The sequence below is a fragment of the Curtobacterium sp. AC273 genome (assembly GCF_979253735.1).
Genome location: NZ_CEEDDU010000012.1, coordinates 1 through 95,927 on the forward strand (window position 1 = coordinate 1; position 95,927 = coordinate 95,927).

The window sequence follows — 95,927 nt, forward strand, 5'->3', positions numbered from 1 at the left end:
CCGGCTTCGGCCTCCGCCTTCGCTTCGGCGACGCGCTGCTTTTTGAGCCGTGCGGCCAGCTCGGCGGCGGACTCCGGCGCGGCAGCGGGAGCGGTCGGCTGCGCGGCCAGAGCGGCTCGGGACCGAGTTCGGCGTCCACGAGCGATCGCGCACGGGTTCCGCGGGCTGCTCGGTGGAGAGCGGCGGCGCCGGGTCCGTCCAGCTGGTCGCCGGCCTGGAGGCGCGGGTCACGCCCGACAATGGTCGCGGTGCGCGCCTTCCGCGCCGTCGCGACCTGGTGCAGCTGGGCGAGGACGGCCGCGGACCCACCGACGGCGACGAGTCCGGCGATCCCGACGAGCCACATCGCCGGAGCGGCGACGAAGACGACGACCGCGACGACGAGGCCGACGGCGCCGAGCAGCGTCGCGCCGAGCCGCGAACGACGCATGCGCATCGCGGTGAGTGCGGGGACGGCCGAGGCACGCTCGAGGACGTGTTCGCGCTCGGCGAGGCGGCGGGTGATCTCGGGAGGCTGCCGTGCGGGCTCGGTGCGCGGGAAAGATCGCGGTGCGCTTGGCCTCCTCGAGAGAAGAGACGCGCTGCGCTCGGCGAGGGACTTCGCGTTCATCTCGACGCGGACCTCGTCCGGCAGCTCGGCGGTCTGCGCGAGGATCCGGAGGGTCTGCTGGAGGCGGATCGCGTTCCGCTCGGTGGCGAGGTACTCGCCGCCGGGCCGCCTGGTAGACGGCATGAGGTAGACGAGCCAGAGCACGGCCGCGACGAGGAGCACGATGCCGCCGCCCCACGAGCCGATTCCTGCCATGGGGACACGGCAGGGGCGGGCGTTCCCCCGCCGGGTGATTGCCGGACGCGTGTTGCGCGTGTCGTGAGCGAATTCACCGGGGCCGAGCCGCGCCTCCAGGCCGGCACACGGCGCGACCACCCCCGGCAAAACGCAACCTCGGCGGATCCTCGCAGCGACATACCGCTGCGAGCAACCGCCATAGCAGTGTTTTGCGGGGTGGGCGGGCCGGGTCAGACGCGGGGCGTCGTGTGCAGGGCAGCGCCGCCTCGTCGCGTGCCGCCAGCGGCACGCTGCCGAGGCCCTGCGGGACCTTCGCCGCGGACCCAGCGTTCGAGGACGCCCTCGCGCACTTCTTCGGCGACGAGGGCGAAGCAGAAGTGGTCGCGCCAGTCCCCGCTGATGTGGATGTTAGCGGCGGCGGAGTCCCTCGAACCGGAAGCCGAGCTTCTCGACGACGCGCAGCGACGGCGCGGTTCTCCGGGCGGATGCAGATCTCGACCCGGTGGATGCCGACGACGCGGAAGCAGTGGTCGACGGCCATCGCGACCGAGATCGGCGTGACGTTAAAGCCGGCGGCGTCCTCGACGACCCAGTAGCCGATGGAGGCGCTCGCGAGGGAGCCGTAGGTGATGCCGGAGGACGTTGAGCTGGCCGACGAAGCGGCCGTCGAGCTCCATCGCGAACGGAGCCCGAGCCCGCGCGGGCGTTGGCCTGGAGCGCGCGGATGTGCTGCCGCGGACGTTCGCTCGGGAGACGTTTCGGAGGGGTTCGTGGCCTCCCAGGTGCGGAGCCACGAACGGTTGGTCGCGAGTGCGACGTCGAGGTCACGCGTGTCGCGCAGCCGGAGGGGCCGGATGGTGACCCGCCCGTGGGACAGGGTCTAGATCGCCGTCATCGCTCAGGCGCCCCCGGTACCAAGGCATGTCCTGCGGGGTAGGTCCCGCTCGGGGGCCCGGCGTACCGGGACCCGAGCGGGGATGGGCCGACTCTATTCGCCCGCGTTGAACTCCTTGAGCCACGACTTGAGGTCGGGTCCGAGGTCCTCGCGGTCCGAGGCGAGCTGCACGATCGCCTTGATGTAGTCGAGCTTGTCACCGGTGTCGTACCGGCGTCCACGGAACACGACGCCGTACACGCCGCCGGTCCACTCCTCGGCGCTCGCCATCTTCATGAGCGCGTCGGTCAGCTGGATCTCGCCGCCCTTGCCCGGCTCCTGCTTCTCGAGGACGTCGAAGACCTCGGGCTTGATCACGTAGCGGCCGATGATGGCCAGGTTCGAGGGCGCTTCGCCCTGGGCCGCCTTCTCGACGAGGCCGGTGATCTTCATGACGTCATCGGTGTCGGTCTCCTCGACCGTGGCGATGCCGTAGAGGTGGGTCTGCGACTCGGGGTCCTCGAGGAGGGCCACGACGGTCGCGTTCTTCTCGCCCTGGACCTCGATCATGCGCTTGAGCAGCGGGTCGGGGGCGTCGATGATGTCGTCACCGAGGAGCACGGCGAACGGCTCGCGGCCGACGTGCATCTTCGCGCGGAGCACCGCGCGGCCGAGGCCGAGCGGGTCCCTTGACGGACGTAGTGCATGTCGGCGAGGTCCGTGGACTGGTTCACCTTCTGCAGCTTCTCGTGGTCGCCCTTCTTCTTGAGGGTCTCCTTGAGCTCGGACACGTGGTCGAAGTGGTTCTCGAGCGTGTTCTTGTTGCGGCCCGTGCCGATCAGGACGTCGGTGAGTCCGGCACCGACGGCCTCTTCGACCACGTACTGGATGGCCGGCTTGTCGACGACGGGGAGCATCTCCTTCGGCATCGCCTTGGTCGCGGCGAGGAAGCGAGTGCCCAGCCCTGCCGCTGGGATCACCGCCTTGGAAATCTGGAAGCCCATGCGACAGAAACTATCGGATGCCCCCTGACGGGGCATGTCGTCACTGTTGGGGACACGGCCTCACGCCGCCCACGGCGGGAAGCCGCAACGGGGTCGCCTGGTAGACTCTCGCCATGATCGCCGATCTCGGGAACGAGAAGCGCGCCCCTGCGAGCCGAGCTCCGGCAGCGGCGGCGCACCCGGACCACGACGGAACGCGACGCCGACACCGAGTCGCTCACCGTGACCCTGCAGCGCTTCGCCGAGGAGCGCCAGGTGCACTCCCTCGCCCTCTACCTGTCGGCACCGGACGAACCGAACGTCCGCCCCTTCCTGGACTGGGCGTTCACGCACGACATCCGCGTGCTGCTGCCGATCACCCGCGAGGACGGCCTGCTCGACTGGGCGGTCGGTGACGGCACGTCCGAGACGGAGGGCATCCTCGGCGTGCCGGAGGTCGTCGGCGAGGTCCTGTTCCCGCTCGCGCTCGGCGACGTCGACGCGATCCTCGCCCCGGCAGCCGCGGTCGGGCACGACGGCGTCCGGATGGGCTGGGGCCGCGGCTACTACGACAAGACCCTCGGGTCGATGGCGAACCGTCCGCCCGTCTATGCTGTGATCTTCGACGCGGAGTACCTCGACGAGGTCCCGCGCGAAGCCCACGACGAACCCGTCGACGGCATCACGCCGTCCCGCATCATCACGTTCCGGAGCTAGGTGCCCACCTACTCGTACCGCTGCACCGAGTGCGGCAACGCCTTCGACATCAAGCAGTCGTTCTCCGACGCCACGCTCACCGAGTGCCCGGTGCGCGGCGGCGTCCCGCGCAAGGTGTTCTCCCCCGTCGGGGTCACCTTCAACGGCGGTGGCTTCTACCGCACCGACCTCGCGGACGGCACCGAAGTCGGAGGGCTCGTCGAGCGCGCTGAAGTCCGAACCCGCGAAGTTCGCGCCTGCGTCGGCACGCCGGGCTCGTCGGGCACGTCGGGCTCGTCGGGCTCGGGCTCGGGCTCGAGCCGGGCTCGGGCGCGTCGAAGCCGAGCACGTCGAAGCCCGCCGGGTCCTGACCGGGCGCCGACTCCTCGGTAGGTTTGGGGCATGCCGCCGACCGGCGGCCGTCCTCGACCCGGAAGGAGTCCCGTGAAGGATTCAAGGAGTTCCTGCTCCGCGGCAACGTCATCGACCTGGCCGTCGCAGTCGTCATCGGAGCGGCGTTCACCGCGATCGTCACGGCGATCGTCACGTCGCTTCATCAACCTGCACATCGGCGCGGTGTTCAACGCCTCGAGCCTCGACAAGGGCGCCCGTCTGGGAGATCCCGACGGCCTCCGGCGGCAGCGCGAAGATCCTCTTCGGCGCGATCATCGGCGCTGCGCTCAACTTCGTCATCGTGGTGGCGGTCGTGTACTCGCCCTCGTCGTCCCCGTGAACCACCTCAAGAAGGTCGCGTTCGAGCGGGTCAAGAACGACGAGGAGCAGACGCCGCAGGACGTCCCGCCGACCGACGTCGAGGTGCTGCTCGAGATCCGTGACCTGCTCCGGTCGCAGAACGGCGTGCCCACGCAGGCGGGGAGCGGCGCACACGTGGCGCCGTCGAACGCCCCCGAGGGTCCGGGGATCGGCGGCTCGACGAAGCTCTAGTCGTTATGCCTCGCATGAACACTGCGCCCCGTCACTGCGGGGCGCGATGTTGGTCTCGGGGTGCGACAGGGGGGCGGCCAGCCGGCCGACGCTCAGCGCGCGGACGACCCGACGGCCCTCGGGGCTTCGCGACCATCATGGCGGCGTACTGTACACCCGCGATACGTGGCCCACCGTGCCGAGGTACACGAAGACGAGCGCGACGACCCGCACCCACGGCGCGTTGTCCTCGATGGTCTGGATCGCCGAGAAGAGCAGCACCGGCAGCCCGACGAACAGGAGCGCCGAACGGATCTTGCCGGTCCATGTGACGTCGAGGTCGGGGTTGCCGTGGAACAGCACGGCTCGACAAAACGACGAGCACCAGGTCGACGAGTACCACCACGACGACGACCCACCACGGCAGCAGTCCGGTGAGCACGAGCGACAGCACGATCGCGATGATCGCCAGCAATGGCCGGCACGGCCGAGCGCCTTGCCGAGCTTGGAGGTCTGGCTGAACCGGCGCGCGATGAAGCTGTCCGCCCAGTCGCTCACTCCGAGCACGACGAGGGACACGAGCGCCCAGCCGGGGTGTCCGGCGACGACGAGTCCGACGAACACCGGGATCAGCAGGAACTGCACCAGCGTGATCAGGTTGGGCCAGGTCCGCCAGTCGGGGCGCGTCCGCACGGTGTCAGTCATCGAGAACTACGGTACCCGCTACCAGTGGGAGGCACGGCCCCCGCGCAGCCGGGCGTCGTTCTCGCCGTCGCGGTGCCGCGACGGTTCCGGGCCGGTGCGGGGTCGTAGCCGGGAGCGGGCCGGGTGGTGACGCGTCTGCGGCGTCGACCCGCGCCTCCCGGCCGGACGTCCGTCTCGCCGCCGTCCGCCGCCCGCGGTGGGCGAGGGCGGCGCGACCTCCGTCGCGTCGTCGGCTCGCGTCCACGTGCCCACCAGCCGGTCCGCCCCGGGCGTGACGGGACCGGCCGGCCGGGAGCCCGCCGGCTCGGCGGGCGGGGCGTCATCGGCGGGCGGGGCCCAGCGTGGGCCCGCGGGGATCGAGATCCTGCGGCGTCTCGGCGGGCGGGGATCGGCGGGATGCTGATCTCCCGCGTCGCACCGCGGTCGACGCCGAGCACGGCAGCCACCGTGTTCGCCACCTGGTCCGGGTCGGAGAACAGCTGGAACGCGTGCACGCGCACGTAGTGCCAGCCCAGGCGACGGAGCACCCGGGTCGGAGCCGCAGCGACTCGCGCAGCGAGCCCTTCACCAGCGACGCATCGGTCTCGATCGTCACGCAGACCCCACCGTGCGCGGCCACCAGGTCGAGCCCCCGGCGGTGCCCGAGCGCGACCGGGATGCCGCGCATCTCGAGCCGGCGTGCCAGGTCTACGAGCAACGGGTCGGAGTCGTCCGGCACGTACTCGGCGGTGGTGCGAGCACGGGCCTCGGCGAGGATCTCGGCCAGCGCGACGGTGCCGTGGCCCATGCGCTCGGCCTCGATGTCGGACGGCTGGAAGCACGTGACGATCACCATCGAGCGACGCGCACAGGTCATCGCGACCGCGAGCAGCCGCTCCCCGCCGGGCTTGCCCAGCGGACCGAAGTCGCGCAGCACGCGGCCGTGCGGCGTCCGACCGTAGCCGATCGAGAACACGACGCGGTCGCGGCTCTGCGCGACGGACTGCTCGAGCGTCGCGACGATGAACGGCTCGGAGCGGTCCTCGATGACGAACTCGGTGAGGTCCTTGTGGCCCTGTGCGGCGGTGAGCACGGCCTGCTCGACCCGGACGGCGTGCTTCGCCGACGCGGTGATGACCATGAGCGACTCGGTCGGCCGGGTGCGGGCGTGGTCCATGACGAGGCGGACGACACGGTCCACCTCGGCGTCGACACTCCCGACGGCACTGACTGGGTCCGGCACGGCCTTGCCGTCGCTGACGTAGTCGAGCGCGATGGACTCCGTGCCCGAGGAACGAGCCGGCCCAGGGCAGCGACTCGATCCGGCCGCCGTAGAAGCGACGGTTCACGAGCTCGGCGAGGTCCTCGCGGCCGGCGCGGGACGACTGGGTGAGCGACAGGGTCGGCAGGAGCGTCGACAGCTTCGCGAGCGCGGAGTCGGCGTGGAAGGCGTCGAGCGTCTCCTCGTCGACCTGCAGCGCACGGTGCGCGGGGTCGACGGCGATCCGGAACGGGGACGGGGTCTGCGGGTGACCGGGTCGCCGAACACGACGGTCTGCCGGGCGCGACGGACGGCGCCGACGGTCTCGGCGATGGTGACGGCCCCGGCGTCGACGAGGATCACCGTGTCGAACGGCATCGTGTCGGCGATCTGGGAGACCTCGTACGGGCCTCGCGAGCCACACCAGGCGCGATCGAGCGCGACAGGTGCGGGGCGGAGTCCTGCAGCAGGCGCGAGCTGATCGCGCCCTCCTTGAGCTGGGTCTTCAGCGCCGTGGCCTCGTCCGGCCAGTCGACGAGTCCGACCTTCCAGTTCTCGGCGAGCTGCCACGCGAGGCCCTGGGAGACCCCGGGCGCGTGCGCGTCGTCGACGAGGCGGAAGTCGGCCTCGACCCGGTCGAGCATGTCGGTGTTCGCGCCGAGCAGGGCCCGGTCGGACTCGAGCATGGCCTCGAGCGCGGACTGCCACCACGCGAGCTCGAGCTCGGCCGGCACGTGGGTGTCCGGCACGTGCCGGTTCGCCAGGTCGGTGATGAGCGGTTCGAGCTTGCAGGTCGCGCAGGGTCTGCATGAGCTCGGTGCGCCCCTGCAGGTTGTGCAGGACGTCCGATTCCTCGGCGAGGCGGGCGATCGTCGGGACGAGCTCGTCGATCGGCACGTTCGCCAGTTGGCTCTCGCGGGCGGTGCGGCTGAGCGCCTCGTCGAGACGCGCGAGGTCCTCGACCACGTTCGAGAAGAGCACCTGGACGTCCGCGATGCCGGTGGGGACCTCGGGGCTGACGCCGGCGGCGACGTAGCGCTGCCAGAGCACGCGCTGCCGCTGCACGCGGGTGAGCGCCTCGTGCAGGTCGGACACGTGCACGCCCGGCCGGACGTACTCGCGCGCGAGCTTCTTCAGTCGGCGGCGGTTCGTCGCCGACATCGGGGCACCCTCGCCGCGGGGGGCGGTGGCGGCGACGAGCCCGGACACCGAGCGGTCGAAGACGACGGGCAGGAAGCGGTCGAGGGTGTCCTGGATCTCGGTGAGCAGCCGGAGGTAGATGCCGAGCTCGTTGATCGTCGTGAACTGCCGCATGTGCGTCGAGGCCACGAGGTCGTGGGCCCGGCGGAGCAGGGTCGGCAGCCCGTCGGTGTCGAGGTCCTTCGCCGTCTTGTGGGCACGCTGCGCACCGTCGCTCGAGCCGAACTGCCGTACCAGGGCGAGTCGTCCGGGCCGTAGCGGAACTCGCCGAGGTTCGCGGCGCTGACCATGGTCTCGGCGACGCGGGAGCGCCCCTCGACCATGCTCGTCACCGACGTCTTCGACAGGCGGCCGTCGTCGACGGCGGCACCGGCAGCAGCGAGTGCCGCGACAGCTCGACCAGGCAGTCGAGCACGGAGACGCGGAAGTCGGGGTCGACGCGGGTCAGCGAGCCGCGGTAGTCCTTGAGGACCTTGTGCAGCCGGACCAGGGCGTCGTCGACCTCGCGCAGGTTCGGACGCGAGGCCTTCTCGTTGCGCGCGATGGACCGCACGACGTCGCGGCGCAGGGTTCCAGGGGTCACCGCGACGCCGGGCAGCTGGACCTCGGCGAAGCGTGCGGCGATGCCGCGCAGGGTGGCCCGGCGCGGGCTGACGACGAGCACGCGCTTGTTCGCGGCGACGAGGCCGCCGAGCGCGTTCACGATGGTCTGCGTGCCGCCGGTACCGGGCAGGGTCTTGACGACGATCGAGTTGCCGGCCGTGATCTGCGCGATCACGTTCTCCTGCTCGTCGTCCGCGTCGAGGAGGATGCGTGTCCGTCTCGGGGCTGCGCTCGTCCGACGGGGTCTGCTCGACCGGGTGGTACGACTGCTCGACCTGCCACTTGGCGCTGGGGTTGCCGGCGAGGGCGTCGAGCACGGGTGCGACAGGTCCTCGGTGTCCTCGACGGTGCCCGTGGCGACCTCGGCGAAGGTCGACACGACGAGCCGTGCGTGGACCGAGAAGCCCGGGATGTGCGCGCACAGACCACGGGAGGCGGTCGATGACCGGGTTCGGCGTGAACGAGCCGTCCTGCTGCGCCAGCGCCACGAAGGACTGCGCGTCGAGGTTGACGCCGAACTGCTCGTGCAGGGCGTGGGCCAGGCCGGGGTTGAGCACGGGCTCGCCGAGCAGCCGCACCTCGAAGCCGCGGCCGTGGCGGCGGATGGCCAGCGGACGGAGAGGAGCACCGGGCCGCGGAACTGCTCGTCGCCGTGCTGCCAGTCCGCCATGCCGATGCCGAGCTTCACGGCGTCGATGTCGCGCACCGTGGCGAGCTCGGTGCCCTTCGCCTCGACCTGGGCGGCGGTGATGCGGGCGGCACGGAGCGCCACCTCGTCGCGGATGAGGCTGGAGAGCGGCGTGGTCTTGCCGGTGATGAACTGGGCGAGGCCGCCGGGGTGTGTCGTCGAGAGCTCGATCCGGGCGCGCGGGTGGTCGGAGAAGTGGGTGAGGGGGCTCGTGCCGCCGACGCCGGTCAGCTGCTTCCGCCAGACGTCCCACACGGGCTCGGCGGCGTTGCCGGCCTGGAGGCGCGGATCACCCAGGCTGATCGCCCGCGGACTCGTGAGTTGCAGTTCCGGACGCAGGGTGCGGTCGGGTTCGTCACTCACGACGGTCTCTTCCTGCTGCCCCTGCTGGTCCTGCTCCCCCGGCTGGTCGTGCTGGTCCTTCTGGTCCTGTTCCGCGGCGCGGCGGCGCCCCGGCCGCGGACGTCGTCGTTCACGTCGTCCTCGCCGTCGGTCACCCTGTCCGCTCGCCACACATCCGACACTGTAGGCGGGATCGGGCCGCCTCTCTGGCAATGAACCGAGGTTTCGGGGTTTCCGGGAGGCCCCGATGCGATCCCGGGCGAGGCGATGTGGTACCAACGGGACATGGCCATCGACGACCGTCCCGCTCCGTCCACCCCCGCGCCCTCGTCGGCCGGGCCGAACCGGCGTCGAGTGGTCCCCGCCGAGATCTCGCGGTCGTGGCTCCTGGTGTCGGGGACGGCGTCCGACCGCTTCGAGCGGGCGCAGCGCTCCCGGGCCGACCAGATCATCCTCGACATCGAGGACGTTGTCGACCCCGCCGCCAAGCCCGGTGCCCGCAACACGGTCGCCTCGTGGCTCGCGGGCGGCGGCGAGGCCTGGGTCCGGATCAACGACGTCACGACGGACTTCTGGGCGGACGACGTCGAGGAGCTCCGAGGACTGCCCGGTCTCCAGGGGGCGTGATGCTCGCGAAGACCGAGTCGCCGGCGCAGGTCACCGACACGTGGCACCGTCTGGGTGGCCAGACCCCTGTGATCGCCCCCGTCGAGTCGGCGCTCGGCATCGAGGAGTCCGTCTCGATCGCGCGGGCGCAGGGGGCGTTCCGGCTGGCGTTCGGCTCGGGCGACTACCGCCGCGACACCGGCACCCTCGGCGGACACGCTCGCGATGGCGTACCCGCGCTCGAAGCTCGTCGTCGCGTCCCGCGTGGGCGACCTGCCCGGCCCGATCGACGGCCCGACGGTCGGCTCCTCGCAACTGATCCTCCGCGAGCAGTCGCAGGTCGCGGTGTCGCTCGGGCTCACCGGCAAGCTCTGCCCCCGACACCGAGCAGCTGCCGGTCATCAACGAGGTCATCTCCCCCACGCCGACCGACGTCGCGTGGGCGCAGGACTTCCTCGACGACTTCGAGGCCCGCGGCAAGGTCATCCGCGACGGTTTGGACCTGCCACGGCTCGGTCGCGCGCAGAAGATCCAGCGCCTCGCTCAGGCGTTCGGGGTCGAGGCGCGGTAGGACGGTCTCCATGACCTGGTCGAACGTCCCCGCCGGACCGCCGCAGTCCGGCCCTCCGCCTCCTCCCCCGGCGCCGCCGATGCCGAGCGCTCGTGGGAGCGGGGCGGCACGACGCTGTTCCCGGCCGCGCGGCTCGCCGACCGCATCTCGACGGTGCTGCTGCTGGCGTTCGGCACCGTGATGACCGTCGTCACGACGATCGTCGGCATCATCGCGGTGATCTCGGCCACCGCCACCTGCGACGCGTCGACCGGCTGCTCCCCGGGGGCGTACTTCGGCGGCGCGGCGATCGCGGTCGGCGGGTCGTTCGTGATCGGGGTCGCCACGGTGGTCCTCGCGATCGGCGCCTGGATCCGCCGACGCAGCTCGTGGTGGATCGCCGCGATCGGCTTCGTGCTCGCGATCGGGTGCATCACGTGGGCGGGATCGTCTTCGCCGGTGCCGCCGACGCCGGCTCGACCTCGAGTTCGGTCGGCAGCACCGCCTGAGGCGTGCGGCGGCGTAGCCTCCCCGGGCATGGTGGACGGTCTCGCGCACGGGCGTCGCGGTGGTCGGTGGCGGCCCCGCCGGGGTGGTCCTCGGGCTGCTGCTGGCCCGGGCCGGCATCGCGGTGCGGGTGGTCGAGAAGCACGACGACTTCAACCGGGACTTCCGCGGCGACACCGTGCACGCCTCCACCATCCGGCTGCTCGACGAGCTCGGGCTCGGCGATCGGTTCCGGGCGCTGCCGCAGTTCCGCCTCGACGACTTCTCGCTGCCGCTGCCCGACGGGTCACGCGCACTGCTCGGCGACTTCTCGCGGCTGCGGCCGCCGTACGACCACGTCGCGATGGTGCCGCAGTGGGACCTGCTGGACATGCTCGTCACCGCAGCCCGCCACGAGGCCTCGTTCAGCATCTCGGATGGGCCTCGCGGCGAGCGGGACGATCGAGGAGAACGGCGTCGTCACCGGCGTGCACCTCCGGCCGTACCGCGACCAGGACGGCGACGTGGAGGAACTCCGGGCCGACGTCGTCATCGCGTGCGACGGGCGCGACTCGGTACTGCGGAACGCCGCCGGACTGCGCCCGCACGCGTTCCCGGTGCCGTTCGACACGTGGTGGTTCCGGCTGCCGCGCGAGCCCGGCGACGCCGAGACCGCGCTCGTGCCCGCGTTCTCCGGCACCGACGTCCTTCTCAGCTTCCCGCGGCCGGACTACCACCAGGTCGCGTACTTCGCGCCGAAGGGGTCGGACGCTGCCCTCCGTGCCGAGGGTCTCGCAGCCTTCCGCGACCGGGTCGCCCGACCCGGCCCGACTTCGCCGGACGGGCTCGACGCGATCACCTCGATGGACGACGTGCACGTGCTCGACGGTCCGAAGGGACTGGCTCCGGCGGTGCGGCGCCCTGGGCTGCTCTGCATCGGCGACGCCGCCCACGCGATGTCACCGGCCGGAGGTCGGCAACAACCTGGCCGTGCAGGACGCCGTGGCGACGGCGGCGATCCTCGTGCCGGCGCTCCGGCGCGGACTGCGCGGCGCTGGCCTCGACGGCGCCCTGGCCGCGGTGCAGCGCCGTCGCTCGGCGCCCGCGGTCGTCGTCCAGGCCGCACAGGCGGTCCTGCACCGGGTGGTGTTCGAACGGGCGTTCGCCGGCGCGCTGCAGGCCGGCCTCGCCGGCGCTCCCGGTCCTGCTCGCCCGCTGGGTCCCGCCGGTGCGTGGCGCCTACGCCCGCGGGATCGCGTTCGGCCCCGCTGCCCGAGCACGCCCCCGCGTGGGCACGACGCTGACCCGCTCCGCAGCGTCGATCCACACCCCCGACGACGCCCCCGAGCGCCGCGCACCACCTCGGCGCATGCTGGGCCCATGAAGCAACGAGTCATCGGAGACGTGTCGGTCAGTGCCATCGGACTGGGCGGGATGCCCATGTCCATCGAGGGGCGCCCGGACGAACGGCAGGTGATCGCCACGATCCACGCCGCGCTCGAGGCCGGCGTCACCCTCATCGACACCGCCGACGCGTACCACCTGGCCGCCCACGACGAAGTGGGTCACAACGAGTCGCTCATCGTGAAGGCGGTGCGCGAGTACTACGGCGACACCTCCGACGTCCTCATCGCGACGAAGGGCGGATACCCCCGGCCCGACGCCGCGCATGGGCGAAGAACGGGCACCCGGAGTACCTGGAAGGAGGCTGCGAAGGCGTCCGCCAAGCGCCTCGGCGTCGAGACGATCGGCCTGTACCAGTTCCACCGCCCCGACCCCGACGTGCCCTACGCCGAGTCGATCGGTGCCCTCGCCGAACTCCTCGACGACGGTGTCATCCGGATGGCGGGCATCTCGAACGCGGACTCCGACCAGATCCGCACCGCGAACGAGGTCCTCGACGGCCGACTGGCCTCGGTGCAGAACCAGTACTCGCCGAAGTTCCGGTCGAGCGAGCCGGAGCTCGAACTCTGCGACGAGCTCGGCATCGCGTTCCTGCCGTGGAGCCCGCTCGGTGGCATCGCGAACGCGGCGGAGCTCGGCACGGCGTTCGAGGACTTCGCGTACATCGCCCGTGACCGCGGGGTCAGCCCGCAGGTGATCGCGCTCGCGTGGGAGCTTGCAGAAGAGCGACGTCGTCGTCCCGATCCCCGGGGCATCCCGCCCGCAGTCGATCCTCGACTCGGTGACGGCCGCGACGATCCGGCTGCGTCCGGAGGACGTGGCCCGACTGGACGCCCTCGCAACCGGCGGCTGCGTGACGGACGCGCCCCGTGCCTCCAGGTCGACAGGAGCCACGGGGCGCGACCGGTCCGCCGTGATCAGGCGGGGCAGGCCGCCGAGACCTCCTTCAGCGCCGACTGCACGTCGGTCTGGGCCTGCTTCGACTCGGTCGAGTCCGCCGATCCGGTCGACGTGAGCGCCGACGCGTAGTCCTTCGCCGCTGCGTTGAAGTCCGAGAACGCGGTCTTCACGGTGCTGTTGCCGATGTCCGGCAGCGCCGCGTCGAGCCGTTCGTTCAGCTCCGACACGACCGCGGCGCGCGCCTTCGGGTCGGCCGGAGCCGAGGCGGACGTCTGCGAGGCGACGAAGGAGCGGAACTCGCCCTCGAGCTGGGCGCAGGCTTCCTTCTGCGACTGCGCAGCCGCGGTCTTCGTGGCCTTCGGTGTCGCGGAGGCGCTGCTGTCCGAGGACCCGCCGGAACCGCCGGAGGAGCACCCGGCGAGGAGTGCGACGGCGATCGCGGCCGTGGCGAGCGAGACGAGCTTCTTCGGCATGGTGGTGGTTCCCCCGGTCTTGGCCGCTGCTCCGGTCGGTGCGCGGCTCCCCGCCGAGCGTACTGACCGGGCTCTCCGCGTGACCGGACGGTCGACGCCGGTTCGCATGACGGCCGACCGGGTCGGGTCGCGTACGGTCGAGAGCATGCGAGCGATCACCCCGGACCACGGTGCCCTCCACGTCGGCGAACTCCCGGACCCAGTGCCGGGGATCGGCGAGGTGCTCATCGAGGTCACTGCAGCCGGGGTGAACAACGCGGATCTGCAACAGGTCGCGGGTAACTACCCACCGCCGCCCGGGGCGTCCGACGTCCTCGGTCTCGAGGTGCTCCGGCACGAGTGCGCGCTCGGCCCCGGCGTCCGCGGCTTCGCCGTCGGCGACCGGGTCTGCGCGCTGCTCGCCGGCGGTGGTTACGCCTCGCTCGTGGTCGCACCCGCGACGCAGGTGCTGCCGGTACCGGACGGCGTCGACCTGGTCGAGGCCGCCGGCCTGCCGGAAGCCGCCTGCACGGTCTACTCGAACGTCGGCATGCTCGCCGGACTCCGACCGGGCCAGACGCTCCTGGTGCACGGCGGCACCGGGGGCATGGGCTCGCACGCGGTGCTCTGGGCGAAGGCGCTCGGGGCCACGGTGATCGCGACGTCGGGCGGAGAGCGCAAGGTCGGGCGTCGCGCGAGCTCGGTGCCGACCTGGTGATCGACCACCGCTCGGAGGAAACTTCGTCGCCCGTACGCTCGAGTACACGGACGGCCGTGGCGTGGACGTGGTGCTCGACGTCGTCGGGCCGGAGTACCTCGGACGGAACCTCGAGGTCCTCGCGCCGAACGGGCACGTCGCCGTGATCGCCTCGGGCAGCGGGCAGGCGGGGGAACTCGACTTCGGCGTGATGATGCGGAAGCGGGCGACCATCAGCGCGACGACACTCCGCGCGCGCCCCTCGCCGAGAAGGCCGCGATCGTCGAGGCCGTCCGGTACAACGTCTGGCCGTTCGTCGCCGACGGGCGGGTCCGGCCGGTGATCGACGCGGTCCTGCCGCTCGACGACGCCGCCGAGGCTCACCGCCGGGTCCGCGACGGCGAGGTGGTCGGCAAGGTCCTGCTGACGCCCTAGGCGTTGCGTCGGGCGTCGGGCGTCGGGCTCGCAAAACGCAACGTCGGCGACACCTCGCAGCGGTATTCCTCTGCGAGCAACCGCCGACGTTGCGTTTTGCGGAGAGCGGCCGGGCTCAGGCGTGTGACGCGGGCGGAGAACTCGACCAGCGCGGGGGGCTGGGGGGCGTCGAGGACCTCGGCGGAGGTGCGCCTGCTCGACGACCTCGCCTGGGTGCAGGAACACGATCCGGTCGGCGACGTTCCGCGCGAAGTGCATCCTGGTGCCGTCGTCACCAGCATCGTCGGCCCTCGCCGCGCTTCAGCTCCGTGACGAGGTCGAGCACCTCGCCGACGAGCTGCGGGTCGAGGGCGCTCATTGACCTCGTCGAGCAGCAGGAGCTCGGGGTCGGACGCGATCGCCCAGGACGATGGCGACGCGCTGCTGCTGCCCGCCGGAGAGCCGGTCCGGGTAGGCACCCGCGAAGTCGGCCAGGCCGATCCGGTCGAGCAGCCGCTTCGCGGTCGCCTCGGCCGCCGCGCGACCGACGCCGTGCACCTGCCGCGAGGCCAGCGTCACGTTGTCGAGCTTGGTCATTGCGGGAACAGGTTGAACTGCTGGAAGACCACGCCGATGCGGGCCCGGGTCGCGTCGACGTCGATCCGCGGGTCGGCGATGTCCGTGCCCTGCAGCAGGATCTCCCCGTCGTCGATGCCCTCGAGCAGGTTCACCGTCTTGAGCAGCGTCGACTTGCCGGTAGCCGGACGCGCCGATGACGCAGATGACCTCGTGGCGGTGCACGGTCAGGTCGATCCCGCGCAGGACCTCGTGTTCGCCGAAGGCCTTGCGACAACCCGCGCAGTTCGAGGACCGCGGCGTCCGTACCGGACGCACCACGGGCCTCCAGGCCGGCCTCGCTCATACGGTCCACTCCGATCTGCTCGCGCCGCTGCTGGCGACGCGCGATCGCGTCCGTGACCGCGGATCAGCGGGAGGCTGATCACGACGAACAGCAGCCCGGCGACGAAGTACGGCGTGAAGCCTTGTAGGTCTCGGCCTGCGCGATCTGGGCGGAGCGGACCGCGTCGACGGCCCCGAGGATCGACACCAGACCGACGTCCTTCTGCATCGACACGAAGTCGTTCATCAGCGCCGGGGTGACCCTTGCGGATCGCCTGGGGCAGCACCACGAGCCGCAGCGTCTTGGCGTGCGAGAGTCCGAGTGACCGGGCGGCCAGGCGTTGGGAGGGGTGCACGGCCTCCATGCCGGCCCGGAGCACCTCGGCGATGTAGGACGAGTAGGTCAGGGTGATCGCGATCATGCCCCAGACCTCGGCGGGGAGCCGTCGGGAACACCCGAGCCCGGGGATGCCGTAGCCGACCAGGTAGAGCACGATGATGAGCGGCAGGCCGCGGAACAGGTCCGTGTAGCCGGTCGCGAGCATCCGCAGCGGGAAGAACACCGGGTTGCGCAGGCCGCGGACGACCGCGAGCAGCGTGCCGAAGACGGCGACGCCGATGGCGCTGAAGAACAGGATCCGGACGTTCAACCAGAGGCCTAGCAGGATGTCCGGGAACGTGTCGACCGCGGTCTTCGGGTCGAAGAACGACTGCTGCACCGCCGCCACCACCCGGGGGGTGTTCACGACGCCGAAGTACATGACGGCGAGCACGACCAGGGTGGAGACGACCGACCACCACGACGGAGCGACGGCCACGCTGGCGACGGTAGAGCCGACGCTCGAGCTCGACCTGGCTCGGCGCGGGTGCGGCGACCGGGGTGCCGGCCCCTGCTGGCAGGGTCATCCGGTTACTTCAGGACCGGCGTACCGGTCTCCGACGAGAGCCACTTGGTCTGCAGGTCCTGCAGGGTGCCGTCGTCGTCGAGGGTCTTCAGGGCCTTGTCGACCTTGCTCGTGAGCTCCGAGTCCTTCGGCAGGACGAAGCCGAACTCGTCACCCTTGCCGTCGGACGGGAACTGCGCCGACACGGTGCCGTCGTCGACCTGCGCCGAGGCCATGTAGAACGCCGTCGGCAGGTCGGTGACGATCGCGTCGATCTGGCCGGACTTCAGCGAGAGGGACGGCGTCGTCGTTCGAAGTTGAACACCTGCGGCGTGACCCCGAGGACGCTCTTCACGCTCTGGATGGACGTCGAGCCCGTGGCGACGCCGATCGCGTCCTGCTTCAGGGCGGCGATGCTGGTGTGGTCGACGGCCTTCGAGCCGCTGGTCGTCACGACGGCCTGGGTGGTCGTGTAGTACGGGTTTCGACATGTCGACGGCCTTCTTGCGCTTGGCGTCGATCGAGAACTGCTGGACGTTGAGGTCCCAGTCCTTCGGGCCGGGGGCGATCGCACTGTCGAAGGTGCTGCGCTTCCAGACCACGTCGGACTTCGCGTAGCCCATCTCCTTCGCGACCGCGTACGCCACCGCGGACTCGAAGCCCTTGCCGGACTGCGGCTTGCAGGCTGTCGTCGACCCACGGCGAGTACGCGGGCTGCCCGGTCGCGTCGGTGAGCTTGCCGTCGGTGACGGTGCCGTCGGCGTTGCCGCTGCCCCCGGCGGAGCAGGCCGACAGGGCGAGGGCGGCGACCGCGGCGGTGGCGACGGCGAGAGGGTGAGGCCGGAGGGAACGGGTCACGGTCGGGCCTTCAGGGAGGGGGGTCAGGGCAGGACAGAAGTGGCTGTCTGCACTGGGACACTAGCGCGAAACGGCTGTCCTTTGCCACTCGGTGGCTTCCGCCATCGTGAAGTCCTCGAACGAGGAAACCCCGGCGACCCCAGGCAGCTCAGCAGCACCTCCTCGCCGTCGCCCGGGATCGTCCTCCGCTGCCAGACCCCGCCGCGCACGAACGCCTGCGCGTCGTCTCACACGGTCGCGCCCGGCATCAGGCCCGAGGGTGATGGTCGCTCCCGGCACGGGCTCGTCGCCGTCACCGCCGGGAGCAGGTCGACCGAGTCCGGGCCGTGCCACATCCAGATCTGTCGCTCGTGACCCGGTGCCAGGCGGAGGCCTCGCCCGGGGGCAGCAGGAAGTGGATGCCGAGCGTGGCCGTGAGACGGTCGCCGCCTGCCGTCGACACCGTCGCGGGCGAGGTCCAGGTGCGCACGTACCAGCCGCCTCGGGGTGCGGCTCCATGCCGAGGGCGACGGCGCTCTCGGGACGTGCGAGGCACTCGATGACGGCTCGCCGCCGCAACGTGCGTCGCGCGGCCATGCCGGGTCGGGGTGCGGTCTCGGTCATGGTTCCTCCACGGGGGTCGGGGTGAGTGTGCCGTCGGCGGCCCGGACGACGCCGCCGATGACGGTCGTCGCACCCGCACGGCCGGCACCGTCCTCGACGAGTTCGGCCATCGCGTCCGGCACGGTGCGGGCATCGACGTCGAACACCGCCAGGTCGGCCCGCGCGCCGACGGCGAGGTGCCCGACGCGGTCCGGCCCGACGGCGAGTCCCATCGCGTGCGCGCCACCGAGGGTGTGGCTGGCGGCGAGGAGCCGTTCGTGCAGGTCCCGGTGGCCGTACCCCTGGGCGCGGGCGATCCGGTGCAGCGCGGTGACGTCGGCCATCAGGTCGAGCGAGGGCGACGAGGACAGCGAGTCGGTGCCGATCGCGATCGGGCTGCCCTCGCGGAGGTAGTCCGCGACCGGCGACCGGGTCGAGCCCGATGACGGCGTTCGAGCGGGGGCAGAGCGCGACGGCGGTGCCGCGGGCACGGAGCAGGGCCCGGTCCGCCGCGGTCATGTAGACCCCGTGCGCGATGTGGCAGTCCGGCCCGAGCACGCCGAGCCGGTCGACGAACGCGGTCGCGCTGGCACCGAAGCCGAGCGCCCGCATGGCCCGGAACGACGGCGCGTTCGCCAGGTGCCAGTCGCTGCCGTGGCCGACACCGTCGACGCCGTCGAGTCCGGGGACGGGCCGAGAGCGACCCGCTCACCCTCGAACGCCGCCTCGCCGAGGTGCAGGTGCAGGCGCAGCCCGCGCTGCCGCACGATGTCCGGCAGTTCGAGCAGGGGGTGCGACGTCGAGCGAGTAGGGGGCGTGCGGCGAGGTCGGCGCCCGGCACGGTGGGGAAGGGCTCCAGCTCGGCGAGGACCTGGTCGCGGCCGTGGGTCTGCCACGCCGCGTTCTCCCAGTCCATGACCTCCCAGTAGGCGATGCCGCCGAGTCCGTGCGACTCGAGTGCGGTCGCCGCCTCGAGGTCGGTGACGACGTCGGCGATGCTCGTCACGCCCGCCAGGATCGACTGCCGAGCCCCGGCGGCGGCCTCGGCACGCCAGTCGTGCGGTTCGGCGTAGTCCTGGTTGAACGCGGCGGCCCAGTCCTCGAACCCCGCGTACTGGCGCTGCCCGACACCTGCCATGCCGGTGTACTGCAGGTGCGAGTGCGCGTTGACGAGACCGGGCAGGAGCGCCCCGCGCCAGCGCCGTTCGGTGAAGGCCGTGCCGGTGCTCGCGAGCTGGTCGACGACCCAGGACCGGTCGCCGACGTGCAGGATCCGACCGTCCTGCACCGCGACCGCGCCGTCCGCGATCGGCGGCGCGGTCATCGGGACGACGATGCGCGCCGCGTGCACGGTGACCGCGTGGTCGCCGGTCACGACGGTTCCCCGAAACGGCGGGTCCGGACGTCGAGCTCGCGGTCGGCGGGCTGTGCGGCGAGCGGGCCGGGAGGCGCGGGTCGACTCCCGAACGCGGCGAGCGCCGCGCCGGGCGGTCGCGTCGTCCACCGCGGGGTCGATCGGCACGACGGCGCGGTCGAGTTCGTCGCCGCGCTCGAGGAGCATCCGGACGGCGCCGAGCTGCGCGGCGAAGGACAGGTCCATGATCTCGATCGGGTTGCCCTCGGCCGCGGTGATGTTGATGCACCCGCCGTCGTCGAGCACGAGCACGTCGTGACCGTCCGGCCACGCGAAGCGTTCGACCTTCCGGCCGATCTCCGTCCGGACGGCACCGGCGGCGAGCGCCGCGTCGATCGCCACCTCGCCGTCGACCCCGCCGGCGACTGCCACGACCGCGCCGTCCGCGCAGGCCGGAGCACCCCGGGTCGATCGTGTCCGCGACCCCGGTCGCGCTCATCACCAGGTCGGCGTCGCGGACGGCGTCGACGAGCAGTGCGACCCCGTACCCGGCGAACAGCGCCTTGCAGGGCGCGGACGGGGTCGGTCTCAGCGACCGTGACGGTGAAGCCGAGCGCGCGGAGCACCAGCGCGACCCCCTCGCCGACGTGCCCGAACCCGGCGACGACAGCCGCGCCTCCCGGCCGGACCCGGTGCGTGCCGGAGGGGAGCCCGTCGACCAGGTCGAGTGTCGCGAACACCGTCGACTGCCCGGTGCCGTACCGGTTGTCGAAGAAGGTCTTGGTGCGGGCGTCGTTGACGGCGACCACGGGGATCCCGAGCTCGCCGCGCGCGGCCAGCACGCGGAGCGGTCGGAGGCCGCTCGTCGTCTCCTCCGCCGCACCGAGCATCGTCGGCAGCAGGTCCGGGCGCTCCTGGTGGGCGAGCCGGATCACGTGCGAACCGTCGTCGAGCAGGACGTGCGGTCGGGTGTCGAGCATCGCGAGCGCGAGGTCCTTCTGTTCCGGCAGGGTCGCGGTGCTGCTGGCGTGCACGGTCAGTCCCGCACGTCGGAGCGCGTCCGCGACGGCGTCGTCCGTCTCGTCGGCGTGGGCGTAGACGACGACCTCGGCCCCGGCGTCGCGGAGCAGCAGGCTCAGCACGGCGGTCTTCGGCTCGAGGAACATGCTGACGCCGATGCGCGTGCCACGGAGGAGTCCGCCGTCGCGGAGCTCGGCGGCGACCGCTCGTGAGACGGGCATCGAGCGTCGAGCCCAGCGCAGACGGGCGTCGGCGGCGGGGTCGTCCTCCGGGTCGCGTCCGGTGGAGACGAGGAAGACGTCGTCGGACAGGGCCGGTACGCCGAGCACCCCCGGACGGACGCTCGTGACGGGTCCGAAGGCGTCCTCGTCGACGGCGGGCAGGTGTCGGCCGGCGTCGACCACGACGAGGGTGGCCCCGCGGGGGCGGTCGGCCTCGCGCGTTCGACGGCGGCCGTGCTCTCGTCCGGCGATCCCACGCACCAGAGCTGGTCGACGGGTTCGTGGTCCGCCGCGGGGCGTGCACCGAGGCTGGTCAGCAGGGCGTGCAGCGCGGCCGTGTCGCGGGGGTCGCCGCCGACGATGCGGAACCGGCGGGCGGCGACGAGCAGGTTCGTGGCGGCAGCGAACCGTCGGACGGCGGCGGAGGCCCAGGCGCGCGTCTCGGGGTCGGGTCCGGGCGGCATGCCCCAATCGTAGGGCGAGCGTGCGGCATCACCCGAGCGGGTGCGGTGCCGGGGTCTCGCCCCAGGCCGGGTCGTCGTCGACGCCGACGGCACTCCGCTTCCTCGCTCGGATCCAGCACCGCGACCAGGATGACCACCCCGATCGCCGAGACGATCGCCAGCCCCACCACGTAGAGCGTCGTCGCGAGGCCCGCGATCGACACCGGGACGGCACCGTTCCGAGCCGCGGACAACGGCGTGCCGGTCACCAGGAACGCCAGCAGCGTCGAGATCGTGGAGTTCGAGTCCCACAGACCGTGCAGGAGCGCGACGCCGACGTAGGCGATCGGGATCGACCACGACCACCGGAAGCGCGCCCGTCCGTGCGCGGCGCCGAACACCACCGCCCCGAGGATCGCGGTCCAGAGCACGTGGCCGACCGGCGACAGGATGGCCCGCACCACCTCGGTCTGCAGCAGGGACACGAGGTCGATGCCGCGGCTGGTGATCGCCGCGTTGAACGCGTACCCGGCGGACTCGAACGCCGCGAAGCCCGCGCCCACCGTGGCGCCGAGGAGCGCACCCTGCCGAGCCGTCTTCGGGCGCACCCGCCACCCGACGACGACGAGCAGGACGCCCTTCACGAACTCCTCGACGAACCCGACGACGATGTAGAGCCCGGCACCCGCGCGGAGGTCGGCCTCGAGCAGCGACGCCCCGAGCACCCCGAGGATGCCGCCGACGAAGAACGCGACGATGAGCTGCATCGTGCTCACCGAACCGGTCACCCGCTCGATGACGAAGAGCACGACCGTGAACGGCACGAGGAAGCTGCCGAGCAGGATGATCGTCGGCACCAGGTTCGTGTTCAGCGTCGAGAAGGTGACGATGATCGTGACGACCCAGAGCACGAACCCGGTCAGGAGCGTCTTCCACCACCACCCGTGCCGGTGGTGCGGGTGCGGGGGTTGCTCGTGCGGGTCCGGGTCCGGGTGCCGGTGCGGGTGCTCGTTGCGGTGCTCGGCGCGGACGGCGGGGAGGTCCGAGGGCAGGCTCATGGGGACATGGTGCTCCGACGGCGCACGGTACGACCGCGGGAATGGCGGGATCGAGTCATCTGTTCGGGGGGACATGACTGACGAGACGTTCGACAAGGTGACGATGTTCGGTGCCGACTGGTGCCGCGACTGCCGACGGTCCAAGGCGCTGCTCGACACGCTCGGCGTGGACTACGAGTACGTGGACGTCGAGGCGGACCTCTCCGCGGCGGACCGCGCCGAGACGATCAGTGGGCGGAAGAACATCCCCGTCGTGGTGCTGCCCAACGGCAAGCACTTCGTGGAGCCGTCCGACGCCGAGCTGCGCTCCGAGCTCGAGGCCGCGTCGCTGGTCTGAGCGCGGGGCTTGTGCGGGCCGGGCGCCTGGGCCGGCCGCGCGCCTGGTCCGGGCTCGGGCGTACTTGCCCGAATCGGGCGTACCTGGTCGGAACTTCCGACCGAGTACGCCCGATTCCTTTCCATCGCGGGTGTCATGGGTCGAACTGGTCGAACTGGTCGGACATCGGATGAATCGGGCATGATGGCCGCGTGATCATCGACGCTCACCACCACCTCTGGGATCCAGCCGACCGGCCGTACCCCTGGATGGACGACTCGGTCGCCCCGATCCGGCGCCGGTTCGACGTGGACGACCTCCGTGCGGTCACCCGGGACACCGACGTCACGCGCACCGTCGTCGTGCAGGCCGTGCACGATCCCGGCGAGACGGCGTGGCTCCTCGCGCAGCCCGGGCCGGTCGCCGGGGTCGTCGGGTGGATGGACCTGACCGCGCCGGACGTCGCCGACCGACTCGCGGTCGTGCGGGCGCTGCCGGGCGGTGAGCGACTGGTCGGCGTCCGACACCAGGCGCACGACGAACCCGATCCGTCCTGGCTCGCACGCCCGGACGGTGGTCCGCGGTGTCCGTGCCGTGGCCGCCGCCGGGCTCGTGTTCGACCTGCTCGTCCGCGAGCGCGAGCACCTGGCCGCTCTCGCGCTGGTCGACGCCGTGCCGGAGGCGGTGTTCGTGCTCGACCACGCCGGCAAGCCCGCCATCGCACGCGACCGATCGGGTACGCAGGACAGCGGCGAGGGCCGCGAGGTCGCCGATGCCTGGCGGACCCAGATGCGCGACGTCGCCGCGCGCCCGAACGTGGTGTGCAAGGTCTCCGGCCTCCTCACCGAAGCCGGCGATGACTGGCGCGACCGCCCCGTGGCCCGCTACGCCCGCGAGGTCGTCGAGCTCTTCGGCCCGGACCGCTCCCTGTTCGGCTCGGACTGGCCGGTGTCGACGCTCGCCACCGACTACGCCGAGGTCCTCGACACGACCACCACCGCCCTCACCGACCTCGGACCGGACGAGCGCGACGCGGTGTTCCGCGGGACCGCCGAGCGCGTCTACCTTGCCGGGGAGCATCCTCAGACATAGGATGTTTCCGCTGCACCGGTGCAGCAGGAGAGTGAGGAACGATGCGGTTCGCACGACTCGGCCCGGCGGGGAGCGAGATCCCCGTGGCCATCGACACCGACGGCGAGGTCCTCGACCTCCGCCCGATCACGACCGACGTCTCGGGGACGTTCCTGGCGTCCGACCCGATCGGCCGCGTGCAGCACGCCCGCAGCGCCGGCGACCTGCGGCCCGTCCCGGACGCCGATGCCCTCCGCCGCGGCGCTCCGGTCGCCCGACCCGGCAAGGTCGTCTGCATCGGCCTGAACTACCGCGACCACGCCGCCGAGACGGGCGCCGACATCCCGACCGAGCCGATCGTGTTCATGAAGGACCCGATGACGGTGATCGGCCCCGACGACGAGGTCCTGGTCCCCCGTGGCAGCACGAAGACCGACTGGGAGATCGAACTCGCGATCGTCATCGGCACGACCGCCCGCTACTGCGAGTCCGAGGCCGAGGCCGCGACCCACATCGCCGGGTACGCCATCGCCAACGACGTCTCCGAGCGCGCGTTCCAGCTCGAGCGCGGCGGCCAGTGGGACAAGGGCAAGTCGTGCGAGACCTTCAACCCGCTCGGGCCGTGGCTCGTCACCCCGTCGTCGCTGCAGGAGGCCGGGCTCGACCCGGAGTCGCTCGCACTGCACCTCACCGTGAACGGCGAGGTGCGGCAGGACGGCACCACCGCTGACATGATCTTCAAGCCGGCGGAGATCGTCCGGTACCTGTCGCAGTTCATGGTGCTGTACCCGGGCGACGTCATCAGCACCGGGACCCCGGCGGGTGTGGCGCTCGGCAGCGGTGCCCCGTACCTGCAGCCCGGTGACGTCGTCGAACTCACCGCCGAGGGCCTCGGCTCGCAGCGGCAGACGATCGGGGCGGCGTGATGGGCGGGTCACACGACGGCGTCCGCGCGATCGTCACCGGCGGCGCGTCCGGCATCGGTGCCGCGATCGTCACCGCGTTGCAGGACCGCGGTGCCACCGTGGCCGTGCTCGACCTGCAACCCTCGAGCGCCGAGGGCGTCGTCTCCGTCACCTGCGACGTCTCCTCCGACGAGTCCGTGCGCGCAGCGGTGTCCGCGGCGGTCGACCAGCTCGGCGGCCTCGAGGTCCTCGTCAACAACGCCGGCATCGGCGCGCAGGGCACCGTCGAGGACAACCCCGACGACGAGTGGCGTCGCGTGTACGAGGTCAACGTCCTCGGTGCCGTCCGGCTCTCCCGCGCAGCACTCCCCCACCTCCGCGCCTCCGGGAACGCGAGCATCGTCAACACGTGCTCGATCGCCGCCACCGCCGGCCTGCCGCAGCGTGCGCTGTACTCCGCCACCAAGGGCGCGATCGCGGCGCTCACCCGCGCGATGGCCGCCGACCACCTCCGCGAGGGCATCCGGGTGAACGCGGTCAACCCGGGCACCGCGGACACCCCGTGGGTCGGTCGCCTGCTGTCGACCGCCGCCGACCCGGCCGCCGAGCGCGCGGCCCTCGAAGCCCGACAGCCGCACGGACGGCTCGTCGCGGCCGAGGAGGTCGCCGAAGCGGTCGCCTACCTGACGAGCCCCTCGCCCGGTCGACGACGGGCGTCGACCTGGCCGTCGACGGCGGCATGCAGGCGCTCCGGCTCCGGCCCGCCTGATGCTGCCGGTCCCGGCCTGGAGGCACGACTATCGTCGACCTGTCCGGTCGCGTCCGCGAGTGGGCTGAGCAGGAGGTGGACGTGTGGCTTCGCTGACCGACGACGCGATCGCGCGCATCCAGCAGATGATCGTGAGCGGCGAGCTCCAGCCCGGGCAGCGCCTCCGCCCGAGAAGGAGCTGAGCGAGTCGCTCGGGCTGTCACGGAACAGCCTGCGCGAAGCGGTGAAGGCCCTCGAACTCATCCGCGTGCTCGACGTCCGCCGCGGCGACGGCACCTACGTCACCTCCCTCGAGCCGGGCGTCCTGCTCGAGGCGGTGTCGTTCGTCGTCGACATGCACCACGACCGCTCGCTCGTCGACCTGCTCGAGGTCCGGCGCATCCTCGAACCCGCGTCCGCCGTGCTCGCGACGGCCCGCGCCTCCGAGCAGCAGATCGACGACCTGGCGACCCTGATGGCGTCGGTCGCCGAGGACACCGGCGTCGAGGACCTCGTCGCCCACGACCTGCTGTTCCACTCGACCATCGCCGGCATCGGCGGCAACCAGTACCTGTCCGGGCTGCTCGACGCCCTGTCGGGCAAGACCGTGCGCGTGCGGGTCTGGCGCGGCCTCACCCAGAACGGCTCGGTGCAGCGCACGCTCGACGAGCACGCCGCGATCGTGGACGCGATCCGCCGCCGTGATCCGCAGCTCGTGCAGTCCCTCGTGGTGTCGCACGTCGAGGGCGTCGAGCGCTGGCTGCGCCGGTCCCTCGACTGAACCTGAGAACGCGCTGGGGCACCGTCGTGTTGGGTAGGACGTCGGTCGTGAACCCGGCAACCCGCTGGACACGTTGACCCCACAAGGAGGAAACCGTGCTCGGTCTCATCATCAGCCTCATCATCGTCGGACTCATCGCTGGCGCAGTCGCCCGATCTCGTCATGCCCGGGAAGCAGCACATCTCGATCCCGATGACCATCCTGCTCGGCATCATCGGCTCAGTTCGTCGGAGGCTTCCTGGGCTTCCTGATCTTCCAGCACGACCCGATGGACGGCTTCTTCCAGCCGGCCGGCATCATCGGCTCGATCATCGGCGCGATCATCGTGCTGTTCATCTACCTGAAGGTCTCGGGCCGCAGCAGCGCCCGCACGCGCTAGTCGCGACGGCGCCGAGCGGCGCCGAGCGGCGCGCGACGAACCACGAATCCGACATCGAACCGGGCGATTGCCCTGGTTCGATGTCGGATTCGTGGTTCCACGGGTCAGGTGCTGAGGAGGCCCGCGGCGCGCAGCTCGTCCCAGAGCGCCTCGGGGACGTCCGCCGCCGCCCGTGCGGCGTTCTCCCGCACCTGCTCGGCGGACTGGGCCCCGAGGGCGATCGCCCGGACGGCTGCGGCCCGGCGGGGGAAGGCCAGCGCGGCCTCGGGCAGCGTGACCCCGTGCCGTTCGCAGACGTCCGCGACGGCGTTCGCCCGCGCCAGGACCGGAGCCGGCGCGGTGGCGTAGTCGTAGGTCGCCGACGCGTCCGGACGGTCCTGGCCGAGCGGCCCCGAGTTGTAGACCCCGACCGCGACCACGGCGACGCCGAGCTCCCGCACCGTGCGACGAGCGACGCCGCGGGCTGCTCGAGCAGCGTGTACCGACCGGCGAGCATGACGACGTCGCACAGCCCGGTCTCGACGGCGGCCTCGAGCGCGGACACCGAGTTCGACCCCACGCCGACGGCGCGCACCACGCCCTCGTCCCGCAGCTCGGCGAGGGTCGGCAGCGCCTGCGTCAGCCCGTCGGTCAGCGAGTACACGTCCGGGTCGTGCAGGTACGCGATGTCCACGTGGTCGAGGCCGAGCCGGTCGAGCGACTCGTCGAGCGAACGGCGGACGCCCGACGGGGACGGGTCCCACTGCCGGACGAGGTCGTCCGGCACCGCGAACCCGCCCGACGCCAGGTCGTCGCCGTCGCCGCGACCGGAGTACGAGCAGCCGACCGACCTTCGTCGAGACCAGGTAATCCGAGCGGGGCCGGTCGGCGAGCGCCGCCCCGAGTCGCCGTTCGGACAGCCCGAGGCCGTAGTGCGGCGCCGTGTCGAACCCCCGCACGCCGACGTCCCACGCCGCGTCGACGGTGGCTCGGGCGTCCTGGTCGGACACGGCGCGCAGCAGGTTGGCGATGCCGGCACCGCCGAGCCAGAACGGCCCGCGGTCGAGGTCCACGGCGAGGTCCGTCATGCCTGTTCCTCCAGCGTCCAGACGAGCGGGATCCCGTCGTCGCTGCCCGAGTAGTCGTCGTCCGCCTCGAGGAGCGGGTTGATGACCTCCTGCCAGGCGGCGTTCACCGGGTCGTCGGCGAGCGACCGGCGCATCGCGCGGTAGTCCTCGACCTCGATCAGGTGGACCAGGTCCCGCCCGTCCCGCCAGATGCTCCAGTTCGACACCCCCGCGGCGCGGAGCCGGTCGACCAGTGCGGGCGGGATCGCGGCGTGCGCCTCCTCGTAGGCGGACTCCTGTCCCGCCCGCAACCGTGTCCTCGACACGATGCGCTGCATCCAGTCGCGCAGGAACAGCTCGACCACCGGCACCGCGACGTCGGGCGCGCACGATCGGCAGGGTCGCCGTCAGGGTGCCGGCCGGCTGTCCGCCGAGCCCGGTGTTCTGCGCACGGGTGCCCTCGGGGATCTCGCGGAAGTGGATCTCGGACGCGTCGTTGAGCAGCTGCGCGTACTCGACCCTCCCGGCCAGGCCGGCCAGGTGCACGTGCTCGAACGGCCACGTGAACAGGTGCAGGTACAGCCGGTTCCCGTTCTGCGTGTACACGGTGCCCGCCGGTGCCTGGAAGGACGACGGCCCCGCGCCGTAGACGGACCGCGCGTGCTGGTGCATCCACGTCCCCATGCCCGCGAGTGCGCTCCGTGCGACCCCGTCGAACTCGCCGCGGCCGGTCGGTCCGACGTTGAGCAGCATGTTCCCGTTGTTCGAGACGCCGTCCACGAGCATCCGGACGAGCAGGTCGACGCTCTTCACGGTGAGGTTGTCGCGGTCGTAGCCCCATGAGCCGTTGAGGGTCTGGCAGGCCTCCCACGGCACGCGCACGCCGTCGACCTCCATCGGCTTGTCCGGCTGGTACTGCTCCGGGGTGACGATGTCGCCGGGCAGGTCGAGCCGGTCGTTGACGATGATGCCCGGCTGGAGCCGCCTGGTCAGGTCGAGCAGCTCCTCGGACCCCCAGTCGTCTCGGCCCTTGCCACCCCAGATGTCCTCGTGGTCGTTGTCGCGGTACGAGAAGTCGTAGAAGAGGTAGTCGATCCGTCCGTAGTCGGTCAGCAGCTCCTCGACCTGCCCGTGCAGGTACGCGCGGTACCGGGCCATGTCGCGGCCCTCGTTGAGCGCGGCGATCGCTGCCTCGCCGTCGTCCCGTCGCGGGTGCACGCCGTCGATCGTGAAGTCCGGGTGGTGCCAGTCGATGAGCGAGTGGTAGAAGCCGACGCGCAGGCCCTCGGCCCGGACGGCGGCGACGAACTCGCGGACGATGTCGCGGCCGAAGCGGGTGTTCGTCGCCTTGTAGTCGGTGAGCTTCGAGTCCCAGAGCGCGAAGCCCTCGTGGTGCTTCGTGGTGAGGACCACGTACTTCATGCCGGCCTCGCGGGCGCGGCGGGCCCAGTCGGCGGCGTCGAACAGGTCTGGGTCGAAGTGGTCGAAGTACTTCTGGTAGTCCGCGTCGGTGATCCGTTCACGGTTCTTCACCCACTCGTGCCGTGCGGGCAGGGCGTAGAGCCCCCAGTGGATGAACATGCCGAACCGGTCGTGGGCGAACCACGCGGGCAGGCCGGTGGCGTCGGTCGCGGTCTGCGGCTCTGCAGGTGCGGTGATGGTCATGTGGCGAGTCTTCCTTTCGGACGGGAGGAACAGTGCGGGTGGTCGGGGTGCGCTGCGGTCACGACGTGCTCGCGTCCACGGCGCGGTGCGGCTGGATCAGCGGCCGCCGAGGCCGGAGGTGACGATGCCCTTGACGAGGTGCTTCTGGAGCAGGACGAGCAGGATCACGGTCGGCAGCATCGAGATCACCGAGGCCGCCATCACGAGGTTCCACTCCGGGCCCTGCTGCCCGAAGAACTGCTGCAGGCCGAGCGGGATGGTGCCGCGGGCCTCGACGTCGTTCACGACGACGAGCGGCCAGAGGAACGAGTTCCAGTAGGAGATGAACGAGAACACCGCGAGGACGGGGGGGGGGGGGGGGGGGGGGGGGGGGGGGGGGGGGGCCATGGTCGGTCGGGCGAGCGGGAGCATCACGGAGAAGAAGGTCCGGATCGCCCGGCCCCGTCCACCCGTGCGGCGTCGTCGAGCTCCTGCGGCACGGTGAGGAAGAACTGCCGCACCAGGAACGCACCGAGGGCGGTGAAGGCCCACGGGACGATGAGCGCCTGGAACGTGTCGACCCAACCGAAGCCCTGCATCATCACGTACATCGGGATGACGAGGACGTCCTGCGGGATCATCAGCGTCGCCAGGAACAGCACGAAGACGGTGTTCCGGCCACGCCACCGCAGGCGGGAGAACGCGTAGCCGGACAGCACGGCGACGACGACGTTGATCGCGGTGCCGGCCGCGGCGACGAACACCCCGTTGAGGATGAACCGGGCGAACGGCAGGTAGGTGAACGCCTGCACGTAGTTGTCCCACTCGAGCGAGCGACCCCAGAGCGTCGGCGGGGTGGTGAACACCTGGTCGGCGGGCTTCAGGCTCGTCGCGACCATGTAGATGAGCGGCGAGACGAACAGGAGTGCGACGAGGCAGAGCAGGACGTACCCGATCGCGTGCCGGACCCGCCCCGGTCGTGGCGCGGACTTCGTCCTGGCGACGGCACGTGGGTTGACCGTCCGGTTCGACGTGGTGGCGCCGACGCGCCCGCGGACCGCTTCACTCATAGTGCACCCACCGCTTCTGCCCGAGGAACTGGACGGCCGTGATCCCGAGGATGGTGACGAACAGCACCCAGGCGCCGGCCGAGGCCAGACCGAGCTGCTGGTTCTGGAAGCCGGTGTTGTAGATGTACTGCACGAGGGTCTCCGTCGCGGTGCCCGGCCCGCCCTTCGTCAGCACCAACGGCTGCACGAACACCTGGAACGAGGTGATCAGCGTCATCATCGTCGCGAAGAACACCGACGGCGAGATGAGCAGGAACTTGATCGCCCAGAAGGTCTGCCAGGCGTTCGCCCCGTCGAGCTGCGAGGCCTCGATCTGGTTCTCCGGCACCGCGTCGAGTGCCGCCGAGAAGATCAGCATGTTGTAGCCGAAGCCCTGCCACACGCTCATCGCGACGATGGCGAACATCGCCCAGTGCTGGTCGGCGAGGAAGTTCGGCGCGTGCACCCCGACGGTGGACTGCAGCGACGCGTCGATCGCGCCACCGGGCTGGTACAGCATCCGCCACACGACGACGTTCGCGACGATGGGCGTGATGGTCGGGATGAAGAACAGGACGCGGAAGACGTGCCGGCCGGCGATCCGTGGCGTCAGCCAAGCCGCGAGCCCGAGCGACACGACGAGGTTGAGCGGCACGTACAGGACCACGAACAGCGCCGTGTTGAGCGTCACCGTGCGGAAGACCGGGTCGGCGAACAGTCGGGTGTAGTTCTCGATGCCGGCCCAGCTCCGCTCGCCGAGCATGGGCCAGTTCATGAAGCTGACGACGAGTGAGGCGATGATCGGGAACGCCGTGAAGACGACGAGTCCGATCGAGTGGGGTGCCGCGAACGCGGCGCCCCACCAGGAGCGGCGCCCGAGCGCGCTCGTGTCCTCGCCGTCCTTCCGCCGCGGGGTGGCGGTGCCGACCGCGATCGCGCTCGCGACCGCGGGGACGGCCGCTTCGGCCGGTGGGTCCTGGATGGTGGTCATGCGACGACCTCCTCGTCGTTCGCGCGGTCCTGGGTGGGGTGGCGACGAAACGGGAGGCGCGGGGCGGGGTCGACCCGCGCCTCCCGTCCGTCACTGCGTGCCGAGCTGGCCGGCGATCGAGGACATGGTCTCCTTGCCGGAGGTCTGCCCGTTCACCGCCTGCAGCGCGTACTGCGTGAACAGCTGGGACAGCTGGTCGCTCTGCTTGTTCCCGAGGAGCGGCGAGGACTTCGCGAGTCCCGCCTTGAGCGCGGCCTCGGCGCCGTCGATGCCGGCGCTCGAGTACCACGCCGACTGGGCAGCGGTGCGGCCGGGGAAGGCTCGTCCCGCTTCGGCGAGCGACGTCAGGACCTTCTCGCTGGTCATCGTCTGGACGGCCTTGAACGCCTGCTCCGGGTACTTGCACTGCTTCGAGACACCGAAGCCGGAGCCGGCGGCGAAGGTCGACGGACCCGACGTCCCGGCGGGGAGCGTCGTGACCCCGAGGTCGAACTTCACCTTGGCCTTCTGGCTGATGAGCGACCACGGACCGTCGGTGTACATCGCGACCTTGCCGGCGGCGAAGTCGTTGCCCGGTGTCGACGAGTCCGACGACGCCTGCGTCGCGTAGCCCTTCTCCACCAGCGTCGAGAGCCGGTCGAGGCCGTCCGCGAACTTCGCGTTCGACGCGTCGAGCTCGCCGTCGGACGTGATCACCCGGCCACCGTTGTAGCCGTAGACCATCGACTCGAGGTTGAGGTCGCCCACCGTCGAGCCGAACATCGTGATGCCCTTCGCCTTCAGCGCGGCGCCCGCCGCCTCGAAGTCGTCGACGGTCCACCCCGGCTTCGGCTCGGCCACCCCGGCCTTCGTGAAGACGTCCTTGTTGTAGAACATCATGATGGGCCCGGTGTCGTAGGGCAGGCCGTAGAGCTTCCCGTCGACCTTCATGCCGTCGAGCGCGGTGCTGTCGAACGCGGACAGGTCGGTGCCGTCCTTCTTCGCGAGGTCGTCGAGGGGCAGCAGCGACGACGTGTAGTTCGCGGTGCGGAGCGACTGCATGCTCACGACGCACTGGGCGCCGCCCGCACTCAACTGCGTGCTGAGCTTCGTGAAGTAGTTCTCGAACGGCGCACCCTGGATCGTCAGGGTGATGTCGTCCTCGCTCTTCACGGTGTCGGCGACCTTCTGCCAGGCGGCCTTGTCCTCCTTCCCGGCGATCCACATGGACCAGGTCAGGGCGTCCTTCGACTGGCTCCCGCCGGCACTGCTGCCGGAGGAACAGCCGGTGAGCACGAGGGTCGCGGCAACTGCTGCCGCGAGCCCGGCGATGATGCGTCGTCGTTGCATCGGAGTCTCCACTTCGTCGTGGTGATCGGGTGAGGTGTGGGAGGTGCTGGTCAGGCGACGCGGACCGCGTCCGGGATGTCCTCGGCCGGCGCGGCCCAGACCGGGCCGTCCGGGAACGAGTACGTGTCGAGGGTGTCGGCGAGCATCTCGGTGCCGGCACCGGGAGCGGTCGGCGGCCGGTAGCGGCCGTCGTGGACGTCGACCGGGGTCACGAAGTGCTCGTGCAGGTGGTCGACGAACTCGATGCACCGGGTGTCGAGGTCGCCGGTCAGGGCGACCGCGTCGAACATCGAGAGGTGCTGGACGGCCTCGCACAGCCCGACGCCACCGGCGTGCGGGCACACCCGGACGCCGTGCTTCGCCGCGAGGAGCAGGATCGCCAGGTTCTCGTTCACCCCGGCGACGCGGGTGGCGTCGATCTGCAGGACGCTCATCGCGCGGGCCTGGATGAGCTGCTTCGCGATCACGCGGTTCGCCATGTGCTCCCCCGTCGCCACCGGGATCGGGGCGATGCGGCGGGCGATCTCGGCGTGCGCCAGGACGTCGTCCGGGCTGGTCGGCTCCTCGACCCAGGCGATGTCGAACGGGCGCAGCCGCTCGATCCACGCGACGGCCTCGTCGAGGTCCCAGCGCTGGTTCGCGTCGATGGCGATCCTGATGTCTGGGCCGACGGTGGCGCGGGCGATGCCCATCCGCCGGATGTCCTCGTCGACGTCGCCGCCGACCTTGAGCTTGATCTGGGTGAATCCCTCGTCGACGGCTTCGCGGCAGAGGCGCGCCAGCTTCTCGTCGTCGTAGCCGAGCCAGCCGGGGGTCGTCGTGTACGCGCGGTAGCCCTCGCGTTCGAGCCGTGCACGGCGCTCGGCGCGGAGCGGGACGGCGTCGCGGAACATCGTCAGCGCCTCGTCGGGGGTGATCGCGTCGGTGAGGTACCGGAAGTCGACCAGGTCGACGAGCTCCTCCGGACTGAGGTCGGCCAGCAGCGCCCAGAGCGGCTGCCCGGCACGCTTCGCCCGGAGGTCCCAGAGCGCGTTCACCAAGGCACCGATCGCCATGTGCATGACGCCCTTCTCCGGGCCGAGCCAGCGGAGCTGCGAGTCGTGCACGAGGGCCCGCCACGTCCCGCCCATGTCGTCGAGGAGCGCTTCGGCGTCGGCCCCGAGCACGTGGTCGCGGAGGGCGGCGATCGCGGACTCCTGCACCTCGTTGCCGCGCCCGATCGTGAAGACGAAGCCGGTGCCGACGTGCCCGTCGCGGGCGTCGGTGCTGATCTCGACGTACGCCGCGGAGTAGTCGGGCGCCGGGTTCATCGCGTCGGACCCGTCGTGCTCCCGCGAGGTCGGGAACCGGACGTCGCGCACGCGCAGACCGGTGATGCGGCTCATCGTGTCTCCTGCCCGTCCGGTCGCCGTCGACCGAACGAGGTAATCGAAACATCCGATGTCTCTGCTGTCAAGAGGGCGGGACGTTGCGTTTCAGCCACGAAGCGCGCCAAGTCGTCCGATGACTCGCGCCGTCCGCCCGCCCCGGAGCCGTTCCGCGCGTAGGAGGTCGTTCCGCGCGTAGGAGGTCGTTCCGCGCGTAGGAGGTCGTTCTTTCCGACCACCTACGCGCGATTCCGCTTTCCACTGCACTCGCGATGGGTCGGAACGCACCGACGGCCTGGAGGCGCGGTGCGGGTCGGGCCCGCACCGCGCCTCCAGGCCGTGGTCGCGACGCGCCGGCGGCGACGCGACCGTCGCGGTGGTCAGGCGGTGGCGAGCCGGCCCATCTCGGCGACCACACCTCGGAGCCGGTCCGCCAGGTCGTCGCGGGAGCCGACCGTGAAGCGGTGTGCCGCCTCGATGACCGCGGCCATCACGAGTGTCACCGCCGTGCGCGCCGAGTCCGGGTCGGTCCGCTGCGAGGCGACCTCGTGGACGGCGAGTCGGGCATCCGCCATCCACTGCAGCATCGTCGGGACCATCTCGGGCCGGGCCTGCACGAGCTCCTTCATGCGGCGACGGTCCTCCGGCAGGGTGACCGTCTGCGCGACGAGGTCGCAGAGGTCCGAGACGAGCGGCCCCTCGGCGGCGAGGAACGTCGCTCGTGCCTCGTCGGGCACCGTCGTCGCGGGCAGGCCCAGTGCGGCGTTGCCCTTCGACGGGAAGTAGTTGAAGAACGTCCGCGGCGAGACGCCGGCGGCGGCGCAGATCTCCTCGACCGTGACGCCGGCCAGCCCGCGGCCGGTGACGAGCTCGAGCGCGGCGGCGTGGATCGCGGCGCGGGTCTGCTGCTTCTTGCGCTCCCGGAGGCCGCAGTCTGCGGCGGGGGCTTCGCTGGTGGTCACGTGCTGCTCCTGGTGCGGAACGGGTGGTGCGGGACGGGGCCTCCCTCGAGGTGGAGGGAGGCCCCGTTCGGCCCTAGTCGTTCGAGGCGCCCCGCTGGACGGGGATCGAACCGGTCACGGGCGCGGTGGGCGAGCCCATGGTGTCGGCGGCCTTGACCGCCTGCACCTCGAGGTCGTCGGCGGTGCCGGCGTTGTCGGCCTGCTCCTGCAAGGCCGAGCTCTTCCGGAGCGGCGGGGCCTTGAAGAACCAGCTCAGGACGAACGCGAGCAGGATCACCGCGAAGCCGACCCAGTAGACGGTCACGGCCGAGGTGTTGAAGCCCGTCATGAACGGCTTCGTGAGGGCCTTGTCCGCGCCGTTGAGGTAGGACGTGTCGCTCGTCTCGGCGTTCGAGTCGCCCGAGCTGTTCGCGCCCTTGTCGATCTGCTTCGCGAGCGTCGGCGCGAGGTCGTTCACCCAGTAGGTGCGCTGCGCCGCGTTCGACCAGTCGACGGCGAGCTTGCCGTCCTGCACACTCGCGTGCGCCTGGGTCGCGGCGTTCGCCAGCGCCTGCTGCTGCACCGACTCCGGAGCACCGGTGGTGGCCTGGGTCACCTTGGCGGTCGCGGCGTCGAGGCCGGTCTGCACCTGCTGCTTCACCGGGGTGACGATCGGGTTCCAGATCTGGTCCATGACACCCTGGTTCGCCTTCGCCGTCGCGACGGTGGGGTTCAGCGCGGCGTCGAGGGCCGGGGTCAGGTTCTTCTCGTCCGCCGTGGCGTGCAGGATGTTCGCCGGCATGATCGAGAACAGGACCGACAGCAGCACCGCGGTGGCGAGCGTCCCACCGATCTGGCGGAAGAACGTGGCGGAGCTGGTCGCCACGCCCATGTCACGCGGCTGGACAGAGTTCTGCGAGGCGAGGGTGATGCTCTGCATGAGCTGGCCGAGGCCGAGCCCGATCAGGAACATGCCGATCATCAGGAACCACAGCGGCTTGTCGATCGTCATGAACGTGAGCACGACGTAGCCGCACGAGACCAGCGTCGTGCCGATCACCGGGAAGATCCGGTAGCGGCCGGTGCGGGCGACGATCTGGCCCGAGGCGATCGAGGCGATCATGAGCCCGCCGATCATCGGCAGGGTCGCGAAGCCCGACTCGGTCGGGGTCAGCCCGGTGACGATCTGCAGGTAGAGCGGGATGGTCAGCATGGCGCCGAACATCGCGAAGCCGACGAGGAACCCGAGGATCGTGGCCATCGAGAACGTGCCGGAGCGGAACAGCTTCAGCGGGATGATCGCGTCGTCCTTCATGAGCGTCTCGACGACGAGGAAGGCGACGAGCCCGAGGCACCGATCACGTAGCAGGCGATCGCGCCGGCCGAACCCCAGCCCCACGTGCGGCCCTGTTCGGCCACCAGCAGGAACGGGACGAGCGTCACGATGACGGAGGTCGCGCCCCACCAGTCGATGCGGGGCTTCGCCTTGGCGTCGCCGAACTTCGGCAGGTGCAGGAACGCGATGACCATGAGGAGGGCCGCGACACCGATCGGGACGTTGATCAGGAAGACCCACCGCCAGCCGGTGATGCCGAGGATGCTCGACGCGCCGGCGAACAGCCCACCGATGAGCGGGCCGATGACGCTCGAGATGCCGAAGACCGCCAGGAAGTACCCCTGGTACTTCGCACGCTCGCGCGGGGCGAGGATGTCGCCCATGATCGCCAACGGGAGCGACATCAGCGCACCCGCACCGATGCCCTGGAAGGCGCGGAACGCGGCGAGCATGATCATCGACGTCGACATGGTCGAGAGCAGCGACCCGAGGATGAACACCGCGATGCCGAAGATGTAGAGCGGCCGACGCCCGAAGACGTCGGACAGCTTGCCGTAGATCGGCGTCGTGATGGTCGACGCGATGGGGTACGCGGTCGTGACCCAGGCCTGCTGGTCGAGGCCGTGCAGGTCGTCACCGATCGTACGGATCGCCGTGCCGACGATCGTCTGGTCGAGGGACGACAGGAACATGCCGGCCATCAGGCCGTAGATGACGAGGAGGATCTGGCGGTGCGACATGATCGGCTTCCCCGGCGTGCTGGCCGGGGTGCTCTGTCGTCCGCGCTGCACCTCGACGGGTGCGGTGGCAGTAGACATGGGGTCCTTCAGGGGTGCGAGGGGTGAGTGCGTGCTGGTGCGTGGTCGCGAGGGACGCCGGAGCGTGCTGGCGGGCCGGTGACGGCGGGTCAACCTTGCGACAATGCAACTTTACACCCAGAGCACGTTTGCCGACAACGCAAACTTGCCGAGAGCGCACGTTCGTGAACGGCTTCTCAGGGTGGGCCGCCCGGTACCGTGAACCTCGTGGGGCGGATGACGTGGGACGAACTGCCGACGGCCCTGCGCCGTCGGGTGGAGGAGGCGCTCGGGGGCGAGGTGGTCGAAGCCGAGTCGCAGGCCGAGGGGGTACTCGCCCGGGAGTGCCGATCGGGTCGTCGTCAGGGGCGGCGGCCGGGCGTTCGTCAAGACGGTCTCACGATCGCGCAACGCCGACGCCTTCGATCTCCACCGACGAGAGGCCGACGTGATGGTGCAGCTCCCGCGGTCGGTCCGTGCCCCGCGGTTGCTCGCCGCGATCGAGGACACCGCCGCCGGCGACGACTGGATCGCCCTGGTGCTCTCCGACGTGGACGGCCGCCATCCGGGTGGGAGCCGCGACGGAACCGACATCCGAGCGGTGCTCGACGCGCTCGACACGTTGCCGGTCGCCACCGGTGCACTCGCAGCACGGCCTCGACTCACGGACGACCTCGCCGGAGCGTTCTGCGCCTGGGACCGGATGCTCGCCACCGGGCTGCCGTCGTCGATCCGCAGCACGTCGAGGCGGCGGCACAGGCCTTCGCCCGGACGGCGGCCGGGAAGCGCTGCCCTGCTCGACGGGGACCACCTGGTGCACGTGGACTGCCGTGCCGACAACCTGCTCGTCGACCACGCGGGGCAGGTCTGGGTGCTCGACTGGCCGTGGGCCGCCGTGGGCGCGCACTGGTTCGACCCGCTCACCTACCTGCTCGACGTGCTGGTCCGGGGCGAGTCGACCGACGTGGAGGCGCACCTCGCCGAGCACCCGGTGTTCGCCGGGCTGACCGCGCCGACGGTGGACGCGGTCCTGGCGGGGCTGGCGGGCACCTTCTTCGAGAACGCCGCGCGGCCGCGATCCCGCAGATGCCGACGCTCCGGGACTTCCAGCGACGCGAGGGACTGGCGGCGGCGGAGTGGCTCCTCCGCCGGTGGACGACGCGCTGACCGCCGCGCACCGGTGACCGCGCACGCCCCACCGGTGTGCCAGACTTCCGACGTCGGCGCTGGTGCCGACCGCGCGAGGGGGTGCCGGTGGGACGAGGGTCGGCTCCGTTCTGGGCACGCAGCGTCCGTCGCCGCCCCGCGGCCGCCGTGGTGCTCGCACTCCTCGCACTCGTCGCGACCGTGGTGTCCGTGATCGCGCCCCTGCTCCTCCGCGCCGTCGAACAGTCGACGCTCGACTGCGCTCGCCCACGCCGGGGTGCGCGGCACGTCGATCGCAGCCTCGGCCGAGATCGAGTACCAGAAGCTCAGCGAGGCCCAGGAGCGGTCGTCACGACCACTTCCGCAGCGACGGAGAGCCGCCTCTGGCACGGAGAAGTCGTCGTCGCCGAGTCGAAGGCCCTCGTCTCCTACCGAGCGCCGTCCGATCCGGCCGACGCCGACGTGCGGTACACCCAGCTCGCCGGGCTCTCCGACGACTGCGCGTCCCTCGGCCTCGTCGACGGGCGGTGTCCGTCCGGTTCCGACGAGGTGCTCGCCCCGGCAGGCTCCGGGATCGCGACCGGGGCGGTGCTGCCGCTCTCCGTGCTCGACGTCCCCGAGCAGTCCGTCCGCGTGCGGGTGGTCGGCACCTACGACGCAACGAGCCGCGTCGGCCGGATCGCGAGCGCGCCCGGCAAGCTGTTCGGCAGCGGCGGCACCGGCGGCCCCGACCTGGTGATGTCCCTCGCCGGGTTCGACGACCTGTCGATCACCGGGACGATGTGGTCGGTCAAGACCCTCCGGCACGGGCTCCGCCTCGACGACGTGCCCGCGGTGGTGCGCGACGTCGCAGCCGCTCGGGACGGCACGCTGACCGAGAGCAGCGCACAGTCGTCGGTGTCGGTGCAGGAACGGATCGACGACCTCGTCGACCGGGTGGCGGACGGGAACGACGCCGCGACGACGATCGTCGCCGTGACGGCACCTGCAGGCGGTCGTGCTGGCGTGGTTCGCCCAGGGGGTCGTCGCCGGCCGCATCGGGCAGGCGCGCGCGGCGGAGTGGGGGACTCGCCCGGCTGCGTGGGCTGCCGGCGCGACGTCGGTTCGCCGCGGTCCTGCTCGAGCCCGTGCTCGCGACGGTCGTCGGCGCCGTCGCCGGCGCGGCTGCCGGTCTGGGCCTCGCCGCACTCTGCGCGCCGGTGCTGCTCGGCGCGGGGGCCCCGGCCCTCGAACCGCTCCGCGCGCCCGTCCTGCTCGCCCTCGCCGCGGCGATCGCCGGGTCGCTCGTCGCCCTCGTCGTCGCGAGCGCCCGCGCGTCACGGGTCCCACTCGTCGACCTGCTCCGGCGTGTCACCGAGCCGCGGACCCTGTCCCGCGCGGGCGCGGTCGTCCAGGCGGTGGCCGTGATCGCCGCGGTCGTCGGACTCGCGGCCGTCGCGACCGAGACGGAGGTCACCGGTCCGAGCATCGCGCTCCTCGCGCCGTCGCTCATCGCCGTCCTGCTGGCGATCGTCGGACTGCGAGTCGGGGTCGCCGTGGTCCGTCGCCGGGCCGACCGCCCGGCGCGTTCCTCACCGAACTGCTCGTGGTGCGTCGGATCGCGCGGACGCCGTCGGTGCTGACGACCGCAGTCATGGTCGTCCTCGGCGTCGCGCTCGCGGTGTCGTCGACGCAGACGGCCGTCCTGGCCGTCCGCCTCGCCGACGACCGCGCGGCCGCGACCCTCGGCGCAGCGACCGTCCTCGACGTGCGGGTGGCCGAGGACACGCCCTTCGTGCAGGCCGTGCGCGACGCCGATCCCGGCGGGCGGTCGGCGATGGCGGTGCAGGCGACGTCCAGGGGGGTCGGCGTCGGACGGCTGATCGCCCTCGACTCCACACGCCTCGCCGCCGTCAGCGCGTGGGACCCGACCTGGAGCGGGCGCAGCACGGCCGCCCTCCAACGCGAACTCCGTCCGACGGGTGGCCGGTCGCTCCGCCTGACCGGGACGCAGCTCGCCGAGCCGCTCCGCGAGGTCGGCGCACCCGACGGCGAGGCGGCGAAGACCGTCGCCCCCGCAGACCCCGCCGACGTGGACGTCGTCGCCGTCGTGCAGGCGACCGACGGCTGGCACCGGGTCGTCCTCGGCGCACCGCGGGACGGCACGCTGACGAGTGCCCGCGGCGCCCTCCCCTGCACCGACGGCTGCCGACTCGTCTGGCTCGGCCTCGAGACCAGCGCGACCACCAGCGCACCCTACGGACTCGGGGCGACGATCACCGACGTCACGGTCGGGGACGGCACGACGGCGCGGTCGGTCGGCGCCGCCTGGCTCCACGCGGACCGCTGGCGGAGCCGACTCGGCGAGAACCCGCTGCCGGACGGCGGCCCGACCGCCACCCTCGGGGACCGCCGCGACGGCCTCCGCGTCTCGTGGGTCGACCCGACGGGTTCCGGGACACCGAGCATCACCCCGCGGGACGGCGCCGAGCCCCTCCCGACCGTCATCGGTGCTGCGACGGTCACGCAACCGTTCGCGGGCGTTCCCGACGCCACGGTCGGCATCGGGCTCAACGGGGAGTCGATCGTGCTGCGCGTGGTCGGGACGGCGCCGGCGCTCCCGCGGGTGCTCGCCGACGGCGCCCTGGTCGACCTGACCTCGGCCGGCCACGTCTCGAACCCGGTCGGCACGGGCACGGACCACGAGGTGTGGGTCGCACCCGGGGCCGAGCGGCGCGTCACGGCCGCCCTGTCCAGGCACGGCGTCACCGTGACGGGCCGGCACACCCTCGCAGACGCCGAACGCCGGGCCGAGCGGAGCGCCCCGGTGCTCGGGGCACTGGTCGGCGTCCCGACCGCCGGCGCGGCCCTCGTGCTCGTCCTGCTCGTCGTCGCCGGGGCCGGTGCGATCGGAGCGCGTCGCCGTCGTGACGACGTGGACGTGTCCGGACGAGCGGGTTCCCGCGCAGCGCCGTGCGTCGAGCCGTGCTCCGCGAGACGTTCCTCCCCGCCGCGGCCGCCGTCCTGCTCGGCGCGGTGGCGGGGACGATCGCCACGGTGGTGACCGCCGCACGGCTCCCGCTGCGCGCCGAGGCCGTCCCGCCCCTCGGAGTACCCGTGGGGCCGCTCACCGTGCTCGCGGTCACGGCGGTGACGATGCTCGTGCTGCTCGCCGTCTCCGCCGGGGTCGCCGCCGTCGGCGCGGACGGTTCCGGCCGACCGCGCGGCAGCGGCGACGGAGCGGAGCACCGGCGCCCGCGAGAGGGGAGGCCCGCACCGTGACGCCATCGCGCTCCACGCCCGTCGCGGACGACGGGTCCCTCCCGGCGTTCCGCGCCTCGGGCCTCGTGCACGTGTACCGGGAGGCCGAGGTCGACGTGGCCGCCCTGCGCGGCGTCGACCTGACGGTGCCGCCCGGGCAGCGCGTCGCCCTGCTCGGCCCGTCCGGTTCGGGCAAGTCGACCCTGCTGTCGATCGCCGCCGGCCTGATGCGACCGAGTGCCGGCACGGTGACCATCGGCGCGCAGGACCTCGGCACCGCCGACCGGCGCGACCTCGACCGGCTGCGGCGTGACGTCCTCGGACTCATGCTGCAGGGCGCCGACGTCAACCTCATCGGCCACGAGTCGGCCCGCGCCAACGTCGCCTGGACGGTCCGCGGGATCCCCGGCCGCGACAGCGCACTCGGCGAGCGTGTGCTGGCAGCCGGCGGGGTCCCCGACGACGGCCGTCCCGTCGCCGAGCTGTCCGCGTCGCACCGGCAGACCACGGCACTGGCGGTGGCGCTGGCGTCCCGCCCACGGCTGCTGCTCGCCGACGAACCGACGAGCCGCCCCGACACCGCCGCGCGGGATGCCCTGCTCGACCTGCTCGTCGCCGAGACGGAGCGGGAGGGGATCGCGGTCCTGCTCGTCACCCACGACGAGGCCGTCGCCCGCCGGATGCAGCGGATGATCCACCTCCGCGACGGCCGGGTCGGCGAGGAGGACTCCGGGGTCGGGGCAGCGCGCCGTCGTCGCGGCCGACGGTTCCGTGCCGATCCCCCAGCACCTCCGGGGCGACTGGCCGACCGGTGCACTCGTCACGGTCGAGCCGGACGGTACGGGCGGCCTGCGCATCCGACGGGCGGACGAGGAGGCGACGGCGTGACGGTACTGGTGTTCGAACGGTTCACGGTCGGGTTCGGCGACCGGGAGGTCTTCGCGGTGGACGGCCGGGTCGACGCCGGCGCGGTCGTGGTCGTGACCGGGGACGACGGCGCCGAGGTGTCCGCGGTGCTCTCGGCCGTCGTCGCCGCGCTCGACCCGGACGCGCCCCCACTCGATCGGTCGGCACGCGCCAGGAGCACGGGCTCGGTCCGGATCGAGGACCTCGCCGCCGGACGGCCACCGCTCGCGCTCCTGACGCGGGACCACGATCTGCTCGGAGCCCTGACCGCGACCGAGAACGTCGCACTCGGCCTGCTCGCGCACGCGCCGTCCCGCCGTCGCGCGGAGCGGGGACGTCCTTGACCGGGACGACCGCATCACGGACGCCCTCGACGCCGTCGGGGTACCGCCGGCGGTCCGCACCAACCTCGCCGAGCAGCTCTCCGGCGGGCAGCAGCAGCGCGTCGCACTCGCTCGGGCGCTCGCGGTCGATGCCGGTGTCACGGTGCTCGACGACCCCACGAGCGAGCTCGACCCGGCATCGGGGCTCGTCGTCCTCCGCGCGCTCGAGGCCGCGGCCGACCGGGGCGGGATCGTGGTCGTCGGGCGCTCGTCCGACGACGAGGTACCGACGTCGGCGATCCTCTTGCGGATCGGTCACCGCGGCCGGCACGCTCCGGCCTGAACGGGTCACCGTCGGCCGCGGTACCCCATCGATCCAGGAAGCGCGACCCCCGGGAGCGTACGGTCCTCCGCATGACTGACGAGCACGGCAGCACCCCACGTCCGGAGGACGACGCCGCACGACTCGGACTGGTCGTCGTCGGCGAGGCGCAGCAGCACTGCACTCGGGCGACGAGGCGGCCCTGGACGCGAGCGAGCAGAACATCCGCGACACCATCGACGAGATGATCGACGAGCCGTTGACCGACCGGCAAGAGGAGGTCGTCGAGCGGCTGTGTCCGCAGGGGGCACCCTCACCGCGGGACTCAGCGGGGCACTCGCCGCGCAGGCCGGACGGAGCGTCGACGACATCCTCGAGGGTGCCGCCCGCAGCGTCGTCTGGCAGCAGCGGCTCTCGCAGGAGCGTGACGACGCCGAGCGCGACGACCACGGCGGCCAGCGCGAGGACGCCGGTGGCCAGCAGCGTGAGCGCCGGAACGACGACGGGCGCGACGAGGCCTGAGCCCCGCCGCGCCCGCACCGGGCACTGCCCCTACTCGGCGGCGAGCGGCTCCTGTGCCTGCTCCCGCACGACGGCGCGAGCCGCAGCCTGCCCGGTCGCGGTGCTCTTCACGATGTCGCTCAGGGTGAAGCCGGCCGTCGTGCCGAGCAGCGCGTCGACCTCGCTGAACTGACTGACGACGCTCTTCGACAGGGCACCGGCCGTCGGACGACACCACCGTGAGCTTGTCGATGTTGCTCATCGGGGCTGCGAGCTCGCGGGCGATGCTCGGCAGCGTCTCGATCGCCTTGACGCGGAGGACGGCGTCGGAGGTGCTGGGCGAGGGCGTCGGCCTGCGCCTTCGTCGCGTCGGCCTCGGCCTGCCCCTTGGCACGGATCGCGTCGGCGGCCGCTTCACCCTCGGCACGCGATGCGTCGGCGGCGAGCTTGCGGCCTCGGACTCGGCCTTCGCCTCGGCGGCGATCGCCTCGGCGGAGATCCGCCGGGCCTCGGCCTGGGCACGGGCCGTCTCGACCTGGGCAGCGGCGGCCGCTTCGGCCTCGACCCGGGTCTTCCGCGCCTGGGCCTCGGCAACGGCGCTGACCTCGGACTCGAGCTCGGCGCGACGGAGTTCGGCACGCTTCTGCGCGGTCAGCTGCTCCTGCTCGACGACGCCCTGAGCGGCACGGGCCTGGGCGAGCGGACCCGCCGCCGCGGCCTCGGCCGATGCACGGTCGGCGTCGAGTTGCAGCGCTGCCCGTCGGATGGCGAGCGTGTTCTCCGCCTCGGCGATGGCCTGGTCGGCGGTCGCCCGAGCCTCACGCGCTTCGCGGTCGGCCTGGGCCTCGGCGTTCTCGGCCTCGAGCCGGACACGCGCACGCTCGGCACGACCGAGGTCGCTGATGTACTCGTTGCGGTCCGAGATGCCCTTGATCTCGAACGAGTCGACGTCGAGCCCCTGGCTGTGCAGGGCGTCCTTCGCGACGTCGAGCACGGCGACGGTGAGCTGGTCACGGTTGCGGATGATCGTCGACACGTCGGTCGCGACCGATCGAGGCGCGGAGCGAACCCGACAGGACCTCGCGCGCGAAGTCGTCGATCTTCTTCTCCTGGCCGAGGAACCGCTGCGCCGCCGCCCGGATGGAGGCGTCGGTCTCGCCGACCTTGACGAGCGCGACTGCCTCGACGTCGATCGTGACGCCGCGGGAGTCCTGCGCGTTGACGTTGATGTCGATCGCCCGGGAGCTCAGCGAGAGCTTCGCGACCTTCTCGAAGAACGGTCGGACGAGCACGCCGGCACCGAGCACGACCTTGATGCCGGACTCGATCCGCTCCCGGTGCCGTCCGAGTTCTTGACCTTGCGTGAGCGCTTGCCCGTGATGATGAGTGCTTCGTCGGCACCCGCGTTCCGGTACACGACCTTCGCGTAGATCAGCGCGATGATCGCCAGGACGATGATCCCGCCGATGATCAGCGGGACGGCTCCGAGCGCGAACAGGACTTCCGGCTGACTCCCCCTCCGGTCCAGCGTCCGGCCACGTTCGGCTCGACCTGGATTCCGCATCTGTTGTTCCGTTGCCTCCCATCCTAGGAGCGGGAGCCGACAGCAGGACGGTGCCGGGGACGAGATGTGGAGAACGGACGGGAGGCGCGGTGCGGGTCGGACCCGCACCGCGCCTCCCGTCGGCGGTTGCGAGCGCCTACGCGCCCGCACGCCACCAGTCGTCGAAGGGCGTCGCCGGGACCTGGCGCTTGCGCTCCGTCGCGCGGTAGCGCGTCTCGATCGCCTCGGCGACCTCCACCGGCACGTCGTGCCCCTGCAGGTACGCGTCGATCTCGGCGTAGCGGAGCCCGGAGGTCGCCGTCGTCGGCCGGGCGTCTCGTCGAGCAGGTCCGCCGTGGGGCCTTCTCGTACAGGCGGGCCGGTGCGCCGAGGTGCTCGAGCAGCTGCCGCCCCTGGCTCTCCGTCAGGCCAGTGAGCGGCGTGAGGTCGACGCCACCGTCGCCGTACTTGGTGAAGAAGCCGGTCACGGCCTCGGCCGCGTGGTCCGTGCCGACGACGGGAGTCCGAGTTGTCCCGCCACGGCGTACTGGGCGACCATGCGCATCCGCGCCTTGACGTTGCCCTTCACGAAGTCGCTCAGCGGGACGCCGGACGCCGCCGTGTCCTGCACGACCCCGTCGACCCCGTGCTCGATGTTGATCGTGATGCCCGGGTCGGCGGCGATGAACTGCAGGGCGAGTTGCGCGTCGTCCTCGTCCGCCTGCACCCGGTACGGCATGCGGACGGTGGTGAACGCGGCGGCGTGCCCCTCGGCGCGGAGGGACTCCACCGCGAGCTGGGTCAGTCGGCCGGCGAGCGTGGAGTCCTGGCCGCCGCTGATCGCTAGCAGGTAGCCCGCAGCACCGGTGGTCAGCAGGTAGTCGCGCAGGAACCCGACCCGACGGGCGACCTCCTGCTCGGGGTCGATGGTCGGCTGGACGTTGAGGTCCGCTGCGATGGCGGCTTGGAGTTCACGCACCACCTCAGTATCCCGCTGCGACCGCCGGCGCGCACGGGTTCAGCGAACGGGTTCGGCACCGATCGGCCGGACCGTGTTGTCGTGGTCGGTGCCGATCGCGCAGGTGCAGACGACGCCGAGGGTCTCGGCGGAGCGGGTCAGCCGGAACCGCTCGACGTGGCGGCGGTCCGACGCGGCGGTCGAGGGGGTGGGTGTCGTGGTCGTGCACGGTGGTCCTCACGGCTCGAGGGTGGACGGGGCTGGGAACGAGAGCGGAGAAGAGGCCGGTGCGGTGGCGGCCCGAACCACCACCGCACCGGTCGGGGTCGCGGCGACCCGAACGCGCCACGACCCCTGGGAGACGGGCGCCGGTCCCCACCGGCGCCCGTCGGGGTCGTCCGACCGATCAGACGCGGCGCAGACGACGCGCGACCAGGGTCGCCGCCGCCGGCTGCGAGGAGCAGCCCGGCGAGGAGCATCAACGGCAGGACCTCGGCGCCCGTGAAGGCGAGGGAGCCCGTGCCGACCCCGGCCCCGGCTCCGGCTCCGAGACCGCCGGCACCACCAGCACCACCGGCACCACCGACTCCGCCGGCACCGCCGTCACCGCCCGCTCCCGGGCCATCCGGACCGCCGGGCGTCCCGGGATCGGTCGGGTCCGTGGGGTCGGTCGGGTCGACCGGTGCCGCAGCGACCGCGAAGGTGACCGAGTCCGGGTCACTGACCAGGGCGCCGATGGTCTCGACGGCCTCGGCCTCGTGGTCGCCGACCGCGACGTCGGGGAACGTCACCGTCCAGGTGCCGTCCTCGTCGGCGACGGTCGACTGGACGCCGTCCGCGTCACCGTCGAGCGTGACGTCGACGTCGGCTCCGGGCTCCGCCGTGCCGGTGACCGGCACGTCGGTGGTGTCGTCGTCGGTCTCGACCGTGTAGTCCGTGCCGTCCTCGGGCGAGGTGATCGCGATCCCGGCGAACGGGTCCGCCTGCACGGTCGCGGTGGCCAGGTCGACCGTCGCGAGGTCGGCCGCGGGCAGGAGCTGCACCCGGACCGCCCGGACCGTGGTGGCCCCGGTGGCGTCGGCGGTCGGCTCGGTGAAGACCGGTGCCGTCTGCGAGTTGATCGTGATCGACACGAGCTCGTTCACGATGTCGAGCAGCGGGTTGAGCGCCGTGACCGTGCCGGTCGCCGTGGTGAGGAGTGTCTGCACCGTGTTCGCGACGAAGTCACCGCCGAGCACGTCGCCGACGATCCCGGTGAGCGCCGGCACGACGGTGGAGCCGAGCAGCGGCTGGAGCAGCGGGTCGAGCGTCCCGAGCACCGGGCCGAGGATCCCGTCGCCGGCCACCGTGAGGGTGGCGCCGTCGCCGGTGCCGAGCAGGTCACCGACGGTGGTGTCGACGGTGAGGGTGAGGCCCGCGACGTCGAGTCCGGCCAGGTCGACGCCCGTGTCCACGACGAGCTGCACCGCGGCGGCGTCGAGTGCGTTCGTGATGGTGCTCGTGAGGAGCGCCGGCAACTGCTCCGTGAGGATGTCCGAGATCGCGCCGGTGATCTGCGCGTTCACGGTGTCGCTCGCGAGGAGCTTCGTGTTCGCCGGCAGGTCGTTCAGCGTGTAGAGCTGCCCGAGGTCGATCGACACGACGCCGGTGGACAGGTCGAGCGTGACCGGACCGTCCGTCAGCGGCTGCTGCGTGACGGTGGCGAGCGCTCCCTGCAGGTCGACGTCCGCGGTGAGCTGCGCCGTGGTGTCGTCGAGGCTGAGCACGCCGAGCCCGAGGTGTTGACGGCGTCGGTCACCGGGCCCAGCAGCGAGGCGGTCAGGTCGGTCGTGAGACCGTCCTCACCGAGTGCCGTGTTCACGGTCGTGTCCGTCGTGCCGAGCGTCGTGTCCAAGCTCGTCACGAGCTGCTGCACCGCCGGGCTGACCAGGCGGACCTGCGCACCGGCGACCTGGTAGTCGGTGGTGACGTCGGCGCCGTCGAAGGTGCGGTCTGCCTCGGCCCGAGCCGACAGCGCGCCGAGCCCGACGGAGAGTTCGCTCACGACCCCGTCGACGTCGAGGTCGCCCAGGAGCGGCGTGAGGTTCACGGTGGCGCCGGTACCGGGGGTTCCCGGGCCGACCTGGATCGCGCCGTCCGCCCCGACCGCACCCGAGGCGGCGACCGCCGAGGTGGTGTCGGTCGCGGCGACCTGTCCGGCGACCCCGACGTTCACGAGGCCGTTCTGCCCGAGCAGCTGGATCCCGCCGGGGACGTTGATCCCGATGCTGTTGAGCACCGCGAGGTCGAGCGGGTCGGACCCGCCGGCCGCCTGGCCGCCTGGAGCGGTGGCCCCGAACGACCCGGCGAGCGCCGCCACGTCGTCGAGGTCGATCGTGCCGCTCCCCGCGATGAGCCGACCTTCGGCCTGGGTCGCGTCCGAGGCGGCTGCGTGTGCGGGGAGGGCTGCTCCCCCGATGATGACCGCCGCGACGGTGGCCGTGGCGCCCGCGCGGAGCGCGATGCGTGTTGCTGTGCGTGGCATGGTGCCTCTTCCTCCGGCGGAGGAGTCCTCCGCCGCTGATCCATCCCGCGGTGGTTGGCCGTGGGATCCGACGAGGTCGCTGGTGAGGCGGCCCCGGAGTCACGTGTGCGCGTCGAGCTGTGCGCGGGCGCGGCTATCCGGCGTGACCACCTCCGGGGCGGAGGGGTCGGCGGGCCGTGGCCCCACGAACGGGCGCATCGAAGGTGCGCGCATGGTTCGTCCTCGTGCCATTCCTGATCCCCTCGGGTGAGGCCCGGCGACGTCGTCGAGCTGGAGGATGAGCGGCTGGTGAGACCGCGTTCCTGTGCAATCTACAAGGGGTGTCGGGGGTGCTGGCGATACCCCCTGTTCGGGAGGGACGCGGGCTGGACACCCTCAACAGTTTGATCATTGACAGTTAGATATCGAATGGTTAGTGTTTTGAGCATGACGAAGCAGGACCCCAGGACGTCGCAGCAGCCCCAGCGCGCAGCAGGCGCCCCGGATGGACTCCCCCTCCAGCAGATGCGCTGGATCGGGGTGGGCGCAGCGGAAGGCCGCCGAGGAGTGGGTGCGGGAACGCGACCTCACCCAGGAGCAGTCCTTCGTGCTCGGGTACCTGGCAGCGCACGCCCGGGGCGATCCAGCGGGACATCGCCGACATCACCCGGACGAGTGCGGCCAGCGTCTCGAGCCTCCTGCAGGGCTCGAGCGCCGCGGGCTCGTCGAACGCCGCGCCGACGCCGGGAACGCCCGGACGAAGCGCGTGTACGCCACCGACGAGGGCATCGCCCTCATCGCCGGGTTCGAGGACGCCATGGTCGCCCTCGACGACGTCCTGCTCGCGCCGCTGAGCGAGGACGAACGGGCCACGCTGCAGGCCCTCCCTGCAGAAGGTCACGGCCGACCCGCCGGAGCCGACCCGCTAGCACCCGACCCCGGCACCCCCGCCCGCGCCGACCCGCTCGGCGCACCCCGCGCCTCCCGGTCCACCGCCGGAGGCCCCACCGACGCGCCCGCTCCCGAGGCGCCCCGTCGCGCCCGCAGCCGCGGACCGCGATCCCACGCGACCGCGCCCGCGGCCCGCGCGCCTCCGTCGTGCCCGGAAGGGCGGGCGGAGCCCTGCCCTGAAGGAGGCAGTCATGAGCACCACGTCACCGTCCACCACCGAGCCGACGCCCGGATCCACGCCCGGGACCGCCGCGGCGAAGAACCGCTGGTACCTCTCCGCCGCCCCCATCGGCAGTGCCCTCCTGCACCTGTGCGTGCCGATGGCCGCCGCGATGGTCGTCAGCGCCGTCTACAACGTCATCAACGCGGGGTTCATCGGCGCGCAGCACGACACCTCGCTGCTCGCCGCCATCACGTTCGGCACCCCGCTCCTCGGCCTCATCATGGCGGTCGGCGGTGTGTTCGGCGTCGGTGGCAGCGCGCTCATGTCCTGGATGCTCGGTGCCTCCGAGCACGACCCGGCGAAGGCGCAGGACATCAAGCGCGTCGCCTCCTTCGCGCTCTGGGGCGCCGTCGTCACCGGTGCCGTCCTCGCCGTGATCGGCCTGGTCTTCCTGCAGCCGCTCGTCGCCGTGCTCGGCGCCGATGCCGCCGCGGTGCCGGCCACGAGCGCCTACGTCGCCGTGATGCTCGCGTTCGTGCCGGTGCTGGCAGCCTCGTTCGCGCTCGAGCAGATCGTCCGCTCCGAGGGGGCCGCGCGCCAGGCGATGGTCGGCCTCATCCTGTCGACCATCGGCAACCTGGTGTTCGACGTGCTGTTCATCCTCGTCCTGCACTGGGGCGTCGCCGGTGCGGCCCTCGCCATCGGGCTCGGGAACCTCGTCGCGATCGGGTACTGGATCGTGTGGCTGCAGCGGCACAGCGAGAACGTGCGCTTCGCGCCGAAGTGGTTCACGCTGCGCCGCGACGTCCTGGCGGGCGTGTTCGGCATCGGCTCGAGCGAGCTGCTGCAGTCCGCGTTCCTCATCGTCACGACCCTCGTGCTCAACAACCTCGCCGCTGCCTACGGGGACGACCCGCTCGCCGCGATGGGCGTCGCCGTCCGGATCGCCCAGGTGCCGGAGTTCCTCGTGATGGGCGTCACGATCGGCGTGCTGCCGCTCCTCGCCTACGCGTTCGGCAAGGGCGACGCCGCACGACTGCGAGCCGCCCTCCGCGGGGCGGCGTTCACCGTCGGCACGATCGTCCTGGTGTTCTCGGGCGCGGTGTTCGTCTTCCGCGAGCAGGTCTTCACGGTCTTCTCCGGCGACCACTCGGTGCTCGCCGTCGGTCTGACGATCCTCACCGCGCAGCTCGTCGCGACCATCGTCAACGGGTTCACCGGACTGCTCACCTCGCTCTTCCAGGCGACCGGCATGGTGCTGCCCGCGATGGTGCTCTCGATGGCGCAGGGCGTGCTCTTCGTCCCGATCGTCATCGTCGGCAACGTCTGGTTCGGGCTCGCCGGGATCATCTGGGCGCTGACGGTCACCGAGGTGCTCGTCTTCGCGGCGGCCCTGGTCCTGTGGCTCGCGTCCCGAGGTCGGATCGCTCGCGGTCCTCGCTGCGGGCTCGCCCGAGCGGGCGGACGCGTCGCTGGAAGCGGCGGCCGCCTGGACGCACTGGACCTGCGCCCGGACGGACTGGAGGCGCGGTGCCGGCTGGCACCGCGCCTCCAGGCCGTCGGTGGGTGCGCTGGTGCGCGACGGGTTGGGTGGTCCTACGAGAGGACGAGTTCCAGCAGCGAGCCGGCGACGGGTGCGACCGGGGAGCGGGTGGAACTGGCGAAGAGATCTGTAGCGGACGAGCTCGGAACGGTGGTGGCGGTCACGGCGACCTGCCCTTCGTCGGAGTGATGCGCACTCCGGATTCGACCAGACCGTCTCGCTGCGCCAGACCTCGCAGACCGCGAGGAGCATCAAGACCACGAGACCTGAGATTCGGCCTGGTCCCCTCACCGTAACGGCGTCGCCGGTTCCGGACGAGAAGTCTCCGCAAACCGCATCGAGGGGCGACCCCCGAACTGGGGAGACCGATCTGTCTGTCCACACTTCTGCGGACCGCCTAGAGTGATGGTCGTCAGCGAGTCACACCCGACCGGCGCTCCCCACGCCGGGACCCGCGACGAGCATCGACGCTCCGGCCCTCGAGCACTTCCTGCAGCTCGGGCCGGAGCGCGATGGCACCGCCGCTGCGGCTTTCGACCGGCCCGGCCCTGCGGGCGACGTCCCCGGTACGGTGGGCGGGCACACCCGCACCCCGAGGAGCCAGATGCCCCTGTTCGGCAACACCCCCAGCACACCGTCCGCCCCCGCTGCACCGACCGAGGTGTCGAAGAAGTGGTCGGACTCCTTCGGCGGCATCGCCACCCTTGCGCCTGCAGCTCATCATCGTGCTCGTCATCGCGATCGGCATCGTCTACGCGGCGGCGACGCTCAGCGTCGTGACCATCCCGGTGCTCCTCGCGCTCATCATCGCGTCGGCCATGCACCCCGTCGTCTCGTGGCTCCGTCGACACCGTGTCCCCTCGGTGCTGGCGACGCTCGCGGTCCTCATCGGCGTGCTCGTCGTGCTCGGCCTGGTGGGCTGGCTCATCGTCGTCGCCGTCGTCTCGCAGTGGCCCGAGCTGCAGGAAGTCGGCACTGCACGGCTTCGACCAGCTGCAGGACTTCGCGTCGACGCTCCCCTTCTCGATCGACCAGTCGCAGATCGACGAAGCCGTCAAGGGCATCCAGGACTTCGTCACCAGCTCGCAGTTCGGCTCGGGAGCCCTGGCGGGGGCTTCGGCCACGGCGAACTTCCTGACCGGGCTCGTGCTGATGATCGTCGTCCTGTTCTTCTTCCTGAAGGACGGCCCGCGCATCTGGGAGTTCCTGCTCCGCCCCTTCACGGGCGAGCGCTACCTGCGGGCCCGCCGTGTCGGTGACCGCGTCGTGCAGACCCTCGGCGGCTACGTGCGCGGCACCGCGACGGTCGCAGCCGTCGACGCCATCGGCATCGGCGTGGGCATCGCCATCGTCGGCGTCCCGCTCGCGCTGCCCCTCGCCGTCGTCGTGTTCATCACGGCGTTCATCCCGATCGTCGGTGCGACCGCGGCTGGCATCCTGGCGGCGCTCGTCGCCCTGGTCGCGCTCGGCCCGCGTGCAGGCGCTGATCGTGGTCGGCATCGTCGTGCTCGTCAACCAGCTCGAGGGCAACCTGCTCCAGCCGGTCCTGATGGGCAAGACGCTGAAGCTGCACGGGCTCGTCATCCTGATCGGCCTGACCGCCGGCACCGTGCTCGCCGGCATCACCGGGGCGATCATCTCCGTGCCGCTGCTCGCCGCCGCCTGGGGGTGCGATCCAGGTGTGGGACGGGCCGGACACGCCCGCTCGTGCGTGGCGGCAGAAGCGCGTGGAGACCGCCGAGGCGCGCTGAGGCGGCGCGACAGGACGCTCGGCGGGGGCGCGGTGCCGGTGGCGCCGCGCCTCCCGTCTGTCTGCGGGCGGTCGGTCGCGGTCGGCGGCGGGCGGCGGCGGGCGGTCGCGGTCGGTCGCGGTCGGTCGCGGTCGGTCGCGGTCGGTCGCGGTCGGTCGCGGTCGGTCGCGGGCGGTCGCGGTCGGTCGCGGGCGGTCGCGCTGACCCTGACCGATGCATCGGCATGGTTCGACAACATGCCGGTCGATCGACAAGTGGGACGTCGCACGATGCACACGCACCCAATGCGTGGGCATGGTTCGACAACGTGCGAGTCGATCGACGCGTGTCTCGTCGCACGATGCACACGCAACGACAGCCAGCGCTGCTCCGGGCGGCCAGCGAGGACATCGACACCGGCGCAGCACGACGAAGGGGGCCTCCGCGCGACGCGGAGACCCCCTTCTTGCACGCAGTGCTCAGTCGGTACCGGAGTCGAAGGCCGCACCCTCGAGAGGCGGCGTCCGTCGCGCGACCGAGCGCGTCGTCGGCATCCGTGGTGGACGACGGCGCCGCCGAGGATCTCTTCGGACTCGCCGGCTTCGAGCCGACCGACCAGGTCACCGGTCGCGCCGCCGATGAGCCCGGCGGCGGCGTACTGCTCGAGCCGCGCACGGGAGTCCGCGATGTCGAGGTTCCGCATCGTGAGCTGGCCGATCCGGTCGTCCGGGCCGAAGGCCGCGTCGCCGACGCGCTCCATCGACAACTTGTCCGGGTGGTACGACAGCGCCGGTCCCGTGGTGTCGAGGATCGTGTAGTCGTCGCCGCGGCGCAGGCGGAGCGTGACCTCGCCCGTGACCGCCGAGGCGACCCAGCGCTGCAGGGACTCGCGGAGCATGAGGGACTGCGGGTCGAGCCAGCGCCCCTCGTACATCAGGCGACCGAGGCGGCGCCCCTCGTTGTGGTACGACGCGACCGTGTCCTCGTTGTGGATCGCGTTGAGGAGGCGCTCGTACGCGATGTGCAGCAGCGCCATGCCCGGGGCCTCGTAGATGCCGCGGCTCTTCGCCTCGATGATGCGGTTCTCGATCTGGTCGGACGCACCCAGGCCGTGGCGGACCACCGATGGCGTTCGCCTCGTACACGAGGGCGACCGCGTCGGTGTACTCGACGCCGTTGATCGCGACCGGACGACCGGCCTCGAAGCGGACCGTCACGACCTCGGTCGCGACCTCGACGTCGTCACGCCAGGCGGCGACGCCCATGATCGGCTCGACGATGTCCAGGCCGCTCGAGAGCTCTTCGAGGCTCTTCGCCTCGTGCGTGGCACCCCAGATGTTCGCGTCGGTCGAGTACGCCTTCTCGGTGGAGTCGCGGTACGGGAAGCCGCGGGCGACGAGCCACTCGCTCATCTCCTTGCGGCCGCCGAGCTCCTCGACGAACTCGGAGTCGAGCCACGGCTTGTAGACGCGCAGTCGCGGGTTCGCCATCAGGCCGTAGCGGTAGAACCGCTCGATGTCGTTGCCCTTGTAGGTGGAGCCGTCGCCCCAGATGTCGACGCCGTCCTCCTTCATGGCGCGGACGAGCATCGTGCCCGTCACCGCGCGGCCGAGGGGCGTCGTGTTGAAGTAGGTCTTGCCACCGGAGCGGATGTGGAACGCGCCGGTCTGCAGGGCGACCAGGCCCTCTTCCACCAGGGCGCTCTTCGCGTCGACCAGGCGGGCGATCTCGGCGCCGTACTCGTGGGCGCGGCTCGGGACGGCGTCGATGTCCGGCTCGTCGTACTGGCCGATGTCGGCCGTGTACGTGCAGGGGATCGCTCCCTTCTCGCGCATCCAGGCAACGGCGCAGGAGGTGTCGAGACCCCCTGAGAACGCGATGCCGACTCGTTCGCCGACGGGGAGACTGCTCAGGACCTTGGACACGGGGTCAATCGTACGGGGAGTCCAGCCGGTACAACGACGTGCGAAGTGCCCCAAGAACGCGCTGCAGGGACTCGAACCCCTACGACGCGTGAAGTGCCCCTGGAGGGACTCGAACCCCCAACCGTTTCCTTAGGACGGAACTGCTCTTCCATTGAGCTACAGAGGCTGGCCCGACCACTCTACCGGCGGAACGGCTCCAGGAAGGCGCGGAGCTCGTCGACGAAGACCTCCGGCTGCTCGAACGCCGCGAAGTGTCCGCCACGCTCGAGTTCGTGGTGGTACACCAGGTTGGTCGTGCGCTCGAGCCACTCCTTGGGCGCCCGCACGAGGTCTCCCGGGAAGATCGAGAACCCCGACGGCACCTCCACCCGACGTGCCATCTGCTCCGCGGGGACCGCCGCGTTCGCGTGGTACATCCGCATCGACGACCCGATCGTCTCGGTCGCCCAGTACTCGGTCAGGAGCGCCAGCACCTCGTCTCGCGTGTACACGGACCAGAGGTCGCCGTCGCAGTCGCTCCACGACCGGAGCTTCTCGACGATCCACGCCGCCAGCCCCGCCGGGGAGTCGTTCAGCGCGACCGCCACCGTCTGCGGCTTCGTGCGGTGCAGCATCGCGTAGGCACCCTCGTCGGTCCGCCACCGGTCGGTCTCGGCGACGAAGGCCTGCTCGGCCTCGGACAGTGTGGACGCGTCCAGCCCCGGCCACGCGAGTCCGCCGTCGATCCGGTGCACGGCCACGACCCGGTCGGGGTGGTCGAGCGCGAGGTACCGGACGACGTGCGTGCCGATGTCGCCGCCGGACACCGCGAACCGGTCGTACCCGAGCCCGGTCATCAGGGTCGCCCACATCCCGGCGACCCGTCGTGCGTCGATCGGCTGCGGCGGCGCTTCGGAGAACCCGTACCCGGGCATGTCCGGCACGATGACGTCGAACCCGGCGTCGACGAGCATCGGCAGCACCTTCCGGAGGCGCCACCCCGAGTCCGGCCAGCCGTGCGCGAGCAGGAGCGGCAGCGCATCCGGACCACCCGCGTGGGCGTGCAGGACGTGGACGGAGATGCCGTCGACGACCACCCGGTGCGAGGGGAGCGCCGCGAGTTCGGCGCGGTGTGCGTCGAAGTCGAAGCCGTCCGCCCAGTACTCGACGAGGGGCCGGAGCTCGTCGACGTCCACGCCGAGCGACCACCCGAGTCCGGACGGGGCGTCGGGCCACCGGGTGGCGCGAAGGCGCGCGCGGAGGTCGGCGATCGTCGCGTCGTCGATGAACGGAGTGTCTGCCATGGCCCGACGCTACGACCCACCCCCGACGATCGCACGCCCCGGTCCGATCACTGTGAGGATGAGGCCATGGGGACGACGGGGGACTCGGCGTGAGCGGCTGGCAGCCGGGCGCTCCCGTGTGGGCTGCTCCCCCGGCGGCGCGGCCCCGCCCTGCCCGTCCCCGGCTGGCCCGTCTGGGTCGTCTTCGGTGTGCTGCTCCTGCCGAGTGCCCTCGGCCTCTGGTTCCTCGGGGCCGCGAAGGACTCGGCACCGCAGCACATCGCCGAGCTGCGTCCCCTGGTCGGACACTCCGTCGTAGTCCAGGGTGTGCTCACGGACGTCGACACCACGTCGGGGATGCCGAAGGAGACGCCGCACTACGCGCTGAGGATCCCGGACGACGTCGACGACCCGGCCGCCGGCAGCACGATCACGGCCGTCGGTGACGAGACCTGGGGCTTCCCGCCGTCGAGCGACCACCCCCGCAGACTGTCGTTCCTCGTGGTCCTCGACGACCCGCCGCACGCGGTCGACCACGGCCCCGTCGGGTCGGTCCACGCGCCGACCGCGAAGACCCTCGCCGCCGCCGAGCAGGGCGCCGGTCGACTGACGGCGCTCTGGGTCACCGCCGTCGTCGTGTTCTGGGGCTGCACGCTCGGTCTCCCGGCCCTGGCGATCACGCTGACCGTGCGGCGACGGCGGGCGCGGGCCCAGGCCCAAGCACAGGCCCAGGCACACCCTGGGCCGTAGCTGCAGGCACGCACGAAACCCCGTGTGTCTTCAGCGTGCTGATAGCTTCAGCACCATGACGCGACCCCGTGGGACCGTACCGCTCATCGTCGGCCTCGGGGGCGCTGCTGCCGGTGCACTGCTCGGGCGCTGGGGTGGCTCGCTGATGCTCTCCGGCGGCCGCGAGGCCACGGTCGAGGACGGCCTGCCGCCGTACTCGCTCGTGGTGGTGGTCATCGCCGCGATCGTCGGCATCGGCGTGCCGCTGGTCGCGATCGCGTGGTACTTCCGTCCAGAAGATCTCGCTCGCGGACACGCCGCACCGGCGCCAGGCGCTGTGGATCGGGCTCGCCTGGGGAACCATCGCGATGCTGCTGGCTGGCGCCCTGAACGGCCCGGCCACGATGCTGCCGGGCGGCGCGATCTGGCCAGGCCTCGTCGAGGAGTTTCACCGAAGCTCCTGCTCCCGATCGTCCTGCTGCTGTCCTCTCGCACGTACCGTTCGCCCCGGCTCGGCGCCTGGCTCGTGCTCGTCGCCGCGGCCTGGCTGGGGTTCCTCGAGGGGGTCAGCTACATCATCACCTCGTTGGACCCGATCCTCGACAGTGGCCCGGCGCCGTCCGACGCGCCGTTCGTCATGATGATGATGGACATGATGATCGTCCGCATCATCGCCGAGGTCTCGCACCCCGTGATCACAGTGGGGGCCGCGGTGATCATCTGGCTCGCCGCGAAGCACCTGCCGGCGGGGCGGGCGATCGGCTTCAGGGTGTCATCGCGTACCTCGGCGCAGCCGCGATCCACGGCCTCAACGACGCGGTCCTCGACGGCCCCGTCCGCGACTGGAGCGTGCCGGTGAGCATCGCACTCGAAGCCGTGTACGTCGTCGCGGTGTTCGTGTTCTGGTTCCGACCGCAGTTGCGACGACTGCTAGCGGGACCGCGACGACGTGCGCTGAGACGACGACCGACACACCGGGACGACCGGCACACCACGATGACCGACACGCGGGGGAACGACATGACGGATCAGACGCGCGAAGGAACGCTTGGCGGCGGTTCTGGCAACGGGGCGGGTGGTGGCGCGCGGTCCTCCTCGCAGCCCTGTACCTGGCCGTGTACTTGGGTCTCGGCCAGCTCCTCGGCCTCGTCATCCGGCCGTACATCGACCTGGACGACCCCTTCGGCGACCCCAAGAGCGTGCTCCTCCGGGTCGATCCTGCCGATCGGCCTGATGGGGCTGCTGCTCCTGGCGTTCGCGGCGACGCTCGGCTGGGTGCCGCGCCTGTTCCACCGGCGCACGACCCGCGCACCGCGGTGGATGTGGATCGCCGTCGTAGATCACGGTAGTCCCGCCGCTCCTCAAGCTCGCCGGCACCGACTGGTCACGCCTCACGCCGACGCTGGTGCTCTCGATCCTGTTCTTCGGCCTCTGCGTCGGGTTCGCCGAGGGACTTCCTCACCCCGCACGGCTTCGCCGTTGCGCGAACTGCTGGAACGCCACGGGTACAGCGAGCGGGCCGTCTTCGTCCTGTCGTCCCTCGTCTTCGGACTGATCCGCCTGCAGAACCTGCTCGGCGGCGGCAAGCCACGCTCCTCGTCTTCGCGACCGTCGGCTACGCGATGGGCTTCGGCGCGATGATGTTCCTCGCGCTCCGGGTCAGCCGGTGGCTGATCGTGCCGATGCTCCTGCACGCGCTTCACCGACCCGACGACCCTGATGGCGGTCGGCGGCCTCAACGACGCGCGCGCGGTGGTCACGGAGTGGCTCACACGCCCTCGTCACGTTCGCGTCGCTCTTCAACTTCGTCTACATCGTGTTCGGGATCGTCGCGGTCTTCCTGCTGCCGGGCCGCCGGGCGCGCGCCCTGGATCCGGACCAGCTGACGGCCCTGGAGGCGCGTGGCGGCCCCGCCCCGCGCCTCCAGGCCGTCGACCGGTCCCCGCAGCCGCTACGCGGCCACCAGGTACTCGTCCCACTCGGACTGCGGGCGCTCGTGCACTGCTACCCACGAGGACCCGTGCGGAGCCTTCGGGCGGAAGCGGAGCCGCTTACCCCCATCTCCTGCGGGGTGCGATCGCCGCTTCGTATTGTTGCAGGCGGGCAGCGGCGCGACGGCGAGGTTCTCCCACGAATCCTCACCACCGCGCGAACGCGGCTGGACGTGGTCGATCGTGGTCTCGTGCCGGTCGCAGTACGCGCACCGGTTGGCGTCCCGGCGCAGGACCCCGCGCCGGGAGACCAGCACGAGCCGGGAGTGCTGCGAGTCCGCACGTACCGGGTCAGGATGATCACGGACGGACGGTCGTAGGAGGACGTCGAGCCCGTGACCGGGTGCTCGAGGTCCGCGGCGACGATGGCGGCCTTCTGGTTCATGACGAGCACGAGGGCCCGACGGAACGAGATCACCCGCGAGGGGCTCGTAACCGGCGTTGAGGACGAGAGTGCGCATGGGTTCCCTTCCGACGTGCCTGGACGGCTTCCGGGCGGTGCGGGTCTGCGTCGGGCCGAGGCGCCGCTCGGGTGACCGTCACTCGCGTACACGACCCCGGAACCACGAAGAGCACCACCCGGATGGAGCCAGTGCTCTCGTCATGCAGGAGAGTGTGCTCGTGCACGCAGGCGGTGGTCGGCCATATGTCGACGTACGCGCGCCGACCCATGGTGCAGGTCGTGCGGAACGATGACATGAGGTCTCCCTGTGCGGACCGGATCGGACCGGTGCAGCAGCGGGGTGCGTCGAAACCGGCCCGGCACGAGGGTGTGCGGGCTGGTTCCGGCGATGCATCACGGGATCGAAGCCCGCCCCGGTCGGCTCCAGATGCCGAAGCGGACGATGTGGTAGTCGGCGGGGTCCAGATCGGGCGGATCGAGACCGAACCGTTGGGCTTCGGGGCGTCCATGATCATGCCGTTGCCCATGTAGAAGCCGTCGTGCGCCTCGTTGTTGAAGATGACGACGTCACCCGGCTGGCCTCGGACTCGGGGATCGTGGTGCCGGCCTGGTCCTGCCATAGCGGCACCGAGTGCGCCAGGTTGATGCCGTACTGGGCGTACACGAACATGACGTAGCCCGAGCAGTCGAAGCCGGACAGGTCGGCGCCACGGGCGACGTAGTGCGTGCCGATGTACTGCTTGGCGGTGGCGGTCACGGCGGGCAGCGAGGGCAGGGTCTTCGCGGCGCTGGCCGACGCCACGTAGTCGGAGGCGCTCGGGCCGGTGTAGGCGGCGTACTGCGACGCGGTCTGGGCACGTGCGGCCTGCGTGGCTGCGGCCTGGGACGCGGCCTGCTTCGCGGCGGCGTCGGCGGCCTTCTTCGCTGCCTCGGCATCGAGCGTGGACTGCGCGGTGGCGCCGTAGCCGTCGCGGTTGGTGCCGGCGAGGGCGACCGCGTCGGACACGGAGGAGTTCTGGGCCTCGGTGGTGCGGATCGCACGCTGGGCGTTCGCGGCGTCGGTGCTGCTCGACTGCTGCGTGGCAGCGGAGGCCGGGGCGACCGCGACGGTGCCGAACATGCCGGCGGCGACGGTCAGGGCGACCGGCGCCAGGAAGCAGGCGACTTGCGGGCCGACGAGCTCGCCTTGGTGTCGGCGGCGGTCCGAGCGGCCTGCGCGGCACGACGACCGCCGGGGAGCGGCGCGTCACGGACGGGCGTCACGCGAGCAGCGCTCCGGGTGCGGGAGCACGTCGGTCTCGCTCTGCCGGTTGGCGCGGCGGCGCGAGCGGGGCATCGGTGGCGTTCGCGGTGTTCGTCGGGTTCACGGGCGTCTGGGCGTCCGCGGCGGAGCCGGTCTGCGTCAAAGGGGTGTCTCCGGCGTCTCGTCATCACGTCCGCGTGGGTGACCGCGGACCGCGCAACCCCATCCGTTCGTCATCGTTTCCGATCGAGACAGGAGACGGGTTCGAGACGTCCTGTCACGGGTCCTGGGCCTCGTGGGTGGCCGGCGGACTCGTCGAGTGTACGTGCTGACCGTTACCTTGTCGAGATGAAAACGCCGCTTTGTAACGGAACGGTAAGAAGCCCTGATCAGGGCGGGGAAAATGCCGTTCCCCCAGTTGCAGGGGCATCGCCGGCCGCAGTCGCTGCGGACGCGCTCGATGTAGACGTGCTGCGCGACCTCGCTCGGCAGCTCGATCCCCGAGTCCTCGCCGTCGACCCGGACGGCCACGTATGACGCCCGCACGCTGCACGCTCGCCAGCCGACCCGGCATGACGCCGGCCGATCGCAGCTGGTGGAGGAGCTCCGGCTCGAACTGGACGGGTTCGCCCAGGCGCCGGATGACACCGGTCGCGACGGCGTCGGTGCCCTCGGTCGCGGCGACGATGTTCTGCACGCCGTCGAGGAAGCCGGCAGCCGCGGGGCCGCCGATCTCGGCGAGGCCGGGGATCGGGTTGCCGTGCGGCGACTCGGTCGGGTTGCCGAGCATCTCGGAGAGCAGGCGGACCTCGACCTGTTCGCTCATGACGTGCTCCCAGCGGCAGGCCTCGTCGTGGACGAACGCCCAGTCGAGTCCGATGACGTCGGAGAGCAGCCGCTCCGCCAGGCGGTGCTTGCGCATCACGTGGGTCAGCGCGGGAGCGCCCTCTTCCGTGAGCTCGAGGTGCCGGTCGCCGGACACGACGACGAGGCCGTCGCGCTCCATGCGGGCGATGGTCATGCGAGACCGTGGGACCCGAGTGGCCGAGGCGCTCCGAGATGCGAGCGCGCAACGGAACGATCGCCTCCTCCTCGAGGTCGAGGATGGTGCGGAGGTACATCTCCGTTGTGTCGACGAGATCGGTCACGGTCCGCCTCTCTCATGTCTGGGCCCGGCGCGCCCCACCCTACTTGTTCGGGGCGTCGAGGACTGACCAACACTTGCGTGGTGCAAGAAACTCCCGTCCGGCGTGGGTCGGCGGCGGCCTGGAGGCGCGGTTTCGAGGTCCGCCCCGTCCGGCCGGTGCACGGTCACGAGCGCTGGGATACCGCTCGTTAGGATCGGTGCATGGCAGACATCGTTGTCCCCGCCGACCTCCTCCCGACCGACGGCCGATTCGGCTGCGGCCCGTCCAAGATCCGTGGCGCGCAGCTCGAGTCCCTCGTGACCCGCGGGGCGACGATCCTCGGCACCTCCCTGCCGCCGAAGCCCGTCAAGGACCTGGTCGGCAGCGTCCGCGCCGGCCTCGCCGACCTGTTCGACCTGCCCGAGGGCTACGAGGTCATCCTCGGCAACGGCGGGTCGACCGCCTTCTGGGACGCCGCCGCGTTCGGACTCATCGAGCGTCGCGCCGAGAACCTGTCCTTCGGCGAGTTCGGCTCCAAGTTCGCCAAGGCCGCCGCCGCCCCGTGGCTCGAAGGCCCGCACGTGCTCGAGGCCCCGGGGGGCTCGCTCGCGTCGCTCGAACCGGTGGAGGGCGTCGACGTCTACGCCTACCCGCGCAACGAGACCTCCACCGGCGTCATGGCTCCGGTCGTCCGCGCCGCGGGTGACGACGGCGCGCTCACCGTGGTCGACGCCACGAGCGCTGCCGGTGGTGCGGCGTTCGACGTGAGCGCCACGGACGTCTACTACTTCGCGCCGCAGAAGAACTTCGCCTCGGACGGCGGGCTCTGGCTTCGCCCTGTTCTCCCCCGCCGCCCTCGAGCGCGTCGAGCGCATCGCGGCGAGCGGCCAGTACATCCCGGAGTTCCTGTCGCTCAAGAACGCCGTCGACAACTCGCGCCTGAACCAGACGCTGAACACCCCGGCGCTCGCGACCCTGATCCTGCTCGACGACCAGGTGCAGTGGATCAACCAGTCCGGCGGCATCGGGTGGGCCGACACCCGCACGAAGACCTCGTCGTCGACGCTGTATGACTGGGCGGAATCGGTCGACTACGCGACGCCGTTCGTCGGCGTGCCGGAGCACCGGTCGCAGTTCGTCGCCACGATCGACCTCGACGACTCGATCGACGCGAAGGCCGTCGCGCGACCCTGCGCCAGAACGGCATCGTCGACACCGAGCCCTACCGGAAGCTCGGCCGGAACCAACTCCGCGTTGCGACCTTCACCGCGATCGACCCGGACGACGTCGCGAAGCTCGCGCGTGCGATCGACTACACGGTGAACGCGCTGCGCTGACCCGGCGTCGCGCCCGGTCGTCGGCCGGCCGGTCGCTCGCCCGGTCGCTCGCGCGATCGCAAGACGCGAAAGCGGGGCCGGTTCCTCGCAGCGGTACTCCGCTGCCAGGAACCGCCCCAGATTGCGTTTTGGGAAGGCGCCGGCGTCGGGACCGGTGCTGGTCCGGGTCGGTCTCGCTCGGGTCGAGCTGGTCGACCTCGAGGTGCACCTCGTCGGGGTCGACTGGACGGACACGGCGGGGCACGGCGGCGAGCGCCGCGGGACGGCTGCGGGGCCTCGTCCTCGTCGTCGTCGGCGTCCGAGTCGTCTTCGGCGTCGGTGTCGACGTCGAGTTCGTCGACGTCCACGCCGTCGATGTCGTCGTCGTCCGACTCGTCGAGGTCGTCCTCGTCGGTGTCGAAGTGTCGTCGTCCGACTCGTCGTCGTCTTCGTCGTCTTCGTCGTCGTCGTCGTCGTCGGACTCGTCGTCGTCCGGACTCGTCGTCGGCGTCCTCGTCGGACTCGTCGTCGCCGTCGAACTCGTCGCCGTCCTCGTCCTCGTCCTCGTCGCCGTCCTCGTCCGACTCGTCGTCGTCGTGCGCGTGCTCCGAGTCCTGCCCCGCCCGGTACTCCGCGCGTCGATCCGACCACGGCACCCACTCCGGCGCGACGAGCGAGCCGTCGCCCGGCATGAGCTCGACCTCGAGCACGCTCGGCTCGTCACCCTCGACCTGGGCGATCGAGACGGTCCAGCGCCAGCCCGAGGTACCCGGACATGCGGTTGGCGAACAGGACGGAGACGACGCCCGTCGCCCTCGTCGACCGTGCCCGCGGACGCCCCGACCGTCGATTCCGGGGTCACCTCGAGCAGGGCCTTCCGCGCGAGCGCGGTGAGGTCGGGACCGGGGACCGGTGCGGTGGGCTCCGTGGTGGAGGAGGGATCGATGTCGGTCATCACGCGTCCAACTGGTCAGCGACGTGCCGCAGGATCGCGGCGATACGGGTGCCGTTCTTCAGGGTACCGGCCGTGCCGGAAGTCCCCGCTGATGCGGTCGAGTTCCTTCACGAGGTCCTCGACGATCACGGCCATGTCGTCCGCCGAGCGGCGGGACATCTTCGCGAGGGACGGCTGCGGGTCCAGGGGCCGCACGGACAGCGCCTGCGACCCCTTCTTCCCTGGACCACGCCGTACTCGAGGCGTGATCCGGCCTTCACCGACGTGACGCCGTCGAGCAGCGAGGGCGCGTGCAGGAAGACGGGTTCACCGTCGTCGCCGGTGATGAACCCGAACCCCTTCTGGTCGTCGTAGAACTTGACCTTGCCGGTGGGCATTCGTCGGTCTCCTCGTGGTCGTGGTTCGGCCGTGGTGCGTCGGATATCCTGGGTCGATGGCCAAGCCGACCCGATCGACCGGGAACACGCAGGACTCCGCGGATTCCCCGGTGACGTTCAATCGTACCGAACGCGCACTCGCGTTCATGGTCGGCGGGATCTTCATCGCCGCGTTCCTCTGCATGGCAGCCATGATCGTGATGTGGTTGACCGCCCCGAGCGTCCAGGGTTCGATGCCGTGGCCGGTCATCATGGCGATCCCGCTCATCGGCTTCCCGATCGGCATGGTGCTCGTCTTCACGTTGCTCGCGATCACCTGGACGCGCAGGGCACGAGCTGAACCGGACGGCGCGCTGAGGCCCGCGCCGGACGATCGCGGCGGACGGTGACGACCACCGCAGACCTCGCCGCCCGGCTCCGGGCGATGCCCGACGACGCCCTGGAGCGGCTCGTCCTGGCCCGGCGACTCCCGACGGCGGTGTTCGGCGAGACCGGCCCGCTGCGCATCTCGGACTTCTTCGACCTCGCCGAGGCACTCCGCACCGACGACGCGGTGGACGCCGCGATCGAGCACCTGCCCCGAGGCCACGCTCCTCGCCCTGCGCGACGGCACGGGCGACGTGGACGCCCTGGCCCCGGCGGTCACGCTCGGCCTGGCCGACGACGACGGCCGCGTCGACGACGCAGTCACGGCCCGGCTGGCCGCCCACCCGGACCTCGTGGGCCTGCCTGGAGGCACGGCGCACCCCGCCCAGCCGCCCCCCGACCCGCAGGCGGTCGACGACGCGACCGCCCGGACGGTCGGCGCCGAGCACGCCTTCGCGACGATGACCGTGCTCGCCGAGCTCCTGCGCGCCGTGTCCGAGGGTGCGGTGCGCGAACTCGTGAAGGGCGGCATCGAGGACTCCCCTGGCGAAGGTGCTCGGCGAACGCGCCGGCGCCGACCCGCAGGTGGTGCCGCACCGGCTCGGACTCCTCGAACGGATCGGTTTCGCGGGTCCGTCGGACGGCACGTGGACGACCACGACCGCCGGCGACGCCTGGCTCGTCGCGAGCTGGCCGGACCGCTGGTCGACCCTCGTCACGGCGTGGCGCGACGCGCTCGACCCCGCCGTGCAGGACGTCCTCGCGGTCTCGGGGGACGACCTCCGCGACCTCGTCGCCGTCGGCCGCTGGGCCTTCCCCGCCGGGGCGCGATGGCTCGACGCCGTCCTGCTCGACGTCGCCGGGCTCGGCGGACGCCCTCGGTCTGGCGGTCGACGGGCTCGTGACGAACACCGGGCGTGCCCTGCTCGACGGCGACGCCGCCCCGGCCGCCGAGGACCTGCCGCCGACGGTGGACGGCGTCTACCTGCAGCACGACCTGACGGTGATCGCCCCGGGGCCACTCGCGCCGGTCGACGACGACGCCCTCCGGAGCGTCGCCGTGCTCGAGGCACCCGGGCTCGCCGCCCGGTACCGCATCTCGGAGGACTCGCTCCGCCGGGCCTTCCAGGCCGGGCTCACCCGTGACGAGGTCGTCGCGCTGCTCGAACGCCTCTCCGCGACCGGGCTGCCCCAGCCCCTCGCGTACCTGGTCGACCAGGTCTCCTCGCGCGACGGCAGCATCGTCGTCGACGTCGGCGCGGACGGCCTCGGCACCCGAGGTGCACGGCACTGCCGACCAGCTCGACCTCATCGGGGTCGACGCCGAGCTGCGGCAGCTGGCGTGGGAGCGCAGCGAGCTGACGACGCTCCTGACCCGCTACCCGCCGCACGTCGTCCACACGGCGCTGGAGGACCAGCGTTACCCGGCCGTCCTGACGGCCGCAGCCCGCCCGCGACGAGATCCGCGCCTCCCGGCCGCCGACGCGCAGGCGGACGCAACCCGGAGCAGGCGGCGCACGCGCTCGTGGAGCGACTGCGGGTGACCACCGAACGCGGCGACGCCGAACCGGAGCAGGAGTGGCTCGGGCGGCAGATCGACCTCGCCGTCCGCGGCCGCACCCCGATCCGGCTGACCGTGCGCATGCCGGACGGCACGGAACGGCCGTTCTCGATCATCCCGACGTCCGTTGCGGCCGGGCGCGTCCGCGGGCGCGACACGGCCGTCGACGTCGAACGGACCCTGCCGCTCTCCCTCGTCGTGGCTGTGGAGAGCGACGCCTGATTCCACAGGACGTCCGGTCCGCGCCGGTTCGCAGCCGCGCGGCATAGGCTCATCCGTCATGAACGGACCAGCTGATCGTGCAGAGCGACCGCACCGTGCTGCTCGAAGTGGCACACCCTGACGCCGAGGACGCGCGGCACGACCTCGCCGTGTTCGCGGAGCTCGAACGCGCCCCGGAACACGTGCACACGTACCGGATCACGCGCCTCGGTCTCTGGAACGCGCGCGCGGCCGGACACGACGCCGAGAGCATGATCCACACGCTCGAGCACTTCGCGAAGTTCCCCGTCCCGCAGAGCGTCACGGTCGACATCCGCGACACTGTGGCGCGGTACGGCCGGCTCGTCATCCGGCGCGAGGAGCGCCCGGACGCACCGGTGATCGCGAACTCGCCGTCCGAAGAGCTCGAGCTCCAGCCGGTGCTGCTCCTGACCGCGACGGAGCCGTCGGTGTTGGCCGAGGTCATCCGGTCGAAGCGCATCAAGCCGCTGCTCGGCAACATGCGGTCCCCGCAGGAAGTGGAGCTCCTGCCCTGGGCCCGCGGGCAGATCAAGCAGGAACTCGTGAAGCTCGGCTGGCCGGCCGAGGACCTCGCCGGCTACACGCCCGGGCAGCCGCACCCGATCGACCTGGACACGTCGGAGTGGCACCTCCGTCCGTACCAGGAGCAGGCCGTCGACACCTTCTTCGCGCAGGGGTCCGGGGTCGTCGTGCTGCCCTGCGGCGCCGGCAAGACGCTCGTCGGCGCCGGGGCGATGGCCACGGTCAAGGCGACGACGCTCATCCTCGTCACGAACACCGTGTCCGCACGGCAGTGGCGGTCCGAGCTGCTGCGCCGGACGACCCTCACCGAGGACGACATCGGCGAGTACTCCGGCAGCGTGAAGGAGATCCGGCCGGTCACGATCGCGACCTACCAGATCCTGACCGCCCGTCGGAAGGGCGAGTACACCCACCTGTCGCTGCTCGACGCCCTCGACTGGGGCCTCATCGTGTACGACGAGGTCCACCTGCTCCCCGCGCCGGTGTTCAAGCTCACCGCCGACCTGCAGGCCCGTCGGCGCCTCGGCCTGACCGCGACCCTCGTGCGCGAGGACGGTCGCGAAGGCGACGTGTTCTCGCTCATCGGCCCGAAGCGGTACGACGCCCCCTGGAAGGAGATCGAGGCGCAGGGCTACATCTCCCCCGCCGAGTGCTTCGAGGTCCGCATCGACCTGCCGCACCAGGAGCGCCTGGAGTACGCGGCGTCGAGCGACGACGAGCGCTACCGGCTCGCCGCGACCTCCCCGGCGAAGACCCCGGTCGTCCGCGAGCTCATCGAGAAGCACCGCGGCGAGCAGATCCTCGTCATCCGGGCAGTACATCGACCAGCTCGACGCACTGGCCGAGTCGCTCGACGCGTCGGAGATCACCGGCGCGACCCCGATCGACGAGCGCGAGCGGCTCTACCAGGCGTTCCGCGAAGGCACGATCGACGTGCTCGTCGTCTCGAAGGTCGCGAACTTCTCCGTCGACCTGCCCGACGCGACCGTCGCGATCCAGGTGTCCGGGTCCTTCGGGTCCCGCCAAGAAGAGGCGCAGCGTCTCGGGCGACTCCTCCGCCCGAACAAGGACGGCCTGCCGGCGTCGTTCTACACCCTCGTCACGCGCGACACGGTCGACCAGGACTTCGCGCAGAACCGGCAGCGGTTCCTCGCCGAGCAGGGCTACTCGTACACGATCCTCGACGCGGACCAGATCCAGACGCCCGTGGGCTGACGTACGCATCGCTCCCAGGAAACCCCGAGGGAACGGTCAGAAGATAGGACCATGAGCGATGGCCCCAAGATCCTGATCGTCGACGACGAGCCGAACATCCGCGACCTCCTGACGACCCCCCCCCCCCCCCCCCTCGTTGCGCTTCGCCGGCTTCGCCGTGCGTGCGGTGGGCAACGGTGCACAGGCGATCTCCGCCGTGCTGGAAGAAGAGCCGGACCTCATCATCCTCGACGTGATGCTCCCCGACATGAACGGCTTCGGCGTCACGAAGCGCCTCCGCTCGTCGGGCTACACCTCGCCGATCCTGTTCCTCACCGCGAAGGACGACACCGAGGACAAGATCACCGGCCTCACCGTCGGTGGCGACGACTACGTCACGAAGCCGTTCTCGCTCGACGAGATCGTCGCCCGCATCAAGGCCATCCTCCGTCGCACCATGAACGACGAAGAGGACGCGATCATCCGCGCCGGCGAGCTCACGATGGACCAGGACACGCACGAGGTGACCATCGGCGACGCGCAGATCGAGCTCTCCCCGACCGAGTTCAAGCTGCTCCGCTACCTCATGCTCAATCCGAACCGCGTGCTGTCGAAGGCGCAGATCCTCGACCACGTGTGGGAGTACGACTTCAACGGCGACGCCGGCATCGTCGAGTCCTACATCTCGTACCTGCGTCGCAAGCTCGACCAGTACTCGGCCGAGCCGATCATCCAGACCAAGCGCGGCTTCGGTTACATGCTCAAGGCGTCGAAGGCCTCCTAGTCACGTCTTCACGGCGGCCGTCCGGTTTCACCGGGCGGCCGCTGTCTATCGTTGGGGCAGCATGCACACGCGAATGAGCCGCTGGTGGGACGGGATCTCCCTGCGCACCAAGATCACCGGGATCACGGTCCTCCTGGTCGCGCTCGGCCTGCTCGTCGCCGGACTCGGCACCATGACGGTGCTGTCCACCTACCTGATGTCGCAGCTCGACAACAGCGTGAAGAACACGACCGAGCAGCTCGAGGGCCAGAACATCAGCGACGGCGAGCAGTACTGCAAGCTCTCGGTCGTGCTCTCGCAGAGCGCCTACGTCGCCGCGTACAACTCCGACAGCGACCGGATCTGCCAGACGAAGGCGTCCAGCCGGCCGACATCCGCCAGCTCGACTTCTCCGCCGCGGCGCAGAGCGGCGTGCGGTTCTCGCTGGCCCGCGACAGCCAGCACAACCACGAGTGGCGTGCGCAGGTCATCCCGGCGTCGCTGCAAGACCAGACGAGTGGCAGCACCGAGACCGGGTACGTGCTCGTCGCCGTCTCGAGCGCCGACACCGACCAGACCATCGCGCGCTTCACCGTCATCTTCCTGGGCTTCGGCATCTCGGTGATCCTGCTCGGGGCGATGCTCACCCGGCTCCTCGTCACCGCCACGTTCGACCCCCTGCGCGACGTCGAGGACACCGCTGCGCGCTTCGCCGCCGGCGACTTCAACCAGCGCCTCGAAGCGGACACCCCGAACACCGAGGTCGGCCGCCTCAACCGCTCCCTCAACTCGATGCTCGAACGGATCGACTCCGCGTTCGAGGACCGGCAGCGCACCATCGACCAGATGCGCCGGTTCGTTGGCGACGCCTCGCACGAGCTCCGGACGCCGCTGGTGTCCCTCCGCGGGTACGCCGAGCTCTACCGCATGGGCGCCCTCCGCAAGGAAGAGGACGTCGCCCAGGCGATGGAGCGCATCGAGAAGGAAGCCCAGCGCATGGGCCTCCTCGTGCAGGACCTCCTGCAACTCGCCCGCATCGACGAGTCGAAGCCGCTCGAGCTCGGCCCGGTCGACCTCGTCGCCATCGCCCGTGACTCCGCGCTCGACACGATGGCGTCCAACCCGGACCGCGAGATCCAGGTGCTCGTCGAGGACTCGGTGACCGGCGAGCGTGGCCCAGGCCGTGCGTCCACCGATGTCCGCGTTCGGTTCGGCAGCATCGACGTCCCCGTTCTCCGAGACCGGCGAGGTCCCTCCGACGTCGCCCACCTCGGCGAACACCACCGGCCCGATCGCGTTCTCGCGGCAGACCATCGCCCGACTGCGTGCCCGCCGGACCCGCGCGATGAGCGTCGACGCCCTCGCCCCGACCGACGAGACCACGCCGCTCCCGACCGTCGTCCTGCCGCAGCGTCCGCCGATCGTCCTGGCGGAGGAGAACAAGATCCGGCAGATCGTCACGAACCTCATGGGCAACGCGATGCGGTTCACCGAGCACGACGACCCGATCGAGATCGGCATCGGCGTGGACGACGAGCGTGGCATGGCGCACCTCGACGTGATCGACCACGGCGAGGGCATCCCGCTGCAGCTCCGCGACAAGATCTTCCAGCGCTTCTGGCGTGCGGACACCTCGCGTGCGCAGGACACCGGCGGCTCGGGCCTCGGACTCGCCATCGTGTCCGGCATCGTGGCGGCGCACAACGGCTCCGTCGAGGTCTTCGACACCGAGGGCGGTGGCGCCACCTTCCGCGTGTGGCTCCCCCTCCTCCCCCGCGACTACACCCCCGCCCCGCCCGCGCCCCCCGCCGCACCCGCCGCCTGACCCGCGCGCCGCCCGCCGTCGCGCGCCGGCCTGACTTCCGCCGAGATCGCACTTCGTGCCGCATCGCCGACGCGCGAGCCCGCCGAGGTGCGATCTCGCCGCGGCCGGACTGCGCGCAACCGGCACGGACTGCGATCTCCATGAGTCCTCCACAGGGGACGCCTGTTGGCCCCCTGTCCACAACGAAGGCGCCACGCAGCATCGCTTGTCGGACCGTGCCCAGGGTGGACCCCATGGCCGCCGACCCCGACCGCTGCCGAGCGCGTTCGCGAACACGCCGTTCCTCGTCCGGGATGCGCTCGCGTCGGGCATCGCGAAGGACCGGCTCCGTCGCCGCGACCTGATCACACCTGCACGGGGCGTCCGTCTCCCCACCGGCGCGGACGAACTCCTGCACCGGCTGATCGCCATCGGTCTCCTGCTCCGCTCCGACCAGCACCTGAGTCACGCCTCGGCCGCCGTGCTCTGGGACTGCCCGCTGCCGCAGACGCTCAGTCGTGTGGATTCAACGGTCCACGTCTCGACCGTCGGATCGGGACCCGTCGAACGACGTCAGCGGGTGGTCGGCCACCGTGTCGCCCTCGACCGAGCTCGCTCCACGACGGTCTTCGGCACCCGGGTCAGCACGCCCGCTGCGGCGTGGTACGAGTGCCGGACCCTGCTGGACACCCGTGACCTCGTGATCCTGGGCGACCACATGGTGGGAGTCGGTCGCCTCGCCACCCTCGAGCAGCTCTCGGCGACGATCAGAGCGGGCGACCGCGGCGTCGTGCGTGCTCGATCAGCGGTCGAGCGGATCCGGACCGGCGCGGAGTCGCCGACGGAAACGAGCCTTCGACTGATGGTCGTCGATGCCGGCTTTCCCGAGCCCGACCTCAACGTCGACGTGCACGCCGCCGACGGACGGTTCATCGGCCGCGCGGACATGGCATGGCCGGATCTGCGCATTGCGCTCGAGTACGACGGTGATCACCACCGAACCGACCGAGATGCGTTTCGGAGAGACCGGAGCAGGGCAACGACTTCACCTCCGAAGGCTGGGTCGTGATCCGCGCGACATCCGTGGACCTTGCTCGACCAGCGACGGTGTTCGAGCACCTTCGTCGCGCGTTCGACCATCGCCGCCGGGCGCCGTGACGGCATCGGCCGACGCCGAAGTCGCACTTCCGCGGGTGATCGGCCCGTCGATCGCCGCCGAAGTGCGATCTCGCCGGAGCGTGTGCGCACGAAGTGCGATCTCGGCGTGGACGGACGCACGGCCCGTCCGACCCGCTCGGCGCCCTGCACGCGGAAGGGCCCGCACGCGCAGCGTGCGGGCCCTTCGGAACGTCGGACTTAGAAGTCCATGCCACCCGTCGGGTCGCCGGCCGGCATGGCCTGCGCCTTCTCGGGCTTGTCGGCGACGACGGCCTCGGTCGTGAGGAACAGACCGGCGATCGACGCAGCGTTCTGCAGCGCCGAGCGCGTGACCTTGGCCGGGTCGATGATGCCCGCGGCGATGAGGTCGACGTACTCGCCGGTCGCGGCGTTGAGGCCCCAGCCGGACTCGAGCTCGCGGACCTTGGCGGCCACGACACCCGGCTCCATGCCGGCGTTCAGCGCGATCTGCTTGAGCGGCGCGTCGATCGCCACGCGGACGATGTTCGCACCGGTCGCCTCGTCACCCTGGAGCTCGAGGGACTCGAGCGCCACGGCACCGGCCTGGATCAGGGCGACGCCACCACCGGCGACGATGCCCTCTTCGACGGCGGCCTTCGCGTTGCGGACGGCGTCCTCGATGCGGTGCTTGCGCTCCTTGAGCTCGACCTCGGTCGCGGCACCGGCCTTGATGACGGCGACGCCACCGGCGAGCTTCGCGAGGCGCTCCTGGAGCTTCTCGCGGTCGTAGTCGGAGTCGGTCGCGTCGATCTCGGCGCGGATCTGACGGACGCGGCCGGCGATCTGCTCGGCGTCGCCGGCACCCTCGACGATCGTGGTCTCGTCCTTGTTGATGACGACCTTGCGGGCACGACCGAGCAGGTCGAGCGTCGCGTTCTCGAGCTTGAGGCCGACCTCTTCCGAGATGACCTGGCCGCCGGTGAGGATCGCGATGTCCTGCAGCATGGCCTTGCGGCGGTCGCCGAAGCCCGGGGCCTTGACGGCGACGGACTTGAAGATGCCGCGGATCTTGTTCACGACGAGCGTGGCCAGGGCCTCGCCGTCGACGTCCTCGGCGATGATGAGGAGCTGCTTGCCGGCCTGGATGACCTTGTCGACGACCGGCAGGAGGTCCTTGATGTTCGAGATCTTCGAGTTGACGATCAGGATGTAGGCGTCCTCGAAGACGGCTTCCTGACGCTCGGGGTCGGTCACGAAGTACTGCGACAGGTAGCCCTTGTCGAAGCGCATGCCCTCGGTGAGCTCGAGCTCGGTGCCGAAGGTGTTGGACTCCTCGACGGTGACGACGCCTTCCTTGCCGACCTTGTCGATCGCCTCGGCGATGAGCGCGCCGATCGTCGGGTCAGCGGCGGAGATGGACGCGGTCGCCGCGATCTGGTCCTTGGTCTCGATCTCCTTCGCGTTGGCGAGGAGCTGCTCCGAGACGGCCGCGACGGCCTTCTCGATGCCGCGCTTCAGGGAGATGGGGTCCGCACCGGCCGCGACGTTGCGCAGACCTTCACGGACGAGCGCCTGGGCGAGGACGGTCGCGGTGGTCGTGCCGTCACCGGCGACGTCGTCGGTCTTCTTGGCGACCTCCTTGACGAGCTCCGCACCGATCTTCTCGTACGGGTCGTCGAGCTCGATCTCCTTGGCGATGGAGACACCGTCGTTCGTGATCTGGGGGCGCCCCACTTCTTCTCGAGGACGACGTTGCGGCCGCGCGGGCCGAGCGTCACCTTCACGGCGTCAGCCAGCTGGTTCAGGCCGCGCTCGAGGCCACGGCGGGCCTCCTCGTCGAAAGCAATGATCTTAGCCATGTGAGTTCTTCGTCCCTCCCGGACGTCGTCATGGGGGTCGTGCTGGCACTCAGCGTGAGCGAGTGCCAACGCCGATTCTGGCACTCGGAGGGTGCGAGTGCAACACAGAACGGAGGCGCGGGTCGAGTTCCCAGGACTTCGCCCGGAACACCGCCGGACGCATGACGAACGCGCCGCCCCTGACGGGACGGCGCGTTCGCGAGGTGGTTCAGGCGGGGCGGACGGATTCCGCCTGCGGTCCCTTCGAACCGGTGCCGACGTCGAAGGTCACTGCCTGACCTTCTTCGAGGACCTTGTAGCCCGACATGTCGATTGCCGAGTAGTGCACGAACACGTCCTGGCCCCCTCCATCGACGGTGATGAAGCCGAAGCCCTTCTCGGCGTTGAACCACTTCACGGTTCCGTTGGCCATGATCTCTTGCTCCCTGCGGTGGTGCTGGTGCGAACGGCGCTGTCGCCGCCTTGGCACGACTCTTACCGAACAATGCCGACAGGGCAAGAGGTGTGACGTTCTTTCACGTCGATTCCGTCAAGAATCAGCGTGCCGGAAACACGACCGTCACAAATGCAGCCGGAACCGGCGCCTGAACCGCTCCGGAACGACGGAGGAACCACCGCAGGAATGCGTCAGCCGGCGTAGTCCGCGCCGAGCACGACACTGATGTCGGCGTTCGGGAACGCCGCCGACTGCTGCACCGCGGTGACGCCGAGCGACTTCGCGATCCCCTGCGCGACGGCCGCCTGGGACGCCTGCTGGTAGTAGACGATCGTCGCGGTCGTGCCGGTGGTGCCGGCGTCGCCCGTCGAGGTGACCTTCCACCCCGCGGTGGTCAGCGCGGCGCTGCCCTTCGCGGCGAGGCCGGTCGTGGTCGTGCCGTTCAGGACGACGAGCGTGGTCGAGCCCTGGTCTGCCGGGGTCCCCGCGGCCGGCGCCTGGGACGCCGGGGTCGAGGGCGATGCCGACGGCTTCGCGGTGGCGGACGACGACGAGGACGGGGACGCCGACGGCGAGGTCGACCCGGTGAAGGAGTAGCTGCCGTTCAGCAGTGCGAGGACGAGCACCCCGAGCCCGACGAGCACGCCCGTGGCGAGGGCCGCCCAGGCGAACGCGATCCAGCCGCGCCCACGACGCTGGGCGCCGCGGTGCGCGCCGACCCGTGGGCCGTCGGCGACGTCGTCGAACCGGTCTCGGGTGTCTCTCGTCGTCATCGTTCCTCTTCACGTCCTTCGGGAGCCGCGCCGGAGGCGGCTGAAGCTGCGCGCCGCCCGGGCACTGGTGCGCGCGTGCCGGAGCCGCTGCAACCGGGAGACCAGCTGCGGGTCGTACGCGAGCGCCGCGGGCGAGTCGATCACGCGGTTCAGCACCTGGTAGTACCGCGCCGGCGACATCTCGAACTCGACCCGGATCTCTGCTTCCTTCGTGCGGTCGTGCCGCAAGCCGGTCCTGCCGTGCCCGCTCGTGCTCGAACGCGAGCACGTGGACGGCGAGTTCGCTGAGCTGGTCAGCACTGCGCTCGTCGGCGGGGGTGGCGGTCACTGCGGTTCCGATCACGGTCGGGTAACGGGTCTCGCACATCGTAGGGGTGGAGTGCAGCGCGACCCTGGCACGCCGCTGGACTGTCGCGAAGACGGGTCACAGGTTCGGGTCGCGGAGATGCGTCACCCGCTCGGGTCGCGGAGCCAGCGGACACGGACGCCGAACGGGTCGGACACGGCGGCCGCGACCCCGTCGAGCGAGGCGGTCGCGAAGGCGTCGGGGTCACCGGGGTCGACGTCTGCGGGCAGCGTCTCGGCGACGGCGGTCACGATGCCCGTCCGCTCGAGGGCGATCCAGTGCACGCCGCGGTCACGGACGCGGTCGACGAACCGCTGCCGGTCCGCGCCCGGCACGTACACGAGGGTCCCGGTGGTGAGGACCACGGGTTCGAGGCCGTCCGGCAGGGCGTCCAGCGCGCGGTCCAGGTCGCCGGGCAGCGTGCCCGCGATCCGGACTGGAGGCACGGCGAGCGTCGCGCGCGCCGCCTCGCGCATCAGGGCGGTCCGGTCCGTCGCCTCGGGTGGGACGGCCTCGACCAGCCGGTCGAACGCGTGCGGTTCCGCCAGGTCGATCGGGTTCGGGTCGAGGGCGATCCGCGCCGCGATCCGGATCGGGGTGGTCGCCGGGCGGATCGGCACCCCGGTCACGTCGGCGGTGAGGTGGAGCGACGGGGCATCCGGGGCGGTGTGCACCCGGACGACGTCGTCCCCGGTGCGGTGGTCGAGCGTCACCCGGTCGGGGATCGAGCAGAGCCCCGCCGCCGCACCCGCGTCGACGAGGCCGAGCGGCCGCCCCACCCGCGCCGCGAGCGCGCCGCGAAGAGCGGGACGACGGGACCGAGCCGCCGCGGGTCGTTGGCCTGCACCGTGGCGGAGGCGAGGGCCGCGACCAGGGTGGGGCGCGCCTCCAGGCCGACGGCGCGGAGCGCACCGGGTCCGCGGGGTCCGCTCCCAGCCGCCGCGCGACCGCGAAGAGGAGTTCCGGCTGCCGTTTCGGCTCCGGCACCTCGTCGAGGAGCGCGACCAGGTCGTCGTCCAGCGACCGGGCCCAGGCCGCGTACGCGGGTGAGACGGACGCGATCCGGTCGGCGTAGGCCGCGTACCGCGCACGGATGTCCATCAGACGGCCGGGGCGGGACCGGGCCGCGCCATGCCGACGTGCCGGATGCCCGCTTCGTCGTAGGGCTCGCCGAACCGGACGAAGCCGTGCCGCTCGTACAGCCCGGCGACGTACTCCTGGGCGTGCAGGACGATCGGCTCGTGCCCGTGCGTCCCGAGCACCGCGGCGACCAGACCGCCGGCGACGCCGTGCCCCCGGTGCGCCGGGTCGGTGGCGACGCGTCCGATCACCCAGGCGGGCGGCGACGCTCCGGCCGGGTGGTCCTCGTCCGGGGCGGGCCGGACCAGTCGCAGGTACCCAACCGCTTCCGTGTCCGTGCCGAACCACCAGTGCTCGGTGTCGGGCGCGCGGTCCCGGCCGTCGAAGTCCTCGGCCGTCACGCGCTGCTCCAGCGCGAACACGCGGTTCCGCAGGACCACGATGCCGTACAGTTCGTCCGTCGTCAGACGGTCCCAACGAGCATGGTGCACGGAATGTTCGGACATCGTGGCGAGTTTAGTGGAGTGGTCGGGAATGCCCCGTGAAGAACCCGGCCGGAAGCAGGAGGAAACAATGGCATACAACGTCGACAAGTCCGACGCCCAGTGGCGCGAGGAGCTCTCCCCGGACCAGTACGCCGTCCTCCGTCAGGCGGGAACCGAACGCCCCTGGACCGGTGAACTCCTCGACGAGGAGCGCGCCGGCGTCTACACGTGTGCGGCCTGCAACGCGGAGCTGTTCAAGAGCGGCACGAAGTTCGACTCCGGCTGCGGATGGCCGTCGTTCTACGAGTCGGTGAACCCGGACGCCGTGCAGCTGATCGAGGACAACTCGCTCGGCATGGCACGCACCGAGGTCCGCTGCGCGAGCTGCGGTTCGCACCTCGGGCACGTCTTCCCCGACGGGTTCGGCACCCCGACCGGTGACCGCTACTGCATGAACTCGATCTCGCTGAACTTCGAGGCGAAGGCCGCGGCCGAGACCGACGCGTGAGCCCGGGCCCGCTCGTCGGTAGGATGAGCGGGTCAGCCGGCATGGCGCAATTGGTAGCGCACCGGTACTTGTAATACGGGGGTTGCGGGTTCAAGTCCCGCTGCCGGCCCCATCAGGGACGACGTCCCGGACGTGCGGAAGCCCCGAGCGAGTGATCGCCCGGGGCTTCCGGCGCGTGGAACGCGGATCAGGGGCGTTCCGAGCGCTCGACGCGGTAACCAGCCGGTCGTGCAGTGATGGTGACACCTCACCGAGCACCGTGTCCAGAGCGAGTGCACATCCTCGCGGAAAGCCGCAGAAGGCGGACAGCGTGCGCCCAGCGTCCGGCGCACGCTGCCCGTTCGTTCAGCGTCCGCCGGTGATCTTGCGTTCGCGCTGGGCGACGCCGGCCGTGCCGTAGGGGTAGTCGTCGATGCGCGGGGCGCTCACGTCGGTGAGGGTCCGCAGCTCGGACTCGTCGAGCACGAGGTCCGCGGCACCGAGGTTGTCCTCGAGCTGCGACAGCGTGCGGACCCCGAGGATGACGCTCGTGACCGCGGGGCGGGCGAGGAGCCACGCGAGGGCGACCTGCGAACGGGAGACTCCGTGTGCGTCGGCGATCGTCGACACCGCGTCGAGGACGGCCCAGGTGCGCTCGTCGCCGTTCCGGGCCTCCCACGCCTCCATGCCGCGCTCGGGGTTCTCGCCGAGGCGGGTGGTGCCGGTCAGGGCCTCGTCGCGCTGGTACTTGCCGGTGAGCCAGCCGCCGGCGGAGGGCGACCAGGGGAGCAGGCCGATCCCGGCGTCGAGGCAGGCCGGCACGACCTCGTGCTCGATGTCGCGGACGAGCAGGTTGGACTGCGGCTGCAGGGTGACGGGCGGCGCCCAGCCGTGGGCCTTCGCCTCGTAGACGGCCTTCGTCACCTGGTAGCCGAGGTAGTTCGAGAACCCGTACGAGCCGATCTTGCCCGCGGACACGGCGTCGTCGAGGAACCGCAGGGTCTCGTCGATCGGGGTGAGTGCGTCCCACGCGTGCATCTGGTAGAGGTCGATGTGATCGACGCCGAGCCGCTCGAGCGAGGCGTCGAGGGCCACGCGGAGGTGGCGGCGCGACAGCCCGAGGTCGTTCGGCCCGTCGCCCTGCGGGAAGCGGCCCTTGGTGGCGAGGACGACCTGCGCCGCCTCGGTCGGGTGTGCGGCGAGCCAGCGGCCGATGATCCGCTCGGACTCGTTGCCGGAGTAGACGTCCGCCGTGTCGACGAGCGTGCCGCCGGCTGCCACGAAGGCGTCGATGATGGCGTGGGAGGTGGGTTCGTCGGCTTCGCTGCCGAAGGTCATGGTGCCGAGGGTCAGCGTCGACACCGATGTCCCGCTGTTGCCGAGGAGTCTGTAGTCCATGGCGGGGACGGTACGCGCGGTGTCCGACGGCAGCGAGGACCTACGAGTACCCCTCAGCGCCGGGCGGACAACGCGACGCGGTCAGGAACGCAGGAACGCCAGCGCGGCTTCGCGGAACGCCCGCGACGTCGGCGCGTTGAAGTGGTTGCGCCCCGGGATCTCGAAGAACGCCGCGTCGGGTGCCGCCGCCGCGAGCCGCACGGCGCTGTCCCGGATGCCGTCCTCACTGCCCGCCGCCATCAGGATCGGCTGCGTCGGGGCGTTCGCGGGGGTCGGCTCGACGCTGTCGCGCATGCCCTCGACCATCGCCACGAGCGCGGCGAGGTCGTTCCCCTCGACGTTCCCCGCCATCGTCAGGTACCCGTTCGTCACGCGGTCCTCGATCGGGGTGCCGTCGGCGAGGTACGCCTTCGCCTGGTCGACCCGCACGCGGCGCATCGGGTCGGCGTCGGGGATGCCGCCGAACACGGCGCGGCTGATGCGGTCCGGCAGCTGCTCGGCGGTGTGCCACCCGACCCGCGCGCCGAGCAGAGTAGCCGAGGTACGCGACGTCGTCGAGCAGGTAGGTGTCGATGACGGTGGTGACGTCGGCGACGAGGAGGTCCATCGAGTACGCGCCCGGGTCGTGCGGCTTCGCGCTGGCGCCGTGCCCGCGCTGGTCGAGCGCGACGACGCGGTACCCGGCGCGCACGAGGTCACGGGTCCAGCCGGAGGCGTGCCAGTTGAGCAGTGCTCGGAGGCGAAGCCGTGCACGGCGATGACGGCCGGCGCCTCGGGATCGCCGAAGTCGTAGGTCGCGATCGGGAGGCCGTCCGGGGACATCACGGCACGGGGTCGGGGCGCAGCGGGGACGAGTGACATGTCCTCTCAAGGCTACCGGGGCACTGTGGTCGTCATGGACGGCTACGGCGGCGATCAGATCCGGGCGGCGGAGCGGCCGCACCTCGATGCGGGGGAGCCCCTCATGCAGCGTGCGGCGGACGGGTTGGCCGCGATCGTCGGCGACCTGCTCGACGACCCGGCCGTCCGACCGGGAGACGGACCGGGGTCGGTCCTGGTGCTGGCCGGCAGTGGCGACAACGGCGGTGACGCCCTGTTCGCGGGCGCGCGCCTCGCAGCGGCCGGGAGGCGCGTGGCGGTCCTCCGCGTCGGCTCACGCGTCCACGAGGCGGGCCTGGCAGCGGCGCTGGACGCCGGTGCGCGCCTCCTGGCCGGCCCGTCCGGCACCTCGGGACCGGAGCCGCACGCCGGAGCAGCGGACATCCTGCGCGCGGCCGTCCCGCGTGACGGCGAACGGCTGGCCGCCGTGGCGACGGACGCCGCGCTCGAGGCCGACCTCGTGCTCGACGGCATCCTCGGCATCGGGGTGCACGGGGCGTCCGCCCTGCGGTCCCCCGCCCGCGAGGTGGTGGATGCGATCCGCGAACTCGCCCGCGACCAGCGCGCACCGTTCGTCGTCGCGGTCGACGTACCGAGCGGCATCGACGTCGACACCGGCGGGATCGCGGACGACCACGTGCTGCACGCCGACGTCACGGTGACGTTCGGCGGGGTCAAGGCCGGCCTGCTGAGCGGGCCCGCCGCGACCTCGCCGGGCGGATCGAACTCGTCGACGTGGGCATCGGTGCGGACCTGGCGGCCGTGGAGCCGCTGATCCGCACCTGAGTCAAACCGCCCCGGCGTCCACCCCGTGCTCGACCCCGTCGCGGGCTTCGAGCCACGTGTCCACGAAGTGCCGGTAGTTCCGGCGATGAGCTGCTCGGCCGCCTCGGTGTCGAGGTGTTCGCTGCACGACGTCCTCGAGCGGTTCCTCCCAGTTGCTCCGGCCGATCGCGAAGCCGACGAACCCGTCGACCGGGGCAGCGGTCCGCAGCCAGTGGTCGAGCTGCTCCTCTGGTGCGTCCCGACCGAGGACGATGCACTGCACCGCGTCCCGCCCGCCGCGTCGCGCCGTGGCCACGACCCGCTCGGCGTCCTCGCGCGCGTCGAGTCCCTCGAGCTTCCACACGTCGGCCTCGACCCCGCGGTCCTGCAGGTACTCGAGCACCTGCACGACCAGGTCGGGGCGGAGGTCGCGGTCGTAGTCGTCGACGGATGCCTTCTGGTCGTCGGTGCCGGGGACGAGCAGTTCGACGAGGAAGGGCCGTCCGGCGTCGTGCAGCGCGGCCGACACCGCTGCCAGGTCGCTCGCCTGCTGCTGCCGACGGTCGGCGTCGAACGCGGGGTTGTCCCGCACGAGCACCTTCACGAAGTCGGGGTCGAACGCGTCGACGTGGGCCAGCCAGTCGTCGCCGTACTCGAGCTCGAACCACTCGCGGCCCGAGCGCCCGACCGGCATCGCCAGCTGCAGGCCGGCGTCCTTCGCGAGCCGGGCGACGTCCGCGCCGTACCGCTCGTCGACGAGGACGCCGGTGCGGTCGCAGGAGAGCCCCGGCCGCCGGCGCCGTAAGGACCCCGCGGTGCACGAGCTGCTTGCCGGCCCGGACGCGCTCGGCCTCGGCCTCGTCGACCGGCTCGCCGCCGGACTCGTCGTACGTGTGCTCGAGCAGCGAGGAACGCTGGTCCATCGCGAACAGGAACAGGGGGTGTGCTTCGTCGAGGTTCGCCATGTCCCCGTGTCTACTCGCCGTCCCGGGCGCGGCGCTCGGAGCATCCGTACATTCGGGGCATGACGTTCAACGAGGACTCACAGCTCGAGGGTGGGAAGGTCACGCGGCGTGGCCGTGGTGCCGTGATCGGTGGCGGGGCGGTCGGTGTCGGCGCGATCCTGGTGTTCCTCATCGCCCAGTTCACGGGGTTCGACCTGAGCAGGGATCGTCGGCGGCGGTGACGGCACGACCGAGATCCAGCAGACGGGTGGACCGCCGACCCGGCGGCCGAGTGCCGCACGGGGCGCGACGCCAACCTGAAGGTCGAGTGCCGGATGGAGGGGGCGCGGCCGAGTCCCTCGACGCCTACTGGGCCACGGAGTCCCGCCAGCTCGGCATCGCGTACTCGACCCCGGGTTCGTGCTGTTCACCGGGTCGACCGACACCGGTGCGGGCAGGCCTCGGCCTCGACCGGGCCGTTCTACTGCCCGCCGGACCGCGCGATCTACCTCGACACCGCCTTCTACGACGACCTGCCAGTCGCGGTACGGGTCGTCCGGCGGGCCGCTCGCGCAGATGTACGTCGTCGCGCACGAGTGGGGCCACCACGTCCAGCAGCTGCAGGGCGCCTTCGCCTCGACGGACCGCTCGGGCACGGGTGCGTCGTCCGGCAGCGTCCGCGTGGGAGCTGCAGGCCGACTGCTACGCCGGCGCCTGGGTCGGCGACGCCCGCGACCACGAAGGACGCGGACGGCGAGACGTTCTTCGAGCCGATCACGCGGGCGCAGATCGACGACGCGCTGTCCGCCGCGAGCGCCGTGGGCGACGACAGCATCCAGGAGCGCTCGAGCGGCCGGGTCGACCCGGACTCGTTCACGCACGGGTCGAGCGAGCAGCGCCAGAACTGGTTCATGCGGGGCTACCAGCGGGGCGCGACGTCCTGCGACACCTTCAGCATCCCCGGCTCGTCCCTCTAGGCCGGCCCACGCCCGAGACGCGACCAGCGGACGGACGGGAGGCGCGGTGCCAGCCGGCACCGCGCCTCCCGTCCGTCGGTCCGCCCGTCGGTGGACGCGTCCGTCAGCTGGACGGGGTCGCGCTCGGGGTGGACGTCGCGGTGGCGGAGGGCGTCGCCGTCGGCGTGGCCGAGGGGGTCGGCGTGGGCGTCGGGGTGGCGTCGGTCGCGCCGGCCGCGGTCACCACGAAGGTGCGGAAGTCGTCGTTCGTGATCGGCGACGTGAGCTCGTAGCGCTGACCGTTCACGAGCACGAGCGGCACCCCGGGGAACTCGCGCAGCGTTGAGCCGGGGATGTCCCCGCCGGTCACCGCGCTGGTCCGCTCGTCCACCCACTTGGCGTACGTCTGGTCCTGGATGCAGCTCCGGATCGCACGGCGGTCCTGCAGCCCGTCGACCCCCGTCACCACGCGGGTGAGCTGGGCGTCGGTGAGGCCCGCCGTGTTCTGCTCGGGCTGCTCGGCGAAGAGCGCCTCGTGCACGGCGAAGAACTGGTCCGGGGAGTCGTTCGCGACGCAGGCGGCGGCGTTCGCGGCCCGGAGCGAGTACTTCGTGCCCTGTCGACCGGTTCGACAGGGTCGCGATCGGGTGGATGTCCACGGTCGCGGCGCCGGAGTCGACCAGGCTCTCGATGTACTCGCCGTTCGCCTTCTCGAACTGCCCGCACGTGGGGCAGAGGTAGTCGACGTACATCGTGATCCGTACCGCACCCGAGCCGTCGGTGGCGCTCGGCGTCGGCGCGGCGCCGACGGCCTTGAGGTCCTGCCCGATCGTGATGCCGCCCTGCGACGTGTTCGCCGGTCCGGGCCCGGCGGGCTGCACGGAGTCGACGAGCACGAGCGTGACGATCGTCGCGGCGGCGAGCAACACGACCCCGAGGCCGATCTGCAGGCCGAGGCGGACACCCCGCTGCCGGCGCTTCTGCTGGGTGCGTGCGCGCTGCGCCCGCTGCCTGGCTGCTTCTCGTCGCTCGTTCCGCGCGGCGCGGGCGTCACCCTCGGGGCGGTTGGTCATCGAGTGGTCCTCCTGGTTCGGCGTCCGCCGTACCTCCCCGAGCGGCGGACGGACCCGGCGATTGTAGTGGGACGCTCTGAGAACCAGCCAACCAGGGGGACAGCACTGGCGCATCGCAGGGAAGTCGTGTTGTATGAACCTCGATGGTCGACGACGACCATCCGGGGCCTCGCGGGCTGACCGCTTCGCTCCGGATCGTCCGGCACGTACCTGCCGGTGAAGAAAGGACCGAACGCTCATGGCGTCCGTCACCTATGACAAGGCAACCCGTCTCTACCCCGGAGGCACGCGTCCCGCGGTCGACTCCCTCGACCTGGACGTCGCCGACGGCGAGTTCCTCGTCCTCGTCGGCCCCTCGGGTTGCGGCAAGTCGACCTCCCTCCGCATGCTCGCCGGCCTCGAAGAGGTCAACTCCGGCGCGATCCGCATCGGCGACCGCGACGTCACCGACGTCCCGCCGAAGGACCGCGACATCGCGATGGTCTTCCAGAACTACGCGCTGTACCCGCACATGACCGTCGCCGAGAACATGGGCTTCGCGCTCAAGATCGCCGGCGTCGGCAAGGACGAGCGCGCCACCCGCGTGCAGGAAGCCGCGAAGCTCCTCGACCTCGAGGACTACCTCGGCCGCAAGCCGAAGGCGCTCTCCGGTGGTCAGCGTCAGCGCGTCGCGATGGGCCGTGCGATCGTCCGTCAGCCGCAGGTGTTCCTCATGGACGAGCCGCTGTCGAACCTCGACGCCAAGCTCCGCGTCCAGACCCGCACCCAGATCGCCTCGCTGCAGCGTCGTCTCGGCGTCACCACGGTCTACGTCACGCACGACCAGACCGAGGCCCTGACCATGGGTGACCGCATCGCGGTCCTCAAGGACGGCATCCTGCAGCAGGTCGGCACCCCGCGCGACCTGTACGAGAAGCCGAACAACGTGTTCGTCGCCGGCTTCATCGGCTCGCCGGCGATGAACCTCCTGCCGGCCGACGTGGTCGAGGGCGGCATCAAGTTCGGCACGCTCAACCACGCGATCGACCGCGACACCCTCTCCAACGCGCGTGCGGCACAGATCACGGTCGGCATCCGCCCGGAGGACGTCGTCGTCGCCCAGTCCGGCGACGGCCTGCCCGTCACGGTGGACGTCGTCGAGGAGCTCGGCGCCGACGGTTACCTCTACGGCCACGCCGACGTCAAGGGCCAGCGTGTCGACATCGTCGCCCGCGTCGACGGCCGCGCGCACCCCTCGATCGGCGACACCATCGTCGTGACGCCGAAGTCGGGCCACGTGCACGCCTTCGACACCGAGTCGGGCGAGCGTCTCGACGACAAGGCCGTCGTCGGCGCGTAACGACGGAAGGCCACTCACAGGAGGCGCGGTGCCAGCGGGCACCGCGCCTCCCGTCGGTTCGCAGTACCGTACCGTTCGCAGTGCCGTACCGATCGCAGTGCCGTACCGATCCGCACTCCAGCACCAGAGGAACCCATCGTGTCCGACTCGTTGTCCATCACCGCAGCCACCGTCGACCCCGGACTCCTCGACCTGCCCTGGGACGTCCCGCTCGCGGACTGGCCGGACGACGTCATCGTGGCGCTGCCGAAGGGCATCTCGCGGCACCTCGTCCGGTTCGTGCACCTCAGCGGGTACGTGGCCGCCGTGAAGGAGACCGGGGAAGAGGTCGCCCGCTCCGAGTACGAGATGCTCCGCACGCTGCAGCGCATGGACGTCCCCTGCGTCGGCCCCGTCGCCGTCATCACCAACCGGGTGAGCGCCGACGGCGAACCCCTGCACCCCGTGCTCGTCACCCGACACCTGCGCTTCTCGCTGCCGTACCGCGCGCTCCTACTCGCAGACGCTGCGACCGGAGACCGCCACACGCCTGGTCGACGCCCTCGCCCTGCTCCTCGTGCGTCTGCACGTCATCGGCTTCTACTGGGGCGACGTGTCACTGTCGAACACCCTGTTCCGACGTGACGCCGGGGCCTTCGCCGCGTACCTCGTCGACGCCGAGACCGGCAAGCTCTACCCCGGCGGCCTGTCGAACGGGCAGCGCGAGAACGACCTCGAGGTGGCGCGGGTGAACATCGCCGGCGAGCTCCTCGACCTCGAGGCCGGCGGCCGGCTCGACGAGAACGCCGACGCCGTGGACGTCTCGAACCGGATCGTCGCCCAGTACCGGATCCTCTGGAAGGAACTCACCGGCACCGAGCAGTTCGACATCAAGGAGCGCTGGCGCATCAACGACCGCGTCGAGCGACTCAACGCCCTCGGGTTCGACATCGAAGAGCTCTCCATCCACACGACCGAGGGCGGCTCGCAGGTGCGCATCCAGCCCAAGGTCGTGGACGCCGGGCACCACCAGCGGCGGCTGCTGCGGCTCACCGGCCTCGACGCCGGCGAGAACCAGGCGCGGCGCCTCCTCAACGACCTCGACTCCTATCGGGCCCGCAACGGCCGCGACCTCCTCGACGAGGAGATGGTCGCGCACGAGTGGGTGTCGAAGGTGTTCGAGCCCGTCATCCGGTCGATCCCGCGGGAGCTCCGCGGGCGCCTCGAGCCGGCCGAGGTCTTCCACGAACTGCTCGAGCACCGCTGGTTCATGTCCCAGCAGGAGGAGCGCTCCGTGTCGCTGCCCGAGGCCACGACCGCCTACATCAACGACGTGCTGCGCCACCGCCGTGACGAGCGGCTGCTCATCAACCCGCCGACGTCGTCGATGACGCTGCCGATCCCGGTGGTCGACGACGCCGAGGTGGACGACACCGATGACGTCGAGGACTGGCGCGCGAGCGTCTGACGCGCGCCCGCGCCCCGCACTCCCGTCCCGCAAAACGCAACCTCGGCGGTTGCTCGCAGCGTTGTACCGCCGCGAGATCGCGCCGAGGTTGCGTTTCGCGGTGGGGGAGGAAGCTACGACGCGCGACGGCGCCGGGCGACCTCCCACAGGGTGACGCTCGCGGCGATGCCCGCGTTCAGGGACTCGGTCGCGCTCGAGATCGGGATCGACACGATCGCGTCGCAGGTCTCGGTGACGAGGCGCGACAGGCCCTTGCCCTCTGAGCCGACGACGATCACGATCGGACGGTCGGCGAGCTCGAGACCGTCGAGCTCCACGTCGCCGTCGCCGTCGAGGCCGAGCACGAACAGGCCCATCGACTTGAGCGACTTCAGCGTCTGCGTGAGGTTCGGCGCCATCGCGACGGGCGTGCGGGCTGCGGCACCGGCGGAGGTCTTCCACGCCGACGCGGTCACGCCGACCGAACGACGCTGCGGCACGATGACCCCGTGGCCGCCGAACGCCGCGGTGGAGCGGATGATCGCACCGAGGTTGCGCGGGTCGGTGATGCCGTCGAGGGCGACCATGAGCGGCACCTGGTCGCGCGAGAACGCACGCTCGACGATGTCCTCGGCCACGGCGTACTCGTACGCCGGCACCTTGAGCGCCACACCCTGGTGCACGCTGTCGTGCCCGGTGATGCGGTCGAGTTCGGGGCGCATCAGCTCGATGATCGGCAGGCCGCGGTGGTTGGCGAGCGCGAGGATCTCCTTCACGCGGTCGTCGACCTCGATGCGGGCGGCGATGTACAGCGTGCTGGAGGGGGTCTTCGTGCGCAGGGCCTCGAGCACGGAGTTACGACCGGTGACCAGCTCGTGGTCGTCGGCCTTCCGTGTCGGCGGGCGACCGGTCCGCTGCTGCGGCGAGCTCGACGCACCGTGACGACCGCGCGCGGCCTCGAACCGCTCCTTGGCGGCCTTGCGCTTGCCGGCCGGGTGGTACGGGCGGTCCTCGGCCTTCGGCGTGGGCTTGCGACCCTCGAGCGCCTGCGCGCCCTGGCCGCCGGAGCCGACCTGCTTGTTGCCCTTGCGGCCGGAGCGGACGGCGCCGGGCCGACCCTTCTTGCTCCCCGAGACGTTCTTCATTGCTCTCTCCCTGTCCGGCACTGCCGTTGTCCAGGCGATGCTCCAGCGTGTACCTGCTGCGGTGTCTTCGATGGTGATGCCCGCGGCTGCGAGGTCGTCCCGCACGCGGTCGGCTGTGGCGAAGTCGCGTGCTGCCCTGGCGTCGGTCCGCTCCTGCACGAGGCGGTCGACGAGGGCTGCGAGTGGTGCGGCCGATGCGTCGTGGCCACCGCCAGTCCAGTGGGCGGCTCGCGGGTCGATGCCGAGCACCTCGGCCATCGCGGCCACCTGATGGTACGTGGTTCCGAGCACTTCCGCATCGTCGGCGTCCAGCGCAGCGTTGCCGGCGCGGACGGTCTCGTGCAGGACGGCGAGTGCCTGGGGCACCGCGAGGTCGTCGTCCATGGCGTCGGCGAAGGCCTCGGGCACGCCCGGGGCATCGGCCAACCGGACCCCTTCGAGCCTGCTGGCGGCCCGGGACAGGAAGCCGTCGATGCGGTCGAGCGCCGCTTCGGCCTCGGCGAGGGGGCCGTCGTGGTGGTCGATCGTCGAGCGGTAGTGGGCGGCGCCGAGCGCGTACCGGACGGCGATCGGCCGCGCGGACCCGAGCATGTCCGCGGCGAACACTGGAGTTGCCGAGCGACTTCGACATCTTCTGCCCACCGACCGACACGAGTCCGTTGTGCAGCCAGTAGGACGCGAACGCGTCGCCCGCCGCCGTCGACTGCGCGAGCTCGTTCTCGTGGTGCGGGAAGCGCAGGTCGAGTCCGCCGCCGTGGATGTCGAACGCCGGCCCGAGGTAGCGACGAGGACATCGCCGAGCACTCGATGTGCCACCCCGGGCGGCCCGGCCCCCAGGGCGAGTCCCAGTTCGCGGTCGAGCGGCTCGCCCGGCTTCGCGCCCTTCCAGAGCGCGAAGTCGCGGGGGTCGCGCTTGCCACGGGGGTCGGCGTCGGCGGCCTCGACCATGTCCTCGCGACGCTGGCGGGTGAGTGCGCCGTACGACTCCCAGCTGCCGGTGTCGAAGTAGACGTCGCCGGAGCCGTCCGCGGCGGCGTAGGCGTGCCCCTGGTCGATGAGCTTCGCGATGATCTCGTGCATCTGCGGCACGCTGGCGGTGGCGCGCGGCTCGTACGTCGGGGGCAGGATGCCGAGGGCGTTGTAGGCGGCGGTGAACTCGAGCTCGACGCGGTACGCGCGGGCGAACCACTCCTCGTCCGTGGTGGCGGCGAGGTCGAGCACCTTGTCGTCGATGTCGGTGACGTTCCGCACCAGGGTCACGCGCAGCCCGCGGTGGGTGAGCCAGCGACGCCAGATGTCGTAGACCAGGGCGGAGCGGAGGTGCCCGATGTGCGGCGACGACTGCACCGTCGGACCGCAGACGTACATGCTCACGTGTCCGTCGACCAGCGGGACGAGGTCGACGACGGCTGCGGCGCGGGAGTCGTAGAGGCGTACGGTCCACGCCCCCAAGCCTAGGACGTCAGGCCGGTCTGACGACGGCCGTCGCGATCGCGGCGAGCCCTTCGCCACGCCCGGTGAAGCCGAGGCCGTCCGTGGTCGTGCCGGACACCGCGACGGGGGCCCCGACGACCGCGGCGAGTGCGTCCTGCATCGCTGACCGACGGCCGCCGATGCGCGGGCGGTTCCCGATGACCTGCACCGTCACGGACGTCGGGACGAGCCCGGCCGACGCCAGCGCTGCCACGGCCCCGCGGACGAAGACGTCACCGGCGGCTCCGGCGTACGCGGGGTCGGAGGTGCCGAACCGGCCGCCGATGTCCCCGAGCCCACCAGCGGAGAGCAGAGCGTCGCACACCGCGTGCGCGACCGCGTCCCCGTCGCTGTGTCCGGAGAGCCCGGCCTCACCCGGGAAGTCGAGGAGCCCCACCCGGCAGGGCGAGGCGTCGTCGAACGCGTGCACGTCGACGCCCAACCCGACCCGCACACCATCGGGGGCGGCGACGCGCGACCGCACGATCGACTCGGCCCGTCCCAGGTCCCACGGGGTGGTGATCTTGAACGCGTCCGCGTCGCCCGAGGACGAACCGCACGGTGCCGCCCGCTGCCTGGAACACCCCCGCGTCGTCGGTCTCGGCCCGCTCCGCCACCGCGTACGCCTGCCGGAGTGCGGCGAGCGGGAAGCCCTGCGGCGTCTGCACACCGACCAGGGCAGCGCGGTCGACGGTCTCGACGACGACGTCCCCGTCGACCCGCTTCACGGTGTCGGTGACGGGCAACGCCGGGACGAACCCGGCGAGGCCGCCGGCGGCGATCGCCGCGTCGACCGCGTCGAACACCCGCGAGAACTGGGCGGCCGGCGTCAGGCAGCGCGCCGCGTCGTGGACCAGCACCGAGGTGACGGAGTCCGGCAGGACGGCCAGGCCGGCCTCGACCGAACCATGGCGATCCGTGCCTCCCGGGACGACCGCCGTGTACGCGACCGCCGCCCCGGCCACCGACGCGATGAGCTGCTGGCACTCGTCGACCAGCGGAGCGAGGGCGACCACGACGACGAGCGTCGGCGACGACAGCGTGAACAACGGCTCGAGCGCGCGCGCGAGCATGACGGTGCCGGCCACCGGGACGAACGCCTTGGCGGTCCCGATGCCGAGGCGCGTGCCGGAACCGGCCGCAACGACGACGACCGCCCTGTCCACCCCTTCGGGGAACAGAACGGTCGTCGACGTGTTCAGTGGTTCGCCGCGCTCAGGAGGCCAGGACCTCGTCGAGGACGGTCGATGCCTGGTCCTCGTCGGTCTTCTCGGCCAGCGCCAGCTCGGAGATGAGGATCTGCCGCGCCTTGGCGAGCATTCGCTTCTCCCCCGCGGACAGGCCGCGGTCCTGGTCACGCCGCCAGAGGTCGCGGACGACCTCGGACACCTTGATGACGTCACCGGGAGCGAGCTTCTCGAGGTTCGCCTTGTAGCGCCTCGACCAGTTCGTGGGCTCTTCGGTGAAGGGGGCCCGGAGGACCTCGAACACCTTGTCGAGCCCTTCCTTGCCGATCACGTCGCGGACACCGACCAGGTCGACGTTGTCCGCCGGCACCTCGATCGTCAGGTCACCTTGGGTGACCCGCAGCTTCAGGTAGACCTTTTCCTCGCCCTTGATGACGCGCGTCTTCACTTCAGAGATGGTTGCCGCCCCGTGATGGGGGTAGACCACGGTCTCGCCGACCTCGAATTGCATGTATCAGGCTCCGTTCCGAGACACGCTCCAGTTTACCACAAGCGGAATTGGGGTAAGGGGCACCTAACAACGAGCCCTCCCAGGTGCTCGCTAGGATGGTGGGTTCGGACCGTCCGGTCCACGTCGGACTCTTCCGGAGGAATCTCTTGCGAGCTCGGGTACTCGTGTCCGTCGCCGTTGCGGCAACCATCGCGCTCGGCGCCACCGAGGTGCGAGTTCTTGTCGCCCGCGCAGACCACGGAGATCAAGCAGATCACCGACGGCGTGGACGTCTCGACGGGCAAGATCGCTGTCCGCAACGCGCTGCTCATTACCTCGGACGACGGTGAGCAGGCGCGCTTCATCGGCACCCTCGTGAACACCGCCGAGAAGGACGACATCACCGTCTCGATCGAGATCGGCGGCGACACCCAGACCGTCGAGGTCGCCCGCGAACACGCACGTCGACCTCGCCGATGACGACCGACACCACGGCCGAGGGCGCCACCGAGGACACCGGCTCGACCACGCAGGGCACCGAGGCCGGCGAGAGCACCGACGTCGTCTTCGACAACGCCGACGCCGCGGCCGGCTCGCTCGTGAAGGTCTACTTCTCGTACTCGGGTGCCGAGGGCGTCTCCGCCAACGTGCCGGTGCTCACCAGCGCGCAGGAGGAGTACCAGACCCTCGCGCCGACGCCGACGCCGACTCCGACGAGCACGTCGACCGCCCCCTCCGAGAGCGGCTCCGAGCCGACGGGCGACGCGACGGACACCCCGATCAACCCGTAGCGCACAGCGCGACCGCCTGGATGGCGCGGTGCCGGTCCCCTGGGACCGGCACCGCGCCTCGCTGGCGTTGCGCCCGACGGGCGTCAGCCCTCGATGCGGTAGCCGAGTCCGCGCACGGTGACGAGTATCTCCGGTGCGCTCGGGACGCGCTCGATCTTCGAGCGGATGCGCTTGATGTGCACGTCGAGGGTCTTCGTGTCGCCCGAAGTAGTCCGAGCCCCAGACCCGGTCGATGAGCTGCCCGCGGGTGAGCACGCGCCCGGCGTTGCGGAGCAGCAGCTCGAGCAGCTCGAACTCCTTGAGCGGCATCGGCGTCTCCGGAGCCGTCCACGGCCACGGTGTGCCGTTCGACGTCCATCCGGATCCCGCCGACCTGCAGGATGCCGCTCTCCGCCGGGTCGTCCTCGGTCCGGCGACGGAGCACGGCGCGGATCCGGGCGAGGAGCTCCCGCGTCGAGTACGGCTTCGTCACGTAGTCGTCGGCGCCGAGCTCGAGCCCGACGACGATGTCCACCTCCGAGTCCTTCGCCGTCAGCATGATGATCGGGATGTTCGACCGGGTGCGGATCTGGCGGCGCACCTCGGTGCCGGAGAGGCCCGGCAGCATCAGGTCGAGGAGCACCAGGTCGGGGTTCTCCGCGTCGAACTTCGACAGCGCGGTCACACCGTCCGCAGCGACGGAGGTGTCGGCCACCTCGCGCTGCGGCACCAGGAACTCCAGGGGGAAGTCGCTCAGGGCCGGCTCGTCGTCGACGATGAGGATCTTGGTCACGATTGCTGCTCTTCCAGTTGCTCTTCGAGTGCGGTGGTCAGTTCGGGGTCCGCCTCGGGCAGGCGGATGGTGAAGGTCGATCCCTTGCCGGGCTGCGACCAGACGCGGACGTCGCCGCCGTGGTTGCTCACGACGTGCTTGACGATCGCGAGCCCCAGGCCGGTGCCGCCGGTGGCGCGGGACCTGGCCGGGTCGACGCGGTAGAAGCGTTCGAACACGCGGTCGAGGTCGGCCTCGGGGATGCCGACGCCCTGGTCCATCACGGCGATCTCGGCGAAGCCTTCGACGAGCGCACGCCGACGCCGACGCGGGTGTAGTCCGGCGAGTACTTGACGGCGTTCGCGATGAGGTTCGACACCGCGATCTGCAGCAGGCCCAGGTCGCCCATCGCCCGGAGCTTCGACTTCTTCGCCCGCACGAGCTCGATGTCCCGGGCGCGCGCGACGATCTCGTTCGTGTCCACGGCGGCCTGCACGATGCGGTCGATCGAGGTCTCCTCGCTGTTCTCCAGCGTGTCGACGGACTGCAACACGCCGAGCTCGATGATGTCCTTCGTCAGGGCTGCCAGTCGTTCGAACTCGGTGACGAGCTGGGCCGCGAACCGGCGGACGTGCTGCGGTTCGTCCGCGGCGGCGACGGGGGTCTGGACGAAGCGGCCGATGGCGCCGATCAGGGTCTTCAACTCGTGCGAGATGTTCGCCACGAAGTCACGCCGGACCTCGTCGATGCGGTGGCTCTCGGTGAGGTCGTCCGCCGTGACGAGCACGTACCGGTTGCCGAGCTGCGCGGCGCGGAAGCTGAGGTAGCCGATGAGCTCGCCCCGACGGCCGCGCGGGAGGCTCGGGTCCTCGAACCCCATCTCACCACTCTTGCGCACCCGGTCGACCAGGTCGGCGGCTCCTGGTGCACGAGCTTCCGCCGCGCCGAGTCCCACGGTCAGTGCCTGTGGCGACTTGCCGGCGACGACGGTGTTCGAGGGGTCGACCACCACGGCCGGGTTGTGCATCGTGGCGATGACCGCGGCGACGCCGTCCGGCAGCGATGCGTTCTGCCACGTCGGCTGCACGAGCCGTGCGCTCGGCGGTGATGATCAGCACCACGACGCCCCGCGCCGAAGACCCCGCCGAGGAGCATCGACAGTGGCACGAGCCACGCGTTGTCCATGCCGTCAGTGTAGGAGTGGTCACACGGGGTTCGGGCGCCGTTCACCCCGTTCGCGGTGGTTCCGGCTCCGGATCGCGAAGCGTTCGGCCGCGCGTCACCGTTCGTTCACCTGAGCTGACGACACTCGACCGGTACGCAGAGAAGGTACTCCCCATGCGCGAAGTCTTCCAGCAGGAGCTCCAGGACGTCCAGGAGCGACTGACCAAGATCGCCGGGCTCGTCGAGTCCACGCCATCACCCGTGCCACCCAGGCCTTCAGCGGCTCCGACGTCGCGCTCGCCGAGGAGGTGATCGCCGACGACGCCAAGATCGACGAGGCCGCCAACAGCCTCGACGAGATCGCCATCGACATCCTGGCGCGCCAGGCTCCGGTGGCCCGCGACCTCCGCGTCGGCGTCACCGCCCTGCGCGTCGGCTCCTCGCTCGAGCGCATGGGCGACATGGCCCGGCGCATCGCGCGGCAAGCGTCAGCGGTTCCCGGAGAAGGTCGTGCCGAAGGGCCTCCGCTGAAAGCACCTTCAAGCAGATGGGCGCACACGACGTCGCGATGTCTCCAAGCTCACGCGCCTGCTCGCGACCGAGGACATCGCGCTCTCCGCCGAGATCCGCGACGAGGACGACGCCGTCGACGAGCTGCACGCCAGCGTGTTCGACTTCGTGCTCGGCGGGGCGTGGAAGGGCAACCCGATCGACACGGTCGACGCCACCCTCGCCTCGCGCTACCACGAGCGCTTCGCCGACCACGCGGTCTCGATCGCGAAGAAGGTCGAGTACCTGGCGACGGGCAACTGGACCGGCGCCTCGACCGCGACCGCGGCGGTCTGACCCCGGGTTCTCCCCGCGAAGCACAAACGCGCAACGTCGGCGGTTGCTCGCAGCGAAGTACCGCTTGCGGGCCTTCGCCGCCGTTGCGTTTGCGATGGTGAAGGCGGGGCGGGAGGATCGACGCATGGCCCAGGTCGCGATCATCGTCAACGGCATGCCCGGTTCCGGCAAAGAGCACGATCCGCCCTCGCCGAGGTGCTCGGCTGCCTTTTTGTCGAAGGACCGGATCAAGGAGCCCCTCGCGGACATCGTGGGGCCGATGATCGCGTCACGTCCGCTCGGCGGGATCGCGATGGACTCCGTGTGGGCGATGGCCGGCGCGGTCGAGAACGGCGTCGACGCCGTCTGGGTCACCGAGGAGAGCCGGGACCACCTGACGGCCGGGCTGCTCACCGCGGGGTCACCGCGGGCCGTCGAGGTCTGGTGCCACGTTGACCGGGACACCGCCGACGTGCGACTGCGTGACCGGTACGAGCCGGACGCACCGATCCGGCACGAGGTGCACGGCGACCTCGCGTCGATCCTCGAGACCTGGGACGACCTCGGACCGACCGCCGGCCCGACCGGGCTGATCACCGTCGTCCGGGTCGACACCACGAAGCCCTACGACGTCGGTGCGCTCGTGCAGGAGATCGCGTCGCACTTCATCTGACCGGCCGCGGCCCGCGGAGCTGACCACGTCGCCGAAGCGACATCGTCTTGATGTGGTGATCCGTTCCTCCCGGCAGCGCGACGGGAGTCGGCGGACGACACGACGAACGCCCCGCCCGGAGACCCGACGGGGCGTTCGTGTGTGGGGTGCTACTTCTTGGCGCCCTGGGCGGCGACCGCTGCGGCACCCGCGGCGGCGGCCTCGGGGTCGAGGCCCAGTACGCGGGCTTCGTCGGGCGGAACTCGTCGTCGAGCTCGTACACCAGCGGGATGCCCGTCGGGATGTTGAGGCCGGCGATGTCGTCGTCGGAGATGCCGTCGAGGTGCTTCACGAGCGCCGCAGCAGTTGCCGTGCGCCGTGACGAGGACGGTCTTGCCCGCGCCGAGGTCCTTCGTGATGTCCGACTCCCAGTACGGCAGCAGACGGTCGATCACGAGCTTGAGCGACTCCGTGCGCGGCAACTGGTCGCCGAGGTCGGCGTAGCGGCGGTCGCTGGTTTGCGACCACTCGGCGTCGTCGTCGATGGGGGCGGCGGCACGTCGAACGAACGGCGCCACTCCATGAACTGCTGCTCGCCGTACTCCGCCGAGGTCTGGGCCTTGTCCTTGCCCTGCAAGGCGCCGTAGTGACGCTCGTTGAAGCGCCAGTCGCGCTTGACCGGCGGCAGCCAGGCCAGGTCCGCCTCGAGCAGGGCGATGTCCGTCTGGATCGCGCGGGTGAGCAGGGAGGTGTACAGGACGTCCGGGACGATGCCCGACTCGCTGATGAGCTCGCCGGCGCGCTTCAGCACTCCTTCTCGCCCAACTCGCTGAGTCGGACGTCGACCCAACCGGTGAACAGGTTCTTCTGGTTCCAGTCACTGTTGCCGTGACGGAGCAGGACGAGCGTGGAGGTCATGCCACCGATCCTACCGAGCAGCACCTGGCCCGTACGCTGGTCGGTATGCCCATCGGGAGCGTGACGCGCGGGACGACCGGGTACAACCGGCTCCGCCGCGTCGACCGGTGAATCGCCGCGCTGCCCGCCCTGCGGCGGACCTCCGACCCGCTCGTCGCGGACGTCGGCTACGGCGCGCGGCCGACGACGACGCTCGAGCTCCGGGACCGCCTGGCGCGGGTCCGGCCGGACGTCGAGGTCACCGGCATCGAGATCGAACCGGCACGTGTGGCGCTCGCGAACGCCAGGACGCGCGACGGGGTGACGTTCCGGCTCGGCGGCTTCGAGACGCCGACGCCCGGCGGCCGACGCCCCGTCGTGATCCGCGCGTTCAACGTCCTGCGGCAGTACGACGAGTCCGGGTGACGGCCTCGTGGCGGATCATGCAGGACCGGCTCCAGCCCTGGCGGCGCACTCGTCGAGGGGACGTGCAACGAGGTCGGCCGGGTGGCCTCGTGGGTGACGCTCGACGAGCTCGCGCCCCGCACGTTCGGTGTCACTGCGCGGCTCGCCGGGCTCGACGTTCCGAGCGTCGTCGCTGAGCGGCTGCCGAAGGCGCTCATCCACCGGAACCTGCCGGGCGAGCAGTTGCACGCGTTCCTGCGCGACCTCGACCTGGCGTGGGCGATCGCTGCGCCGCTCGGCACGTACGGGCCCCGGCAGCGGTGGATCGCGACGGTGCGGGGCATGCGCGACCGCGGTTGGCCGGTGCTGCACGGGGTGACGCGCTGGCGGCTCGGCGACAGCGTGCCGTGGTCGGCGGTCGAGCCGGCCTACGGCCGGCACGGTCGGCGGAGCAGTTCGGGCTGCCCTCGCCAGGCGCAGGCCGACGTCGACCGGGCGAGCGAGGGCGACCCGGCGGGCGGGCGACCCGGCGGCCGGCCGTCGACTCAGCCGCGCTTGACGGCCCCGAGCCGCGGCAGGCGCGGCACGTTCGCGGTGGCGC

General features: G+C 71.5%; 84 protein-coding genes, 2 tRNA genes and 33 pseudogenes. 54 read left to right on the plus strand and 65 right to left on the minus strand.

What is annotated here, in order from left to right; translation table 11 throughout:
* From ACZ8AI_RS19220 to ACZ8AI_RS19230, 3 genes and pseudogenes are all read right to left on the minus strand, one after another.
* Positions 1–805 (minus strand): hypothetical protein (locus ACZ8AI_RS19220; RefSeq protein WP_464859484.1); only part of this gene is annotated, 805 nt, incomplete at its 3' end.
* Positions 806–878: 73 nt separating this feature from the next.
* Positions 879–1,664 (minus strand): GNAT family N-acetyltransferase, encoded by a 786-nt coding sequence (locus ACZ8AI_RS19225; protein ID WP_464859561.1) that lies wholly within the window; start codon positions 1,662–1,664, stop codon positions 879–881.
* A 111-nt stretch (positions 1,665–1,775) separates the two neighbouring features.
* Positions 1,776–2,665: pseudogene (locus ACZ8AI_RS19230) on the minus strand (UTP--glucose-1-phosphate uridylyltransferase).
* A 147-nt stretch (positions 2,666–2,812) separates the two neighbouring features.
* On the opposite strand from ACZ8AI_RS19230, the gene ACZ8AI_RS19235 reads away from it, so the two are divergent.
* From ACZ8AI_RS19235 to ACZ8AI_RS19250, 4 genes are read left to right on the plus strand one after another with little or no spacing between them, the layout of a single operon-like run.
* Complete coding sequence (locus ACZ8AI_RS19235; protein WP_464859562.1) at positions 2,813–3,361, plus strand: 5-formyltetrahydrofolate cyclo-ligase; 549 nt, start codon at positions 2,813–2,815, stop codon at positions 3,359–3,361.
* Entirely contained in the window at positions 3,362–3,733 is a 372-nt protein-coding gene (locus tag ACZ8AI_RS19240; protein ID WP_464859485.1) for an FmdB family zinc ribbon protein, read from the plus strand.
* A 2-nt stretch (positions 3,734–3,735) separates the two neighbouring features.
* The gene (locus ACZ8AI_RS19245) at positions 3,736–4,176 is read left to right on the plus strand and encodes a large conductance mechanosensitive channel protein MscL (protein WP_464859486.1); all 441 of its coding nucleotides are present in this window, start codon (positions 3,736–3,738) and stop codon (positions 4,174–4,176) included.
* A complete protein-coding gene (locus ACZ8AI_RS19250; RefSeq protein WP_464859487.1) occupies positions 4,157–4,285 on the plus strand; it encodes a hypothetical protein in 129 nt (42 codons plus the stop codon). The genes ACZ8AI_RS19245 and ACZ8AI_RS19250 overlap by 20 nt, the downstream gene beginning before the upstream one ends.
* Positions 4,286–4,420: 135 nt before the next feature.
* Here ACZ8AI_RS19250 and ACZ8AI_RS19255 read toward each other — a convergent pair whose 3' ends face one another.
* From ACZ8AI_RS19255 to ACZ8AI_RS19270, 4 genes are all read right to left on the minus strand, one after another.
* Positions 4,421–4,969, minus strand: coding sequence for a CDP-alcohol phosphatidyltransferase family protein (locus ACZ8AI_RS19255; protein ID WP_464859488.1), 549 nt, complete (start codon positions 4,967–4,969; stop codon positions 4,421–4,423).
* A gap of 319 nt (positions 4,970–5,288) precedes the next feature.
* The gene (locus ACZ8AI_RS19260; protein ID WP_464859489.1) at positions 5,289–6,149 is read right to left on the minus strand and encodes a hypothetical protein; all 861 of its coding nucleotides are present in this window, start codon (positions 6,147–6,149) and stop codon (positions 5,289–5,291) included.
* Positions 6,150–6,293: 144 nt separating this feature from the next.
* On the minus strand, positions 6,294–7,523 hold the full coding sequence (locus tag ACZ8AI_RS19265; protein ID WP_464859490.1) for a hypothetical protein: 1,230 nt from the start codon (positions 7,521–7,523) through the stop codon (positions 6,294–6,296).
* 214 nt (positions 7,524–7,737) lie between these two features.
* Positions 7,738–9,213, minus strand: coding sequence for a DEAD/DEAH box helicase family protein (locus tag ACZ8AI_RS19270; protein WP_464859491.1), 1,476 nt, complete (start codon positions 9,211–9,213; stop codon positions 7,738–7,740).
* 114 nt (positions 9,214–9,327) lie between these two features.
* Here ACZ8AI_RS19270 and ACZ8AI_RS19275 point away from each other — a divergent pair.
* Positions 9,328–10,219, plus strand: a pseudogene (locus ACZ8AI_RS19275) (HpcH/HpaI aldolase/citrate lyase family protein).
* Between the two features lie 15 nt (positions 10,220–10,234).
* Positions 10,235–10,564: pseudogene (locus ACZ8AI_RS19280) on the plus strand (hypothetical protein); the annotation flags it as partial.
* Positions 10,565–10,631: 67 nt separating this feature from the next.
* Here the strand turns inward: ACZ8AI_RS19280 and ACZ8AI_RS19285 are convergent.
* Positions 10,632–10,889 carry a hypothetical protein gene (locus tag ACZ8AI_RS19285; RefSeq protein WP_464859492.1) on the minus strand — a complete coding sequence of 86 codons (258 nt, stop codon included), beginning with the start codon at positions 10,887–10,889 and terminating at the stop codon, positions 10,632–10,634.
* On the opposite strand from ACZ8AI_RS19285, the pseudogene ACZ8AI_RS19290 reads away from it, so the two are divergent.
* The 3 genes and pseudogenes from ACZ8AI_RS19290 to ACZ8AI_RS19300 form a co-directional block, all read left to right on the plus strand.
* Positions 10,791–11,072 (plus strand): annotated as a pseudogene (locus ACZ8AI_RS19290) (FAD-dependent monooxygenase); the annotation flags it as partial. The gene ACZ8AI_RS19285 and the pseudogene ACZ8AI_RS19290 sit on opposite strands and share 99 nt — an antisense overlap.
* A 49-nt stretch (positions 11,073–11,121) precedes the next feature.
* Positions 11,122–11,988 (plus strand): FAD-dependent monooxygenase, encoded by an 867-nt coding sequence (locus ACZ8AI_RS19295; protein ID WP_464859493.1) that lies wholly within the window; start codon positions 11,122–11,124, stop codon positions 11,986–11,988.
* A gap of 100 nt (positions 11,989–12,088) precedes the next feature.
* Complete coding sequence (locus tag ACZ8AI_RS19300; RefSeq protein ID WP_464859495.1) at positions 12,089–13,117, plus strand: aldo/keto reductase; 1,029 nt, start codon at positions 12,089–12,091, stop codon at positions 13,115–13,117.
* Here ACZ8AI_RS19300 and ACZ8AI_RS19305 read toward each other — a convergent pair.
* Positions 13,006–13,461 carry a hypothetical protein gene (locus ACZ8AI_RS19305; protein WP_464859496.1) on the minus strand — a complete coding sequence of 152 codons (456 nt, stop codon included), beginning with the start codon at positions 13,459–13,461 and terminating at the stop codon, positions 13,006–13,008. The genes ACZ8AI_RS19300 and ACZ8AI_RS19305 overlap by 112 nt on opposite strands.
* Positions 13,462–13,606: 145 nt before the next feature.
* Here ACZ8AI_RS19305 and ACZ8AI_RS19310 point away from each other — a divergent pair, with 145 nt between their 5' ends.
* The 3 genes from ACZ8AI_RS19310 to ACZ8AI_RS19320 all read left to right on the plus strand — a co-directional run bounded on the left by ACZ8AI_RS19310 (position 13,607) and on the right by ACZ8AI_RS19320 (position 14,572).
* Positions 13,607–14,158, plus strand: a complete 552-nt coding sequence (locus ACZ8AI_RS19310; RefSeq protein ID WP_464859497.1) for an alcohol dehydrogenase catalytic domain-containing protein — start codon at positions 13,607–13,609, stop codon at positions 14,156–14,158.
* A 61-nt stretch (positions 14,159–14,219) separates the two neighbouring features.
* On the plus strand, positions 14,220–14,480 hold the full coding sequence (locus tag ACZ8AI_RS19315) for a hypothetical protein (RefSeq protein ID WP_464859498.1): 261 nt from the start codon (positions 14,220–14,222) through the stop codon (positions 14,478–14,480).
* Positions 14,477–14,572 (plus strand): zinc-binding dehydrogenase, encoded by a 96-nt coding sequence (locus tag ACZ8AI_RS19320; protein WP_464859499.1) that lies wholly within the window; start codon positions 14,477–14,479, stop codon positions 14,570–14,572. Before ACZ8AI_RS19315 ends, ACZ8AI_RS19320 begins: the two co-directional genes overlap by 4 nt.
* Positions 14,573–14,697: 125 nt before the next feature.
* Here ACZ8AI_RS19320 and ACZ8AI_RS19325 read toward each other — a convergent pair.
* From ACZ8AI_RS19325 to ACZ8AI_RS19360, 8 genes and pseudogenes are all read right to left on the minus strand, one after another.
* Positions 14,698–15,448 (minus strand): annotated as a pseudogene (locus ACZ8AI_RS19325) (amino acid ABC transporter ATP-binding protein); the annotation flags it as partial.
* A 34-nt stretch (positions 15,449–15,482) separates the two neighbouring features.
* Positions 15,483–16,357, minus strand: a pseudogene (locus tag ACZ8AI_RS19330) (amino acid ABC transporter permease); the annotation flags it as partial.
* 4 nt (positions 16,358–16,361) lie between these two features.
* On the minus strand, positions 16,362–16,982 hold the full coding sequence (locus ACZ8AI_RS19335) for a transporter substrate-binding domain-containing protein (RefSeq protein WP_464859500.1): 621 nt from the start codon (positions 16,980–16,982) through the stop codon (positions 16,362–16,364).
* Between the two features lie 503 nt (positions 16,983–17,485).
* Positions 17,486–17,884, minus strand: a complete 399-nt coding sequence (locus ACZ8AI_RS19340; RefSeq protein WP_464859501.1) for a cupin domain-containing protein — start codon at positions 17,882–17,884, stop codon at positions 17,486–17,488.
* Complete coding sequence (locus ACZ8AI_RS19345; protein ID WP_464859563.1) at positions 17,793–18,167, minus strand: amidohydrolase family protein; 375 nt, start codon at positions 18,165–18,167, stop codon at positions 17,793–17,795. Before ACZ8AI_RS19345 ends, ACZ8AI_RS19340 begins: the two co-directional genes overlap by 92 nt.
* Positions 18,119–19,150, minus strand: coding sequence for an amidohydrolase family protein (locus ACZ8AI_RS19350; protein WP_464859502.1), 1,032 nt, complete (start codon positions 19,148–19,150; stop codon positions 18,119–18,121). The genes ACZ8AI_RS19345 and ACZ8AI_RS19350 overlap by 49 nt, the downstream gene beginning before the upstream one ends.
* On the minus strand, positions 19,147–20,631 hold the full coding sequence (locus ACZ8AI_RS19355; RefSeq protein WP_464859503.1) for an adenosylhomocysteinase: 1,485 nt from the start codon (positions 20,629–20,631) through the stop codon (positions 19,147–19,149). The genes ACZ8AI_RS19350 and ACZ8AI_RS19355 overlap by 4 nt, the downstream gene beginning before the upstream one ends.
* 52 nt (positions 20,632–20,683) lie before the next feature.
* Positions 20,684–21,871, minus strand: coding sequence for a PrsW family intramembrane metalloprotease (locus tag ACZ8AI_RS19360; RefSeq protein WP_464859504.1), 1,188 nt, complete (start codon positions 21,869–21,871; stop codon positions 20,684–20,686).
* Positions 21,872–21,944: 73 nt separating this feature from the next.
* Between ACZ8AI_RS19360 and ACZ8AI_RS19365 the strand changes: the two genes are divergently transcribed.
* The 6 genes and pseudogenes from ACZ8AI_RS19365 (at position 21,945) to ACZ8AI_RS19390 (ending at position 26,071) form a co-directional block, all read left to right on the plus strand.
* Positions 21,945–22,208 (plus strand): glutaredoxin family protein, encoded by a 264-nt coding sequence (locus tag ACZ8AI_RS19365; protein ID WP_464859505.1) that lies wholly within the window; start codon positions 21,945–21,947, stop codon positions 22,206–22,208.
* A 248-nt stretch (positions 22,209–22,456) separates the two neighbouring features.
* Positions 22,457–23,279: pseudogene (locus ACZ8AI_RS19370) on the plus strand (amidohydrolase family protein).
* 41 nt (positions 23,280–23,320) lie between these two features.
* Complete coding sequence (locus tag ACZ8AI_RS19375) at positions 23,321–24,184, plus strand: fumarylacetoacetate hydrolase family protein (protein ID WP_464859506.1); 864 nt, start codon at positions 23,321–23,323, stop codon at positions 24,182–24,184.
* Positions 24,184–24,932 (plus strand): annotated as a pseudogene (locus ACZ8AI_RS19380) (SDR family NAD(P)-dependent oxidoreductase). Before ACZ8AI_RS19375 ends, ACZ8AI_RS19380 begins: the two are co-directional and overlap by 1 nt.
* A 125-nt stretch (positions 24,933–25,057) precedes the next feature.
* A pseudogene (locus ACZ8AI_RS19385) lies at positions 25,058–25,692 on the plus strand (FadR/GntR family transcriptional regulator).
* Between the two features lie 268 nt (positions 25,693–25,960).
* Positions 25,961–26,071: a GlsB/YeaQ/YmgE family stress response membrane protein gene (locus tag ACZ8AI_RS19390; protein ID WP_464859507.1), complete on the plus strand. Its 111-nt coding sequence runs from the start codon at positions 25,961–25,963 to the stop codon at positions 26,069–26,071.
* Here ACZ8AI_RS19390 and ACZ8AI_RS19395 read toward each other — a convergent pair.
* The 4 genes and pseudogenes from ACZ8AI_RS19395 to ACZ8AI_RS19410 form a co-directional block, all read right to left on the minus strand.
* On the minus strand, positions 26,025–26,837 hold the full coding sequence (locus ACZ8AI_RS19395) for an aldo/keto reductase (RefSeq protein ID WP_464859564.1): 813 nt from the start codon (positions 26,835–26,837) through the stop codon (positions 26,025–26,027). The genes ACZ8AI_RS19390 and ACZ8AI_RS19395 overlap by 47 nt on opposite strands.
* Positions 26,838–26,910: 73 nt before the next feature.
* Positions 26,911–27,138: pseudogene (locus tag ACZ8AI_RS19400) on the minus strand (aldo/keto reductase); the annotation flags it as partial.
* Between the two features lie 323 nt (positions 27,139–27,461).
* Positions 27,462–28,782: pseudogene (locus ACZ8AI_RS19405) on the minus strand (alpha-L-fucosidase); the annotation flags it as partial.
* 96 nt (positions 28,783–28,878) lie between these two features.
* Positions 28,879–29,118 carry a hypothetical protein gene (locus tag ACZ8AI_RS19410; protein WP_464859508.1) on the minus strand — a complete coding sequence of 80 codons (240 nt, stop codon included), beginning with the start codon at positions 29,116–29,118 and terminating at the stop codon, positions 28,879–28,881.
* Between ACZ8AI_RS19410 and ACZ8AI_RS19415 the strand changes: the two genes are divergently transcribed.
* On the plus strand, positions 29,105–29,266 hold the full coding sequence (locus tag ACZ8AI_RS19415) for a hypothetical protein (RefSeq protein ID WP_464859509.1): 162 nt from the start codon (positions 29,105–29,107) through the stop codon (positions 29,264–29,266). The two genes, ACZ8AI_RS19410 and ACZ8AI_RS19415, sit on opposite strands and share 14 nt — an antisense overlap.
* Here ACZ8AI_RS19415 and ACZ8AI_RS19420 read toward each other — a convergent pair.
* From ACZ8AI_RS19420 to ACZ8AI_RS19450, 7 genes are all read right to left on the minus strand, one after another.
* Positions 29,193–29,831 carry a carbohydrate ABC transporter permease gene (locus ACZ8AI_RS19420; protein ID WP_464859510.1) on the minus strand — a complete coding sequence of 213 codons (639 nt, stop codon included), beginning with the start codon at positions 29,829–29,831 and terminating at the stop codon, positions 29,193–29,195. The two genes, ACZ8AI_RS19415 and ACZ8AI_RS19420, sit on opposite strands and share 74 nt — an antisense overlap.
* A complete protein-coding gene (locus ACZ8AI_RS19425) occupies positions 29,824–30,801 on the minus strand; it encodes a carbohydrate ABC transporter permease (protein ID WP_464859511.1) in 978 nt (325 codons plus the stop codon). The genes ACZ8AI_RS19420 and ACZ8AI_RS19425 overlap by 8 nt, the downstream gene beginning before the upstream one ends.
* 90 nt (positions 30,802–30,891) lie before the next feature.
* Positions 30,892–32,130: an ABC transporter substrate-binding protein gene (locus tag ACZ8AI_RS19430; RefSeq protein WP_464859512.1), complete on the minus strand. Its 1,239-nt coding sequence runs from the start codon at positions 32,128–32,130 to the stop codon at positions 30,892–30,894.
* A gap of 50 nt (positions 32,131–32,180) precedes the next feature.
* Complete coding sequence (locus tag ACZ8AI_RS19435; protein WP_464859513.1) at positions 32,181–33,515, minus strand: enolase C-terminal domain-like protein; 1,335 nt, start codon at positions 33,513–33,515, stop codon at positions 32,181–32,183.
* A 362-nt stretch (positions 33,516–33,877) separates the two neighbouring features.
* Positions 33,878–34,459, minus strand: coding sequence for a TetR/AcrR family transcriptional regulator (locus ACZ8AI_RS19440; RefSeq protein ID WP_464859514.1), 582 nt, complete (start codon positions 34,457–34,459; stop codon positions 33,878–33,880).
* Positions 34,460–34,532: 73 nt separating this feature from the next.
* Entirely contained in the window at positions 34,533–35,837 is a 1,305-nt protein-coding gene (locus tag ACZ8AI_RS19445; protein ID WP_464859515.1) for an MFS transporter, read from the minus strand.
* The gene (locus ACZ8AI_RS19450) at positions 35,750–36,592 is read right to left on the minus strand and encodes an MFS transporter (RefSeq protein ID WP_464859516.1); all 843 of its coding nucleotides are present in this window, start codon (positions 36,590–36,592) and stop codon (positions 35,750–35,752) included. Before ACZ8AI_RS19450 ends, ACZ8AI_RS19445 begins: the two co-directional genes overlap by 88 nt.
* Before the next feature lie 334 nt (positions 36,593–36,926).
* Here ACZ8AI_RS19450 and ACZ8AI_RS19455 point away from each other — a divergent pair.
* The 8 genes and pseudogenes from ACZ8AI_RS19455 to ACZ8AI_RS19490 form a co-directional block, all read left to right on the plus strand.
* Positions 36,927–37,931, plus strand: a pseudogene (locus ACZ8AI_RS19455) (phosphotransferase); the annotation flags it as partial.
* Positions 37,889–39,124, plus strand: coding sequence for a hypothetical protein (locus ACZ8AI_RS19460; RefSeq protein ID WP_464859517.1), 1,236 nt, complete (start codon positions 37,889–37,891; stop codon positions 39,122–39,124). The pseudogene ACZ8AI_RS19455 and the gene ACZ8AI_RS19460, both read left to right, overlap by 43 nt.
* The gene (locus ACZ8AI_RS19465; protein WP_464859518.1) at positions 39,115–39,339 is read left to right on the plus strand and encodes a hypothetical protein; all 225 of its coding nucleotides are present in this window, start codon (positions 39,115–39,117) and stop codon (positions 39,337–39,339) included. The genes ACZ8AI_RS19460 and ACZ8AI_RS19465 overlap by 10 nt, the downstream gene beginning before the upstream one ends.
* Entirely contained in the window at positions 39,333–40,760 is a 1,428-nt protein-coding gene (locus tag ACZ8AI_RS19470) for a hypothetical protein (RefSeq protein WP_464859519.1), read from the plus strand. Before ACZ8AI_RS19465 ends, ACZ8AI_RS19470 begins: the two co-directional genes overlap by 7 nt.
* Positions 40,757–40,978, plus strand: coding sequence for a hypothetical protein (locus tag ACZ8AI_RS19475; protein ID WP_464859520.1), 222 nt, complete (start codon positions 40,757–40,759; stop codon positions 40,976–40,978). Before ACZ8AI_RS19470 ends, ACZ8AI_RS19475 begins: the two co-directional genes overlap by 4 nt.
* Positions 40,975–42,207 (plus strand): ATP-binding cassette domain-containing protein, encoded by a 1,233-nt coding sequence (locus ACZ8AI_RS19480; protein ID WP_464859521.1) that lies wholly within the window; start codon positions 40,975–40,977, stop codon positions 42,205–42,207. Before ACZ8AI_RS19475 ends, ACZ8AI_RS19480 begins: the two co-directional genes overlap by 4 nt.
* Before the next feature lie 10 nt (positions 42,208–42,217).
* Positions 42,218–42,529: pseudogene (locus ACZ8AI_RS19485) on the plus strand (ATP-binding cassette domain-containing protein); the annotation flags it as partial.
* Positions 42,530–42,600: 71 nt separating this feature from the next.
* Entirely contained in the window at positions 42,601–42,756 is a 156-nt protein-coding gene (locus ACZ8AI_RS19490) for a hypothetical protein (protein WP_464859522.1), read from the plus strand.
* A gap of 77 nt (positions 42,757–42,833) precedes the next feature.
* On the opposite strand, the gene ACZ8AI_RS19495 is transcribed toward ACZ8AI_RS19490, so the two are convergent.
* The 7 genes and pseudogenes from ACZ8AI_RS19495 to ACZ8AI_RS19525 form a co-directional block, all read right to left on the minus strand.
* Complete coding sequence (locus tag ACZ8AI_RS19495; protein ID WP_464859523.1) at positions 42,834–44,045, minus strand: SPFH domain-containing protein; 1,212 nt, start codon at positions 44,043–44,045, stop codon at positions 42,834–42,836.
* Positions 44,020–44,301 carry an SPFH domain-containing protein gene (locus tag ACZ8AI_RS19500; protein ID WP_464859524.1) on the minus strand — a complete coding sequence of 94 codons (282 nt, stop codon included), beginning with the start codon at positions 44,299–44,301 and terminating at the stop codon, positions 44,020–44,022. Before ACZ8AI_RS19500 ends, ACZ8AI_RS19495 begins: the two co-directional genes overlap by 26 nt.
* A complete protein-coding gene (locus ACZ8AI_RS19505) occupies positions 44,256–44,573 on the minus strand; it encodes a hypothetical protein (RefSeq protein WP_464859525.1) in 318 nt (105 codons plus the stop codon). Before ACZ8AI_RS19505 ends, ACZ8AI_RS19500 begins: the two co-directional genes overlap by 46 nt.
* Positions 44,574–44,709: 136 nt before the next feature.
* Positions 44,710–45,531: pseudogene (gene nadE / locus ACZ8AI_RS19510) on the minus strand (ammonia-dependent NAD(+) synthetase).
* Between the two features lie 137 nt (positions 45,532–45,668).
* Entirely contained in the window at positions 45,669–47,276 is a 1,608-nt protein-coding gene (locus ACZ8AI_RS19515; protein WP_464859526.1) for a choice-of-anchor G family protein, read from the minus strand.
* Positions 47,189–48,034: a choice-of-anchor G family protein gene (locus ACZ8AI_RS19520; RefSeq protein WP_464859527.1), complete on the minus strand. Its 846-nt coding sequence runs from the start codon at positions 48,032–48,034 to the stop codon at positions 47,189–47,191. Before ACZ8AI_RS19520 ends, ACZ8AI_RS19515 begins: the two co-directional genes overlap by 88 nt.
* A 412-nt stretch (positions 48,035–48,446) precedes the next feature.
* Positions 48,447–48,914: a hypothetical protein gene (locus tag ACZ8AI_RS19525; RefSeq protein ID WP_464859528.1), complete on the minus strand. Its 468-nt coding sequence runs from the start codon at positions 48,912–48,914 to the stop codon at positions 48,447–48,449.
* Between the two features lie 241 nt (positions 48,915–49,155).
* Between ACZ8AI_RS19525 and ACZ8AI_RS19530 the strand changes: the two genes are divergently transcribed.
* Positions 49,156–50,859, plus strand: coding sequence for an MATE family efflux transporter (locus ACZ8AI_RS19530; protein WP_464859529.1), 1,704 nt, complete (start codon positions 49,156–49,158; stop codon positions 50,857–50,859).
* Positions 50,860–51,274: 415 nt separating this feature from the next.
* Positions 51,275–52,421: pseudogene (locus ACZ8AI_RS19535) on the plus strand (AI-2E family transporter).
* 458 nt (positions 52,422–52,879) lie between these two features.
* On the opposite strand, the pseudogene argG reads toward ACZ8AI_RS19535, so the two are convergent.
* The 3 genes and pseudogenes from argG to ACZ8AI_RS19550 all read right to left on the minus strand — a co-directional run bounded on the left by argG (position 52,880) and on the right by ACZ8AI_RS19550 (position 55,608).
* A pseudogene (gene argG, locus ACZ8AI_RS19540) lies at positions 52,880–54,325 on the minus strand (argininosuccinate synthase).
* A gap of 94 nt (positions 54,326–54,419) precedes the next feature.
* Positions 54,420–54,491 (minus strand) — tRNA-Arg (locus ACZ8AI_RS19545).
* Between the two features lie 13 nt (positions 54,492–54,504).
* The gene (locus tag ACZ8AI_RS19550) at positions 54,505–55,608 is read right to left on the minus strand and encodes an epoxide hydrolase family protein (protein ID WP_464859530.1); all 1,104 of its coding nucleotides are present in this window, start codon (positions 55,606–55,608) and stop codon (positions 54,505–54,507) included.
* 189 nt (positions 55,609–55,797) lie between these two features.
* On the opposite strand from ACZ8AI_RS19550, the gene ACZ8AI_RS19555 reads away from it, so the two are divergent.
* The 4 genes from ACZ8AI_RS19555 (at position 55,798) to ACZ8AI_RS19570 (ending at position 58,202) form a co-directional block, all read left to right on the plus strand.
* On the plus strand, positions 55,798–56,337 hold the full coding sequence (locus ACZ8AI_RS19555; protein ID WP_464859531.1) for a hypothetical protein: 540 nt from the start codon (positions 55,798–55,800) through the stop codon (positions 56,335–56,337).
* Between the two features lie 55 nt (positions 56,338–56,392).
* Positions 56,393–57,175: a hypothetical protein gene (locus ACZ8AI_RS19560; protein WP_464859532.1), complete on the plus strand. Its 783-nt coding sequence runs from the start codon at positions 56,393–56,395 to the stop codon at positions 57,173–57,175.
* Positions 57,176–57,549: 374 nt separating this feature from the next.
* Positions 57,550–57,957: a hypothetical protein gene (locus ACZ8AI_RS19565; RefSeq protein ID WP_464859533.1), complete on the plus strand. Its 408-nt coding sequence runs from the start codon at positions 57,550–57,552 to the stop codon at positions 57,955–57,957.
* Complete coding sequence (locus ACZ8AI_RS19570) at positions 57,939–58,202, plus strand: hypothetical protein (protein WP_464859534.1); 264 nt, start codon at positions 57,939–57,941, stop codon at positions 58,200–58,202. Before ACZ8AI_RS19565 ends, ACZ8AI_RS19570 begins: the two co-directional genes overlap by 19 nt.
* 65 nt (positions 58,203–58,267) lie before the next feature.
* Here the strand turns inward: ACZ8AI_RS19570 and ACZ8AI_RS19575 are convergent.
* The 4 genes and pseudogenes from ACZ8AI_RS19575 to ACZ8AI_RS19590 all read right to left on the minus strand — a co-directional run.
* Positions 58,268–58,768: pseudogene (locus tag ACZ8AI_RS19575) on the minus strand (HNH endonuclease).
* A 453-nt stretch (positions 58,769–59,221) separates the two neighbouring features.
* The gene (locus tag ACZ8AI_RS19580; RefSeq protein ID WP_464859535.1) at positions 59,222–59,830 is read right to left on the minus strand and encodes an NlpC/P60 family protein; all 609 of its coding nucleotides are present in this window, start codon (positions 59,828–59,830) and stop codon (positions 59,222–59,224) included.
* Between the two features lie 139 nt (positions 59,831–59,969).
* Positions 59,970–60,116, minus strand: a complete 147-nt coding sequence (locus ACZ8AI_RS19585; protein WP_464859536.1) for a hypothetical protein — start codon at positions 60,114–60,116, stop codon at positions 59,970–59,972.
* Between the two features lie 296 nt (positions 60,117–60,412).
* A pseudogene (locus ACZ8AI_RS19590) lies at positions 60,413–61,101 on the minus strand (metal-dependent transcriptional regulator); the annotation flags it as partial.
* A gap of 200 nt (positions 61,102–61,301) precedes the next feature.
* Between ACZ8AI_RS19590 and serC the strand changes: the two are divergent.
* A pseudogene (gene serC, locus ACZ8AI_RS19595) lies at positions 61,302–62,417 on the plus strand (phosphoserine transaminase).
* Here serC and ACZ8AI_RS19600 read toward each other — a convergent pair.
* Positions 62,393–63,370: a DUF3027 domain-containing protein gene (locus ACZ8AI_RS19600; RefSeq protein WP_464859565.1), complete on the minus strand. Its 978-nt coding sequence runs from the start codon at positions 63,368–63,370 to the stop codon at positions 62,393–62,395. The pseudogene serC and the gene ACZ8AI_RS19600 overlap by 25 nt on opposite strands.
* Positions 63,351–63,728, minus strand: a pseudogene (locus ACZ8AI_RS19605) (cold-shock protein). The gene ACZ8AI_RS19600 and the pseudogene ACZ8AI_RS19605 overlap by 20 nt, the downstream one beginning before the upstream one ends.
* Positions 63,729–63,784: 56 nt before the next feature.
* On the opposite strand from ACZ8AI_RS19605, the gene ACZ8AI_RS19610 reads away from it, so the two are divergent.
* From ACZ8AI_RS19610 to ACZ8AI_RS19645, 8 genes and pseudogenes are all read left to right on the plus strand, one after another.
* Positions 63,785–64,117, plus strand: a complete 333-nt coding sequence (locus ACZ8AI_RS19610; protein ID WP_464859537.1) for a hypothetical protein — start codon at positions 63,785–63,787, stop codon at positions 64,115–64,117.
* Between the two features lie 231 nt (positions 64,118–64,348).
* A complete protein-coding gene (locus ACZ8AI_RS19615) occupies positions 64,349–64,999 on the plus strand; it encodes a hypothetical protein (RefSeq protein WP_464859538.1) in 651 nt (216 codons plus the stop codon).
* Positions 64,996–65,877, plus strand: coding sequence for a helicase-associated domain-containing protein (locus tag ACZ8AI_RS19620; protein WP_464859539.1), 882 nt, complete (start codon positions 64,996–64,998; stop codon positions 65,875–65,877). The genes ACZ8AI_RS19615 and ACZ8AI_RS19620 overlap by 4 nt, the downstream gene beginning before the upstream one ends.
* A 71-nt stretch (positions 65,878–65,948) precedes the next feature.
* A pseudogene (locus ACZ8AI_RS19625) lies at positions 65,949–67,635 on the plus strand (DNA repair helicase XPB).
* A gap of 51 nt (positions 67,636–67,686) precedes the next feature.
* A pseudogene (locus tag ACZ8AI_RS19630) lies at positions 67,687–68,398 on the plus strand (response regulator transcription factor).
* Between the two features lie 618 nt (positions 68,399–69,016).
* Positions 69,017–69,361, plus strand: a pseudogene (locus ACZ8AI_RS19635) (HAMP domain-containing protein); the annotation flags it as partial.
* Between the two features lie 361 nt (positions 69,362–69,722).
* Positions 69,723–70,202 carry a sensor histidine kinase gene (locus ACZ8AI_RS19640; RefSeq protein ID WP_464859540.1) on the plus strand — a complete coding sequence of 160 codons (480 nt, stop codon included), beginning with the start codon at positions 69,723–69,725 and terminating at the stop codon, positions 70,200–70,202.
* 205 nt (positions 70,203–70,407) lie between these two features.
* Complete coding sequence (locus ACZ8AI_RS19645) at positions 70,408–71,250, plus strand: hypothetical protein (RefSeq protein WP_464859541.1); 843 nt, start codon at positions 70,408–70,410, stop codon at positions 71,248–71,250.
* A 287-nt stretch (positions 71,251–71,537) separates the two neighbouring features.
* Here the strand turns inward: ACZ8AI_RS19645 and groL are convergent.
* The 6 genes and pseudogenes from groL to ACZ8AI_RS19675 form a co-directional block, all read right to left on the minus strand.
* Positions 71,538–73,159: pseudogene (groL, locus tag ACZ8AI_RS19650) on the minus strand (chaperonin GroEL).
* A gap of 208 nt (positions 73,160–73,367) precedes the next feature.
* Positions 73,368–73,571, minus strand: a complete 204-nt coding sequence (locus ACZ8AI_RS19655; RefSeq protein ID WP_022903461.1) for a cold-shock protein — start codon at positions 73,569–73,571, stop codon at positions 73,368–73,370.
* 215 nt (positions 73,572–73,786) lie between these two features.
* Positions 73,787–74,368 (minus strand): LytR C-terminal domain-containing protein, encoded by a 582-nt coding sequence (locus tag ACZ8AI_RS19660; protein WP_464859542.1) that lies wholly within the window; start codon positions 74,366–74,368, stop codon positions 73,787–73,789.
* A gap of 9 nt (positions 74,369–74,377) precedes the next feature.
* The gene (locus ACZ8AI_RS19665; RefSeq protein ID WP_464859543.1) at positions 74,378–74,596 is read right to left on the minus strand and encodes a DUF3263 domain-containing protein; all 219 of its coding nucleotides are present in this window, start codon (positions 74,594–74,596) and stop codon (positions 74,378–74,380) included.
* A gap of 222 nt (positions 74,597–74,818) precedes the next feature.
* Entirely contained in the window at positions 74,819–75,805 is a 987-nt protein-coding gene (locus ACZ8AI_RS19670) for a DUF2332 family protein (protein ID WP_464859544.1), read from the minus strand.
* A gap of 9 nt (positions 75,806–75,814) precedes the next feature.
* A complete protein-coding gene (locus ACZ8AI_RS19675) occupies positions 75,815–76,300 on the minus strand; it encodes a GNAT family N-acetyltransferase (protein ID WP_464859545.1) in 486 nt (161 codons plus the stop codon).
* Between the two features lie 67 nt (positions 76,301–76,367).
* Here ACZ8AI_RS19675 and msrB point away from each other — a divergent pair, with 67 nt between their 5' ends.
* Both msrB and ACZ8AI_RS19685 read left to right on the plus strand, forming a co-directional pair.
* Positions 76,368–76,787 carry a peptide-methionine (R)-S-oxide reductase MsrB gene (gene msrB / locus ACZ8AI_RS19680; protein WP_071292206.1) on the plus strand — a complete coding sequence of 140 codons (420 nt, stop codon included), beginning with the start codon at positions 76,368–76,370 and terminating at the stop codon, positions 76,785–76,787.
* A gap of 35 nt (positions 76,788–76,822) precedes the next feature.
* Positions 76,823–76,899, plus strand: a tRNA-Thr gene (locus ACZ8AI_RS19685).
* Between the two features lie 233 nt (positions 76,900–77,132).
* On the opposite strand, the gene ACZ8AI_RS19690 is transcribed toward ACZ8AI_RS19685, so the two are convergent.
* The 3 genes from ACZ8AI_RS19690 to ACZ8AI_RS19700 form a co-directional block, all read right to left on the minus strand.
* On the minus strand, positions 77,133–78,164 hold the full coding sequence (locus ACZ8AI_RS19690; RefSeq protein WP_464859546.1) for an aldo/keto reductase: 1,032 nt from the start codon (positions 78,162–78,164) through the stop codon (positions 77,133–77,135).
* A gap of 81 nt (positions 78,165–78,245) precedes the next feature.
* Complete coding sequence (locus ACZ8AI_RS19695) at positions 78,246–78,404, minus strand: hypothetical protein (protein ID WP_464859547.1); 159 nt, start codon at positions 78,402–78,404, stop codon at positions 78,246–78,248.
* Positions 78,388–79,107, minus strand: coding sequence for an alpha/beta fold hydrolase (locus ACZ8AI_RS19700; RefSeq protein WP_464859548.1), 720 nt, complete (start codon positions 79,105–79,107; stop codon positions 78,388–78,390). Before ACZ8AI_RS19700 ends, ACZ8AI_RS19695 begins: the two co-directional genes overlap by 17 nt.
* Between ACZ8AI_RS19700 and ACZ8AI_RS19705 the strand changes: the two genes are divergently transcribed.
* Positions 79,060–79,818 carry an NAD(P)H-hydrate epimerase gene (locus ACZ8AI_RS19705; RefSeq protein WP_464859549.1) on the plus strand — a complete coding sequence of 253 codons (759 nt, stop codon included), beginning with the start codon at positions 79,060–79,062 and terminating at the stop codon, positions 79,816–79,818. The two genes, ACZ8AI_RS19700 and ACZ8AI_RS19705, sit on opposite strands and share 48 nt — an antisense overlap.
* Positions 79,819–79,830: 12 nt before the next feature.
* Here the strand turns inward: ACZ8AI_RS19705 and ACZ8AI_RS19710 are convergent, their stop codons facing one another.
* Complete coding sequence (locus ACZ8AI_RS19710; protein WP_464859550.1) at positions 79,831–80,817, minus strand: 2-deoxy-5-keto-D-gluconate 6-phosphate aldolase domain-containing protein; 987 nt, start codon at positions 80,815–80,817, stop codon at positions 79,831–79,833.
* A gap of 15 nt (positions 80,818–80,832) precedes the next feature.
* Between ACZ8AI_RS19710 and ACZ8AI_RS19715 the strand changes: the two genes are divergently transcribed.
* Positions 80,833–80,994: a hypothetical protein gene (locus tag ACZ8AI_RS19715; RefSeq protein WP_464859551.1), complete on the plus strand. Its 162-nt coding sequence runs from the start codon at positions 80,833–80,835 to the stop codon at positions 80,992–80,994.
* A 93-nt stretch (positions 80,995–81,087) separates the two neighbouring features.
* Positions 81,088–81,729 carry a neutral zinc metallopeptidase gene (locus ACZ8AI_RS19720; RefSeq protein ID WP_464859552.1) on the plus strand — a complete coding sequence of 214 codons (642 nt, stop codon included), beginning with the start codon at positions 81,088–81,090 and terminating at the stop codon, positions 81,727–81,729.
* 103 nt (positions 81,730–81,832) lie between these two features.
* Here the strand turns inward: ACZ8AI_RS19720 and ACZ8AI_RS19725 are convergent, their stop codons facing one another.
* A complete protein-coding gene (locus tag ACZ8AI_RS19725) occupies positions 81,833–82,762 on the minus strand; it encodes a DsbA family protein (protein WP_464859553.1) in 930 nt (309 codons plus the stop codon).
* A 257-nt stretch (positions 82,763–83,019) separates the two neighbouring features.
* Between ACZ8AI_RS19725 and ACZ8AI_RS19730 the strand changes: the two genes are divergently transcribed.
* On the plus strand, positions 83,020–84,120 hold the full coding sequence (locus ACZ8AI_RS19730; RefSeq protein WP_464859554.1) for an ABC transporter ATP-binding protein: 1,101 nt from the start codon (positions 83,020–83,022) through the stop codon (positions 84,118–84,120).
* Between the two features lie 138 nt (positions 84,121–84,258).
* A pseudogene (locus ACZ8AI_RS19735) lies at positions 84,259–85,567 on the plus strand (DUF4032 domain-containing protein).
* A 113-nt stretch (positions 85,568–85,680) separates the two neighbouring features.
* On the opposite strand, the gene rlmB reads toward ACZ8AI_RS19735, so the two are convergent.
* From rlmB to ACZ8AI_RS19765, 6 genes and pseudogenes are all read right to left on the minus strand, one after another.
* Entirely contained in the window at positions 85,681–86,691 is a 1,011-nt protein-coding gene (rlmB, locus tag ACZ8AI_RS19740; protein ID WP_071292196.1) for a 23S rRNA (guanosine(2251)-2'-O)-methyltransferase RlmB, read from the minus strand.
* Positions 86,692–86,745: 54 nt separating this feature from the next.
* Positions 86,746–87,282 (minus strand): annotated as a pseudogene (locus ACZ8AI_RS19745) (DALR domain-containing protein); the annotation flags it as partial.
* 73 nt (positions 87,283–87,355) lie between these two features.
* Positions 87,356–87,451 (minus strand): annotated as a pseudogene (locus tag ACZ8AI_RS19750) (hypothetical protein); the annotation flags it as partial.
* Between the two features lie 68 nt (positions 87,452–87,519).
* A pseudogene (locus ACZ8AI_RS19755) lies at positions 87,520–88,203 on the minus strand (cysteine--tRNA ligase); the annotation flags it as partial.
* Positions 88,154–89,366, minus strand: a pseudogene (gene ispF, locus ACZ8AI_RS19760) (2-C-methyl-D-erythritol 2,4-cyclodiphosphate synthase). The pseudogenes ispF and ACZ8AI_RS19755, both read right to left, overlap by 50 nt.
* Positions 89,367–89,379: 13 nt before the next feature.
* Positions 89,380–89,862 carry a CarD family transcriptional regulator gene (locus ACZ8AI_RS19765; protein ID WP_464859555.1) on the minus strand — a complete coding sequence of 161 codons (483 nt, stop codon included), beginning with the start codon at positions 89,860–89,862 and terminating at the stop codon, positions 89,380–89,382.
* Between the two features lie 219 nt (positions 89,863–90,081).
* On the opposite strand from ACZ8AI_RS19765, the gene ACZ8AI_RS19770 reads away from it, so the two are divergent.
* Positions 90,082–90,321 (plus strand): hypothetical protein, encoded by a 240-nt coding sequence (locus tag ACZ8AI_RS19770; protein ID WP_464859556.1) that lies wholly within the window; start codon positions 90,082–90,084, stop codon positions 90,319–90,321.
* Positions 90,318–90,632 (plus strand): hypothetical protein, encoded by a 315-nt coding sequence (locus tag ACZ8AI_RS19775; RefSeq protein WP_464859557.1) that lies wholly within the window; start codon positions 90,318–90,320, stop codon positions 90,630–90,632. The genes ACZ8AI_RS19770 and ACZ8AI_RS19775 overlap by 4 nt, the downstream gene beginning before the upstream one ends.
* An 83-nt stretch (positions 90,633–90,715) precedes the next feature.
* On the opposite strand, the pseudogene ACZ8AI_RS19780 reads toward ACZ8AI_RS19775, so the two are convergent.
* The 3 genes and pseudogenes from ACZ8AI_RS19780 to ACZ8AI_RS19790 all read right to left on the minus strand — a co-directional run bounded on the left by ACZ8AI_RS19780 (position 90,716) and on the right by ACZ8AI_RS19790 (position 92,470).
* Positions 90,716–91,404: pseudogene (locus ACZ8AI_RS19780) on the minus strand (winged helix-turn-helix domain-containing protein).
* Complete coding sequence (locus ACZ8AI_RS19785) at positions 91,401–91,664, minus strand: sensor histidine kinase (protein WP_464859558.1); 264 nt, start codon at positions 91,662–91,664, stop codon at positions 91,401–91,403. The pseudogene ACZ8AI_RS19780 and the gene ACZ8AI_RS19785 overlap by 4 nt, the downstream one beginning before the upstream one ends.
* A complete protein-coding gene (locus tag ACZ8AI_RS19790) occupies positions 91,664–92,470 on the minus strand; it encodes a sensor histidine kinase (RefSeq protein WP_464859559.1) in 807 nt (268 codons plus the stop codon). The genes ACZ8AI_RS19785 and ACZ8AI_RS19790 overlap by 1 nt, the downstream gene beginning before the upstream one ends.
* Positions 92,471–92,721: 251 nt before the next feature.
* Between ACZ8AI_RS19790 and phoU the strand changes: the two are divergent.
* Both phoU and ACZ8AI_RS19800 read left to right on the plus strand, forming a co-directional pair.
* A pseudogene (gene phoU / locus ACZ8AI_RS19795) lies at positions 92,722–93,393 on the plus strand (phosphate signaling complex protein PhoU).
* Between the two features lie 124 nt (positions 93,394–93,517).
* A complete protein-coding gene (locus ACZ8AI_RS19800; protein ID WP_464859560.1) occupies positions 93,518–94,045 on the plus strand; it encodes a P-loop nucleotide/nucleoside kinase family protein in 528 nt (175 codons plus the stop codon).
* 149 nt (positions 94,046–94,194) lie between these two features.
* Here ACZ8AI_RS19800 and ACZ8AI_RS19805 read toward each other — a convergent pair.
* Positions 94,195–94,942: pseudogene (locus ACZ8AI_RS19805) on the minus strand (phosphoglyceromutase).
* A 111-nt stretch (positions 94,943–95,053) separates the two neighbouring features.
* Between ACZ8AI_RS19805 and ACZ8AI_RS19810 the strand changes: the two are divergent.
* Positions 95,054–95,755 (plus strand): annotated as a pseudogene (locus ACZ8AI_RS19810) (class I SAM-dependent methyltransferase); the annotation flags it as partial.
* Positions 95,756–95,927 lie beyond the last annotated feature (172 nt).

Bases quoted from the DNA above. Each gene is read 5' to 3' on its own strand.
- ACZ8AI_RS19520 (WP_464859527.1), bottom strand. From the start codon at position 48,034: ATGCCACGCACAGCAACACGCATCGCGCTCCGCGCGGGCGCCACGGCC.
- ACZ8AI_RS19675 (WP_464859545.1), bottom strand. From the start codon at position 76,300: ATGTCCGAACATTCCGTGCACCATGCTCGTTGGGACCGTCTGACGACG.
- ACZ8AI_RS19775 (WP_464859557.1), top strand. From the start codon at position 90,318: ATGACGACCGACACCACGGCCGAGGGCGCCACCGAGGACACCGGCTCG.
- ACZ8AI_RS19660 (WP_464859542.1), bottom strand. From the start codon at position 74,368: ATGACGACGAGAGACACCCGAGACCGGTTCGACGACGTCGCCGACGGC.
- ACZ8AI_RS19710 (WP_464859550.1), bottom strand. From the start codon at position 80,817: ATGCTCCGAGCGCCGCGCCCGGGACGGCGAGTAGACACGGGGACATGG.
- ACZ8AI_RS19430 (WP_464859512.1), bottom strand. From the start codon at position 32,130: ATGCAACGACGACGCATCATCGCCGGGCTCGCGGCAGCAGTTGCCGCG.
- ACZ8AI_RS19690 (WP_464859546.1), bottom strand. From the start codon at position 78,164: ATGGACTACAGACTCCTCGGCAACAGCGGGACATCGGTGTCGACGCTG.
- ACZ8AI_RS19560 (WP_464859532.1), top strand. From the start codon at position 56,393: ATGACGCGACCCCGTGGGACCGTACCGCTCATCGTCGGCCTCGGGGGC.
- ACZ8AI_RS19490 (WP_464859522.1), top strand. From the start codon at position 42,601: ATGACTGACGAGCACGGCAGCACCCCACGTCCGGAGGACGACGCCGCA.
- ACZ8AI_RS19720 (WP_464859552.1), top strand. From the start codon at position 81,088: ATGGAGGGGGCGCGGCCGAGTCCCTCGACGCCTACTGGGCCACGGAGT.
- ACZ8AI_RS19415 (WP_464859509.1), top strand. From the start codon at position 29,105: ATGAACGAGAACACCGCGAGGACGGGGGGGGGGGGGGGGGGGGGGGGG.
- ACZ8AI_RS19265 (WP_464859490.1), bottom strand. From the start codon at position 7,523: ATGCGGCAGTTCACGACGATCAACGAGCTCGGCATCTACCTCCGGCTG.
- ACZ8AI_RS19550 (WP_464859530.1), bottom strand. From the start codon at position 55,608: ATGGCAGACACTCCGTTCATCGACGACGCGACGATCGCCGACCTCCGC.
- ACZ8AI_RS19565 (WP_464859533.1), top strand. From the start codon at position 57,550: ATGGGGCTGCTGCTCCTGGCGTTCGCGGCGACGCTCGGCTGGGTGCCG.
- ACZ8AI_RS19425 (WP_464859511.1), bottom strand. From the start codon at position 30,801: ATGACCACCATCCAGGACCCACCGGCCGAAGCGGCCGTCCCCGCGGTC.
- ACZ8AI_RS19360 (WP_464859504.1), bottom strand. From the start codon at position 21,871: ATGAGCCTGCCCTCGGACCTCCCCGCCGTCCGCGCCGAGCACCGCAAC.
- ACZ8AI_RS19435 (WP_464859513.1), bottom strand. From the start codon at position 33,515: ATGAGCCGCATCACCGGTCTGCGCGTGCGCGACGTCCGGTTCCCGACC.
- ACZ8AI_RS19450 (WP_464859516.1), bottom strand. From the start codon at position 36,592: ATGTCTACTGCCACCGCACCCGTCGAGGTGCAGCGCGGACGACAGAGC.
- ACZ8AI_RS19715 (WP_464859551.1), top strand. From the start codon at position 80,833: ATGACGTTCAACGAGGACTCACAGCTCGAGGGTGGGAAGGTCACGCGG.
- ACZ8AI_RS19640 (WP_464859540.1), top strand. From the start codon at position 69,723: ATGAGCGTCGACGCCCTCGCCCCGACCGACGAGACCACGCCGCTCCCG.
- ACZ8AI_RS19310 (WP_464859497.1), top strand. From the start codon at position 13,607: ATGCGAGCGATCACCCCGGACCACGGTGCCCTCCACGTCGGCGAACTC.
- msrB (WP_071292206.1), top strand. From the start codon at position 76,368: ATGGCATACAACGTCGACAAGTCCGACGCCCAGTGGCGCGAGGAGCTC.
- ACZ8AI_RS19580 (WP_464859535.1), bottom strand. From the start codon at position 59,830: ATGTTCGGCACCGTCGCGGTCGCCCCGGCCTCCGCTGCCACGCAGCAG.
- ACZ8AI_RS19765 (WP_464859555.1), bottom strand. From the start codon at position 89,862: ATGCAATTCGAGGTCGGCGAGACCGTGGTCTACCCCCATCACGGGGCG.
- ACZ8AI_RS19365 (WP_464859505.1), top strand. From the start codon at position 21,945: ATGACTGACGAGACGTTCGACAAGGTGACGATGTTCGGTGCCGACTGG.
- ACZ8AI_RS19305 (WP_464859496.1), bottom strand. From the start codon at position 13,461: ATGCCGAAGAAGCTCGTCTCGCTCGCCACGGCCGCGATCGCCGTCGCA.
- ACZ8AI_RS19800 (WP_464859560.1), top strand. From the start codon at position 93,518: ATGGCCCAGGTCGCGATCATCGTCAACGGCATGCCCGGTTCCGGCAAA.
- ACZ8AI_RS19730 (WP_464859554.1), top strand. From the start codon at position 83,020: ATGGCGTCCGTCACCTATGACAAGGCAACCCGTCTCTACCCCGGAGGC.
- ACZ8AI_RS19420 (WP_464859510.1), bottom strand. From the start codon at position 29,831: ATGAGTGAAGCGGTCCGCGGGCGCGTCGGCGCCACCACGTCGAACCGG.
- ACZ8AI_RS19785 (WP_464859558.1), bottom strand. From the start codon at position 91,664: ATGGACCAGGGCGTCGGCATCCCCGAGGCCGACCTCGACCGCGTGTTC.
- ACZ8AI_RS19610 (WP_464859537.1), top strand. From the start codon at position 63,785: ATGGCCAAGCCGACCCGATCGACCGGGAACACGCAGGACTCCGCGGAT.
- ACZ8AI_RS19505 (WP_464859525.1), bottom strand. From the start codon at position 44,573: ATGCGGAATCCAGGTCGAGCCGAACGTGGCCGGACGCTGGACCGGAGG.
- ACZ8AI_RS19530 (WP_464859529.1), top strand. From the start codon at position 49,156: ATGAGCACCACGTCACCGTCCACCACCGAGCCGACGCCCGGATCCACG.
- ACZ8AI_RS19255 (WP_464859488.1), bottom strand. From the start codon at position 4,969: ATGACTGACACCGTGCGGACGCGCCCCGACTGGCGGACCTGGCCCAAC.
- ACZ8AI_RS19705 (WP_464859549.1), top strand. From the start codon at position 79,060: ATGGACGGCTACGGCGGCGATCAGATCCGGGCGGCGGAGCGGCCGCAC.
- rlmB (WP_071292196.1), bottom strand. From the start codon at position 86,691: ATGAAGAACGTCTCGGGGAGCAAGAAGGGTCGGCCCGGCGCCGTCCGC.
- ACZ8AI_RS19695 (WP_464859547.1), bottom strand. From the start codon at position 78,404: ATGGCGGCGGGCAGTGAGGACGGCATCCGGGACAGCGCCGTGCGGCTC.
- ACZ8AI_RS19655 (WP_022903461.1), bottom strand. From the start codon at position 73,571: ATGGCCAACGGAACCGTGAAGTGGTTCAACGCCGAGAAGGGCTTCGGC.
- ACZ8AI_RS19295 (WP_464859493.1), top strand. From the start codon at position 11,122: ATGGGCCTCGCGGCGAGCGGGACGATCGAGGAGAACGGCGTCGTCACC.
- ACZ8AI_RS19390 (WP_464859507.1), top strand. From the start codon at position 25,961: ATGGACGGCTTCTTCCAGCCGGCCGGCATCATCGGCTCGATCATCGGC.
- ACZ8AI_RS19570 (WP_464859534.1), top strand. From the start codon at position 57,939: ATGGGCTTCGGCGCGATGATGTTCCTCGCGCTCCGGGTCAGCCGGTGG.
- ACZ8AI_RS19375 (WP_464859506.1), top strand. From the start codon at position 23,321: ATGCGGTTCGCACGACTCGGCCCGGCGGGGAGCGAGATCCCCGTGGCC.